At 66.7% G+C, this 114,647-nt stretch carries 103 protein-coding genes, 3 tRNA genes and 3 pseudogenes (1 of these 109 running past the window's edge); 66 read left to right on the top strand and 43 right to left on the bottom strand.

Annotated elements, in window-relative coordinates; genetic code table 11:
- On the bottom strand, positions 1-183 hold the 5' end (the start) of the coding sequence (locus AC1DBX_RS11800; protein WP_459383496.1) for a universal stress protein. Its footprint begins 777 nt before the window's first position; the window shows 183 of its 960 coding nt (coding positions 1-183); the start codon lies at positions 181-183; its stop codon lies off the left edge, out of view.
- 54 nt (positions 184-237) lie between these two features.
- Positions 238-1,626, bottom strand: coding sequence for a flavin monoamine oxidase family protein (locus AC1DBX_RS11795; protein WP_476931832.1), 1,389 nt, complete (start codon positions 1,624-1,626; stop codon positions 238-240).
- 194 nt (positions 1,627-1,820) lie between these two features.
- Between AC1DBX_RS11795 and AC1DBX_RS11790 the strand changes: the two genes are divergently transcribed.
- Positions 1,821-2,513, top strand: coding sequence for a TetR/AcrR family transcriptional regulator (locus AC1DBX_RS11790; protein WP_476850718.1), 693 nt, complete (start codon positions 1,821-1,823; stop codon positions 2,511-2,513).
- 209 nt (positions 2,514-2,722) lie between these two features.
- Here AC1DBX_RS11790 and AC1DBX_RS11785 read toward each other — a convergent pair.
- Positions 2,723-2,805: transfer RNA gene (locus tag AC1DBX_RS11785), tRNA-Leu, on the bottom strand.
- A gap of 384 nt (positions 2,806-3,189) precedes the next feature.
- Between AC1DBX_RS11785 and AC1DBX_RS11780 the strand changes: the two genes are divergently transcribed.
- Genes AC1DBX_RS11780 through pknB form a run of 7 tightly spaced genes read left to right on the top strand, consistent with a single transcriptional unit; the run spans position 3,190 to position 12,937 of the window.
- Positions 3,190-3,939 (top strand): FhaA domain-containing protein, encoded by a 750-nt coding sequence (locus tag AC1DBX_RS11780; RefSeq protein WP_476870300.1) that lies wholly within the window; start codon positions 3,190-3,192, stop codon positions 3,937-3,939.
- Positions 3,936-4,418, top strand: a complete 483-nt coding sequence (locus AC1DBX_RS11775; RefSeq protein WP_018775647.1) for an FHA domain-containing protein FhaB/FipA — start codon at positions 3,936-3,938, stop codon at positions 4,416-4,418. Before AC1DBX_RS11780 ends, AC1DBX_RS11775 begins: the two co-directional genes overlap by 4 nt.
- Before the next feature lie 2 nt (positions 4,419-4,420).
- Positions 4,421-6,220 carry a PP2C family protein-serine/threonine phosphatase gene (locus AC1DBX_RS11770; protein WP_476931798.1) on the top strand — a complete coding sequence of 600 codons (1,800 nt, stop codon included), beginning with the start codon at positions 4,421-4,423 and terminating at the stop codon, positions 6,218-6,220.
- Positions 6,217-7,662: an FtsW/RodA/SpoVE family cell cycle protein gene (locus AC1DBX_RS11765; RefSeq protein WP_476931797.1), complete on the top strand. Its 1,446-nt coding sequence runs from the start codon at positions 6,217-6,219 to the stop codon at positions 7,660-7,662. Before AC1DBX_RS11770 ends, AC1DBX_RS11765 begins: the two co-directional genes overlap by 4 nt.
- Positions 7,659-9,116: a peptidoglycan D,D-transpeptidase FtsI family protein gene (locus AC1DBX_RS11760; RefSeq protein ID WP_476850715.1), complete on the top strand. Its 1,458-nt coding sequence runs from the start codon at positions 7,659-7,661 to the stop codon at positions 9,114-9,116. The genes AC1DBX_RS11765 and AC1DBX_RS11760 overlap by 4 nt, the downstream gene beginning before the upstream one ends.
- Positions 9,113-10,957 (top strand): protein kinase domain-containing protein, encoded by a 1,845-nt coding sequence (locus AC1DBX_RS11755; protein ID WP_476931796.1) that lies wholly within the window; start codon positions 9,113-9,115, stop codon positions 10,955-10,957. Before AC1DBX_RS11760 ends, AC1DBX_RS11755 begins: the two co-directional genes overlap by 4 nt.
- Before the next feature lie 6 nt (positions 10,958-10,963).
- Positions 10,964-12,937, top strand: coding sequence for a Stk1 family PASTA domain-containing Ser/Thr kinase (pknB, locus tag AC1DBX_RS11750; RefSeq protein ID WP_476931795.1), 1,974 nt, complete (start codon positions 10,964-10,966; stop codon positions 12,935-12,937).
- A gap of 63 nt (positions 12,938-13,000) precedes the next feature.
- Here the strand turns inward: pknB and AC1DBX_RS11745 are convergent, their stop codons facing one another.
- Positions 13,001-13,642 carry an anthranilate synthase component II gene (locus AC1DBX_RS11745; protein WP_476856755.1) on the bottom strand — a complete coding sequence of 214 codons (642 nt, stop codon included), beginning with the start codon at positions 13,640-13,642 and terminating at the stop codon, positions 13,001-13,003.
- A 170-nt stretch (positions 13,643-13,812) separates the two neighbouring features.
- The gene (locus tag AC1DBX_RS11740) at positions 13,813-14,580 is read right to left on the bottom strand and encodes a class E sortase (RefSeq protein WP_476870302.1); all 768 of its coding nucleotides are present in this window, start codon (positions 14,578-14,580) and stop codon (positions 13,813-13,815) included.
- Positions 14,581-14,757: 177 nt separating this feature from the next.
- Here AC1DBX_RS11740 and AC1DBX_RS11735 point away from each other — a divergent pair, with 177 nt between their 5' ends.
- Positions 14,758-15,012 carry a cell division protein CrgA gene (locus AC1DBX_RS11735; RefSeq protein WP_028278234.1) on the top strand — a complete coding sequence of 85 codons (255 nt, stop codon included), beginning with the start codon at positions 14,758-14,760 and terminating at the stop codon, positions 15,010-15,012.
- A 105-nt stretch (positions 15,013-15,117) separates the two neighbouring features.
- The gene (locus AC1DBX_RS11730; RefSeq protein WP_476850711.1) at positions 15,118-15,723 is read left to right on the top strand and encodes a DNA-3-methyladenine glycosylase I; all 606 of its coding nucleotides are present in this window, start codon (positions 15,118-15,120) and stop codon (positions 15,721-15,723) included.
- Positions 15,724-16,850: 1,127 nt separating this feature from the next.
- Here AC1DBX_RS11730 and AC1DBX_RS11725 read toward each other — a convergent pair.
- Complete coding sequence (locus AC1DBX_RS11725; RefSeq protein WP_230008395.1) at positions 16,851-17,720, bottom strand: rhomboid family intramembrane serine protease; 870 nt, start codon at positions 17,718-17,720, stop codon at positions 16,851-16,853.
- Positions 17,721-17,729: 9 nt separating this feature from the next.
- The gene (locus tag AC1DBX_RS11720; protein ID WP_026538031.1) at positions 17,730-18,275 is read right to left on the bottom strand and encodes a peptidylprolyl isomerase; all 546 of its coding nucleotides are present in this window, start codon (positions 18,273-18,275) and stop codon (positions 17,730-17,732) included.
- Positions 18,276-18,430: 155 nt separating this feature from the next.
- On the opposite strand from AC1DBX_RS11720, the gene AC1DBX_RS11715 reads away from it, so the two are divergent.
- Entirely contained in the window at positions 18,431-19,429 is a 999-nt protein-coding gene (locus AC1DBX_RS11715; protein WP_230011606.1) for a hypothetical protein, read from the top strand.
- 188 nt (positions 19,430-19,617) lie between these two features.
- A complete protein-coding gene (locus tag AC1DBX_RS11710; protein ID WP_223914864.1) occupies positions 19,618-20,490 on the top strand; it encodes a glycosyltransferase family 2 protein in 873 nt (290 codons plus the stop codon).
- A 54-nt stretch (positions 20,491-20,544) separates the two neighbouring features.
- Here AC1DBX_RS11710 and AC1DBX_RS11705 read toward each other — a convergent pair whose 3' ends face one another.
- Positions 20,545-21,474 (bottom strand): DMT family transporter, encoded by a 930-nt coding sequence (locus tag AC1DBX_RS11705; RefSeq protein WP_476931794.1) that lies wholly within the window; start codon positions 21,472-21,474, stop codon positions 20,545-20,547.
- A gap of 131 nt (positions 21,475-21,605) precedes the next feature.
- On the opposite strand from AC1DBX_RS11705, the gene AC1DBX_RS11700 reads away from it, so the two are divergent.
- Entirely contained in the window at positions 21,606-21,974 is a 369-nt protein-coding gene (locus AC1DBX_RS11700) for a cupin domain-containing protein (protein ID WP_028275348.1), read from the top strand.
- Between the two features lie 58 nt (positions 21,975-22,032).
- On the opposite strand, the gene AC1DBX_RS11695 is transcribed toward AC1DBX_RS11700, so the two are convergent.
- The 11 genes from AC1DBX_RS11695 to dnaA all read right to left on the bottom strand — a co-directional run bounded on the left by AC1DBX_RS11695 (position 22,033) and on the right by dnaA (position 34,423).
- A tRNA-Ala gene (locus AC1DBX_RS11695) sits at positions 22,033-22,108 on the bottom strand.
- 72 nt (positions 22,109-22,180) lie between these two features.
- Positions 22,181-22,297, bottom strand: coding sequence for a DLW-39 family protein (locus tag AC1DBX_RS11690; RefSeq protein ID WP_230006372.1), 117 nt, complete (start codon positions 22,295-22,297; stop codon positions 22,181-22,183).
- Positions 22,298-22,366: 69 nt separating this feature from the next.
- Positions 22,367-22,440: transfer RNA gene (locus AC1DBX_RS11685), tRNA-Ile, on the bottom strand.
- A 98-nt stretch (positions 22,441-22,538) separates the two neighbouring features.
- Positions 22,539-23,171 (bottom strand): DUF3566 domain-containing protein, encoded by a 633-nt coding sequence (locus tag AC1DBX_RS11680; protein ID WP_243178157.1) that lies wholly within the window; start codon positions 23,169-23,171, stop codon positions 22,539-22,541.
- Positions 23,168-25,906, bottom strand: a complete 2,739-nt coding sequence (gene gyrA, locus AC1DBX_RS11675) for a DNA gyrase subunit A (RefSeq protein ID WP_476850707.1) — start codon at positions 25,904-25,906, stop codon at positions 23,168-23,170. Before gyrA ends, AC1DBX_RS11680 begins: the two co-directional genes overlap by 4 nt.
- 61 nt (positions 25,907-25,967) lie before the next feature.
- Positions 25,968-28,067: a DNA topoisomerase (ATP-hydrolyzing) subunit B gene (gene gyrB, locus AC1DBX_RS11670; RefSeq protein ID WP_374706707.1), complete on the bottom strand. Its 2,100-nt coding sequence runs from the start codon at positions 28,065-28,067 to the stop codon at positions 25,968-25,970.
- Positions 28,068-28,481: 414 nt separating this feature from the next.
- Positions 28,482-29,039, bottom strand: a complete 558-nt coding sequence (locus AC1DBX_RS11665) for a DciA family protein (RefSeq protein WP_223914868.1) — start codon at positions 29,037-29,039, stop codon at positions 28,482-28,484.
- Entirely contained in the window at positions 29,036-30,262 is a 1,227-nt protein-coding gene (gene recF / locus AC1DBX_RS11660) for a DNA replication/repair protein RecF (RefSeq protein ID WP_476931793.1), read from the bottom strand. Before recF ends, AC1DBX_RS11665 begins: the two co-directional genes overlap by 4 nt.
- A gap of 45 nt (positions 30,263-30,307) precedes the next feature.
- Positions 30,308-31,192, bottom strand: coding sequence for a phosphogluconate dehydrogenase (NAD(+)-dependent, decarboxylating) (gene gnd / locus AC1DBX_RS11655; RefSeq protein WP_223915420.1), 885 nt, complete (start codon positions 31,190-31,192; stop codon positions 30,308-30,310).
- A 99-nt stretch (positions 31,193-31,291) separates the two neighbouring features.
- On the bottom strand, positions 31,292-32,416 hold the full coding sequence (gene dnaN / locus AC1DBX_RS11650) for a DNA polymerase III subunit beta (RefSeq protein WP_018775670.1): 1,125 nt from the start codon (positions 32,414-32,416) through the stop codon (positions 31,292-31,294).
- Positions 32,417-33,001: 585 nt separating this feature from the next.
- Positions 33,002-34,423 (bottom strand): chromosomal replication initiator protein DnaA, encoded by a 1,422-nt coding sequence (gene dnaA, locus AC1DBX_RS11645; RefSeq protein ID WP_018775671.1) that lies wholly within the window; start codon positions 34,421-34,423, stop codon positions 33,002-33,004.
- 463 nt (positions 34,424-34,886) lie between these two features.
- Between dnaA and rpmH the strand changes: the two genes are divergently transcribed.
- From rpmH to AC1DBX_RS11605, 8 genes are all read left to right on the top strand, one after another.
- Positions 34,887-35,024 carry a 50S ribosomal protein L34 gene (rpmH, locus tag AC1DBX_RS11640; protein WP_003800212.1) on the top strand — a complete coding sequence of 46 codons (138 nt, stop codon included), beginning with the start codon at positions 34,887-34,889 and terminating at the stop codon, positions 35,022-35,024.
- A 41-nt stretch (positions 35,025-35,065) separates the two neighbouring features.
- On the top strand, positions 35,066-35,476 hold the full coding sequence (gene rnpA, locus AC1DBX_RS11635) for a ribonuclease P protein component (RefSeq protein WP_079552763.1): 411 nt from the start codon (positions 35,066-35,068) through the stop codon (positions 35,474-35,476).
- Complete coding sequence (yidD, locus tag AC1DBX_RS11630; RefSeq protein WP_230009110.1) at positions 35,469-35,864, top strand: membrane protein insertion efficiency factor YidD; 396 nt, start codon at positions 35,469-35,471, stop codon at positions 35,862-35,864. The genes rnpA and yidD overlap by 8 nt, the downstream gene beginning before the upstream one ends.
- A 15-nt stretch (positions 35,865-35,879) precedes the next feature.
- Positions 35,880-36,851, top strand: coding sequence for a membrane protein insertase YidC (gene yidC, locus AC1DBX_RS11625; protein WP_476931792.1), 972 nt, complete (start codon positions 35,880-35,882; stop codon positions 36,849-36,851).
- Positions 36,851-37,441 carry a Jag family protein gene (locus AC1DBX_RS11620; protein WP_230009108.1) on the top strand — a complete coding sequence of 197 codons (591 nt, stop codon included), beginning with the start codon at positions 36,851-36,853 and terminating at the stop codon, positions 37,439-37,441. The genes yidC and AC1DBX_RS11620 overlap by 1 nt, the downstream gene beginning before the upstream one ends.
- Before the next feature lie 16 nt (positions 37,442-37,457).
- The gene (gene rsmG, locus AC1DBX_RS11615; RefSeq protein WP_370116794.1) at positions 37,458-38,108 is read left to right on the top strand and encodes a 16S rRNA (guanine(527)-N(7))-methyltransferase RsmG; all 651 of its coding nucleotides are present in this window, start codon (positions 37,458-37,460) and stop codon (positions 38,106-38,108) included.
- 87 nt (positions 38,109-38,195) lie between these two features.
- Positions 38,196-39,263 carry a ParA family protein gene (locus AC1DBX_RS11610; protein ID WP_275450894.1) on the top strand — a complete coding sequence of 356 codons (1,068 nt, stop codon included), beginning with the start codon at positions 38,196-38,198 and terminating at the stop codon, positions 39,261-39,263.
- A gap of 67 nt (positions 39,264-39,330) precedes the next feature.
- Positions 39,331-40,605, top strand: coding sequence for a ParB/RepB/Spo0J family partition protein (locus tag AC1DBX_RS11605; RefSeq protein WP_476931791.1), 1,275 nt, complete (start codon positions 39,331-39,333; stop codon positions 40,603-40,605).
- Between the two features lie 184 nt (positions 40,606-40,789).
- Here the strand turns inward: AC1DBX_RS11605 and AC1DBX_RS11600 are convergent.
- Positions 40,790-41,656 (bottom strand): annotated as a pseudogene (locus AC1DBX_RS11600) (IS110 family transposase); the annotation flags it as partial.
- 1,532 nt (positions 41,657-43,188) lie between these two features.
- On the opposite strand from AC1DBX_RS11600, the gene AC1DBX_RS11595 reads away from it, so the two are divergent.
- Entirely contained in the window at positions 43,189-43,431 is a 243-nt protein-coding gene (locus tag AC1DBX_RS11595; protein ID WP_230008313.1) for a hypothetical protein, read from the top strand.
- Positions 43,432-48,152: 4,721 nt separating this feature from the next.
- On the opposite strand, the gene trxA is transcribed toward AC1DBX_RS11595, so the two are convergent.
- The 5 genes from trxA to AC1DBX_RS11570 all read right to left on the bottom strand — a co-directional run bounded on the left by trxA (position 48,153) and on the right by AC1DBX_RS11570 (position 54,162).
- On the bottom strand, positions 48,153-48,479 hold the full coding sequence (trxA, locus tag AC1DBX_RS11590; protein ID WP_223914875.1) for a thioredoxin: 327 nt from the start codon (positions 48,477-48,479) through the stop codon (positions 48,153-48,155).
- 37 nt (positions 48,480-48,516) lie between these two features.
- Positions 48,517-49,473 carry a thioredoxin-disulfide reductase gene (gene trxB, locus AC1DBX_RS11585; protein ID WP_476931790.1) on the bottom strand — a complete coding sequence of 319 codons (957 nt, stop codon included), beginning with the start codon at positions 49,471-49,473 and terminating at the stop codon, positions 48,517-48,519.
- A 297-nt stretch (positions 49,474-49,770) separates the two neighbouring features.
- A complete protein-coding gene (locus AC1DBX_RS11580; protein WP_476850702.1) occupies positions 49,771-51,306 on the bottom strand; it encodes an ABC transporter substrate-binding protein in 1,536 nt (511 codons plus the stop codon).
- A gap of 171 nt (positions 51,307-51,477) precedes the next feature.
- Positions 51,478-53,541, bottom strand: coding sequence for a murein biosynthesis integral membrane protein MurJ (gene murJ / locus AC1DBX_RS11575; RefSeq protein WP_476931831.1), 2,064 nt, complete (start codon positions 53,539-53,541; stop codon positions 51,478-51,480).
- A 72-nt stretch (positions 53,542-53,613) separates the two neighbouring features.
- Positions 53,614-54,162, bottom strand: coding sequence for an NUDIX hydrolase (locus tag AC1DBX_RS11570; protein ID WP_476850700.1), 549 nt, complete (start codon positions 54,160-54,162; stop codon positions 53,614-53,616).
- A gap of 171 nt (positions 54,163-54,333) precedes the next feature.
- On the opposite strand from AC1DBX_RS11570, the gene AC1DBX_RS11565 reads away from it, so the two are divergent.
- The 5 genes from AC1DBX_RS11565 to AC1DBX_RS11545 all read left to right on the top strand — a co-directional run bounded on the left by AC1DBX_RS11565 (position 54,334) and on the right by AC1DBX_RS11545 (position 60,480).
- Entirely contained in the window at positions 54,334-55,812 is a 1,479-nt protein-coding gene (locus tag AC1DBX_RS11565) for a CCA tRNA nucleotidyltransferase (RefSeq protein ID WP_223914879.1), read from the top strand.
- A complete protein-coding gene (locus AC1DBX_RS11560) occupies positions 55,813-56,397 on the top strand; it encodes a histidine phosphatase family protein (RefSeq protein WP_028277661.1) in 585 nt (194 codons plus the stop codon).
- A 753-nt stretch (positions 56,398-57,150) separates the two neighbouring features.
- Positions 57,151-57,285, top strand: a complete 135-nt coding sequence (locus tag AC1DBX_RS11555) for a hypothetical protein (RefSeq protein WP_263407439.1) — start codon at positions 57,151-57,153, stop codon at positions 57,283-57,285.
- Positions 57,286-57,556: 271 nt separating this feature from the next.
- Positions 57,557-59,035 (top strand): glycosyltransferase family 87 protein, encoded by a 1,479-nt coding sequence (locus AC1DBX_RS11550; protein WP_476931789.1) that lies wholly within the window; start codon positions 57,557-57,559, stop codon positions 59,033-59,035.
- A complete protein-coding gene (locus tag AC1DBX_RS11545; RefSeq protein ID WP_476856765.1) occupies positions 59,032-60,480 on the top strand; it encodes a phytoene desaturase family protein in 1,449 nt (482 codons plus the stop codon). The genes AC1DBX_RS11550 and AC1DBX_RS11545 overlap by 4 nt, the downstream gene beginning before the upstream one ends.
- Positions 60,481-60,483: 3 nt before the next feature.
- Here the strand turns inward: AC1DBX_RS11545 and AC1DBX_RS11540 are convergent, their stop codons facing one another.
- Entirely contained in the window at positions 60,484-61,212 is a 729-nt protein-coding gene (locus tag AC1DBX_RS11540; protein WP_476870309.1) for an ABC transporter ATP-binding protein, read from the bottom strand.
- Positions 61,213-61,255: 43 nt separating this feature from the next.
- The gene (locus AC1DBX_RS11535) at positions 61,256-62,356 is read right to left on the bottom strand and encodes an FtsX-like permease family protein (RefSeq protein WP_476931788.1); all 1,101 of its coding nucleotides are present in this window, start codon (positions 62,354-62,356) and stop codon (positions 61,256-61,258) included.
- A 196-nt stretch (positions 62,357-62,552) separates the two neighbouring features.
- Here AC1DBX_RS11535 and AC1DBX_RS11530 point away from each other — a divergent pair, with 196 nt between their 5' ends.
- The 14 genes from AC1DBX_RS11530 (at position 62,553) to AC1DBX_RS11465 (ending at position 80,472) form a co-directional block, all read left to right on the top strand.
- Positions 62,553-63,980, top strand: coding sequence for a sensor histidine kinase (locus AC1DBX_RS11530; protein WP_476931787.1), 1,428 nt, complete (start codon positions 62,553-62,555; stop codon positions 63,978-63,980).
- Positions 63,977-64,633 carry a response regulator gene (locus AC1DBX_RS11525; protein WP_476850695.1) on the top strand — a complete coding sequence of 219 codons (657 nt, stop codon included), beginning with the start codon at positions 63,977-63,979 and terminating at the stop codon, positions 64,631-64,633. The genes AC1DBX_RS11530 and AC1DBX_RS11525 overlap by 4 nt, the downstream gene beginning before the upstream one ends.
- Positions 64,634-64,705: 72 nt before the next feature.
- Positions 64,706-66,724, top strand: a complete 2,019-nt coding sequence (locus AC1DBX_RS11520) for a penicillin-binding transpeptidase domain-containing protein (RefSeq protein ID WP_476874147.1) — start codon at positions 64,706-64,708, stop codon at positions 66,722-66,724.
- Between the two features lie 35 nt (positions 66,725-66,759).
- The gene (locus AC1DBX_RS11515) at positions 66,760-68,442 is read left to right on the top strand and encodes an ABC-F family ATP-binding cassette domain-containing protein (RefSeq protein WP_476850693.1); all 1,683 of its coding nucleotides are present in this window, start codon (positions 66,760-66,762) and stop codon (positions 68,440-68,442) included.
- Positions 68,443-68,582: 140 nt separating this feature from the next.
- Positions 68,583-69,356 carry a DeoR/GlpR family DNA-binding transcription regulator gene (locus tag AC1DBX_RS11510; RefSeq protein WP_476931786.1) on the top strand — a complete coding sequence of 258 codons (774 nt, stop codon included), beginning with the start codon at positions 68,583-68,585 and terminating at the stop codon, positions 69,354-69,356.
- Entirely contained in the window at positions 69,353-70,540 is a 1,188-nt protein-coding gene (locus AC1DBX_RS11505; RefSeq protein WP_476856772.1) for an MFS transporter, read from the top strand. The genes AC1DBX_RS11510 and AC1DBX_RS11505 overlap by 4 nt, the downstream gene beginning before the upstream one ends.
- A 15-nt stretch (positions 70,541-70,555) precedes the next feature.
- On the top strand, positions 70,556-72,052 hold the full coding sequence (locus AC1DBX_RS11500; protein WP_476931785.1) for a phosphatase PAP2 family protein: 1,497 nt from the start codon (positions 70,556-70,558) through the stop codon (positions 72,050-72,052).
- A gap of 177 nt (positions 72,053-72,229) precedes the next feature.
- Positions 72,230-73,171 (top strand): ABC transporter ATP-binding protein, encoded by a 942-nt coding sequence (locus AC1DBX_RS11495; RefSeq protein ID WP_476856774.1) that lies wholly within the window; start codon positions 72,230-72,232, stop codon positions 73,169-73,171.
- A gap of 3 nt (positions 73,172-73,174) precedes the next feature.
- A complete protein-coding gene (locus AC1DBX_RS11490; protein WP_476856775.1) occupies positions 73,175-74,059 on the top strand; it encodes an ABC transporter permease in 885 nt (294 codons plus the stop codon).
- A 49-nt stretch (positions 74,060-74,108) separates the two neighbouring features.
- Complete coding sequence (locus AC1DBX_RS11485) at positions 74,109-75,488, top strand: sensor histidine kinase (protein WP_476850687.1); 1,380 nt, start codon at positions 74,109-74,111, stop codon at positions 75,486-75,488.
- Positions 75,448-76,209: a response regulator gene (locus AC1DBX_RS11480; RefSeq protein ID WP_476931784.1), complete on the top strand. Its 762-nt coding sequence runs from the start codon at positions 75,448-75,450 to the stop codon at positions 76,207-76,209. Before AC1DBX_RS11485 ends, AC1DBX_RS11480 begins: the two co-directional genes overlap by 41 nt.
- Positions 76,210-76,494: 285 nt before the next feature.
- Entirely contained in the window at positions 76,495-77,958 is a 1,464-nt protein-coding gene (locus AC1DBX_RS11475; RefSeq protein WP_223914895.1) for an amino acid permease, read from the top strand.
- 247 nt (positions 77,959-78,205) lie between these two features.
- Positions 78,206-79,096 carry an intradiol ring-cleavage dioxygenase gene (locus AC1DBX_RS11470; protein ID WP_476856795.1) on the top strand — a complete coding sequence of 297 codons (891 nt, stop codon included), beginning with the start codon at positions 78,206-78,208 and terminating at the stop codon, positions 79,094-79,096.
- 62 nt (positions 79,097-79,158) lie between these two features.
- Entirely contained in the window at positions 79,159-80,472 is a 1,314-nt protein-coding gene (locus AC1DBX_RS11465; protein WP_476931783.1) for a M18 family aminopeptidase, read from the top strand.
- Positions 80,473-80,483: 11 nt separating this feature from the next.
- Here AC1DBX_RS11465 and AC1DBX_RS11460 read toward each other — a convergent pair whose 3' ends face one another.
- Positions 80,484-81,167 (bottom strand): DUF1345 domain-containing protein, encoded by a 684-nt coding sequence (locus AC1DBX_RS11460; protein ID WP_476859632.1) that lies wholly within the window; start codon positions 81,165-81,167, stop codon positions 80,484-80,486.
- 271 nt (positions 81,168-81,438) lie between these two features.
- Between AC1DBX_RS11460 and rpsF the strand changes: the two genes are divergently transcribed.
- The 4 genes from rpsF to rplI all read left to right on the top strand — a co-directional run bounded on the left by rpsF (position 81,439) and on the right by rplI (position 83,210).
- Entirely contained in the window at positions 81,439-81,744 is a 306-nt protein-coding gene (rpsF, locus tag AC1DBX_RS11455) for a 30S ribosomal protein S6 (RefSeq protein WP_026266755.1), read from the top strand.
- A 55-nt stretch (positions 81,745-81,799) separates the two neighbouring features.
- A complete protein-coding gene (locus tag AC1DBX_RS11450; RefSeq protein WP_018775330.1) occupies positions 81,800-82,375 on the top strand; it encodes a single-stranded DNA-binding protein in 576 nt (191 codons plus the stop codon).
- 125 nt (positions 82,376-82,500) lie between these two features.
- Positions 82,501-82,740 carry a 30S ribosomal protein S18 gene (gene rpsR, locus AC1DBX_RS11445; protein ID WP_003800144.1) on the top strand — a complete coding sequence of 80 codons (240 nt, stop codon included), beginning with the start codon at positions 82,501-82,503 and terminating at the stop codon, positions 82,738-82,740.
- 17 nt (positions 82,741-82,757) lie between these two features.
- The gene (rplI, locus tag AC1DBX_RS11440; protein WP_018775331.1) at positions 82,758-83,210 is read left to right on the top strand and encodes a 50S ribosomal protein L9; all 453 of its coding nucleotides are present in this window, start codon (positions 82,758-82,760) and stop codon (positions 83,208-83,210) included.
- Positions 83,211-83,382: 172 nt separating this feature from the next.
- Here the strand turns inward: rplI and AC1DBX_RS11435 are convergent, their stop codons facing one another.
- Entirely contained in the window at positions 83,383-83,805 is a 423-nt protein-coding gene (locus tag AC1DBX_RS11435; protein WP_230009171.1) for a DUF1801 domain-containing protein, read from the bottom strand.
- A gap of 140 nt (positions 83,806-83,945) precedes the next feature.
- Between AC1DBX_RS11435 and AC1DBX_RS11430 the strand changes: the two genes are divergently transcribed.
- Positions 83,946-84,572 carry an FMN reductase gene (locus tag AC1DBX_RS11430; protein ID WP_476887638.1) on the top strand — a complete coding sequence of 209 codons (627 nt, stop codon included), beginning with the start codon at positions 83,946-83,948 and terminating at the stop codon, positions 84,570-84,572.
- Between the two features lie 59 nt (positions 84,573-84,631).
- On the opposite strand, the pseudogene AC1DBX_RS11425 reads toward AC1DBX_RS11430, so the two are convergent.
- Positions 84,632-84,682: pseudogene (locus AC1DBX_RS11425) on the bottom strand (hypothetical protein); the annotation flags it as partial.
- Here AC1DBX_RS11425 and AC1DBX_RS11420 point away from each other — a divergent pair.
- Complete coding sequence (locus tag AC1DBX_RS11420) at positions 84,659-85,069, top strand: TFIIB-type zinc ribbon-containing protein (protein ID WP_476931782.1); 411 nt, start codon at positions 84,659-84,661, stop codon at positions 85,067-85,069. The pseudogene AC1DBX_RS11425 and the gene AC1DBX_RS11420 overlap by 24 nt on opposite strands.
- 56 nt (positions 85,070-85,125) lie before the next feature.
- Here the strand turns inward: AC1DBX_RS11420 and AC1DBX_RS11415 are convergent, their stop codons facing one another.
- On the bottom strand, positions 85,126-85,698 hold the full coding sequence (locus AC1DBX_RS11415) for a hypothetical protein (RefSeq protein WP_476931781.1): 573 nt from the start codon (positions 85,696-85,698) through the stop codon (positions 85,126-85,128).
- Between the two features lie 3 nt (positions 85,699-85,701).
- Positions 85,702-86,148: a hypothetical protein gene (locus AC1DBX_RS11410; protein ID WP_476850679.1), complete on the bottom strand. Its 447-nt coding sequence runs from the start codon at positions 86,146-86,148 to the stop codon at positions 85,702-85,704.
- Between the two features lie 845 nt (positions 86,149-86,993).
- Between AC1DBX_RS11410 and dnaB the strand changes: the two genes are divergently transcribed.
- The gene (gene dnaB / locus AC1DBX_RS11405) at positions 86,994-88,379 is read left to right on the top strand and encodes a replicative DNA helicase (RefSeq protein ID WP_018775337.1); all 1,386 of its coding nucleotides are present in this window, start codon (positions 86,994-86,996) and stop codon (positions 88,377-88,379) included.
- Positions 88,380-88,389: 10 nt separating this feature from the next.
- Here the strand turns inward: dnaB and AC1DBX_RS11400 are convergent, their stop codons facing one another.
- Both AC1DBX_RS11400 and AC1DBX_RS11395 read right to left on the bottom strand, forming a co-directional pair.
- Positions 88,390-89,364, bottom strand: a complete 975-nt coding sequence (locus AC1DBX_RS11400; RefSeq protein ID WP_230007189.1) for an acyl-CoA thioesterase — start codon at positions 89,362-89,364, stop codon at positions 88,390-88,392.
- Between the two features lie 166 nt (positions 89,365-89,530).
- Positions 89,531-89,965 carry a DoxX family protein gene (locus AC1DBX_RS11395; protein WP_028277632.1) on the bottom strand — a complete coding sequence of 145 codons (435 nt, stop codon included), beginning with the start codon at positions 89,963-89,965 and terminating at the stop codon, positions 89,531-89,533.
- A 150-nt stretch (positions 89,966-90,115) separates the two neighbouring features.
- Here AC1DBX_RS11395 and AC1DBX_RS11390 point away from each other — a divergent pair, with 150 nt between their 5' ends.
- The 3 genes from AC1DBX_RS11390 to AC1DBX_RS11380 all read left to right on the top strand — a co-directional run bounded on the left by AC1DBX_RS11390 (position 90,116) and on the right by AC1DBX_RS11380 (position 92,570).
- Positions 90,116-91,471: an MATE family efflux transporter gene (locus AC1DBX_RS11390; RefSeq protein ID WP_476931780.1), complete on the top strand. Its 1,356-nt coding sequence runs from the start codon at positions 90,116-90,118 to the stop codon at positions 91,469-91,471.
- Between the two features lie 59 nt (positions 91,472-91,530).
- Entirely contained in the window at positions 91,531-92,124 is a 594-nt protein-coding gene (locus tag AC1DBX_RS11385) for a hypothetical protein (RefSeq protein WP_028277630.1), read from the top strand.
- A gap of 83 nt (positions 92,125-92,207) precedes the next feature.
- Positions 92,208-92,570 (top strand): hypothetical protein, encoded by a 363-nt coding sequence (locus AC1DBX_RS11380; RefSeq protein WP_079555031.1) that lies wholly within the window; start codon positions 92,208-92,210, stop codon positions 92,568-92,570.
- A gap of 97 nt (positions 92,571-92,667) precedes the next feature.
- Here the strand turns inward: AC1DBX_RS11380 and AC1DBX_RS11375 are convergent, their stop codons facing one another.
- The gene (locus AC1DBX_RS11375; protein ID WP_230007185.1) at positions 92,668-93,210 is read right to left on the bottom strand and encodes a CGNR zinc finger domain-containing protein; all 543 of its coding nucleotides are present in this window, start codon (positions 93,208-93,210) and stop codon (positions 92,668-92,670) included.
- A gap of 240 nt (positions 93,211-93,450) precedes the next feature.
- Here AC1DBX_RS11375 and AC1DBX_RS11370 point away from each other — a divergent pair, with 240 nt between their 5' ends.
- Both AC1DBX_RS11370 and AC1DBX_RS11365 read left to right on the top strand, forming a co-directional pair.
- On the top strand, positions 93,451-94,404 hold the full coding sequence (locus AC1DBX_RS11370) for an EamA family transporter (RefSeq protein ID WP_476931830.1): 954 nt from the start codon (positions 93,451-93,453) through the stop codon (positions 94,402-94,404).
- A gap of 118 nt (positions 94,405-94,522) precedes the next feature.
- On the top strand, positions 94,523-94,795 hold the full coding sequence (locus AC1DBX_RS11365; RefSeq protein ID WP_028277626.1) for a DUF2277 domain-containing protein: 273 nt from the start codon (positions 94,523-94,525) through the stop codon (positions 94,793-94,795).
- A gap of 26 nt (positions 94,796-94,821) precedes the next feature.
- Here the strand turns inward: AC1DBX_RS11365 and AC1DBX_RS11360 are convergent, their stop codons facing one another.
- The 4 genes from AC1DBX_RS11360 to AC1DBX_RS11345 form a co-directional block, all read right to left on the bottom strand.
- The gene (locus tag AC1DBX_RS11360; RefSeq protein WP_476931829.1) at positions 94,822-97,125 is read right to left on the bottom strand and encodes a heavy metal translocating P-type ATPase; all 2,304 of its coding nucleotides are present in this window, start codon (positions 97,123-97,125) and stop codon (positions 94,822-94,824) included.
- Positions 97,126-97,243: 118 nt separating this feature from the next.
- Complete coding sequence (locus AC1DBX_RS11355; RefSeq protein ID WP_028277624.1) at positions 97,244-97,474, bottom strand: heavy-metal-associated domain-containing protein; 231 nt, start codon at positions 97,472-97,474, stop codon at positions 97,244-97,246.
- 67 nt (positions 97,475-97,541) lie between these two features.
- Positions 97,542-97,901 carry a metal-sensitive transcriptional regulator gene (locus tag AC1DBX_RS11350; RefSeq protein ID WP_476931779.1) on the bottom strand — a complete coding sequence of 120 codons (360 nt, stop codon included), beginning with the start codon at positions 97,899-97,901 and terminating at the stop codon, positions 97,542-97,544.
- Between the two features lie 214 nt (positions 97,902-98,115).
- Positions 98,116-98,613, bottom strand: coding sequence for a universal stress protein (locus AC1DBX_RS11345; RefSeq protein ID WP_476931778.1), 498 nt, complete (start codon positions 98,611-98,613; stop codon positions 98,116-98,118).
- 150 nt (positions 98,614-98,763) lie between these two features.
- Here AC1DBX_RS11345 and AC1DBX_RS11340 point away from each other — a divergent pair, with 150 nt between their 5' ends.
- The 3 genes from AC1DBX_RS11340 to AC1DBX_RS11330 all read left to right on the top strand — a co-directional run bounded on the left by AC1DBX_RS11340 (position 98,764) and on the right by AC1DBX_RS11330 (position 100,521).
- The gene (locus AC1DBX_RS11340) at positions 98,764-98,976 is read left to right on the top strand and encodes a hypothetical protein (protein WP_476931777.1); all 213 of its coding nucleotides are present in this window, start codon (positions 98,764-98,766) and stop codon (positions 98,974-98,976) included.
- Positions 98,977-99,054: 78 nt separating this feature from the next.
- Entirely contained in the window at positions 99,055-100,179 is a 1,125-nt protein-coding gene (locus AC1DBX_RS11335) for a WD40/YVTN/BNR-like repeat-containing protein (RefSeq protein ID WP_223914911.1), read from the top strand.
- Positions 100,180-100,224: 45 nt separating this feature from the next.
- Positions 100,225-100,521, top strand: a complete 297-nt coding sequence (locus AC1DBX_RS11330; RefSeq protein ID WP_476931828.1) for a MoaD/ThiS family protein — start codon at positions 100,225-100,227, stop codon at positions 100,519-100,521.
- A gap of 4 nt (positions 100,522-100,525) precedes the next feature.
- Here the strand turns inward: AC1DBX_RS11330 and AC1DBX_RS11325 are convergent, their stop codons facing one another.
- From AC1DBX_RS11325 to AC1DBX_RS11315, 3 genes and pseudogenes are all read right to left on the bottom strand, one after another.
- On the bottom strand, positions 100,526-100,762 hold the full coding sequence (locus AC1DBX_RS11325; protein ID WP_018775353.1) for a hypothetical protein: 237 nt from the start codon (positions 100,760-100,762) through the stop codon (positions 100,526-100,528).
- Between the two features lie 152 nt (positions 100,763-100,914).
- Positions 100,915-102,648 (bottom strand): alpha-amylase family protein, encoded by a 1,734-nt coding sequence (locus AC1DBX_RS11320; RefSeq protein WP_476931776.1) that lies wholly within the window; start codon positions 102,646-102,648, stop codon positions 100,915-100,917.
- 71 nt (positions 102,649-102,719) lie between these two features.
- Positions 102,720-102,866: pseudogene (locus tag AC1DBX_RS11315) on the bottom strand (LLM class F420-dependent oxidoreductase); the annotation flags it as partial.
- Between the two features lie 118 nt (positions 102,867-102,984).
- Here AC1DBX_RS11315 and AC1DBX_RS11310 point away from each other — a divergent pair.
- Positions 102,985-104,070: an ATP-dependent DNA ligase gene (locus AC1DBX_RS11310; RefSeq protein WP_223914914.1), complete on the top strand. Its 1,086-nt coding sequence runs from the start codon at positions 102,985-102,987 to the stop codon at positions 104,068-104,070.
- 126 nt (positions 104,071-104,196) lie between these two features.
- Here AC1DBX_RS11310 and AC1DBX_RS11305 read toward each other — a convergent pair whose 3' ends face one another.
- Positions 104,197-105,513, bottom strand: coding sequence for an MFS transporter (locus AC1DBX_RS11305; RefSeq protein WP_230007574.1), 1,317 nt, complete (start codon positions 105,511-105,513; stop codon positions 104,197-104,199).
- A 225-nt stretch (positions 105,514-105,738) separates the two neighbouring features.
- Between AC1DBX_RS11305 and AC1DBX_RS11300 the strand changes: the two genes are divergently transcribed.
- The 9 genes from AC1DBX_RS11300 to AC1DBX_RS11260 all read left to right on the top strand — a co-directional run.
- On the top strand, positions 105,739-106,581 hold the full coding sequence (locus AC1DBX_RS11300; RefSeq protein WP_476850668.1) for an IclR family transcriptional regulator: 843 nt from the start codon (positions 105,739-105,741) through the stop codon (positions 106,579-106,581).
- A 186-nt stretch (positions 106,582-106,767) separates the two neighbouring features.
- Positions 106,768-107,649 (top strand): shikimate dehydrogenase, encoded by an 882-nt coding sequence (locus AC1DBX_RS11295; RefSeq protein WP_476931775.1) that lies wholly within the window; start codon positions 106,768-106,770, stop codon positions 107,647-107,649.
- Complete coding sequence (locus AC1DBX_RS11290; RefSeq protein ID WP_476931774.1) at positions 107,649-109,622, top strand: bifunctional sugar phosphate isomerase/epimerase/4-hydroxyphenylpyruvate dioxygenase family protein; 1,974 nt, start codon at positions 107,649-107,651, stop codon at positions 109,620-109,622. Before AC1DBX_RS11295 ends, AC1DBX_RS11290 begins: the two co-directional genes overlap by 1 nt.
- Before the next feature lie 41 nt (positions 109,623-109,663).
- Complete coding sequence (pcaH, locus tag AC1DBX_RS11285) at positions 109,664-110,572, top strand: protocatechuate 3,4-dioxygenase subunit beta (protein ID WP_476931773.1); 909 nt, start codon at positions 109,664-109,666, stop codon at positions 110,570-110,572.
- Positions 110,565-111,155, top strand: coding sequence for a protocatechuate 3,4-dioxygenase subunit alpha (pcaG, locus tag AC1DBX_RS11280; protein WP_476850666.1), 591 nt, complete (start codon positions 110,565-110,567; stop codon positions 111,153-111,155). The genes pcaH and pcaG overlap by 8 nt, the downstream gene beginning before the upstream one ends.
- Positions 111,152-112,717 carry a lyase family protein gene (locus AC1DBX_RS11275; RefSeq protein ID WP_476931772.1) on the top strand — a complete coding sequence of 522 codons (1,566 nt, stop codon included), beginning with the start codon at positions 111,152-111,154 and terminating at the stop codon, positions 112,715-112,717. The genes pcaG and AC1DBX_RS11275 overlap by 4 nt, the downstream gene beginning before the upstream one ends.
- Positions 112,710-113,528, top strand: a complete 819-nt coding sequence (locus AC1DBX_RS11270; protein WP_230007407.1) for an alpha/beta fold hydrolase — start codon at positions 112,710-112,712, stop codon at positions 113,526-113,528. Before AC1DBX_RS11275 ends, AC1DBX_RS11270 begins: the two co-directional genes overlap by 8 nt.
- Positions 113,525-114,010, top strand: coding sequence for a 4-carboxymuconolactone decarboxylase (pcaC, locus tag AC1DBX_RS11265; protein ID WP_476850664.1), 486 nt, complete (start codon positions 113,525-113,527; stop codon positions 114,008-114,010). The genes AC1DBX_RS11270 and pcaC overlap by 4 nt, the downstream gene beginning before the upstream one ends.
- On the top strand, positions 114,007-114,647 hold a 641-nt coding region (locus tag AC1DBX_RS11260; protein WP_476931771.1), incomplete at its 3' end, for a thiolase family protein. The genes pcaC and AC1DBX_RS11260, both read left to right, overlap by 4 nt.

Raw genomic sequence — 114,647 nt, 5'->3', positions numbered from 1 at the left:
GGCCTGCTCGGTGAGCAGATTTTCGAAGCCGGCCTTCGGCGCGAGGGCGTGCCCGGACTGCTGCACTTCGGGCACCACCAGCACAAGGTCCAGGCTCGCCCCCCGCCCGAGCGCCAGGGAGACGGCCAGATTGACCGCATCATGGCCCCTGGCATTGGCTGAATACCCCACTACGTAACGCATCTGGCCGCTCTCCTAACTGAACTGGACTGCATTCAACTGAATTGTTGGGATTCTCTACGAGGCGACGGACGCACGGTCCGCAGCAGCGACGATCCGGGCCGCCGTGAGCTGCCCCATCCGGACGGCGCCGTCAACATGCTGGTAGCCCTCGGCCGCAAGATCCGAGCAGGACCAGTAGATCGGCCCGACCGGCGTCAGCTGGTCCTTGCCGTAGCGGTGCAGTCCGCCAAGGTCGTAGCTGGCGGCGTAAGCCCCCCGGGTCCATTCCTCCGAACCCCAGTCGGACTCGTAGTAAACCTCGGGATCCAGGGCCTTTTCGCCGAGGAAGGACGCAATCGACTCGAGGATGGCGCGGCGGCGGTCCTCCGCGCTGAGCTCGAACATGGCGTCGGCCTTCTCATCCGAGACAAAGCCCACCAGCGTGCCGCGCGGGTCCTCGTGGTTGGTGTTGTCGTAGACCTCCTGCACAATGGCGCCGGCGCCGAAGGCCGTCCCGGACAGGCCGTCTTCGCGCCAGAACGGGCTGCTGTAGACGGCGTGGACCTTGATGACCAGGCCAAGTGACTGGTGCTGGTGCATCTGGTGCTGGCGGCGGGGCAACGGCGGGTTAAAGGACACCCGGGTGTAGAGGTTTGGCGGCACGGCCATGATGACGAAACGTGCGTTCACCGTGGCCCGGTCGGAGACGGCAGTGACACGGTAGCCTCCGCTCGCGTCATTGGCCCAGTTGATGGTGCGGACCGGGCTGCCGAGGACGACGTCGTCGCCCAGTTCCGCGGCCTGCAGCAGCGAAACCTGCTGCATCCCGCCGACAACCCGCTTGTCCAGGATGAAGTCCTCATCCGTGAGGTTGGTGAAGGACCCCGCCGAGGCAGCCATGAGGACGGCCTGCAGGGCGGAGAAGGCGTGGGCCGGTTTGGTCAGCATGCCGCCGGCGATGAACAGGCCGATGTTGTTGCAGGCTTCCTCATCTGTTGAGTTCTGCCGCAGCCAGTGGTGAAAGGAGATAGTGTCCAGCTCGCGGGCCTTGGGGTGGGCCCACGGCTCCTCGGGAGCCATCTCCGCGGCCAGGGAGTCCAGCAGGGCCGTGAGCTTGTCCATTTCGACGGCGGTGGTTTCGCTGACCGGGAAGGTGTCACCGGTGTACAGGGTGCGCCTGCCGTCCGCGCCAATGTAGACGGATTCGCCGTCGCGGTAGCGGGAATAGGTCTGCAGTCCGAGCTCATCAAGGAGCCCCAGGAGCCCCGTCTGGTCCGGCGAAACCCACTGGCCGCCGATCTCGAGCATGGCCCCGTCAACCGTGTCGGTCCAGGTCCGGCCGCCCACGCGGTCCCGCGCCTCGAGCACGGCCACACTGAGTCCGGCCTTCTTCAGCTCGCGGGCGGCGGTCAAGCCTGACGGGCCGGCTCCTACGATGACGACGTCGCGGTCAAGTTCCAGCATGATGTTCCTCCCCGTGGCCGCTAGAGTGATGCGGACCACAAAATGAATGGCGTTCATTTAGAATGATAGACCTTCCACACGCTTCGGGGAAGACCCTCCGCCTAATGAATTTCGCCCGTAAAGTAGGGGCAGAACGGGCTCACCCCGAACCCGCCAGCCAAACCGAGAAGCCAAGCAGAGAAGAAAGGCCCGGAATGACGGCAGCAACCAGCGCCCCCGCCGATCCGCACGGCCCCGCAGCCAGGCCCCGCCGCCGCGCGGGACGGCCCGCCGCGGCAGTGCTGGACCAGAACGGCATCACCGTGGCGGCCCTGCAGCTGATTGGCAAGAGCGGCTACGACGGGTTCACCATGGCTGCCCTGGCGAGGACCCTCAACGTGGCTCCCTCGGCGCTGTACAACCATGTCTCGTCCAAACGGGACGTGCTGGTCCTCGTCCAGGACCACTTGACCTCGTTCGTGGACGTCACCGCCTTCGAGGCCGGGGACTGGGAACAGGCCGTGAGGGATTGGGCCTGGAGCTACCGCGACGTATTTTCCAAGCACACCCCGCTGATTCCCGTCATTGCCGTACTGCCCGTGACCGACGCGCCCAAGACACTGGCCATGTATGAGGCCGTCAGTGCCGGTTTCAGCCGCGCAGGCTTTCCGCAGGAGCGCATCGTCCCGGCCATTGTCGCGATCGAATCGTTCATCTTTGGCTCCGCCTACGACGTCACGGCACCCGCGGACATCTTCGATTCCGGCACCATGGCCGCGTCGACACCGCATTTCACCGCCGCCGTCCAGCGCCTGGCCGAGGAAGGCCATGAAAAGCCGGCCGACGTCGCCTTCAAGCTGGGACTCGAGGCACTCCTCGCCGGGCTCGGGGCACTGCGGGCAGCCTAGCGGTCTTGCCGCGTGGTCTTGCCGCGTGGTCCGCTGCTGCGCAGTTTCCCCACTTTTGACGGACCGGCGCCGCCCCACACCGGCGGGTCGGCGCAACACGCCGGAGGAAGCCTTCGAATGTGGGGAAACCGGGAAACCCCGACGCCGGCTGCCCCCGTGCGGGTTAAACAAAAGAACCCCGGTCCAAGACCGGGGTTCTTTCGATTGCGTGCGCGAGGGGGGATTTGAACCCCCACGCCCTTTCGGACACTGGCACCTGAAGCCAGCGCGTCTGCCGTTCCGCCACTCGCGCGCAACTTCTTCCACTCGGATAGGGCCGGTTTCCCGGACCGCCAACCTCGTAAAAGCAGCGAGATCAAGCATAACGGACAATTGCCGGAAAACACCAATCGAGCCCCAGAGCCCCCTGAATGGGGTCGTTTGCCGGCCACGCTTGCCCCGCCGCCGGGCGTCAAGCGGGGACCCGCCGCGGCAGTCCCGGCGGCGGTGTCCGCGCACGTCAGGGCGCGGCGGGCACTCATTTTGACGTCGCCCCGGCGGCGTCCGTTGAGGCCATTCCCAGACACGCCCAGTAGTATCTGATGTAGGAGTGTCCGCTGAGCGCGGGCTCGCAAAAGTTGGAAACCGAGTTCCGGAACGAACGCTGCCCCGCAGCCAACAGGAAAGGAGAAAGACCATGGGATTGCTGGACAAAGTCGAGCGCGGCATCGAAAAGGCCGTCCGCGGAGTCTTCTCCACCGGTTCCCGCGCCCAGGTTGAGCCTGTCGAGATCGCGAGCCGCCTCCGCACCGAGGTGGACAACAAGGCCATCACGATCGCCGCGGGACGCACCCTGGCCCCTAACGTTTTTGACGTACTCCTCAGCAGCGAGGACTTCCAGCGCGCCCAGGAATGGGGCACACCGCTCGCGGAGGAACTGTGCGACGTCGTCATCAACCATGTCCGCAGCCAGGGCTACACCCTCCAGGGCCCGGTCCGGATCAGTTTCCGCCGCGATGAGGAGCACCGCGCCGGGAATTTCGACATCACCTCGCGGACCGAGAAAGCCTCCGCCCCTTCCGTCCCGGCGCAGCCGGGTATTCACGGCAACGTACCCGCGGCTCCGACACGCCAGCCGACACAGCTTCAGCCTGTACTGGACATCGACGGCCAGCGCTATTCGCTGAACGCGCCCTCAATCGTCCTCGGACGGTCCTCCGAAGCAGACATCCTTATTGACGACACCGGCGTTTCGCGCCGCCACCTGGAAATCCGGACTGGGCCTGGTACGGCCCAGGCGATCGATCTCGGCTCCACGAACGGCAGCTACGTCAACGGCCAAAAGATCGTGGGCAGTTCGGATCTTGCTGACGGCGCCACGATCATGATGGGACGAACCAAAATCATCTTCCGCCTACTGCCCGCCCACCCAGGCGGCCACGCATGAGCGAATTGACCATCACGGCCCTGCGTTTCGGGTTCCTCATCCTCCTGTGGGTGCTGATCTTCAGCATTGTCTCGGCCATGCGCCGCGACCTGATGATCGGCCGCAAGGCGGCGGCCGGTGCCCCCACGGCACGCCAGGTGCGCAAGAATCCTTCCCTTGCCGAACCGCCGCCCGCCCCCGTCAAACAACAGGCCCGCCAGCTGATCGTGACCGAGGGACCGTTGAAGGGCACCACCATCGCCCTCGCGGCGAGCCCCATCCTCCTTGGCCGGGCACAGGAAGCCACCCTGGTCCTGGAGGACGACTACGCCTCGGGCCGCCATGCCCGCCTGTTCCCGCAGGGCAGCCGCTGGTTCATCGAGGACCTCGGCTCCACTAATGGCACATATCTGGCAGACCAGCAGCTGACCCGGGCCCTCCCGGTGGAGCTGGGCGTCCCCGTGAGAATCGGCAAGACGGTCATCGAATTGAGGCCGTAGCCGTGGCTGCCCCGGAATTTCCCGCAGACAGGGCCGAAGGCAAGCCAACTGCCCCGAAGCGGCCGCTCATCATGCGCTACGCCGCGCGGTCAGACGTCGGCCGCATACGCGCCAAGAATGACGACTCCGCCTACGTCGGCCGGCACCTCGCCGTCGTCGCCGACGGCATGGGTGGCCATGCCGGCGGCGACGTCGCCTCCGCCGCGACCGTCCTGGACATGATCCACCTGGACCACGACGACTACGACGGCGACGCCGGGACCGTGCTCGCCGACGAAATCCAGACGGCCAACTCCCTGCTGTCCGAACTGGTGCACATGAATCCCAAGCTCGCCGGGATGGGCACCACGGTCACGGCCCTGCTCCTCGCCGAAGGAAAGCTCCACTTCGCCCACATCGGCGACTCCCGGGCCTACCGGCTGCGCGACGGCGAGTTCGAACAGGTCAGTGTCGACCACACCTTTGTCCAGCGGCTCATCGATGAGGGCAGGCTCCGCCCCGAAGAGGCCGAAACGCATCCGCACAAGAACGTCCTCATGCGCGTGCTGGGCGACGTCGATGCCAGCCCGGAGCTGGATCTTGACACACTAGCAGTCCAGGCCGGGGAACGATGGCTGCTCTGCTCGGACGGCCTGAACTATGTGGCCGGCCACGTCGTGGAGCGCACCGTCCGGGAGACGAAGGACCTGGGCGAATGCGCCGAACTGCTGGTTGAACTCACGCTGGAGGCCGGCGCCCCGGACAACGTGACCGTGGTGGTACTCGACATCGCCGAGCCGACACGCGATGACGTCCGGACCGCCGCCGTCGACGTCGTGCCCGCGCCCGCAGCGGCCGCCGGGACGTCAGCGCCCGCCGCCCCGGCCGGACCCCTGGCCGGGCCCCTGGCCGGCAGCACCGTTGGTGCCGCGAAAACCCCCGGCGAGTCCGTAAAGAAGGACAACTCCGCCCAGGACACCGGGTCCGCCGCGCTGTCCGCCGCGGCACGAGCCTCGGGGCCGCCGGCCGACCCGGCCCCAGGGTCCCCGGCCGACGGCACATCGCCGGCCGCCGCCACACAGAAGGCCGCCGAGGGCAAGGAACCCGAGACCACCACCGACCCGCATCTGGGCGAACACCTCTCGGCCGAAGTCCTGCGGGAAGAACTCTCCATGCGCCCGCACGAACTTGTCGGGGCCGCCGCCGCAGCGGCGGAATCAGGGTCCATTCCTTCCATCGCCGGACGCACCGTGGCCCGGCGCGCGGCCACGGTCCTCACGCACAAGTCCGAACAGGACCGCGAGGAGGCAGACGACTTCAGGCCCGCCGGACGGCCGCGCCGGTGGCTTACCGTATCCATTGCCGCCGCGATCGTCGCGCTGCTGGCCGTCGGACTCTGGCTTGGCTACGCCTGGACCCAGACGCGCTACTACATCGGCGAACACGATCAGCATGTGGCCATCTTCAACGGCGTCTCCCAGCGTCTCGGGCCCATCCAGCTTTCCACTCTCGAAGCGGTAACCGATATCAAGATGTCCGACCTTCCCGAATTTTCGCAGCAGCGGGTGCGCCAGACTGTGCCCGCCCGCGACCTCTACGACGCGCAGCGGATCGTCAAAAACCTGGAACGCACCGGCACGACCGCCCCGGCCGATGAATGCCTCACCCCGTCCCCCGCAGCGACGGCCGCCGGTGCCACCCCCTCACCCGGCACCACGGCCAAGCCGGGCTCCACGGCGTCGCCAAGTGCCACAGCCTCCCCTGGAGCGGCCAAGCCGTCGCCATCCGCCACCCCGACTACGAATTGCGAGGGGGCCAAATGAAACCCATCGACCCCGTGCCCAGGCCACGACGAAACGTGGAGCTTGTCCTCCTGGTCCTCGCCCTCGCCGTAGGGATTGGTGCCCAGGCACTCGTGGGCGTGGACCGGCAAAAAGCGTTTGACACCGACTTCTGGTTCCAGTCCGGACTCCTGGCGTTGGCCGCCCTCGCCTTCCATGTGGTGCTGCGGCTCCGCGCAAAATATGCCGACCCGGTAATACTTCCGCTCGTGGTCGCCCTTAACGGGCTGGGCCTGGCCATGATCCACCGGCTGGACAGGGTGGGCGAAGACACCGGCAACAACCAGCTGCGCTGGACCCTGGTGGCCATGGCGGTCGCGATCGCGGTCATTTGGTTCCTCAAGGACCACCGGATCCTGCGCCGCTTCACCTATATCTCCCTGGCCATCAGCGCCGTGCTCCTCATCCTGCCGCTGGTTCCCGGCGTCTCCGCCGGAGAGGTCCTGGGTGCCAGCGTCTGGATCAAGATCGGTTCCATGACCTTTCAGCCGGGTGAAATCGCCAAGATCACTTTGGCCATCTTCTTTGCCGGCTATCTGTCGTCGAACCGGGACCTCATCCTGCTGGCGGGCCGCAAGATCGGCCCGGTGCAGTTCCCGCGGTTCAAGGACATGGGCCCCATGATCACCGCCTGGCTCGTGAGCATCGGCGTGCTGGTCTTCCAGCGTGACCTCGGATCCTCGATCCTGTTCTTCGGCCTGTTCCTCGTCATGATCTACGTCGCCACGAGCCGCATCAGCTGGGTTATCATCGGCCTCGTGCTGATTGCCGTCGGCGGCGTCGTCGCTGCCCGCGTGTTCTCGCACGTGGCCCTGCGGATCGACGGCTGGCTCAACGCGTTCACCGATGAGGTCTACGGCCGGCAGTTCGGCGGCAGCCTCCAAATTGTCGAGGGCCTGTTCGGCATGGCCAACGGCGGCCTGGTCGGCACCGGCCTCGGCCAGGGCCGGCCCAACCTCGTCCCCTTCGCCAACAGCGACATGATCATCGCCTCCTTTGGTGAGGAACTGGGCCTGATCGGCGTCTTCGCGATCGTCCTGATGTACCTGCTGCTGTTCACCCGGGGCTTCCGCGCCGCGCTGGGCACCCGCGACGCGTTCGGCAAACTGCTCGCCACCGGGCTCTCCTTCGCGATCGCGCTGCAGTGCTTTGTGGTGATCGGCGGCGTGACGCGCCTGATCCCCCTGACCGGACTTACGACGCCGTTCCTCGCCGCCGGCGGGTCCTCGCTCCTGGCGAACTGGATCATTGTGGGTCTGCTGCTCATGATTTCGCACTCTGCGCGCGGCCCGGTGGATACAACGCCGTTGCCGCCCGGCCAGGAACCCGGTGCGCGCAAGAACTTCCCCGTGCTGCCTGCCAAACCGGCGCCGGATCCCCGTAACAGTCCCGACGCACCCACCGAGGCGGTGAAACAGCTGTGAACCAGGCCATCCGCAATTCATGGATTGCCGCCATCGCGATGTTCGTGCTGATCTTCGGCGCGCTCAGCTATGTGCAGGTGGTTGGCGCCGACGAGCTTAAGGCCAACGCCTGGAACAGGCGCGCCATCCTGCAGAACTACTGCAACGACCGCGGTGCGATCATTGTCGGCGGCACCCCGGTGGCAGAGTCCGTGCCCGCCACGGAAAGCTGCAAATTCCAGCGGACCTACTCCCAGCCCGAGCTCTACGCGGGCGTCACCGGCTACTTCTCCAAGAACTACGGCCTCACCGGACTCGAGAAGTCCATGAACGATGTCCTGGCCGGCAGCTCGGACCAGCAGTTCCTGGACCGGGTGGGCCAGTTGTTCCTCGGCAACCAGCCCAAGGGCGCGTCCGTGGAGCTGACCCTGGACCCCAAGCTCCAGAAGCTGGCGTACGACCTCATCCCGGACGGCATTCGCGGGCACATCGTGGTCACCAACCCGAAGACCGGCGCGGTCCTGGCCATGGTGTCCAAACCGTCCTATGACCCCAACCTGATTGCCACCCAGGACGCTGCCGCCGAACAGGCCAACTACACCGAGCTGAACCAGGTCCCCGGGATCAACCTGAACCAGAACGTCTCTGGACCCACGGGCGAGCTGCTGGCACCGGGATCGGTGTTCAAGCTCATCGACACCTCTGCGGCGCTGAAATCGGGCAAGTACAACAAGGACAGCGACCTGCCCAACCCGGCCGAGATGTCCTTCCCCGGCATCGACTACAAGCTGCCCAACTACGCGGGCGGCAACTGCTACACGCGCACGACGGCGTCGTTCGCGTTTGCCCTGCAGCAGTCATGCAACACACCGTTCGCCAGCATCGCCCTGGACCTGAAGCAGAAAGCCATCGCGGACGAGGCGGAGAAATTCGGCTTCGGCCAGGACTTCGGCGACCAGCTCAAGCTGGACAGTGCCCCAAGCTTCTTCCCGACCGAACCGCTGGACGACGCCGGGCTGGCGCAGTCCTCGATCGGCCAGCGCGACGTCCGCGCCACGCCGCTGCAGATCAACACCATGACGGCGGCGATCGCCAACGACGGAGTGCAGATGCAGCCGAACCTGATCAAGGCCGTACGCGCCCCCGACCTGCGGACGATCAACGAACCGAAACCCCAGGCCCTGCGCACCGCCACGACTCCGGAGATCGCACGGCAGATCAACGAGTGGATGGTCAGCGTCGTCGACGACGGCATCGCACACCGTGCGGCCGTGCCCGGCGTCCAGGTGGCCGGCAAGACCGGTACCGCGGAACTTGGCAACGGCCTGAACAATTCTTGGTTTACCGGGTTTGCCCCGGCAAATGACCCGCAAGTGGCCGTCACCATCGTCATGGAAGGCGTAGACATCACCACTGGCGCAAACCTAACCAGTCCGAACGCGAAGAAGATTTTTGAGGCGGTGTTGAATAAGTGAGGCCTACTTCGGGAATCACCCTCGGCGGCAGATTCCAGCTGACCACGCGCATTGCGATCGGCGGCATGGGAGAAGTCTGGAAAGCCAAAGACCTGATCCTTGGCCGCATCGTCGCCATCAAGGTGCTCAAGGAGGAATACACGGGCGACCCCGGTTTCCTGCAGCGCTTCCGCGCCGAGGCACGCCATACCGCCCTGCTGAACCACGTGGGCATCGCCAACGTCTTCGATTACGGCGAGGAAGAGGGTTCCGCCTACCTGGTCATGGAACTGGTTCCGGGCCAGCCGCTGAGCAGCATCATCGAGCACGAACAGGTGCTTTCCCCGGACCGCACCCTTTCGATGATCGCCCAGACGGCGCGGGCCCTGGCAGTCGCCCACGCCCAGGGCCTCGTGCACCGCGACATCAAGCCGGGGAACCTGCTCATCACCCCCGACGGCCGCGTCAAGGTCACCGACTTCGGCATCGCGCGCCTGGCCGACCAGGTTCCGCTGACCCAGACCGGCCAGGTGATGGGCACCGCCCAGTACCTGGCGCCCGAACAGGCCACGGGGCAGACCGCCACCGGAGCCTCGGACATCTACTCCCTCGGCGTCATCGGCTACGAGTGCCTCACGGGCCACCGGCCGTTCTCCGGGGAATCCCAGATCGCCATCGCGCTGGCCCAGGTCAACGATGCGCCTCCGCCCCTGCCGGACACACTGCCCAGACCCGTCCGCGCCCTGCTGATGTCCATGCTGGCCAAGGATCCGAAGAACCGCCCGGCCGACGCCATCAAGCTGTCCGAGGCGGCCGAGGCCATCCGCAACGGTGATATCGCCGCCGCACACGCAGCCGTACCGGGCATGCTGCTTTTCGAGGCAGCCACCGGGCCCATCACGGCCCCCGTCGACGTCCCCACAGCGGCCACCAGCGTCATTGGCTCCAGCGCCGCGGAGGACAAGTCGACGTCGGCGACGTCCGCGCTGCCCGTCGTGGGCGCCGCCGGTGCAGGTGCGGCCGCAGGCCTGGCAGCCGGCGCTGCCGCAGCCAGCGGCTACGGCGCCCGCAACGCTCTCAACCGCGCCGATGCCCTGGCGGCCGAGCGAAGCTGGGTGCAGGAGGAGGAGGAAGAAGACTACGACGAGCCGGAGGAGGAGCCGAAGCGCCGCGGACGCAGCCCGTGGACGTGGCCGCTGATTGCGCTGATCCTGCTGGTGGTGTTCGCCCTGGTCGGTGTGGTCCTGAGCCAGGCCGGCAGCCTCTTCCCCTCGCAGGGTCCGGCCACGAGCAGTGCCACGTCCAGCATCGCGAAACCGAGCAGTGCCACGCCGTCGGCGTCGTCGGCTTCCCCGACCGAGACCCCCACCCCCACGCCCAGCTCCGCGACACCGACCGAATCCACCCCGGCCGCGGTCAACCTGATCCCGGACGCCTACCTGGGGCGGCCGTACAACGATGTCCGCAATGAGCTGATTGGCAAGGGGCTGCAAGTCACCGGTGTCGAGGTCGTCAACGACGCGACGCCAGGCACCGTCACCAACATCGATCCCTCCGGTGCGGTCCAGCCGGGCACCACCATCACGGTCAGCTACTCCAAGGGCCCGGAAATGGTCGACGTCCCGTCCATCAAGGCGGGCGCCAGCGAGGCTGAAGTCCAGCAGGCAATCCAGGACGCAGGGCTGCGCTGGGCCAAGGGAGCCGACGTCAGTCCCACGAACAAGAAGGAAGATCCGGGCACTTTCGTGAGCTCGCAGCCTCCTTCCGGGTCCAAAGTGACCGCGGGAAGCGTCGTGACCTACCACCTCGCCAAGGCCACGGCCGCATCCCCTTCACCTTCACCTACCAAGTCCGGACCCTAAACGATCATGAGCAATACACCCCGCACTCCGTCGCACAGGGAGGAACGCCCGGCGAACACGCAGCGCGTCCTCAGCGGGCGCTATGAGCTGGGTGAGCTGATCGGCCGTGGCGGCATGGCGGATGTTTTCCGCGGCCTCGATACCCGGCTGGGACGTACCGTGGCCGTCAAGCTGCTGCGCCCGGACCTGGCCCGGGATCCGCAGTTCCAGGCCCGCTTCAAGCGCGAGGCCCAGGCTGTCGCGGCACTCAACCACCCCTCGATCGTGGCTGTCTTCGACACCGGGGACCACGCGGTCCCCGGTGACCACGACGACAGCGTCCGGGTGCCCTACATCGTGATGGAGTTCGTTTCCGGCAAGACCATCCGCGACATGGTGCGGGCCAAGGACGTCACCATCGACCAGGCGATCGACTTCACCCTGGGCGTGCTGTCCGCGCTCGATTACAGCCACAAGGCCGGGATCGTGCACCGCGACATCAAGCCCGCCAACGTCATGTTTTGCCCCGATTCAAACAGCGTCAAGGTCATGGACTTCGGAATCGCCCGCGCCATTGCGGATTCGTCCGCCACCATGACACAGACGCAGGCCGTCGTCGGCACGGCGCAGTACCTGTCCCCGGAACAGGCCCGGGGCGAAGCCGTCGACGCGCGCAGCGACCTGTACTCCGCCGGATGCCTTCTCTACGAGATGCTGACCGGCCGGCCGCCGTTCGTCGGCGACAGCCCCGTCTCCGTGGCCTACCAGCACGTTCGTGAGATCCCCGAGCCCGCCAGCAGCCTCAATCCCGAAGTCTCCGCCGCGCTGGACAGCGTGTTGATGAAGGCGCTGCAGAAGAACCGCGCAGACCGTTTCCAGGACGCCGCCGCCTTCCGCCGCGCCCTGCGGGCCGCGCGCAGCGGCGTTCCGGTGACGGCGCCGTCCGCCAGCGAGGCCCCCACCGACCCCACCAACGAGGTTCCCCGGCACGACCCCCTGGCGCCCACGGCAGCTTTCTCCCTGACCGGCGCCAAGTTCCTCGACGATTCCCCCGGCGGCCGGCTGCGGCCCGCCGAAGAAATACCCGACGACGAGGAAGTGCTGCAGCCGGCTGGCACCGAACTCTATGGCATTGCGGACACCGGCAGCCTGCCGCTGGCGCTGCCGGTCGAACGCGAGCACACCCCGCGCCAGAAGACGCGCCGCCGCACCTGGATCGCGACGCTCGTGGTCCTCACACTGCTGGTGCTGGCCGGCGGCGGCCTGTGGCTGTACAACCTCATGAATCAGGCCCCGCCGCAGGCAACCAAGGTACTGGTTCCCACGGTGACGTCCCTGACGGAATCAGAGGCCCTGCAAAGGCTGTACAACGCAGGTTTCAAGCCACAGCTCCAACGGCTGCAGCACGAGAGCATTCCCAAAGGCACCGCGATTGGCACCGTGCCGACGTCGGGGAGTTCCATGGACGCCAACTCGGACATCATCCTCAACATCTCCGAGGGCCCCAGCGCGATCACCATCCCGACGGACCTGCCCGGCCGGACCGAGGCGGCAGCCCGCGATCTTCTCCACCAAACGGGGCTGACTGGCGCCCTCACCACCAAGATGTCCAACAACCCCACCGTTCCGGTCGGCATTGTCATCACCACCAACCCGGCCCCGGGCCAGGTTGTGGCCGTGGCGGACGCGGTCGAAATCGTCGTCTCCACCGGCAAGGTGGCTGTGCCGCAGCTGATCGGGCTGCCGCTGGCGGAGGCGGAGGCGAAACTGAAGGAACAGGGCCTGGTGCTCAAGGCCACCGAGGTGGAGAACTCCCAGGTGGCTCCGGGCAAGGTGACAGGCCAGGCCGATGCCGCGGATTCGCTCGTCGAACAGGGCAAGACCATTACCGTGACCGTGGCGAAGGCACCGGCGCCGCCGCCGCCCCCGCCGTCGCCCACGCCGACGCCGACGAAGAGCGCGTCCAAAGAGGACGCGGCCCTGGGCGGACTGTTCCCCTAACCCGGTCGGGAAAAACCTAAGGTGCCGGCTACCGCCGCGCCCGAGCTTCCAGTGCCTGCCGGGTCAGTGCTTGATGAGCGGGCTCAGGTCCGCTGCCCGTTCGGCAGCGCCCGCCATGCCCAGCGACTCCAGCCAGTTGCCGAGCATCTGGTAGCCGCCTTCGGTCAGGACGGATTCCGGGTGGAACTGGACGCCGCACAGCGGGGCGGTGCGGTGCTGCAGGCCCATCACCACACCGGTGCCCGTTTCCGCGGTGATCTCCAGGACCTCCGGGATGCTCTCGCGGACAGCGGCCAGCGAATGGTAGCGGGTGGCCGTGAGGGGCGACGGGAGCCCCGCAAAGACGCTGGTTCCATGGTGTTCGACGAGGGAAGTCTTGCCGTGCATCAGTTCGGGAGCGTGCGTCACGGTTCCGCCGTAGGCCTCCGCCAGCGCCTGGTGCCCCAGGCAGACACCCAGCATGGGCTTGTCGTAGCTGCCGCACCACTTGATCAGCTCAATGCAGACGCCGGCCCCGGCTGGATTCCCCGGACCGGGAGAGATAAGGACCCCGTCCCGCGCCTCGGCCATTTCGATCGCCTCGGCGAGCGTGACGTCGTCGTTGCGGACTACGGTGGTCTCCGCACCGAGCTCCTGGAGATAGCCGACCAGGGTGTAGACAAAGCTGTCGTAGTTGTCTACGACCAGGATCTTCGTTGTGCTCATGGGTGCCTTGCCGAACCAATCGTTGAATCTGTTAACTGGGTGAATTGCGCCAGCCAGGGAAAAAGGAACTGAACCATCAATACCAGTGCTCCGGCCGCCAGCACCAGCGCGGTCGCAATCCTGAGCCACAAGGGCCCGGGAAGGCGGCGGAAAAGCCAGCCATACATTCGTCAGCCTTCCCCGGCCGCGCGGGCCGCCCGGGAAATTTCGGCCGGCGGTCCAGCCGAAAGGGACTGCCACCGCTCCAGCAGGGCGTAGGCCACAAAGCGTTCCTCGGAGCCAAACCGCGGATTGCAGCTCGTCATGGTCAGGTAGCTCTCCGTCGGCGCGGCGCCCGGCCGCATCGGCACCGGCAACAGCACATCGGTCCGCGAGGGGAGGACTGTCTGGCTGTTCCGGAACACGTAGACATAGTAGCCCTCACGGGTCTGGACGTAGATCCGGTCCCCGGGCACCAGGGCGTCGATATGGTCCAGGACGGCGCCGTGGGTCTGCCGGTGCCCTGCCACGGCGAAGTTTCCCGCAGCCCCTGGCATGGCCGTGCCCTGATAGTGCCCGATGCCCAGAGTGTCCAACACCGCCGGAGTGGTTCCCTGAACGATTGGACGCGTGTATCCGGCGCCGAAACGGGGAACATACAGGATGCCGATGGTCGCGCCCTCGGCCGGTTCGGGCGCGACGGCGGGATCCGGGGCAACAGCCGACGGCAGAGGCGGCGCTGCGGGAGCGGCTGTTCCAATCCCGCGGGCAAAGTCGTGCACCGCCTCGCGCTGCCGGGCGTCGGAGGCCACATTCGTCCACCACAACTGCCAGGCTACAAAGAGCAGGACAATGACGCCCACGGTCAGGAGCAGCTCGCCCGCGACGTGGATGGAACGCAGGAGCAGCCCGCGGCGGCTGCGCGCCGTCCGGCCGGATTCCTGCTCCAACTCCAGCACTGCGGGTTCTCCTCCAGGACGGTTGCGCGGGTCCACGGCGTGGCCGGAACTACAGCTAGAATTGTGCGACACAAGAATTCAAGCTCGACCAAGAGCACGTTGGCCGGCGGGGGCTCGCTTCCTGCAGGATACCAAGCCACGTTGGCCGCTCTTGTTCCAGCCCGCCAAGGAGGATCAGTGCCCGAGTCGAAGCCGCGTAAAAGGACTGCCCGTGTGGCCCCGCAGACTTCTGCCGCGGAGGCCTACAAGCCCAATCCGGTCTGGTTCAAGCCCGTCATGTTTGGCCTGATGATCATTGGCCTCCTGTGGATCATCACGTTCTACATCACAGAGGGCGCCTTCCCGGTTCAGGCTTGGGGCTCGTTGAACATCGTCGCCGGCTTCGGAATCGCGATCATCGGCTTCCTGATGACCACACGCTGGCGTTCCTGACACCAGGCCCGCGCGGCGCAGATCCCTGACGGGCCGGTACACACAGTGTGCCGGCCCTTCGCCGTTAACCCACAGCATTAGTCCCGGCCCAGCGAAGGAATCCAGATGACCCCGGCAGTAAACGGCTCGACCATTGGCGACGACGGACTGGCGCGGCCGGCGTGGGCCGCCGTGGATCCCATGCTGCGCGAGTATTACGACTCCGAATGGGGCATGCCCGTCCGGGACGAACAGGGCCTCTACGAACGCATCAGCCTCGAGGGATTTCAGGCGGGGCTTTCATGGGCGACGATCCTGCGCAAGCGGCCCGCTTTCCGCGCGGCGTTCAAGGAGTTCGACCCGGAACTGGTGGCGCGCTTCACGGACGCCGATGTGGAGCGGCTCATGCTCGATGCCGGGATCGTCCGGAACCGGCTGAAGATCCAGGCAACCATCACCAATGCCCGCGCTACTCTGGCGTTGAGGGACGACGGCGGCCTGGTTGACTTCGTATGGGCGTTCCAGCCGCCCGCCACACCCCGGCCGAACTCCCTGGATGAGGTCCCCACCACCTCGGCCGAGTCCGTCGCGCTCTCCAAGGCGCTGCGCAAGAAGGGCTTCGCCTTCGTGGGGCCCACCACGATGTTCGCGCTCATGGAGGCCATCGGAATGGTCGACACCCATCTGCTGGACAGCCACCGGCGCGGGTCATCGGGCGTCTGGCCGCAGTGACCCGGCGGTGACCCGGCGAGGTCCCGCCTCATTATCCACAGCTGTGCACAAGTCTGGGGAAACTTATCCACACTGTTCATAAGTTTCCGGGTCTTCATGCGCTTCAGCCGGGTTCGGCGGCCACAGCGGGGCGCAAAGCCACTGTTGAGATCCCCGGCCGGTCCTGAAATACACGGCTGTAAGTTATTAACAGTGTGGATTTCCTGTGGACAAGTTCCCTGATCCCGGCAACAGGCCGCGGATGGCACCGCGGTCCCGCCGCACGGCCGGCTCACGGCAGCCTCGGGGCCGCCTCGGGGCAGGCCGGCCGCCCGCCGTTGTGGCCCGTCCCGACCACAGCTGCACCGGACGAGTTATCCACTTAATAACAGTCCACTACCCACAAGTTATCCACAGCTGGGGATAACAGCCGGCGCATCGGAGCCGCAACCCCCTCTGCCGGGCCATGAGCCGGGTTAAATCCCGCGGATGCTCAGACCATCAAGTTATTAACACTGTGAATAACCCTGTTGAAACACACACCGCGGCCGTCCCGCGGCCCGTCGCGACCTGCCGCCGCCGCGCGCGGGCCCTGTGGGGGCGACAGCGCTGGGAGATCGTCGGGAAGACGCGGCGCCGACTGGAGGCCCTGAGGCACCCGTCCCTGGTGTGCCCGTGGCACCGTTCTGTGGAGTACTACCTTGAGTGCCCACGGCGTAGGGCCTGCGCAGGGCCGGAACAGGGCTGGTGCCGCCCGGCGCCAGGCAACAGGGCTTGGGCGGGCAAAGTTGTCCACTTACTCACAGGGCAACCCACAGAAGTTATCCACAGGTGTGGAGATCGGGTCGGCAGCATTGCCTGCAAGCTGGATAATCGCCAGCCCGGGCGGTCAGAACCGGGTCGTCACAGTGAACTACACGCTTGTAAGTTATTAACAATGTGGATAACCGCTGTGGAAAACTCTCGGATCCGCACCTGTGAATTCAGGTTCGGGGCGCGGCCCGGGTGTACAGGGGGAAAGATCCACAAAGCGGAGGGAACAGCCAAGGAACACCAGCGAGGGAAACACTGGAAAAGAGTGAAGGGGCCGGGCGTTCAATTCCGGCCGGTTACGGCCGATTGCGGCCGGGGACTTCGGCAGGAGCGGGCTAAGCGCCGGCGCCGGCCATCCGCACGACGGACACGGCGATCACCAGGGCCAGGACCACCGCGAGGCCGATGGCCTGCAGCAGGGTCTGCCGCGGGCCGCGGGGGGTGTAGGCAATCACGGCGGCGCTCAGGGCGCCGGTGACGAGGCCGCCAAGATGGGCCTGCCAGGCGATCTGCGGGACCATGAAGCCGATGACGCCGTTGATGGCAATCAGGACCAGGAGCTGGCGGACTTCGCCGCCGCGCTGGCGCTGGACCACCAGCAGGGCGCCAAACAGGCCGAAGATGGCGCCGGAGGCGCCGACGAGGCCCACCGGGCCGTTCAGCGGATACACCGGGGTCAGCAGGAGGAAGCCGACGGAGCCTCCGACGGCCGAGAGCAGGTATATGGCCAGGAAGCGGGCGTGGCCCAGCAGCGGCTCGAGGATCTGGCCGAATATCCACAGCGTGTACATGTTCAGGACGATGTGGAGCAGGAATCCCTGCGAGTGCAGGAACGCCGAGGTGAGCATCCGCCACGGTTCAACGCCGGTCAGGGCGGGAGCGTAGGCCAGTTGCTGGTAAATCCCGTCGTTGGGGACTATCCACTGCAGCGCATAGACAAGGGCACACAGCGCGATGATCACGTAAGTGACCACGGGTTTGCCAGCGGTCACGGCGCCGCCGTAGACGGTCCTGACGGCCGGCGTCGTGCGCTTGGTTTCGTTGACACAGTCAACGCATTGGAATCCGACGGCGGCCGCCCGCTGGCAGTCGGGGCACGCAGGGCGCCCGCACCGCTGGCAACGCACATAGGCGGGCCGGTCCGGGTGCCTGGGGCATACCGGGACCTCTGCGGACGGCTCTGCCGCCGGAATTCCGTAGCTCATGGTGGTGGGTTAGAGCTTTTCGATGTCAATGCTGTTAATGGTGACATCCTCGACGGGGCGGTCGCCCATGCCGGTGCGGACGCCTTCGATCGCGTCGACGACCTTCTTGGATTCGTCATCGGCGACCTCACCGAAGATGCTGTGCTTGCCCTGCAGCCAGCCGGTGGGGATGGTGGTGATGAAGAACTGCGAGCCGTTGGTGCCGCGGCCCATCTGGACGCCGGCGTTGGCCATGGCCAGCTTGTACGGCTCGTTGAAAGTCAGTTCCGGGTGGATCTCATCGTCGAACTTGTAGCCCGGTCCACCGGTGCCGCGGCCCAGCGGATCTCCGGCCTGGATCATGAAGTCCTTGATGATGCGGTGGAAGATGGTGCCGTTGTAGAGCGGCGTGCCGGTCTTGTCCTCGCCCGTTTCCGGGTGGGTCCAGGCCTTCTCACCGGTGGCCAGCCCGACGAAGTTGTCGACGGTCTTCGGCGCGTGGTTGCCAAAGAGGTTGACGACGATGTCGCCGAGGCTCGTGTGGATAGTGGCTTTTGCGGTTGCGTTGGCAGTCATAGGGCCCATTCTTCCATGACGGCTACGCCCGCATAGGGCCGCACAGTCAGTTCCGCGCTGGGTGAAATCCACTGGAAATCGGCCTGAAGAATAGCCGGTGCGTTCCTAGACACGTAGGCTAACAGCAGAACCGTCACATTAATCGGGAGGTAGTTGTGAAGAAAACGGATCGTATTGCCCGTGACTTGGAGCAGTCAGTCAGCACCGGAGTAGACAGCGCCAAGGATTGGGCGGCCCCGCGGGTTGAGGCTGCCGTGAACTGGGCTGTTCCCCGCCTGCAGCACGGACTGGACACCGCCTCTCCCAAGATCCAGGAGGGCCTCAAGTCGGCGGCCCACAATCTGGCCGGCGGCGTTGCCACTGTCACTCCCCGCCTTCAGGATGGCCTGGCCCAGCTGGCGCCGAGGATCCACGATGCCGCGGACAGCGCTACCCCGCGCCTGCACGAAGCTGTGGACAAGGCAGCCCCGGTCATCGCCAATGCACGCGACCGGGTTGTTGTCGAGTACCTGCCCAGGCTTTCCGACCAGATCGGGCAGGCTTCCGTGGCCGTCCACCGCACGTTGGAAAACGCCCCGGCCCACGTGGACGCCGTCGCACAGAAGCTTGTTGATTCCGGTGTTGTCACCGGCGTCCAGACGCAGGCCCAGGCCGTCAAGGGACACGCCAAGAAGGCAGGCAAGAACGCCAGCAAGAACATCAAGGCGGCCGCCAATGAGGTCACCAAGACGGCTAATGCCAAGCTCGCCAAGCAGCAGAAGCCCAAGCACCGCGGCCTGCTGATCTTCGGCATCATCGCTGCCGCCGTTGCAGCCGGTGTCGCCGCCTGGCGGGCGTCCAGGCCGGTGGAGGACCCCTGGAAGGTACCGACGCCGGTAAAGCCCGCCCCCACGGCCGCCCCGGCCGGCGAATCGCTGAAGGACGCCGCCGACAAGGCCGGTTCCGCGACTGTAGCGGCAGCGGACTCCGCGGCTGAGGCATCCAAGGAGGCTTCCGATTCCGCAGCCACCGCGGCGGACAAAGCCACGGAAACGGCCAAGGACGCCGCCGGCAACGCCGCTGAGGCCGCCGACAAGGTTGCCACCGACGCCAAAACGGCCGTACGCAACATCGCGGCCAGCCTGAACAACGGCGCAGACAAGCCCGGCAAGTAGAACCTGGCCGGCACAGGCCGGCTGAGTCGAGACCCCGCGCCGGGCAGTCCCGCTGCCGGCAGGTGACCTGCACTCTCCCAAGGAGGGATTCCGCCACGGTGCGGGATCCCTCCTTTTGTTTGACGCGGCCTCCGCAGGCACGTCACGGTCCGGCTTGAAACGCCAGGCTAGATGCTAAATTTGTGGTGATGTCACCCCATAGATCACCCCAGGATGCCTTGCTCCTTGCTCCGCCGCCGGCTGTGTCTATCGTCATCCCGGCGTACAACGAGGAAAGCGTCATCCGGCAGTGTCTGATCGCCGCGGTTTACCAGTCGGTGCCCGCCCACGAAATCATTGTGGTGGACAACCTGTCCAAGGACCGCACGGCGGAAATCGTGCGGCAGATGCAGCTGGAGTATCCGGAGAGCCCGATCATCCTGCTCAGCCAGGACCGCGACCAGGGGCTCATCCCCACACGCAATTTCGGTTTGGACCATGCCACGGGCGATATCCTCGGCCGGATCGACGCCGATTCCGTGCTGGAACCGGACTGGGTGGAGCAGGTGCAGAAGGCCTTCGCCGACGAGTCTGTGCACGCTGCGACCGGTCCGGTGGTCTATTACGACATGCCCATGCGCCGGTTCGGGCTCAAGGCCGACGACAAAATGCGCCAACTGATGCTCAGGCTTGCCAAGCACCAGTATCACTTCCTCTTCGGTTCCAACATGGCAATGCGCCGCTCGGCCTGGGAGACCATCCGCACAGAAGCCTGCCGCGACGAGCGGGACGAGATGCACGAGGACATCGATCTGTCGCTTCACCTGGCCGACCACGAGCTCCGGATCCAGTACTGGCCGCAGATGATCTCGGGCATGTCGGCCCGGCGGCTGGAGGACTCGCCGCGGGATTACCGCTACTACGTGACGCGCTTTGACCGCACCTACAAGGCCCACAACGTCAAGAAGATGGCACTGAAGGCGCCCATGGTGGTCTTCTTCTCGGTCTACTTCCCGGCGAAACTGCTCCGTGCCATCCACACGGTCAACGTTCCCCAGCCGGCCCGCCGCGGCGGCCAATAGCGGCCAATGACGGCGGCCACGCGGCCACCGGGAGATGCGGCCGCCGGGAGCGGCCTAGTCGGTGCCGAGCTCCGCCAGCCGCTCTTCACCGGCTCCCTCGCCCGTTCTCCGGGCGGAGCGTGAGCCTCGCTGCCCCAGGACCACGACGACGAGCCCCACCAGGATCATCGCCAGCCCCGCGTAGGTTCCGGCCGGCAGCGTCTCGTCCAGGAAGGCTGCGGCCAGGAGCGCCGCTCCGGGGATTTCCAGCAGGATGATCATGGACACCAGCAGCGGGCTCATGGTCGCCAGCAGATAGTTGAACGCGGTGTGCCCCACCAGCTGTGCGCACACGGTAATGGCGAGGATCCCCAGCCAGCCGGTGGCTTCGAACCCTGCCAGCGGCTGTCCAGCCAACAGCGCCATCCCCGCCACAATCGCGGCGCACATGCCGTAGCACAGGGTCGTATAGACGCCGGTGCCCATGCTCTGCCGCGCCTTGCCTCCGGCGAGCGTGTAGATGCCCGCCAGGGCGCCGCCGGCGACGGCCAGGAGATCGCCCACAAGCGCCTCGGGCGAGGAACCCATATCAAAACCGGTGATTGTCACGACACCGCCGAAGGCGAGCCCCAGCCCTACCAGGACCGGCCAGCGGAACCGGACTCCCCGGAAGAGTTGGAAGATCGCGATCCAGCCTGACTGAAGGCACACCAGCGCCGTCGCCGCCGCGACCGACGTCAGCTGCAGGGAGGTAATGAAGCACGCGAAGTGCAGGGCCAGGGCCACCGCCGCGGCGAGCGACCAGCGGAACTCGGCTCCGGTCACCTTTCCGAACTGACGGGGGTTGCGGACCACAACCGGACCGGCCATCACGACTGCTCCAATGGCGTTGCGCCAGAAAGCGATGGCGAGGGCACTGACCGACGTGGCGCCCAGCGTGGCGGCAATGAGGGGCCCCGACGAGGCCACACCCAGCACGCCTACGGCCGCAAGTAAGAAGTTCACGCTCCAACACTAATGGGACGGACAGCAGGGGCCCTTACGGCCCCTGCTCCTTGACGGGTGCATACCGCGGTGCCAATCTTAAGGCGCGGTCTCACGTTCCGGTCTCGCCATCATCGAAGAAGGAGACCATCATGGCGTCAATGATCCGCAAGAGCCTGGACAATCCCGAAGAGACGCGCCCCGTTGCCGAGGGCATGGGTCAGGTGGATCTCGTCAACCTCGAGGCCGGCCCGGTTGGACGGGCCACCTTCCTTCCGGGCTGGAAATGGTCAGACCACGTCAAGCCGATCGCCAAAACTGACAGCTGCATGGCCAGCCATACCGGCTACACGATTTCCGGCCGCATCAAAGTCGTCATGGACGACGGCGAAGAACTCGAATTCGGGCCCGGCGACTTCGGTGTGATTCCGCCGGGCCACGACGCCTGGGTCCTCGGCGACGAGCCCTACGTGTATATCGACTGGCAAGGGATGGCGGACTACGCCAAGCCGAAGGAGTGAGTGGGGAAGGCATGAAAAAAGCCCCGGACAGCGTTTCCGCTGTCCGGGGCTTTTCCTATGGTGGAGGCACGGGGACTCGAACCCCGAACCCCCTGCTTGCAAAGCAGGTGCGCTACCAATTGCGCCATGCCCCCATAAGAAGCAACCAGACAATCATACCCTAGGTCCGGAGAGCCGGTTTCCAGCTTCCATCCCCGGATTCCGGGCTAGTCAACCGTATCGGTTGAATTGCTCCAGACCACTTTCCGGGCTTCGGATTCCTGCACTTTCCTGTAGAGGAGGACGCCTGCGACCGTGGCTGCGATAACCAGCAACTTCTTCACATGCACCCCGTTCCGGTTCTGTCATGGACGAACCTTCACTAACCTCTGCCAGAACCAGTACAGGTTCCGTGGGCGTACCAGGACTTGAACCTGGGACCTCTTCGTTATCAGCGAAGCGCTCTAACCGCCTGAGCTATACGCCCCGATGCCTCATCGGGCCGAGATATGACTGTACAGCACATCCCGGCCCGATCTCAAATCGAGGCCTTTTTCCGCGGGAATCCGCGGAAAAGTACGGGAATTAGTCGTCCGTGAGGGTCACGCCGATGCCGCCGACGAGCGTCGCGGCAATGTTGTAGAGCACCGCAGAAAGCATCGACAACGCCGTCAGCAGCACCACATTGATCACGGCGATGATGGTGGCGAATGAAGCCACCTGGCCCAGGGATGCCACCTTCTTCAATTCGAAGCCGCCGCCTTCAGAGCCCGCGAGGGTCCCGAGCAGGCTGTCCACCTGGTCAAAGATCCCGGTCAGGTCCAGGACGGTCCAGAGCACGATCGCCGCCACGACGGTGACGATTCCCAGCGCTACGGAGAGCAGGAAGGCCATTTTCAGCACGGACCAGGGGTCCACCTTGCTGACCAGCAGCCGGGCACGGCGCACCTTGGCCTTGGGAGCGGGCTTGATCAGCCCGGCAGTGCCTTGCCCGCCGGACTGGGCGGGGCGCTGCCCCGGGACGGCTGGGCGCTGGCCGGGGACCGTGGGGCGCTGGCCGGGTGCGGCGGGCCGCTGGCCCGTTCCCGTGGCTGCGCCGGACACGCCGGGGCGCTGCTGCGGACGCGAGGGGGCGCCTACGCGCGGTGCGGCGGCGGGCTGCCGCACTCCGCTCGGCACGCCGCTGCTCGGCTTGGGATATGAGTCGGAATTACTCACTCGTTACCTCCGGTATTGTCTTCGTCCAGCTCGGCATTGCCTGATGACTCATCTGACTCCGGGGCCGGTACTGATTCTGCCGCTGCGGACTCCTCATGCAGTCCGCCATCTTCAGCCAACGTTACGTCATCGGGCGTGGATGCCCGATTTTCGGTCACGTCTGCGGTATTTTCGCCGGTGTCTTCACCGGCATCTTGACCTTCGGCCGGTTCCTCGACTTCGAGCCCGCGTTCGCTGTTGCGCGCGACGGCGATGATGCGGTCGTTCTTGTCCGGCTTGGCAAAGATCACGCCCATGGTGTCGCGGCCCTTGGCCGGCACGCCGCTGACCGACGAGCGGACCACCTTGCCGCCTTCCATGACCACCAGGACTTCGTCTTCCTCGTTGACAATGAGGGCCCCGACGAGGTGGCCGCGTTCTTCCTGGTACTTGCCCACCTTGATGCCAAGGCCGCCGCGGCCCTGGAGGCGGTATTCCTCCACAGCGGTCCGCTTGGCGAAGCCGCCTTCGGTGACAATGAAGACAAACGAACCGTCCTGCACGACGTCGGCCGCCAGCAGTTCGTCGTCCTCGCGGAACTTCATGCCGGTCACGCCCGAGGTGGCACGGCCCATCGGGCGCAGCGCATCGTCCGTCGCGGTGAAGCGGACGGACTGGCCCTTGCGGGAGACCAGCATGAGGTCATCGGTCTCGGACACCAGCTGGGCCGAGACAAGCTCATCGCCGTCGCGCAGGTTGATGGCGATGACGCCGGCGGACCGGTTGGTGTCGTAGTCCTCCAGACGGGTCTTTTTGACGAGGCCGCGTTTGGTGGCGAGCACCAGGTACGGGGCGTGCTGGTAGTCGCGCAGGTCCAGCACCTGGGCGATGTGCTCGTCCGGCTGGAACGCCATCAGGTTTGCCACGTGCTGGCCCTTGGCGTCGCGGCCGGCTTCCACGAGCTCGTACGCCTTGGCGCGGTAGACCCGGCCCAGGTTGGTGAAGAAGAGCAGCCAGTGGTGGGTGGTGGTGACGAAGAAGTGTTCGACGACGTCGTCGCCGCGCAGCTGCGCGCCCTTGATGCCCTTGCCGCCGCGCTGCTGCGAGCGGTAGTTGTCGCTGCGGGTGCGCTTGACGTAGCCGCCGCGGGTAATGGTGACGACCATTTCCTCCTCGGGGATCAGATCCTCGATGGACATGTCGCCGTCGTAGCCCAGCAGGACCTTGGTGCGGCGGTCATCGCCGTGCTTGGCCACGATCTCCGAGAGTTCGGTGCTGATGATCTCGCGCTGGCGCTCCTCCGAGGCCAGGATCGAGTTGTATTCGACGATCAGGGCCTCAAGTTCGGCGTGCTTGTCCTGGATCTTCTGGCGCTCCAAGGCGGCGAGCCGGCGCAGCTGCATGTCCAGGATGGCCCGGGCCTGCACCTCGTCGATGTCCAGCAGCTCCATCAGCCCGTCGCGGGCCGCTTCGGTGGTGGTGGACGCACGGATCAGGGCAATGACCTCATCGAGCGCATCCAGCGCCTTGAGAAGGGCCCGCAGGATGTGCGCTTCCTCCTCCGCCTTCCGCAGCCGGTACCGGGTGCGGCGGGCAATGACGTCCATCTGGTGCGTGACCCAGTGCCGGATGAAGGCATCGAGGCTGAGCGTGCGCGGCACGCCGTCGACGATCGCGAGCATGTTGGCGGCGAAGTTGTCCTGCAGCTGGGTGTGCTTGTAGAGGTTGTTCAGCACCACCTTGGCCACGGCGTCGCGCTTGAGCACGATCACCAGTCGCTGGCCGGTGCGGCCCGAGGTCTCGTCGCGGAGGTCGGCGATGCCGGAGATCTTGCCGTCCTTGACGAGTTCGGCGATCTTGATGGCCAGGTTGTCCGGGTTGGCCTGGTACGGCAGCTCGGTGACCACCAGGCACGTGCGGCCCTGGAGTTCCTCGACGTTGACCACGGCGCGCATCGTGATGGAGCCGCGGCCCGTGCGGTAGGCGTCCTCGATGCCCTTGTGGCCCAGGATCGTGGCGCCGGTCGGGAAGTCCGGTCCCTTGACGCGCTGGATCAGCTCTTCGAGCAGCTCTTCGCGGCTGGCGGTCGGGTTGGCCAAGTACCACTGCACACCGTCGGCGACCTCACGGAGGTTGTGCGGCGGGATGTTGGTGGCCATGCCGACGGCGATGCCCGAGGAACCGTTCACCAGCAGGTTCGGGAACCGGGCCGGCAGGATGGTCGGCTCCTGGTTCTTGCCGTCGTAGTTGTCCTGGAAGTCGACGGTTTCCTCGTCGATGTCCCGGACCATCTCCATGGCCAGCGGCGCCATCTTGGTTTCGGTGTACCGCGGGGCGGCCGCGCCGTCGTTGCCGGGCGAGCCGAAGTTGCCCTGGCCCAGTGCCAGCGGGTAGCGCATGGTCCAGTCCTGGATCAGGCGGACCAGGGCGTCGTAGATCGCGGTGTCGCCGTGCGGGTGGTACTGGCCCATGACCTCGCCCACCACGCGGGCACACTTGTTGAAGGAGCGTTCCGGGCGGTAGCCGCCGTCGAACATCGCATAGAGCACGCGGCGGTGGACGGGCTTGAGGCCGTCGCGGACATCCGGCAGGGCACGGCCCACGATCACAGCCATGGCGTAGTCGAGGTAGGAGCGCTGCATTTCGGTTTGCAGGTCCACCTGCTCGACGCGGTCGGTCAGTACGTCGCCATCGAGGATGGCGCCTTCAAGGACGGGCTCGGAGCCGGCCGGCACCTCTGGTGTTTCGTCACTCATAGTCTATATTTTCCGTTTCAGGTATATATCAGTCCGGGCATATTCGGGGCTTGACTGCCCTCTAGATGTCCAGGAACCGAACGTCCTTGGCGTTCTGCTGAATGAAGTTTCGGCGCGATTCAACGTCCTCGCCCATCAGGACCGAGAAGATCTGGTCCGCCGCCAGGGCATCGTCCATCGTCACCTGCAGCAGGGTCCGGTGGTCCGGGTCCATGGTGGTGTCCCACAGTTCCGTGTAGTCCATTTCACCGAGGCCCTTGTAGCGCTGAATGCCGTTGTCCTTGGGGATGCGGCGGCCGGCGGCCTGGCCCGAGAGCAGCTTCGCGTCGCGTTCACGGTCGCTGTAGACGTAGTCGTGCGGGGCATTGGACCACTTGATCCGGTACAGCGGCGGCTGCGCGAGGTAGACGTAGCCGTTTTCGATCAGCGGGCGCATGTAGCGGAACAGCAGCGTCATCAGCAGCGTCGTGATGTGCTGGCCGTCGACGTCGGCATCGGCCATGAGCACGATCTTGTGGTAGCGCAGCTTGGCGATGTCGAAGTCCTCGCCAATGCCGGTGCCGAATGCCGTGATCATGGACTGGACCTCCGCATTGCCGAGCGCCTTGTCCAGCCGGGCACGCTCGACGTTCAGGATCTTGCCGCGCAGCGGCAGGATGGCCTGGGTCTCCGGGTTGCGGCCGCGCTTGGCGGAGCCGCCGGCCGAGTCACCCTCCACGATGTAGACCTCGCACCTCTCCGGGTTCTTCGAGGAGCAGTCGGACAGCTTGCCGGGCATGCCGAAGGATTCCAGCGGGCTCTTGCGGCGGGCGTTGTCCCGGGCCTTCCGGGCGGCCATGCGCGCCTGGGCTGCGGAGATGGCCTTGCGGATGACGTCCCGGGCGGGGCCGGGGTTGCGCTCGAGCCAGTCGCCCAGGCCGTCGGTGACAACGCGCTGGACAAAGCCCTTGACCTCGGAGTTGCCGAGCTTGGTCTTGGTCTGGCCCTCGAACTGCGGTTCGGAGAGCTTCACGGAAATGACTGCCGTCAGGCCCTCGCGGATGTCGTCCCCGGTGAGGTTGTCTTCCTTTTCCTTGATGATGTTCTTCTCCCGCGCATAGCGGTTGATGAGTGAAGTCATCGCGGCGCGGAAACCCTCTTCGTGGGTGCCGCCCTCGTGCGTGTTGATCGTGTTGGCGTAGGTGTGGACGCTTTCGGAGTACGCGTTGGTCCACTGCATCGCCATTTCCAGGGCAATGTGCCGTTCCGTGTCCTCGGTTTCGAAGGCGATGACGTCCTCGTGGACCACATCAACCTTCTTGCCGGAGTTCAGGTGCTTGACGTAGTCCAGCAGGCCGTCGTCGTACTGGTAGACCACGGTGTGGAATTCCGCGGCGATCTCACCTTCGGTGGGGACGGTGTCCAGGTCCAGGTCGTCGTCCTCGGACGATTCCTCCGGAGCGCGGCGCTCGTCCGTCAACGTGATGCGCAGGCCCTTGTTGAGGAATGCCATCTGCTGGAAGCGGGCCCGCAGTGTTTCGAAGTCGAAGTCGGTGCTCTCGAAGATGCTGGCATCGGGGTAGAACGTCTGGGTGGTGCCGGTCTCGGTGGTTTCCTCGCCCTCGACCAGGCCGCCTTGCGGCTTGCCGCCGTCAGCGAAAGACATCCGCCAGACGTGTCCCTGGCGGCGGACCTCGGTGTCGACCCGGCTGGAGAGTGCGTTGACCACCGAAATGCCGACGCCGTGCAGGCCGCCGGAGACAGCATATCCGCCGCCGCCGAACTTGCCGCCGGCGTGCAGGATCGTCATGACGACTTCCACGGTGGGCTTGTGCTCGGTGGGGTGCATGTCCACGGGGATGCCGCGGCCGTTGTCGACCACCTTGACCCCGCCGTCGGCCTGCAGCACGATTTCGATGTGCGTGCAGTAGCCGGCCAGGGCCTCGTCCACCGAGTTGTCCACCACTTCATAGACCAGGTGGTGCAGGCCGCGGGGGCCGGTGGAGCCGATGTACATGCCGGGACGTTTCCGGACAGCTTCCAGGCCTTCAAGTACGGTGATGTCGCTGGCGCCGTATTCGCGCGATGTCGCGGTCCCCGACGGCGCCGCCACCGCAGCCTCTTGTTCCACCGCTTCCGCTACGTCTTCCACTGCCGGGATCTCTGCATTGTCGTTAGCCACAGGCGCTTTCGACTCCTCTATGTTCGTTGAAGGCCGGCGGTTGCCCCTTCCGTGGAAAAGGCTCCTGCCAACAGGCACGTCACTGACGACGCCGGGTGTTTCCGCTGACTTGGGGATCCCGTCCGCCGCACGCTGAAATTGCGTCGGAAACGGACTCAGTCAACGCTTCACCGGCGCCCAGTTATCTACACCGATTCTATCGTGTTATAGGGGCCAAACTTGCATTCCAGGGCGCCAAACGGGCGGGAAAGTGCCGCTGGGAGGGCGCTGGCTCCCCCTGCAAGGCTTTCGGGGTCCAGCCCTAGGGTTCCTATACGACTCCGGGAGGTTCAAGCGCCCTACACGCCGCTTGCGGATTTTTCAAGGGTTTTTGCAAGAAGTGCTTCAGATCCGGTGCCCGCCATTGGGCCGGGGCTATCCGTACGTGTCGCGGGGACCCCGGCCGTTGACCGTCCGGAGGCCCTTGCGCCAGCTCGGGGCGGCGGGTCCGAGCACCTGGATGCTGGTGACGACGCCATCGCCAAGCTCGGTCCGGAATTTTTCCAGCAGGCTGCTGCTGAGCAGCCGCAGCTGGGTTGCCCAAGCCGTGGAATCGGTCCGCACATGCAAGGTGGTGTCGGTAAAACTCTCGGGAGTGCAGTGCGCCGAGATCTCCGGGCCCACCAGCACGGCCCACTGCGCCATGACGGACCCGACGGCCACCGGCGAGCTCCAGCCGCGTTCGGCCACGAGGCGTCCCACGACTTTTCCGAGGCCCAACGGATCCCTGCCGGTACCGTGGAATTGGGAGAACCCGCGGGTTCCAGCGCTGCGGGCAGGCTTTTGGGTACTGCCGGGCCGCGGCGGCGCCTTTCGGCGGATTTCGCCCCGGGCCGCGGCGGCGTCGCGCATCCGGTTCAATGCGGCCTGCGCGGCATCGATATCGTCGGGGTCACGGCCGGGCTGCAGGCCGCCGTCGGTATCCTTATTCATCGATTTTCCTGCTCATCGATTCCTCCCGGGATGACCTTCACCCGCCGTCCGGTCAGCTCTGCCGGGATATCGTCCTCGACGGCGGCAGTGACCAGCACTTGCTCGGCGCCGGATACTATTGCCGCCAGTTTACGCCGCCGCTGGACGTCGAGTTCGGCAAAGACATCGTCCAGAATCAGGATCGGGGGCGAGCCGCCCGTGCGGGCATCGTCGAGCATGACGTAGTAGGAGGCCAGGCGCAGGGACAGGCACATGGACCAGGTTTCCCCGTGGGAGGCGTAGCCCTTGGCCGGCGCCGATCCAAGCACGAGCTCAAGTTCGTCGCGGTGTGGCCCGACCAGCGAAATTCCCCGTTCCAGTTCCTTGCGCCGGGCTGCGGCGAAGGCCTGGATGTAGCGGTCGGTGAGCTGCTCGACGGAGAGCAGGCGCAGGTCTTCCGCCGGCGCGGCCTCATCGGCTGCGGTTCCGTCCGCAGGCCTGGAATCCGCTGGTCCTGAGGTGGCGCCGTCGTCGTCCAGGCTGTCCTGCAGCGTGGAACGGTACACCGCAGCGGCCTCCTTGGAGCCGTCGGTCAGCTGCGCGTAGGCATTTTTCAGGTGCGGTTGCAGCCGGTCCACCAGCTCCAGGCGCGCGTGCAGCAGCTCAGCCCCGGCCCGGGCCATGTGCTGGTCCCAGACATCGAGCGTTGCCTCGTGGCCGGTGCTGAATTTTCCGGCGCGGGCCGACTTGAGCAGCGCGTTGCGCTGCTTCAGGACCCGGTCATAGTCGCTCCTGGTCGCGGCGTGGCGCGGCATGAGGCTGACCAGGAGCTCGTCCAGAAACCGGCGGCGGCTGGACGGATCGCCCTTGACCAGCGCCAGGTCCTCCGGCGCGAAGAGCACCGTCTGGCAGATCCCGAGCAGGTCCCTGGCACGGACCGGATTGCTCCGGTTGATCCGTCCGCGGTTGGCCCGGCCCGCGTTGATTTCCAGCTCCAGCACGGTGGACTGCTCGCCACGGACCAGCTTGGCCCGGATCATGGCCCGCTCGGCACCGAACCGCAACAGCGGCGCGTCCGTGCTGACCCGGTGCGAGTTGAGCGTGGCCAGATACCCGATCGCTTCCATCAGATTGGTCTTGCCGATGCCGTTGGAACCCACCAGCACGGTGACTCCGGGCTCAAGGCTGAGATCGACCTGGGCGTAGCTGCGGAAATCGGTGAGCGAGAGCTTTTCTAGGTACACGCGGGATTCAGGACTTCACAGGCAGGATCAAGTGGCCGGGCAGGATTATTTGGCCGGCCGGGTCGCGTGGCCGCCGAACTGGTGGCGCAACGCCGAGACCATCTTCATGGCCGGCGAATTGTCCTCGCGGGAGGAGAACCTGGCGAACAGCGCAGCCGTGATCGCCGGGGCCGGCACCGCGTTGGCAATGGCCTCCTCGACGGTCCAGCGGCCTTCGCCCGAATCCTCGACGTAGTCGGAGATCGATTCCAGTCCGGGATCCTCGTCAAGGGCCTTGACCATGAGGTCCAGGAGCCAGGAGCGGACAACCGTCCCCTTCTGCCAGGCCCGGAATGTCCCGGGAAGATCGGCGACGATCTCCTTGGCGGCCAGGAGCTCGTACCCCTCGGCGTAAGCCTGCATCAGGCCATATTCGATCCCGTTGTGGACCATTTTGGCGTAGTGGCCGGCGCCGACGCCGCCGACGTGCACAAAGCTGTCGGCCCGCTCACCTGCGGGACGGAGCGCATCGAAGACGGGGAGTGCCCGTTCGATGTCCGCGGCATCGCCGCCCGCCATCAGGCCGTAACCGTTCTGGAGGCCCCAGACCCCGCCGGACACGCCGCAGTCCGCAAAGCGGATTCCCTTTTCGGCCAGCGCGGCACCGTGCTTCTGGTCTTCCGTGAAGCGGGAGTTGCCGCCGTCGATCACAAGGTCACCGGCGTCGAGCTTGGTGCCCAGTTCGGTGATCACGGCGTCGGTAATCTCGCCCGAGGGGACCATGACCCAGATCAGGCGCGGCGCCGGGACGGCGGCGATGAGTTCGTCCAGGGTGGCGACGTCGGCAACGTCGGGGTTGCGGTCAAACCCGGTGACCTCGATCCCGCCGTTGCGCAGCCGTTCACGCATGTTGAAGCCCATTTTTCCAAGGCCGATTAGTCCGATGTGCACGGGGATGAACTCTTTTCTGCGCTGGGGTGCTTCGTTGGAGACGGCCGTGATGGCCCGCAGGTGCCGTGCTCCGGAGGTCCGGGGCACGGCAATGACGGGCTAGTTGGGCAGCCGGACGGGCATGACGAGGTAGCGGTAGTCGCCCTGGTCCTCGCCCTCGGCGTCCTGCTGGGCAGTGATCATGGCCGGCTTGGGTGCGGTGGTGAAGGAGAACCGCACAAACTTGGTTTCGATGACGCTGAGGCCCTCGATCAGGTAGTGCGGGTTGAAGGCCACGGTGATGTCTTCACCGGACAGCTGGGCTTCGAGCTCTTCGGAGGCCTGGGCGTCCTCGCCGGTGCCGGCGTCCAGGTGCAGCTGGCCCTGGGTGAAAGCGAGCCGGACAGGCGTGTTGCGTTCGGCCACGAGCGAGACGCGGCGCACGGCTTCGACCAGTTCCTGGGTCTGCACGGTGGCGTGGATGGGGGTCGAATCCGGGAAGAGCGAACGGATCTTCGGGTAGTCGCCGTCGACCAGGAGTGAAGTGGTGGTCCTGCCGCCGCTCTCGAAGCCGATCAGCCGGCTGTCGTCGTCGGCGAGGGCGATGTTGATGTCGCCGCTGCTGCCCAGGGTCTTCGCCACTTCGTTGAGGGTCTTGGCCTTGACCAGGGCGCTCGTGGAGATGCCCGGCGTCGCAGGCTTCCAGGGGACTTCCCGCATGGCCAGGCGGTAGCGGTCGGTGGCCAGGAGGGTGATGAGGTCGTCCTCGATTTCCATCCGCACACCGGTCAGGATCGGCAGGGTGTCGTCCTTGCTGGCCGCGATGATCACCTGGGATACGGCCTGGGCGAACGAATCGCCGGGCACGGTGCCGCTGATCGTCGGCAGGGCCGGCAGCGGCGGGTATTCAGCCTCGGGCATCGTGGCCAGGTGGAAGCTGCTTCGGCGGCAGGTGAGCGTCACTTTGTTGCCGTCGGTTTCGACCTCGACGGGGGCGGACGGCAGGCTGCGGCAGATGTCCGCGAGCAGGCGGCCCGATACCAGGATAGTGCCCTCGGCGCTGATGTCAGCGGGGATTTCGAGCCTCGCGGAGGTCTCGTAGTCGAAGCTCGACAGGCTGACGGTACCGGCTTCAGCTTTCAGGAGCAGGCCCGAAAGTACGGGAACGGGCGGCCGCGGAGACAACGACCGGGCGGTCCATGTCACGGCTTCTGCCAGGACGTCCCGTTCGACTCTGAACTTCACGGAAGGGTGCCGCCTTTCATTGCTGCTGTTAGTGCTGAAAATCGCTGAAACTGCTCGAGCTGCGGCGGACCTCGGCAGGGACGCCGAATTCCGTCAACAAAGGAATCGTCCGCCCGCCCGGGCCCCATGGCCCGGTAGGAACCACAAAAGATGTCCGGGACGGACGCACTGCAGACAGCTTAGCCCCAAGGTGAGCGTTTCTCCCATCCCCGGGTTACATCGGTGTTGTTCGCGGGGCCGGTCTCCTGCGCCTGTCCGGAACGGGCCTGGGCGCTGCTTGGAGGTGGGATGGAGATTGTTGTTTGAGGGAATTTCATTTTCTTGGGATTAGTAGTGTTAATAACTGCTGTGGAAACTGTGGATAACTCGATCCTGCCGTGCGAATCCGCGGTTAAGCCCTGTTCATGGACTGTGGGCGGAGCAGGTTTTAAACAGGGTGTGGATGGGGACAAGATTTTGGGCCGACCGGCCAATCCACAGGCGCCTTAAGGGTTTTAAGCCCATTAACCGCGGTTGTCCCCTTAACTATCCACAGGGTTGTCCACAGGGCCCTGTTAATAAGGTATGAGTGCGCCGGCCGATGGCTCAGGAATTGCGCTGCTGCTGCTTGATCCGGTTGGTCAGCTCGGTCACCTGGTTGTAGATGACCCGGCGCTCGGCCATGAGTTCGCGGATCTTGCGGTCGGCGTGGATCACGGTGGTGTGGTCGCGGCCGCCCAGCTCCTGTCCGATCTTGGGCAGGGACATGTCCGTCAGCTCCCGGCACAGGTACATCGCGATCTGCCGGGCGGTCACCAGCGTGCGGGTGCGCGACTTGCTGCAGAGTTCTTCCATGCTGAGCTTGAAGTAGTCGGCTGTCTGGGTGAGGATCTGCGCCGAGGTGATTTCCTGGGCACCGTCGTCGGTGATCAGGTCCTTGAGCACCATCTCGGCCAGGGCCACATCCACCGGCTGCCGGTTCAGGCTGGCGAACGCCGTGACGCGGATGAGGGCTCCCTCAAGTTCGCGGATGTTGCTGGAAATCTTGGAGGCGATGTATTCGAGCGCATCGTCCGGCGCGGAAAGGCCCTCGCTGAGGGCCTTCTTCCGGAGGATCGCGATGCGGGTCTCCAGTTCGGGCGGCTGGATGTCGGTCAGCAGGCCCCATTCGAAGCGCGACTTCATCCGGTCCTCGAAGCCGGCGAGCAGTTTCGGCGGCTGGTCCGAGGTGATGACCACCTGCTTGTTGTTGTTGTGCAGGGCGTTGAACGTGTGGAAGAACTCCTCCAGCGTCCGGTCCTTGCCGGCCAGGAACTGGATGTCGTCGATCAGCAGCACATCCACGTTGCGGTACGTGGTCTTGAAGCTGGTGCCTTCATCGTCGCGGATGGAGTTGATGAAGTCGTTGGTGAATTCCTCGGAATTGACGTAGCGGACCCGGATCCCGCTGTAGAGCCGGCGCGCATAGTGGCCGATCGCGTGAAGCAGGTGGGTCTTGCCGAGTCCGGAGTCCCCGTAGATGAACAGCGGGTTGTAGGCCTTCGCCGGCGCCTCGGCTACTGCCACGGCGGCTGCGTGGGCGAACCGGTTGGAGGAACCGATAACGAAGGTGTCGAAGACGTACTTCGGGTTCAGCCGGCCGAATTCGTGCGAGGTGCTCGGCAGCATCGGCTGCGGCTTCAACTCCACGGTCGGGTCGGCGGCCAGGGAAAGTTCGACGGCGGGTTCGGGTTCTGTGTGCAGCGGCACCAGATCCGTGTCGACGTCGATCGCGCAGCGGATTTCGTCGGAAAACACGCTGCGGAGCGCGTCGTCGAGGGCTTCCTTGACCTGGGTCTGCAGCACTTCGCGGGTGAGCTCATTCGGAACTGCCACCAGCAGGGTGGAACCGATGAGCCCCTGCGCCTGGGCGAGGATGACGAAGCCGCGCTGCCGGGGAGAGACACGGTGGTCGTTCTCCAGGAGGCTCACTACCCGCCGCCAGGAACTTCCGACAGTGTTGGCTTGGTTGGCTTCGTCTACTGTCATCAATCAGTTCCTCAAACTTGCTGGCCTGCATTACGTGCATCCACGCGGTCCGGAGCTGTCCACCGGCCGGCTCAATCCACAGGGTTATGCACAGTCCGTGGATAAGGGGTTACTGAGACACTGTAGGGGATGAAAACGCCAGAAGATAGCTGGGTTCAGTCCTGTGGATAATTACACCGTTGTGGTTCTGAAATGGGGCGCGTGACGCACTTCATCCACAGGCTGCGGGAGCAGTTAGCCACAGGTGGGGATAGCTTGCGGAGCGGTCCCCGGTTTGACTCGGGAGGTTGGCAAGCCCTAACGTTGTGAAGTCCCATGTGTACGCTTTTCGCCTCATCTGCATCTTTCCTGACGCCCCGCGTCGTGTGAGATACGAGGGAAGCGGCACATACCAAAACTTAGCGTCGGCCAGTTCTTCCCCTTGATCGGGTGGGCGCACCTTTGATCCACTGGAGTAACTAACGTGAGCAAGCGGACTTTTCAGCCGAATAACCGCCGTCGAGCCAAGAAGCACGGCTTCCGCCTTCGTATGCGTACCCGTGCCGGCCGTGCCATCCTGGCAGCCCGTCGTGGCAAGGGCCGCACCGAACTGTCGGCCTAAATAACTGACTCGTCGGTCCATATCCCTGTGCGAGTTGAACGGTGCTAGCCACCAGGAACCGTCTGCGGACATCAACCGATTTTTCAACAACTGTACGTTCCGGTGTCCGCAATGGACGCCGGAACGTAGTGTTATATGCGGCAGCTCTCGCTGCCGATGAACCAAGCCGGATCGGATTCATCGTTTCCAAGAGTGTCGGGAACGCTGTTGTCAGGAACCTCGTTAAGAGGAGACTGAGAGAAGCCGGTGCATTGTCGTTGCAGAAATACGGCAGCGGGTTCGCCATTGTGGTCCGGGCCCTGCCCGCCGCAGCGGGAGCCAGCTGGGACCAGCTGCTTGCCGACTATGACGCCGCTTTGGAGACGACCATGAAAAGGCTGGGCAACCGCCTTTCGCAGGCTGCTTCACCAGGTTCTAACGAGACGACACAGGAAGGGACCCCGCGTGCGTAACTCAACTGCCGCCGTCGTCCCTCCTGCAAGATCCGCAGCAGCATGGTTGGGCCGGGCAGTCTGGAACCTGCCCCGCGATGTCCTCATCCTGTTGCTCCTGGCGTACCGCAAGGTGATCTCACCGCTGTACGGCCAGGTTTGCCGTTTTTTCCCCAGCTGTTCGGCCTATGCCCTTGAAGCGATCACCGTCCACGGCGCGGTGAAAGGAAGCTGGCTCGCTGCGAGGCGCCTGTTGCGCTGCCATCCATGGAATGCCGGTGGTGTGGACCATGTCCCCGCCGGGCATCGGGAATGGCCCGCGGGCCGCACCCCCACAATTGTTGTGCTGAACAATCCGGACATATACCTGGCTGCTCAGCCTGATGGAGAAGGCCGCACTGCGGCCTGACGAATAGGGAATCGTATGGACATCTTTGGAACAATCTTGGCCCCGTTCAAATGGCTGGTCTCAGCCATCATGGTCGGCTTCCATGACGGACTCAGCGCCATTGGCATGCCGGCGGCCAGCGGCTGGACCTGGACCCTGGCCATCATCGGGCTGGTGCTGGTCATCCGCGCCGCCCTGATTCCCGTCTTCGTCAAGCAGATCAAGGCCCAGCGCGGGATGCAGCTCCTGCAGCCGGACCTGAAGAAAATGCAGGACAAGTACAAGGGCAAGACGGACCAGCTCTCCCGCCAGGCCATGGCGCAGGAACAGATGGCGCTGTACAAGAAGCACGGCACCAACCCGTTCTCCGCCTGCCTGCCCATGCTGATCCAGATGCCCTTCTTCTTTGCGCTCTTCCAGGTGCTCTCCGGCATCAGTTCGGCTAAGGCGGGCGGCCAGGGCATCGGCGCCATGAGCCCGGAACAGGTCAAGCAGTTCGACGAATCCACCATCTTCGGTGCCCCGCTCTCCGCCTCCCTTCTCCACGGCGGCGGCGGGAACCAGATGTCGGTGTGGATCCTCTCCATCGTGATGATCCTGGCCATGACGGCCTCGCAGTTCATCACGCAGAAGCAGATCATGGCCAAGAACATGTCCGAAGAGGCCCTGGCCAGCCCGTTCATGCGCCAGCAGAAAATGATGCTCTACATCCTGCCGGTCGTCTTCGGTGTGGGCGGTATTAACTTCCCCATCGGCGTCCTGATCTACTGGACCACCACCAACCTGTGGACCATGGGACAGCAGTTCTTCGTGATCCGCCGGATGCCTACGCCGGGATCGCCGGCGGCCAAGGCTCTCGCCGAGCGCCGGGCAGCCAAGGGCCTGCCCGCCCTGCCCCTTTTGGGCGGCAAGAAGGTCGACGCCGACGCCGAGGCCGAAGCCTCCGCCGCCGTCGAAGCCAAGACCCAGCGCGTCCAGCCGCAACGCAAGAACAGGAAGAGGAAGTAATGTCCGCCGAGAGCACCGAACACGCTATTTCCGCCGAGTTTGACGACGACCGGGACGACGCCCAGAGCGCGGCCGACGACTCGTCACAGGGTGCGGAGACCGGCACCGGCAAGAGTGTTTCCGCCAGCCGCCTCGAAGAAGAAGGCGACGTCGCTGCGGACTACCTCGAGGAACTGCTGGATATCGCGGACATTGATGGCGACATCGACATCGAGGTCCGCAACGGCCGCACGTACATCTCGATCGTCGCCGAAGAGGAAGCCGCCGGGCTGGACAGCCTGGTGGGCCGTGACGGCGAAGTCCTTGAGGCCCTCCAGGAGCTCACGCGGCTCGCGGTCCTCTCCGCGACGGAGAACCGCTCCCGCCTGGTGCTGGATATCAACGGCTACCGTGCCGAGCGCGCCGGCGACCTGCAGAAGATCGCTGAAGACGCCGTCGCCGCTGTGAAGGATTCCGGTGAGGCAGTTGCCCTGGCTCCGATGAGCGCCTACGAACGCAAGATCGTGCATGACGCCGTCGCTGATTTGGGACTCGTGAGCGAGTCCGAAGGCGAAGGCGCCGACCGGCACATCGTTGTCTCCGCAGACTGAACCGTTGACTAGCTTGATGGTTGAAATTACCGCGCCGGAACTCAAGGCAGCAGAGTCCATCTTCGGCGACCGCCTGGAACTGGCGAAACGCTACGTCGAGCACCTGGCGACATCCGGGACCGAGCGGGGCCTGATCGGGCCCCGTGAGGTGCCGCGGCTTTGGAGCCGGCACGTGCTTAACTGCGCCGTCATTGAGAGCCAGATTGCCCACGGAAGCCATGTCGCCGACGTCGGCAGCGGCGCCGGCCTGCCTGGCCTGTGCCTGGCCATTGCGCGGCCGGATCTGGAACTGACGCTGATCGAACCACTGGAGCGCCGCGTCATCTGGCTCCAGGAGGTGGTGGATGATCTTGGCCTCCAGAACGTCACGATCATGCGCACCCGCGCGGAACTCGCAGTGGGACTCGTGAACGCCGACGTCGTGACTGCCCGCGCCGTATCCGCGCTGTCCAATCTCGCCGGGCTGACCATTCCGCTCCTGGCCGGCAAGGGAGAAGTCGTCGCCATCAAGGGACGCAGCGCCGGCGAGGAAATCGAAAAGGCCGCCAAGGTTATCCGCAAACTGGGCGGCATTCAGACGTCCGTGGTGGTGGTGGGTGAAGACCTGCTTGAGGAACCCACCACCGTTGTGCGAATCGTAGTGAACAAGCCTCAAAAGATTACCTAGCACCGGCCCCGGTGCCCGGGGAGTCTGAGGGGAAGAGGTTAGGCTAGTAACCGGCAGTAAGAGCCGAATGAGAGTGAGCGTGTCATAGTGAGCAGTAGCGAAGCCTCCACACAACGGATCCCGCCGTTTGTGTCCCTGGGGTCCGCACGGGCGTTTACGGCTCCTGCAGTAGCTTTTGACTACTCCGGAAATCACACGGCTTCGGTTGCGAAGACGACCGGGATGGCCGGTGTTTCACGTGAAACATCCCTTCCGCACACGGGGAACGTGCTGGATTCCATCGACGATTCCAGTCCCATCGCCCGCGAACTCGCACACGAAAACAAGCGCCGCGAGCGGTTGCTCGGCCGGCAGCTCCCCAAACCGGAGAAAACCCGGATCTTCACCGTTTCCAACCAGAAGGGCGGCGTCGGCAAGACCACGACGACCGTGAACATCGCCGCTGCGCTGGCGGCCGCTGGCCTGAACGTGCTCGTCATCGACATCGATCCGCAGGGCAACGCCTCCACCGCCCTGGGAATCGAGCACCACGCCGATGTCGACAGCATCTACGATGTGCTGATCAATGATGTCCCGCTGAAGGACGTCGTGGCCCCGTGCCCCGACATCGACAACCTGATCTGTGCGCCCGCCACCATCCACCTTGCCGGTGCCGAAATTGAACTCGTCAGCCTGGTGGCCCGCGAGCAGCGGCTGCGCCGCGCAATCGATGTGTACTCCAAGGAGCGCGCCAAGAATGGCGAGGAGCGGCTGGACTACATCTTCATCGACTGCCCGCCGAGCCTCGGGCTCCTGACGGTCAATGCGTTCTGTGCGGCCGGCGAAGTCCTCATCCCGATCCAGTGCGAGTACTACGCCCTCGAAGGCCTCAGCCAGCTCCTGAAGAACATCGAGATGATCCAGAAGCACCTGAACGCTGATCTGGTTGTTTCCACTATTCTGCTGACCATGTATGACGGCCGCACCAACCTCGCCGCCCAGGTGGCAGCCGAGGTCCGGGAACACTTCCCGAAGCAGGTGCTCGGCGCTGTGGTGCCGAGGTCGGTCCGTATTTCCGAGGCGCCGAGCTACCAGCAAACTGTCATGACGTATGATCCTTCTTCCAGCGGTGCCCTGTCCTACCTGGAAGCCGCCGCGGAAATCGCGGAACGTTAGAATCTTTCAAGAATTGCACTAACCAGAGCCAGGTGAATCCCGGCTCTTCCACTGGAGGGATTTATCCATGAGCGATAAGCGACGCGGCCTCGGCCGTGGACTTGGCGCACTCATTCCAAGTTCCGCCGCGGCTAACGCCTCCGGAAGCGGTGCTGCCCCATCCCGGCCCGTGGACCTCTTCTTCCCTGAAGCCCGAAAAAAGACCTCCGACGCCGAGACGCTCGCGGACACCAAGGCCGCGCTGGCCAAGGAGCCGGAGTCCACACCTGTCCAGGCCGACGATTCCGCTGATCTCACGGTTGACACCACTGAAGCAACCAGCGCTGTTGCCGGAGCCGACGTTGCTGCCGACAAAGCCGACGCAGCTGGCGCCGCCGTGACCAAGAAAACCCCCGCCCGAAAGTCGGCTGCCTCCAAGCCGGCGACCGCTGCTGCCAAGGCGGCCGCATCCGACGCCGGCGAACAGCTGACGTTTGACTCCACGCCCGAGCACGGTGACGAGGGAACTGTTGACCTCGTAGAGGTGCCCGGCGTCAGATTTGCCGAAATCCCGGTCACGGACATCCATCCCAACCGCAAGCAGCCCCGCTCGGTCTTCGATGAGGATGACATGGCGGAGCTGGTGCACTCTGTGCGGGAAATTGGCGTCCTCCAGCCAATTGTGGTCCGTACCTCAACCGAAGAGGGTGGCGAACCCTATGAGCTCGTCATGGGTGAGCGACGGTGGCGTGCAGTACAGGCCGCAGGCCTGGAAACTATCCCCGCGATTGTCCGTGACACCACCGATGACGACCTCCTTCGCGACGCGCTGCTGGAGAACCTGCATCGCAGCCAGCTGAATCCGCTCGAAGAGGCGGCGGCCTACCAGCAGCTACTCGAGGACTTCGGCACCACACACGAGCAGCTGGCGGACCGGATCGGACGTTCGCGGCCCCAGGTTTCCAACACCCTGCGCCTGCTGAAGCTGCCCCCGCTGGTGCAGCGCCGGGTTGCGGCAAATGTCATCTCCGCAGGGCACGCCCGCGCACTCCTGGCACTTCCTGACGCCGCGGCCATGGAACGCCTGGCGCAGAAGATTGTTTCAGAAGGCATGTCGGTCCGGGCGACCGAAGAAGCTGTGACCCTGTATCAGAGCCCCGCCTCGCCGGCCAAGAACAACATCCCGCGGGCCGGAGCCCGCCACGAACGACTGGATTACCTGGCGTCGTCGCTGTCTGACCGCCTTGATACTAATGTCAAGATTTCGCTTGGTGCCCGCAAGGGGCGTGTCAGCATTGAGTTCGCCAGCGTCGAGGACCTGAACCGCATCATGGACGTCCTCACGCCGGGAGCTCCCAGCTAGGTCGCGACTCGCTGAGTCCTCCGGGAGGGTCTGTTTCACGTGAAACAGACCCTCCCTTCTCTGTCTCTACCGATGCTGCCGGTGCCGGCGAATTCGGTGGTGCCGAGTTCGGCGCTGCCGTGTTCGCCCACTGCCGGAGAGTTGCGGGGGGTGCCTCTATGGTTTTCGTCAAGCCGCTGGGGTTTAGCCGTGGTTCGTAGAGAGTGCCGTCGCGCAACATGGCGTAGAGGGTGTCGCAACGACGGCGGGCGAGGGCGATGGCCTCGACCCGGGTGAAGACGGTGTCCCGGGACTCGCGGATGTCGGCGAGCATCCGGGCCAGTTGGGGCAGCACGATCGTGGCCGCGTTCGTCCCCACGACAGTGACTGTTTGCTGGCCGAGTGCGTCGATGATTTCGCCGGCAAGGCGTTCGCCCATCCGGGGTGCACGCTTTTTTAGCCGGTTTCCGATCCTGCGCCGACCTGCATGGCGCAAGGCTTCTGGGGTTGGCCAGGCCCGCAGCAGGTCCAACACTGCCGGGTGGTCCAGGCGCGGGCCAAGGACACGCTCCAGGGCAGGGGTGGATCTGGGTCAGCAGGCCTCGGATCCTGTTCGATGTTGCGTGGCCTGTTTTGCCAAGTCGTCGTCGAAGCCGCAGAGCATGGTCAGTTCGGCGAGCTGTTCATCGGCGATCTGGATGGAGCGCAGTGTGTGGGGCATGGTCCGGGCCGCTTCGGCGATGATGAACGCGTCCCGGGCGTCGGTTTTCGCTTCGCCCGGGTGCAGGTCCGCGATCCGGCGCATCGCCAGCCCGGGCAGGTATCCGACGGTGACACGGGCGGCCTGGGCAACCGCGACGGGGAGTGCACCGATCGTCGCGGGCTGGTCAACGACCAGCAGAATGCGGCCGTGTTTGCCCAGAGAAGTCAGTATTTCGCGCAGCCGGGCCTCGTCGTTGGGCAAAGCCTTGTCGAAGAGCTTCATCCCCGTCCGGTCCACTGCAACGGCGTGGTGCTCGCCCTTGCCGACGTCCAGGCCGATGAAGACATCAATGCTTTCGTGGTTTCCGATCACCTGTACCTCCCCGTCACAGCAGCTGATACCTGTGCTGGACTGTCCGCGGTGTCAGAGCCCGCATCCACGTTACGCACGACGATCCCAAACTGTCCTGCCTCTATTAGAGGTCTCTCCGGCACCTACCGGACCCCGGTGACAACACCCCCCGGATCATTGACGACTGGGGGCGGCAATCATGCCGGGGTCGGCAGGCCAGCACACCCTCATCCTGCAACAGGAACGGGCTACGAAAAAGGTAACGGGGCGGCACCGGTGGCGCCGACTAGTTCCGGCGGCTCTCTCGCTTCCGTCATGGCCCGGGCTCTCGCGGGTTGCGGCCGTGGGTGGGGGGCCGACGCAGTGCCGTGGTCTTTCTGTGGAAATCGTCAGCATCGCCGGCCCTGCTTGGGCGAGTCCGAGGGACACGTGCGGAACGACGGGCTGGTGCTGGGCAGGCGGGTGTCCCTGACTGGGGCGGAGCTTCCTGAGCGTGGAGTCCGATGCGTTTCCGGTGGCCGTACCGTCCACTCTGTTGCGTTCCGTGGGTGGAGCTTCTGATCGCATGGAACGGCCACACCGAGCATAAATGGCAGCTGCACAGTTCTCGTTGTTGCGGAAGGGCCCCCTCTCTGCCGGTGCCGCTGCGATCGCGCTAGTCAGCAACAGCCATCTTCGCCGCCTTCCAGAGCTCACTGACCATCTGGGCTGGAGTGGTCCGTCAATGTTTCACGTGAAACGGGGCCGCGAATCTGCGCCTTGCCCCATCGAACGCCAGGCAGGCTGGGCACCTATGTGAGGAGACAAAAGGGCAGATGAATCCGGCCAGCGGTTGGAGACCGCTGCGCAGTCGTCAATCCGGCAGCCGGACCACATCCCTGCCCATGCGAGTCCGCCTGCGGATTGGCGATCCGGCTCGGCCATTGCGCCGTAGGTGGTCAGCGCAATGCCGGTGGACTGGGGTGCCGACCAGTCGTTTGACCAAGGGTCCACCGTCTGCGTCATGATGGTCCGGCTTCCCCTTGCAAGGAATCGACCCACAGCTATGGCCCACCTTTGCCTGTCGGCCGGGCCGGCCGCGGGTGCGCCATGCGACCACATTGGTCCATGCCGGTGCGAAGCAGGAGAAGCGGCTCACTACGGCGCGGCTGCTGCTTGGCGGCGGAGCAAGCTCGCCGCAGCCACAGACGAACCTCGGAGCGACTGTTGTACCGTTCCCAGTCTCTGCGGGATCACCTGCTCCTGGGCGCCTCTGAAAGCGTCATATGGCGCCGCTACTGCGTTGTATGCCCGCGTGGTTGGCTGAACGAAGGCTAAGCAGGCTGCAGGGCATCCGAAGCCTTGCACGCCTCGGGATGCTCTAATACGGCACTGTCCGGTCCTGGCGGAGGCCGGCGGCACTCTCTCGCTGCTTACGATCACGGGTCGTGGGGGTAGCTTCCGTGAACGAAAATTGAAGTGGGTTGAACCGTGGGTTCGCGCGCGGGCCGGCAGGTTGGTCTGCTTGCTGCTTCGTCGGGTTCGGGCCATGGCTTTGTAGGAACGTTCCGGTGGTTACGGTAGAAATTGGCGCCGGACACGCGCCTCGAAAAGCGAACCTCAATAGAGGTCTCGATGTGGGCGTGGACGAAGATCGGGACAAAGTCGACGGCGCAGACCTGGACGCCGACCTTGGCGCGGGAACGGACGCGGGCCGTGATGCGGACGGTGATCTGGCGTCGGCGCCACAGGAAGCATGTAGTCTCGATCGCATTGTTGAAGACCTCTTGTGGGAGTCTGATCGCGAAAGCTGACCGGAACTGCCTCGCTTTGCGGATGTCTGCGTCCTTCGACTCCCCCGCTAACTTGCCGCTCACCCCTTTCGCCGGCTTGCACCCACGTCCCCGATTCCGCATTCGGTACATGATTGTGCCTGTCAGTTTGCCGGGACCCGGGCAAAGGGAACCGGGGCCCTGACACGCATCCTCCCCACCCAGGTAGCCGCGTGCCATGACCGCCAACGTTCTGCTGCAGTCCCGTCGCCGCATCCAGCTGTAACCATGCGCCATGGGGCATGCCGGCGTGCCAGGCATGCCTGATCTCCTTGGGGCCCCGGCGGGCGTGCTGTTCCTGCCGAAATTTTCAGCTTCTTCCGGTGAGCCCGACGCCTTATCCAATAGCCGAGATGGCCCTGGGGGGTCTTTCCCGGCACTCCGGACACGGCTCCCCTCATCCGGAACAGCACACCGGACGCCTCGCGGGCCTCCACACTGTGCCGCTGCTGACGCACCTGCCGGCTTGCCAGTACCCGCTTGATGTGAGTGCAGTGCAGATCCTGTACTGCTGCACACCGGCTGATCCTGCTGCAGAGTGGTTGGAAGGAGCCTTCCGGCAGGAGCTCAGGCCGCGCGACGCACCCGCGAGAAGGGAAGCAGAGGCCATGTGAAGTAGGGCCGGGGTCGTGCCGATTGATCCTAGACGCCGACCACGCCTTCCTGTGGATTCGTCCTGGCTGCAACTGTCTGGATGGCTCTTGTGTGGGCATCCAGCCGCCATCATAGGGAAGCAGCCGTGCTGCTGCATGTCCAACTACACAGCTACCCGCGCCGGGTCCGTTCCCCGGACCAGTGTGTTTCGGGCGGCCAGGTTCGTCGCCCCGGGCACCAGGGCGCAGTTGCCTGCAGGATCCAATCCGCTGATCGCACCGGACCCGTAAGTTGGTGCGGCAACCGGAGGGATTCAAACCGCAAAGAAGGAAGGTCTGCATCCGGACCAATCTGATTGGGTTCGGGACTCGTGCTTGCGCGTGTCAACTGTGCGGGCTCGACCGACCCGACCGCTTTTGCAGTCCGGCGCCTCCCTCATCCGAATCCCCGGGTCGACAGGCAATGCTTCAGTCAGGACAAGTCCAGGGCTGTCTCAATGCAAACAACGCATGGCAAACACACTGTCGACGAGCCTCTTCGTGTCTGCATCGGCCAACGGACACGGCGGTTCCGCGAGGACCGGTGTGGAAAGATGATCAACCGGACAGACCCAGCGAGGGCGTGGGGCCCGCCAAGGTCTCCGAGCTCAGAGCATGTGAGCTGCCCGGCAAAGCCCATCGATTCAGCGGGTGCCGTCGTCGCATCTTGGCCCGGCAAAACGATCCCCTGGACGTGGGGCGGGAGGGTTCCTTGGGACAGTGGCTCCGCTCCCCTGGTCTTCTTGAAGTCCGCCTTGCGCTGTGGAACATGCTGGCTTCGGCCGGCGCGACGGGCGATGCAATGACACGTCGGCGGTCCCGGCCCTCGACGGGTTTTGGTTCGACCCACCTGGATTTGCAGCTCCCGGCCGCCCTGGGATGACACGTCCGGAGGGTACTTCACCGCAGGTCAAAGCTGCATCCAGGTGAGGTTCGCGGGGCCGCTCCCGGCCCGAGTATTAGCCAGCGGCCGGTCGATGGCGCGGTGGATAGGGCGGTGGATATTGCTGTGGATAACTTTGTGGATTAGTGACTGACGGCAGCCCGCTAGGGACGCCAGATTCTTGTACGAGCTGCTGCCGTGACAACTGCCCCGAACCTCCTTTGAGGGCATACTGTCCGTTTCACGTGAAACATGATTATGGTGTGCAGCGGCGATGGTCGAAGCATTCGCGAAGATGTACTAAATCGCCGTTCTACGGTTAATTTTTCAGGGATATACGCTCGATGACCTGATTGCGGGCCAGAGTTCCTCATTGGGGTCCAGGACATATCCCCGGCACGGCGGGTGGCGGGTCAGAGGACCAGTACCGGAGGGGCGACGGCGCTCGGCCGCTCACCAGGAAGGGCATGTGAATAATCTCTCAGCACCTGTGGATAACGGTGTGAATAACTTCTGTGGAGAAACTGGTGGATATCGAGTGAGCTCCGGATCCTATAGCCGCTGGACAGGCGGGAAATGCTTGGGTGTCGGCCACCGCCGACCTCCGCTTGGTACCCAGCTCGGCGGTCGTGATGGCTCGTGGATTGACGGTCGGAAAGCCTGCGCCGGTCACTATGAGAGTGGGGAATTGCGGACAGACGCCGAGGGCTCGAAGGACATCCATAGCGGGCAGCGGCGGTTGCGGCGCCTGCCGGGGCGGGGGCCGGTTCGCGGCTGGACCTGGGTGTCCTTGGTCTTGTCGCCATGGAATCGAACCTGCTGCGCCGCGACTGTCAGGGCACAGACACCAACCTTCATGAGAACAAGACTTCATGAGAGCAGGCGTGCGATCTTCTTGTCCCGCGACTGCCGAATGGACCCTACCCGGGACACAAGAGCCGGCCCAATCCGGTCCCCTCTAGAGCAAAATGGGGCGGCCAGCCGCTAACGGCACAGGAGTTTGGGCAAGCCCAATGCAGCTTGAGTGGAGCCTGAGACCGAACCAGGCCTGGGCGGAGACAGTGGGCATTGACCAGCGGGGACAAGATCATGCCGCGGGCTGAACGGTGATGGTGATTGATGAACCGATCAGCCCGCGAACTCTGAACAGGCACTGCACGATTGACCTTGACCGCCGCCGGAGTGACCCTGGACCGGAACCCTGGTGAAGCGGAGCAGCGACTCTTACAGGGGCGTAGGACGCGGACCGGAGGCTGCGAGGGTCCAATTGTCGGGACGAGCCATGGATTGGACAAAGTGTCGGACCTGACCGTCAGAATCGCCTCAGAGCCGGGCCCTGTGTTTGGTCGGGTGCCCTATGGAATGCAGGACCGGTTCCGTGCGTCCCACGCCGCGCAGGGTGCGGGAACTGCGGCGGCCGTAACGGCGGCGGGGCGTGTTCATTCGATGACTGACTGCCGCAGCGATCCGAAATTGATCATCGGTTCGCTTTCAAATCAGACAACATGGGCCCATGGTCGCAAGCGGGCGGCCGAGAACGCCCATGAGCACTCTGCCCCAAGCTCCGGCGGCTGAGCACAGGCAAGTCCCCTCGCCGGTTCCGGGGCGCACTGCACGCCGCTTCAAAGGCACCCACGTTTGCCTGTCCCCACACACGGCGGTTCACAGAGGCCTGAAGGGGCTGGCGGCAGTTTTCATCGCTGGCTACGGACGGGAATCTTGGGTCTGCTTCGCCGCAGACTGTTTATGGTCCGCTGACATGTTTCACGTGAAACCAGGAGGTCTGGAGATGTTGGGACGGGATCGGATCCGGTGAACCGTGCGAAATCCGGTCTGTTATGCGGAATTTGGGTCGGAGCCGGCGGTGCTGGAGCGGGCGTTAGGGCGGGGAACGATGGCGTTCACGGGCGCAGGCCAACGTCCCTGGGGCCGTTCAGCCAAGGTTGGGCCGGGCCTTTCCAGCTGGGAGGCACAGACCATCAAGCGCATCTTTGCGTCCCACCGACCCCTTTTCCTGCGGAAATGGGCGGGCTGAGTCGGTAGCCGCAATTGGCTATCGAAGAGTCCACTATCACTTCGCTCCAAGTTGCGATTTATGGATTGCGACTAGGGGTGTTTCACGTGAAACATTGGCACGGCGGAGGTGGGCGGAAGTAGTCGGCACTCTCGCGACGTGCACACCCGTTTCACGTGAAACATGGGGAGCGTGGAGGTGGGCCGGACAATTCGGCAGCTGCGACGTACACACCTCTTTCACGTGAAACAGGGTCCGAACCGGGCGGCCGGTGGCTACGGCTGGTAGTGACTGGCCGGCATTGATCGCCGATCTTGGAAAACGGGGCGAATGTGTGTGTTAGAGACAGTCGATCGCAGTCCTGGTCACACGCCGGCTAGTCTACTATTTCGCCGCCGACCCGGGTGGCCCCCAACTCTCCCCGGACCCGTGGCGGACGTGCAGGAGCAGTCATGGCGTGTTGCGCTGGCAGGAGGGCCCTGACCCTGCCCGGACTCGGGGCGGCAGCGGAGTGCGGCGCCGCCTTAACGGCAGTATCGGTGGAAGCCTTCCCGTCAGAAAACCACGAACCTGGTATAAGTGAGACCTCTACCGTAGACTCCCCCGCGGCGGGCCACGAGTGTTGGAGTGCTTTTCGGGTCCGGACTCATCCGAAAGCCGTCCCAAACTTCATGACTCTGGAAGTTGGATGTTTCACGTGAAACACGTCCATTACGCGACATGGCGCATGGTGCTTCGGTGGAATTTGGGCAACCAACCCTCGGCATACACGCAGGCAACGCAAATCGACTGTGATGTTCTAATGGGAACCCGCCGTGTCTACGCACAGGTTCACATCGCGCACCGAACTGATAAGTGGGGGTGCAGCGGTCATCATGTTTCACGTGAAACAAGAGGGTGGCGTCCCCTAAGCAACGGCCAAACACCTTCCGTGACTGTCAGCACGAATAGCAGTTCGCCGGCCGAGGGGTAGCCCATTTCACAAGCCGGCGGCGCCCAGGGGAATTGTCAGCCAGCAGACCAAAGAACCAATCCGATAGACAGCCACCCAAGGTTGCAAAACCGGTCATGGCAGATTTAGGGGCTGTCCGCCTAGTCCTACTCCCCGATCGTGGGCCGTGGAGCACAACAAAAAAATGGCCCCCGCCAGAAGCGGGGGCCACTTTCGGTCAGCCTAGGACAGGACGTCCGCAAATTCCTTCTCGAAGAACTGCTTGGGCCGGGCGCCGATCACGGTGCCCTTGACCTCGCCGCCCTGGAACAGGTACACGGCAGGGATGGAGGTGATGCCGTACTCGGCAGCGATGGCCGGGTTGTCGTCAACGTTCACCTTGACCACATCAACCTTCTCGCCGTACTCGACCGAAATCTCGTCAAGAATCGGACCGAGCTTGCGGCAGGGGCCGCACCATTCGGCCCAGAAATCGACAATGACGGGCTTCTCGGAGGCCAGTACATCAGTGCTGAAGCTGGCGTCCGTTACGTCTTTTGCGTTGCTCATAACCTTTGTCTCTCTTCCGTTGGTTGCTGCGCGCCGGTTAGGCGTGGAAATCTGCGAGGTAGTGCTCGACGTCGAGGGCGGCCACGCACCCGGAACCGGAGGCCGTGATGGCCTGGCGGTAGGTCGGATCAATGACGTCACCGGCAGCGAAGACGCCCTGGACGCTGGTCTTCGAGGTGCGGCCGTCCACGGCGATGGTTCCCTCTACGGTCAGCTCGAGTTTGCCCTTGACCAGATCGGTGCGGGGATCGTTGCCGATTGCCACGAATACTCCGGTTACGGCCAGTTCGGATTCCGTGCCGTCCACCAGGTTCTTCAACCGCAATGCGGTGACTTTGTCCTGTCCCAACACGTCTTCCACACCGGTGTTCCACACAAAGTTGATCTTCTCGTGGGCCAAGGCGCGGTCAGCCATGATCTTTGAAGCGCGGAGGGCATCGCGGCGGTGGACCACCGTGACGGACTTGGCGAACTTGGTGAGGAACAGGGCCTCTTCCATGGCGGAGTCGCCGCCGCCAATGACGGCAATGTCTTGATCCTTGAAGAAGAAACCGTCGCAGGTTGCACACCAGCTCACACCGTGGCCCGAAAGCCTCTTCTCGTTCGGCAAGCCGAGCTCGCGGTAGGCCGAACCGGTGGAAAGAATGATGGAACGGGCCTTGAAGGTCTCCCCCGTGCCGATGGTGACGGTCTTGACGTCGCCGTCGAGGTCCAAATCGGTGACGTCCTCAAACTGGATCTCCGTGCCGAAACGGGCGGCCTGCTTCTCGAAGTTCTCCATCAGGTCCGGGCCCATGATGCCGTCGGGGAACCCTGGGTAGTTCTCCACGTCCGTAGTGTTCATCAGTTCGCCGCCGGCCGTAACCGAGCCTGCCAGGAGCAGCGGCTTCAGGTTCGCGCGCGCCGTGTACACCGCTGCGGTGTAGCCCGCCGGGCCGGAGCCGACGATGATGACATCACGTACTTCGGAGGCAGTGTTTTCTGCGTTGCTCACTGAACGGTGAACCTCTTCCTTTGTCGATGCGCCCGCCTCGATGGCCGGCCACATGGCACAACTATTGCCGGGCATTGAATATTCCGGCCGAAATGGGCGTCACGGAGCAACACCACTACTCAGGGTACCGGTTTGCCGGGGCCGGGGCCGGAGACGGCCCAGGATTACCGGCCATCCGGCGGGCGTGGCCTCCGCTGCACGACAGCCGCCTTAGGGCGCAGCGGCAGCCGTAGAGCGCAGCCGCAGCCTTACAGCGCAGCCGCCGCCTTTGGGCGCAGCGGCAGCCGCGCAGGGCCGTTACTGGACTTTGATTTCGGCCAAGCGCAGGCCGTACCCATAGCGGGTCTTGGGTGCGGCCAGCTTCGGAAGCTTCTTGATGGACACGATCACGTACTGCGCCGTGACGGGTTCAGACAGCGGCATGGTCAGGTCCGGTGACGTAAAGCTGTTGCTGCCAATCTGCTTTGCACCGTCCAGGGTCGGCTTGTCATTGGTGAAGACGCTGATGTTGCCACCGGAGGCCCCCAACTGGCTCAGAGTGACGGAAGAGACCTTGGAAGGGTCCTTCAGCTTGACCACGAGCGGAACTTCGGAGGCGAGTCCGCCCCAGTCGTCCGTCGCGAATTCCATGTCTGACCAGAAGCTCGCGCCGTTGCCGTCAAAAGTCTTGACGAGGTCGGAGTCGTAATTTCCGGCGAAATCGAAGTTGCCGAGTCGCGTCACGTCTTCGATGACGGGCGGTCCGGCCGCCGGCGCCTCGGTGGCGGTCGACGACGGCTGCGCGGTGGACGGTTCCGGTGCGCTGGAGGAGGCGGAGGTTGCGGCGTTGGTCTGCGGGCTGCTCTTGAAGAGGCTGCCAAGGTTGGTGACCGCGAAGATCAGGCCGACCACCAGCACGGCAGCCAGGAGCCCGCCCACCAGCCAGCGCATGGAACGCGGCTCCCGGTTGGGCTCGTCCTCGTCTTCGTACTCGTACTCGTCCTCATCCTGGTCGACGGCGGCACGGGCGGAGGCGGGGAAGTTGCCCGGAGCCCGATCCGCCGAGTCGAAGCCGGCAGCAGCCACTCCGGCAGCCGCGGCTGCGCCGCCGTGGTGCTCTCCGCCGCGGTGATCGTCACCGGTGTAGTCGTCGTCGGACCACAAGGAAACTTTTGGTGCCGCGGCGGTTGCCGGCTGCTGCGCTGCCGGTTCGGCCTGGCGGGGCGAGCCGTTCTGGACGGGCTGCGGCGCCGTTGAATGCGCCGCCGTCTCCTGCGGTGCGGTTGTGGGTGCCCTGGCGGCCGCCGCGGCTGCTGCCGCGGCAGCAGGAGCGGAAGCGGGCCGCGACGGTACTCCCGCGGGGGGCGGTGCCGGAGAAGCCGGCGGCTGTGCGTTTGTGCCCTGGGCCTGGCCATAGTTGATGTACCCGGCGTCGACTTCCTCGTCGTCGTAAAGCCCGTCGTAGGTTTCGGGTTCGTGGGAGCGGGCCTGCCCAAAGATCTCGCTGCCCAGCGTGTCCGTGAAGAAGGGTTCGACGTACGGCGGGTTGGAAGAGACCACAAGATCCAGCAGATCCGCGGCCGAGGTGTGGTTGGTGATCAGGTACGTGGTGGCGTCGCTGACGCCAAGATCGAGGATCTGCACGTTGCCGGGACGTTCGCCCGTGGCCACTTCACGGGCGCTCTGGGCCACCTGGTCGGCGTTGCCCGGGCCTGCGACGAGTATGCTCACGGGGCGGTTGAGCACCTGGTCCACACCGTCCAGCACCAGATCCTGGTCATGTGAGGTCAGTACGGTGGCAGTGACCTTGTAGCGGCCACCGAGTACTGATCCGACATCGATCGGGTGGGACACGGGCTCCTCCTAGACTGTCCGGGACCTGCCGACGTGGTCACTCCGAGAGCGACCGTGTGCCCTCCGGTAAGCCGGTTGACCGCTGGTCCGCAACTTCCCTTGTTAGTCTTCGATCCTAGCCGATGCTCTGTCCAGGCCGCGTGAGCACGGCAGTTCGAAACGGAGCCGGGATCATTTTTTCTTTTTCCCGCCAAACGGGAAGTGGGGGTTGTGGCCGGCCGGCCCCTGGTAGGTGCGGCGGCCCGGCAGGGGAACATCGCCCTTGCCCAAGCCGCCCTGCGCGGTGCTGGGGAGGTCTTCTGCCGGCAGGTAACCGCCCTCCGGGCCAGCGGGACGGCCGTAAGGGAACGAGTCCTCTTCCCGAATGTCGGGACCGGCACGGAACGACTCGGCGTCGAACTCGCCGGAAATTCGCGGAATCAGGCCCGTATCCACCGAGACGGTGGCCCGCTCCGGTGCCCTCCGGACCTCCGCCGCGCCGTCTGCCTGCGGCCCCGTGCCGGGCCCTGCGGCGGTGCTGCGCCGGAGCCGCCCAAGCAGCGGCTGCAGGAGGTCCTGCAGCTCGGTGACCCGGAAGAGCTTCAGCAGCAGGAAATAGGCGGCCAGCATGACGGGACCGACGACGACGATTGTCACCAGGGCGGCGGTCCGGTCGCTCCAGGCGTAGCCGTCCGGGTTGTAGCTGCCCAGCAGCCACAACGCCACAGCTCCGGCCAGGGCGGAACCCAGGGCCGCATACCCCATGCGGATGTAGGAGCTGGCGATGCGGGGCCCGTCGAGGTGGCCCAGGAGCCGGCGCAGGAAGGTCGCGCTGACGATCACGGAAAGGATGTTGCCGGCCGTGTAGAGGATCGCGATGGCGAAGATGATCTGATCGAACGGCAGGAACTGGATCGCGAACGCGGCCGACAGGTTGACCAGCGCCAGGACCAGCTGGATGAAGAACGGCGTCCGTGCGTCCTCATTGGCGTAGAACACCCGCGACATCATGAAGTTGGCGCTCATGAACGGGGTGCTGAGGGCCAGGATCGTGAGGGTTTGGGCCAGCATGACGCCGTCCAGGCGATTGTTGCCGGAGAAGAACATGCCCAGCGGTCCGGCCAGCGCGAAGAGCGCCAGCGCGCCGAAGACGGTTGCCACGGCCATGGTCCGCAGCCCGTGGGAGAGCGCGTTTCGCAGGGCGGCCCGGTCACCGTCCTGGGACGCCCGGGTCATCCGGTTGAACAGCACGGTGGCCAGGGACAGGGCAATGATGGAGTGCGGCAGAAGGTACAGCTGGCTGGCCACCTCCAGCACCGCGTTGCCCGGAATGAAGGCTGCCGCGGGATCCCCGGCCTGCTGGAGGCGGAGCCGTTCCGCGCCCGGGATCGTCGCGATGCGCATGACGTAAAGGAAGGCGAACTGCCCGACGGCGGCTGTCGCCAGGGTCCAGACGCTCAGCTTCGCGGCATGGCCCAGACCGACCCCGCGCCAGCCGAAGCGCGGCCGCAGCCCCAGCCGGAGCCTGAACACGGGGATGAGCAGCACGGCGGTCTGGGTGACGACGCCGATTGTGGAGAACCCGGCGACGAGGATGGTCTGGAACGGGCCCCAGTTGTCGATCGTGTGCGGGTTGGTGGCGTTGGACCCCATGATGCCGATGAACATGCCCAGCCCGGCGATCGCCACGACGTTGTTGATGATTGGCGCCCACATCGCGGGTCCAAAGGCCCCGTGGGCGTTGAGGACCTGGGTCAGCAGGGCGTACAGGCCGTAGAAGAAGATCTGCGGAAGGCACCAGAACGCGAACGACACCGCGAGGGCCTTCTGCTGCGGCGAGTAGCCCTGGGTGGTCAGTTGAATGACTGACGGCGCCAGGAGCGTGACCAGCAGCGTGAGAACGAGCAGCACCAGCACCGCCAGCGTCAGCAGCCGGCTGATGTAGTCCGCTCCCTTGTCCGGCGCCTTGCTGGCTTTGATGATCTGCGGCACCAGAACAGCATTGAACACCCCGCCGGCCACCAGCAGGAAGATCAGGTTGGGAAGGTTGTTGGCGTTGATGAAAGTGTCGTTGACCGTCGAGCCCAGGCCCAGGGCGGCGGCCAGCATCCAGGTCTTGGCGAAGCCCAGGAAACGCGAAACGAGGGTTCCGGCGGCCATGACGGCGCTGGAACGGGCTTCTCCGGATTGGGCAGCTTTGGAATCGGCGGGGCCGGAGGGTACGGGGGCGGGTTTGGCTGATGACATCGTCTTCATCGTCTCACCCGCGCGGGGCATTAGTCGCTATCCGTGGACGTGACCGGCCGCACCGGCGAGGTTTCGATCCCTCTAGTGCACTTCCGGCAGGACTTCTTTGGCCAGATCCGCGATGCGGCGTTCGTTGGGGAAGGACAGCTTGCGCGCCAGCTCCTGGATCGGAACCCACGCGACGTCCACGGCTTCCTTGTCCGGATCGTTTTCGATGGTGAGTTCCCCGCCGGTGGCCCGCAACAGGTAGTGGTGCACGGTCTTGTGGACGCGGTGCCCGCTCACGGTGAACCAGTAGTCGATGCTCCCCAGCGGTGCCAGGATCCTGCCTTCGATCCCGGTTTCCTCGGCGATCTCGCGGACCGCGGCTTCCTCGTTGCTTTCCTTGCCTTCCGGGTGGCCCTTCGGCAGGCACCACTCGAGACGTCCGCCGCGGTTAAGGCGCGCGATGATCGCTACCCGCAGGTCGGCGTCGGACATGTCCACCACGACGCCGCCGGCGGAGATTTCCTCCACGGTGGGCAGGGAGGCCTGGCCCGTGTGCTGGACAGGCGCGACGTTGGCACCTATTGCCGACGGCAACGGTGCGTTTGTCCTCCTGCCGGGAGCGCTCGGTACGGGATGGGCCATGAGGTCCACTCTAACGACTCTTGCCCGCTGTTGATGACCTAAACATGGCCGGAAAGTAGACGGCCGGGAAAGTCGGCCCGCGCCGGTTCGTGCGCAATCGTGACGAACCCGCCGGATCCTTGCGGGTTCCGGTGTGGTGCTGGCGCGGTTTTCTGACAAGCTTAAGTAACTATGGCGCACGCACATCACAAGACTGACTCTCACACCGTTTCTTTCCAGGTGGATCCGGTGGTTCTGGAGCTCGGGCAGCGCTTCGTCGACGCCGGCCACGAGCTGTCCCTCGTGGGCGGGCCGGTCCGTGACCTTTTTCTTGGCCGGGTCTCGCCCGACCTGGACTTCACCACTGACGCCACTCCGGACCAGACGGTTGCCCTGATCAAGAAATGGGCGGACAACTACTGGGAGATCGGGCGCGCCTTCGGCACCATCGGGATGCGCAAGGACGACTTCCAGATCGAAATCACCACCTACCGGGCCGACGCCTACGATCCGGAGTCCCGCAAGCCGATAGTGGCCTTCGGAACATCCCTGACGGATGACCTGCTGCGGCGGGACTTCACGATCAATGCCATGGCCCTGCGGCTGCCCATGCTGGAGCTCGTCGATCCTTTCGGCGGCGTCCGCGACCTGCACGCCTCGATCCTCAACACGCCCGGGCCGCCGGAAACGTCCTTCTCCGACGACCCCCTGCGCATGATGCGCGCCGCGAGGTTCGCGGCCCAACTGGGGGTGTCGCTGCACGCCGACGTCCGCGAGGCCATGGTCCGGATGGCGGAACGGATCAGCATCATCTCGGCCGAACGCGTGCGCGATGAACTGATCAAGCTCATCTGCGCCGCGCAGCCGCGGGCCGGCGTGGACCTGCTGGTCGATACCGGGCTTGCGGACCTGGTGCTGCCGGAAGTCTCGGCCCTGCGCCTGGAATCCGATGAACACCACCGCCACAAGGACGTCTACCAGCACTCGCTGCAGGTCCTGGAACAGGCAGCAGCGCTGGAGTCGAAGGCGGACGGCCCGGTTCCCGGCCCGGACTTCGTGTTGCGGTTCGCCGCCCTCATGCACGACGTCGGCAAGCCGGCCACGCGCCGCTTTGAACCGGGCGGCGCAGTGAGCTTCCGCCACCACGACATGGTGGGCGCCAAGCTGACCGCCAAGCGCATGAAGGCGCTGCGCTTCGACAACGACACCATCAAGGCCGTGGCCAGGCTTGTGGAGCTGCACATGCGCTTTTACGGCTACGGTGAGGCCGGCTGGAGCGATTCCGCGGTCCGCCGCTACATCACCGACGCCGGTCCCCTCCTGGAGCGCCTGCACCGGCTCACCCGCTCCGATGTCACCACCCGGAACCAGCGCAAGGCGGACCGGCTGTCCTTCGCCTACGACGACCTCGAGGACAGGATTGCGGCGCTGCGGGAGCAGGAGTCCCTCGACGCCGTCCGCCCGGACCTGGACGGCGGCCGGATTATGGCGCTGCTTGGTCTCAAGCCCGGTCCCGTGGTGGGCCGCGCCTACAAATTCCTGCTGGAAGAACGCATGGAGCACGGCCCGCTCGATCCCGCCGTCGCCGAATCCCGCCTGCGGGACTGGTGGGCGGCACAGCCCGAGGCGGCGCCCGCCGGCGCCGAACTCTCCACCACTGAGGAGTCCTAAGTGATTGCACCATCCAACGGCCCCCGCCCCCAACTGTGGATCCTGCGGCACGGTGAAACAGAGTGGTCCAAGAGCGGGCAATACACCGGTCTCACGGACATGCCCCTCACGGTGGAAGGCGAGCAGCAGGCCGTGGAGGCGCGCAGGGTGCTCGAGACCGTCGACTTCGACCTCGTACTGACCTCACCCCTGCGCCGCGCCCGCCGGACCGCCGAACTCGCCGGCTACCCCGACGCCCAGTTGGAGCCGCTGGCGGTGGAGTGGGACTACGGCGACTACGAGGGCATCAGCTCGGACCTCATCCGCAAGGACAACCCCGAATACCTGATCTGGACGCACGGCGTGCCCAATGGTGAAGCGCTCGACGACGTCGCCGCCCGCGCGGACAAGATCGTGGCCCGGGTGCTCGAATCGGGTCTGGACAATGTGCTGATCGTCGCGCACGGGCATTTCTCCCGCATCCTGACCGCCCGGTGGCTCGGATTGGACCCCCGCGAGGGCCGGCATTTCGTGTTGGGGACCGCCAAAGTCTGCACACTGGGATGGGATAAGAAGACACCGGCAATCGTGCGCTGGGGACTCTAAAACCGGTTTTTAAAACAAACTTAAAAAAAGTTTATGAATTCGGTAGGCAACTGCCGCATTCGTAGTGTATTTTTATTTCTGACCCCAAGGCGACTTGCCGGGGTCACGGCGCGCGTCGCCCGGCCTGTCAGCCGGAGCCACGGCAGAACAGAAAAGGAGGTTGGGAAAATGATGATTACTTTGACTAGCGGATGGATGTACTCCACCACCGCCAACCCGGCCTCGTTCGCTGACCCGCGCCCAAATGTCGGACTGACTGTTTCCTGACCGCTTTCCCGTCCCAGGCAATGCAGCCTGGGGCCCGCGGCAGTTGGCCTTCCATGACGGAAAGCCCAATGACGGCAGCCTGAACAGGCGGAACCACGCGGTTGCGCAGCCTCCCCATAGTTCGGAACCCAGCTTCTTGTTGGGGTTTCGGCGCTACCGCGTCCAGGGGCCATTCTCCATCGAATAACTTTTTCCTATCCGGAATTCCGGCCTAATTAAGGCCAGGGATTTTCGGGCTAATTGCCACGCCCGGAACCGGTTATTCGAATTCCCTGCATCCAGCGCTCTATTTGTCGCGCCCAAAATACGGCGGCCCGTTTCATCCGCCCATTCCTGCTGCCTCCTGTTCGCCCCATTGAACCAAGGCGGCTCAATCCCCACCAACGAAAGGTCCCTGTGACTACCGCAACCACCGCTCCTGCCCACCGCACAGCCCTGCCCGCCACCAGGGCGCGCCGATCGAGTCCCCGAGGGGAGGTAAGAACCATGATGAACAAGCTCTATACGGTCCTGTTCCGAAAGCTGAGCCGCAGGGAGTCGACACGCTTCAACGGCCAACTCCTGGACCAAAGGCGGGACGACACGTTCCTCGCCATGCATCAGGCCGGCCTGATTCGCTGACGCCCGATCTGCTGACGGCCGGACATTTCCGCCACCGGCGCATGGACTAGTCCCGTGCAGCGGCGGAGCCCGTTGCCGGCAGGACTGTCCGCAGCGAAGGAGGACCTGATGACTGACATTGGAACCGATCCCAGGGAGCCCGTGCGTCGCCGCACGGGCTCCCCCTTTTAAGCATCCCTTCGTGGCCAGCCGTTGTGGCGGCCTCCGATACGACGTGCCAGCGAAGACCGCGGCGCGGCACGGGTCAATGTCCCCCGGTAAGCTCAAGGTCATGCAGGAGACAAAGCCGCCGGAGCGCAAACGGGTCCGATTGGTCATCCCGAGCCGCAGCGACCCTTTTCTCCGAAACTTCACGGAACTGGTAGGCGGTCCCTTGGGCCACCGCTCGGCGCCCGGGATCGTTTCGCCGGGATTCTTTACGGTGGATCGTGTTCTGGTCATCCTCACTGTCCTCGCCGCCCTGGCCGGGATTCTGCTCAAGAACTTCTGCCGCACCAACGGCTGGGAAACACCCGGGCAGTTCTACGCCACGTGCTACTCGGACTTTCCGGAGCTGTTCCGCAACCGAGGCCTCGGCGATGGCGCCTTCCCCTTCATTACCCCGGGAAGCCTCTTCGAGTACCCCGTGCTGATGGGGTTGATCGCGGGTGCCACCGCACTTCTGGTGCCCGGCGCCGGCACCGACGATCCCCGCGTCCTTGGCTACTTCGACGTCAACGCCACCCTGATCGCCGCCGTCTGGATCATCACCGTGCTGGCCACGGCACGGACGAACCGCCGGCGGTCCTGGGACGCGGCGATGGTTGCCCTCGCCCCCGGCATTGTCCTGGCGGGCGTCATTAACTGGGACATGTGGGCCGTGTGCATGCTGGCTCTTGGCATGTACTTCTTTGCGCGGAACAAGCTCGTCCTCGCCGGGATCTTCATCGGCCTGGGCACGGCCACCAAGCTCTACCCGCTGTTGATCCTCGGCGCCGTCCTGCTGCTGGCGCTCCGGAGCGGGCGCATCCGGGCGCTGCTGATCACGGCTGGCGCCGCAACCGCGGCCTGGCTGGCGGTCAACGTCCCGGCAGCCGCGGCAAATCCGGACGGCTGGAAGTACTTCTACCAGTTCACGCAGGAGCGGCCGGCGGGCTACAGCTCGCCCTGGTTCGCCTACAACCTGGTGGCCGCCCGGCTGGGCTGGAATCCGCTTGAGGCCGCGGCCATCAACTCCCTGGCACTGGACCTGTTTCTCCTGGCCTGCATCCTGATTGCGGTCCTGGCACTGACGGCACCCCGCCGGCCGAGGATCGCGCAGCTGGCGTTCCTGATCGTGGCCGCGTTCATCCTGACCAACAAGGTGTACTCCCCCCAGTTCGTGTTGTGGCTGATCCCCCTGATCGCCCTTGCCCGGCCCCGCTGGCGTGACTTCGTCATCTGGCAAGCCATCGAAGCGCTGCACTGGGGCGCCATCTGGATGTACCTCGGGCAGGCAACCAGCGGCGGCTCGACCCAGCACAACATCGACATGCCCTACTACGTCCTGGCCGTGGTTGCCCACATGCTCGCCACCGCGTACCTGATGGCCCGTGTCGCCTGGGACATCTGGGATCCGTCCAGCGACGTGATCCGCCGCCACCGCATCGATGATCCGCATGGCGGCCCCTTCGACGGTGCCCCGGACTGGCTGCGGATTGATCTGCGCCGGCCCGCGGCGTCCCTGGTGCCGTGGCGGAAGAGTGCCGTGGCGGAAAGCCACAGCGCATGACTGACGTCGCCGTCGTCGGTTCCGGCCCCAACGGGCTGGCCGCGGCGGTGACCATGGCGCGGGCCGGACTCAAAGTCCACGTGTTCGAGGCGGCCGCCACACCCGGCGGCGGACTGCGCACCGCCGAACTGATGGAACCGGGCCACTTCCACGACGTCTGTTCGGCCGTGCACCCCATGGTTCTGGCCTCACCCTTTTTCCGCCGGTTCGAGCTGTCCAGGCGCGTGCCCCTGGAGGTGCCCGAGCTCTCGTACGGATCCCCGCTCGACGGCGGCCGCGCGGCGCTGGCCTACCGTTCCCTGGACCGCACCGTTGCGGAACTCGGGAGGGACGGCGCCGCCTACCGCCAGCTCATGGAGCCCCTCGTGCGGCGGGTGGAGGGCGTCGCGGACCTCACCCTGAACCAGCTGCTGCGGATTCCGGCAGATCCCCTGGCCGCCGCCGCGTTCGGCCTCCGGGCGCTCGAACAAGGCTCGCCGCTGTGGAATGCGAGGTTCAGCCAGGACCTGGCTCCCGCACTGCTGAGCGGCGTCGCCGCTCATGCCGTGGCGCCGCTGCCCTCGATCACCGCCGCCGGCGCCGGGCTGATGCTGGGCGCCCTGGGCCATGCCGGCGGCTGGCCGGTTCCGCGCGGCGGATCGGCCGCGATTGCCCGGGCGCTGACCGCTGACATCGAGGCCCATGGCGGGGTGGTCGAGACCGGCAGGCGGATCACATCGCTCGCGGAGCTGCCGCCGGCCCGGGCCACGCTGCTGGATGTGGCACCCCCCGCGCTGCTGCACCTGGCGGAGGGCCGGCTCCCGTCGCGCTATAAGAGCGCCCTGGCGTCCTTCCGCTTCGGGAACGCTTCCTGCAAGGTCGATTTCATCCTCTCCGGACCGGTGCCGTGGGCGGCGGACGGCCTCGCCGATGCCGGGACGGTGCACGTGGGCGGCACCCGGGCGGAAACCGCCGAAGCGGAACGCCTGGTCGCCTCGGGACGGCATCCGGACCGGCCCTACGTGCTGGTATCCCAGCCCTCGCGTTTTGATGCCGGCCGCGCGCCGGCCGGCCGGCACATCCTGTGGACCTATTGCCACGTTCCGGCCGGTTCCACTGTGGACATGAGCGATGCGGTCATGGCGCAACTGGAGCGCTTCGCGCCCGGGTTCCGGGATGTGGTGGTGCAGTTCAAGGTGACCACGGCCGCAGGGCTGGCGGCGTACGACGAGAACTTCGTTGGTGGGGACTTCGGCGCAGGCCGCATGGACCTTTGGGGCATGTTGCGGCGGCCGGTGCTGAGCCCGGTGCCCTGGCGGACGCCGCTGCCAGGGGTGTACTTGTGCTCGTCGTCGACCCCGCCCGGTCCCGGCGTCACCGGGATGCCCGGCTTCCACGCCGCCCGGCATGCCCTCAAGGACATGTTCGGTCTCGGCGTCCCGGACCTCGGATACCGGGTCCCCTAGCCGCTAGCCCCGACGCGGCGCCGCAGCGGCCGCCGTCGCCGCCCTGGCGGACAGCCGTCCGTCGCGCATGCTCGCGACGGCGTCGGTGAGCGGGACGAAATCGGTGTCGTGGGTGACCATGACCGTTGCCACGCTGAACTCGTCGGTGACCTGCCGCAGCAACCGGATGATCGCTTCGCTGCGCTGGTGGTCAAGGGCTGCCGTCGGCTCGTCCACCAGCAGCACGGCAGGGTTGCCCATGAGTGCCCGGGCAATGTTGACGCGCTGGCGCTGGCCGCCGGAGAGCTGGTGCGGCCGCTTCGCCAGCGCATGCCCGAGGCCGACAAGGTCCAGCAGAGCCGCGGCGCGTTCCCCGGCCGCCCGCGCCGTCCCGCCGCGCAGGCGCTGGGTGATCACGAGCTGCTCCACCGCGGTGAGGGAGGGCAGGAGGTTGGGCTGCTGGAAGATGATGCCGATCTTGTCCCGCCGCAGTGCGGTGCGGCCGGAGTCGGGCAATCCGCCGGCGTCCTCGCCGTCGACCACCACCAGGCCGGCGGTGGGCCGGACCAGGGTGGCGGCGACGGCCAGCAGGGACGACTTGCCGGACCCCGAGGGGCCGATCAGGGACACGAATTCGCCTGCGTTCACCTTGAGGCTCACGGAATCCAGGGCCTTAAGGGTGCCGTCTCCGTCCGGGTACTCCAGGGTGACGTTGACGAGGTTCAGGGCGGTGTTGTTCAGGGTTGAGTTCACGAGATATGCCTTTCTAGGAATATATGAGGCGGGCCGGGGCTGCTCAGTTGCCGCCGAGGGCGATGAGCGGATCGACGCGGGCCACGCTGCGGACCGCGAGGGCTGCCCCGGCCAGGCCCAGGAGCACGATTCCGGCGACGGGCAGCAGCGTTGTCCAGGGCGTGAGGAGGAACGGTGCCGCCTGCGACGCGAGGACTCCTCCGGCCACACCGGCCAGCCCGCCGGCCACCGCGCCGGCCAGCAGGACCAGGGCCGCCTGCGCCATGGCGTCCCGGAGGATGTAGCGGGCGGACCCGCCCAGTGCCTTCAGAACGGCGATGTCCCGGGTGCGCTGGACCGTCCAGACCGTCAGGAAGGCAACAATCACGAGGGCTGAGATGCCGTAAAGGAAGGCCTGCATGAGCAGCAGCGAGCCGTTCTCGCTCTTGTACGAGCCGAGGGCCTGGAAAGACCCGTCGATCGTGGTGCTGACGGTTCCCGCGGCGGTATTGGCGGCACCGAGATCCACCCCTGTACCGGACGTGGAGTCGAATGTCACGGCCAGCACCGTCGCGGCGTCCGCGTCTTGGGTATGGGCCAGCTTCTGCCAATCGGCCAGCGTGGTCCACACGACGCCGGTGTGGGAATACCACTGCTCCGGCACGACGGCCGTCACCACGAGGTCGGCGCCGCCCACCGAGGCGTGGCTGCCGATGTTGAGCTCCAGGTCCTCCGCCAGTCCAGCTCCGACGGCGATGGTTCCCTCTGCCAGCGGGGCGGGAGCCAGGCCTGCGCCGGGCTCGGTGCCGAAGACCGCAACGCTTGCCGTGTGTGCCGGCACGCCTCCGGCGCCGAGTGCCTGGAAGCGGCTCTGGCTGATCCCAACGGCGTCGGCGCGGGCGACGCCGTCGCGCGCCGACCACAGGCTCTGTTGGGCGCGCGTGACCTCGGATTCGGTAAACGAGGCCTTGGGTTCGCTCCCGGCCGGGGCGCCGAAGACCAGCTGGTCGGCCGGGAGGGCGGCGAGGGCCGACGTCGACTGGTTTCCGAGGCCGGCCGTCAGTCCGGAAAGCATGACGAGCAGGAGGGTAATGAGGGCGACGACCGCACCCATCAGGGCGAACCGTCCCTTGGCAAAGCGGATATCGCGGATGGCGAGATACATGGTGTCCTTAGTGGTGTCGTTTGAGGCGCTTGTGGCGTTGCTTCCAGCCTTCCTTCCGCCGGGCTCCGGGGCATCGGCCGCCCGGTTGGACCGCCGGCACCGGTCGGACGGCCCTGCGATCAACCAAAAGGTTGATTCCGCCGGGGGCGGGCCGTTTTCCGCAGGAGCCCCGCCGCACCGGCACTACGCTGGAAGCATGGAGGGCGACGCCGGCAACACGGTCCACAACGGCACAGGACCCAAGGGCGCTGGGCATGCCGGCGCTGGGCACGCCGACGCTGGGCATGCCGACGCACCGGCGCCGGGCACGGAGCCCACCGGGGCGGCCGTCATTCTGCGCGTCCTTCGTGTGAGCCTGCACGTCGGCTTCGCGGTGCTGCTCCTGGTGGCGCTGCTCCGGCTCCTGGCCGGCGGCATCACGGGCCAGGAGTGGATCACCTTGTTGCTGGCCGTGCTGCTCGCCGCCTTTTACCTCGCGGGCACCGTGCTGGAGAAACGGCACGCCGCCCGCCGGACCCGGTTCGATCCGCGGCCCTACTCGGCCTGGTGGCTGGGCGGCGTCTGCCTCCTCTGGCTGCTGCTGGTCTGGGCCAGTGCCGACTTCGTCTGGCTGGCCTTCCCGCTGTTCTTCCTGCAGTTGCACGTGCTCCGGCGCCGGCTGGCGCTGCCTTCGATCGCACTGAGCACAGTGTTTGTCATTGCGGCGCTCTGGTTCCACAACGGCGGTACCGCGTCTCCCGATCTGGCCAGTGCGGATCCGGCCAGCGTGGGGCTGCAGCTGCCCATGGTGCTCGGGCCCTTTTTCGGCGCAGCCTTCGCTGTGGTCACCGGGCTGGCCTACCGGGCACTGTTCCTGGAGGCGGAAAACCAGCGGCTGGCGGCCGAAGAGCTCCGCCGCACCCGCGCCGAACTCGCCCGGACCCAGCACAATGCGGGCACCCTGGCCGAGCGGACCCGGCTGGCCCGGGAAATCCATGACACCCTCGCCCAGGGCTTGTCCAGCATTGTGCTGATGGGGCGCGCGGCCGAAAAGGCCCTGGACGACGGCGAACCCGCCGTGGCACGGGACAGGCTCCGCATTGTCCGGGACACGGCCGCCGCCAACCTGGCAGAGGCCCGCAACTTCGTCCGGGCCCTGCAGTCCCCCGATCTTGAGGACGGCTCCCTCGTCGCCGGACTTCTCCGGCTGTGCGAAACGACCGAAGCGGAGACCGCGGCGCGGGGTGCCGGGCTGCGTTGCCGCCTCGACGTCGAAGGCGTGCCGGTGGAACTCCCCGGCTCCCACCAGACGGTCCTGCTCCGGGCCGCGCAGGCGAGCCTGGCCAACGTGCGGGCGCATGCGCAGGCGGGCACCGCCGTCGTCACCCTTTCCTTCCTCGGCCCGGAGGTGGCCATGGACATCTACGACGACGGCGCCGGATTCGACCCCTCGGCCTTGCCGGCCCGTCCGGACGGGTCCGGCTATGGGCTGACGTCGCTGCGGGACCGCGTGGCCGCCCTCCACGGGCAGCTGGACATCGAGTCTGCCCCGGGTGAGGGAACCGTGGTGGCCATCCGGCTGCCACTGGGCCAAGCGCCCGGTTCCAACGCCGCGCCGGCGCCGGCCCGCGGGGACCGGAAATGAACAACATCCGGGTGTTCCTGGTGGACGACCACCCGGTGGTCCGGGCCGGTCTGCGGGCAATGCTGGGTGATCTGGAGGGCATCACAGTGGTGGCCGAGGCCGCCGACGGCGCCGCCGCGCTGGCCGGACTGGCCAGGCTCCACACCCTGGGCGAGCCCGCGGACGTGGTGCTCATGGACCTGCAGATGGGCGCGGGCATGGACGGCGTCACCGCCACCGGCCGGATCAAGGCAGGAGAGGCCGGCGAGCCGGCGCCGCCAGTGCTCATCCTGACCACCTATGACTCCGACGCCGACATCCTGGCCGCCGTCGAGGCCGGCGCCAGCGGCTACATGCTCAAGGATGCCCCGCCCGACCAGATCCGCCAGGCGGTGCTCTCTGCCGCGGCGGGCGGCACCGCGCTGGCCCCCGAGGTCGCGGCCCGGCTGATGGGCCGGATCAGGAATCCGGAGCCCGCCCTGTCCGCCCGCGAGGTCCAGCTGCTCGGATTGCTGGCCACCGGGATGGGAAACCGGGCGATCGCGAAGCAGCTGTTCATTTCCGAGGCCACGGTCAAGACGCACCTGGTGCACATCTACGGCAAACTCGGCGTGGACAACCGCACCGCCGCGATCGCCGTGGCAGCGCAGCGCAGGATCATCCGGCGGCCCTAGGCGTCCCCGGCGGGCAGGTGACGGTGTTATGTGACAACAGAATTGTCGGTGGCCCGGGGCATAATGGGCGCCATGGGGAACTCATCAAAACTTGCACTGGCCCTTGTGGGCCTTGTTCTTGGCGGCTCGCTGGTCGCCTGCGGCGACGGTCGTGAGGGCGCCGAAAGCGCTGCCAAACAGCTCGCCTCCGCGGTGTCCGCGCTCGACGTCGGATCCGTCGCCTTTGAGGGCAAGGACTCCGGTGCCGCCAACGACCAGCTCAAGGAAATATTCAAGGGGCTTGACCCGGCCCGGCCTGCAGTGGACAGCGGCCAACTGACGCTGGAGTCCGATAAGGCCACGGTCCCGCTCAACTACCGCTGGAAGATCGGCTCCGAAGAGTGGAAGTACACCACCTTCGCCGAATTCAAGAAGTCCGGCGACAAATGGCTGACGGTCTGGAACCCGGCCACCCTGGTCCCCGAACTGGCCGAAGGCGAGCTCGTCGGCTCGGCAACCCATTCGCCGTCGCGCGCCGACATCCTGGGCGCCGGCGGGGTCCCGCTGGTCACGTACCGGCCCGTGGTCAATGTTGGCATCGACAAGCCGGCGCTCGGCGGTGCAGACGCCGCCGATTCCGCCACCAAGCTTGCCCAACTGGTGGGGGTCGACCCTGCGGCGTACGGCCAGCAGGTCGCGGCGGCCGGCCCCGAGGCGTTCGTTGCCGCCATCACTTTGCGTGAAGAAGGACGGACCATCACCGACGCTCAGATCGGTGAGATTCCCGGCGCCCGTGCCATCCGCGACTCCCTTCCGCTGGCACCAAACCGCACCTTCGCCCGCGCCCTGCTGGGCACGGCAGCGGAGGCGAATGCAGAACAGATCGAAAAATCGAACGGCGCACTCAAAGCAGGGGACACCACGGGCACCGGTGGCCTGCAACAGCAATACGACGCGCAGCTTCGCGGCAGCGACGGCATTCAGGTCTTCGCCGAGAAGGCAGGCCTCACCGCCGCAGAGAAGCAGGCTCTGCCCAACGCGGGACGCCGCGTACTTTTTCAGACTGAGATAAAAGAAGGCACCCCGCTGAAAACCACCCTGGACCCGAAGCTGCAGCAGCTTGCGGAAGACGTCCTCGGCAAGGTCGGCCCGGCGTCGGCGATTGTGGCGCTCCGGCCCTCCAGCGGCGCCGTCCTGGCGGCCGCCTCCGGGCCGGGCAGCAACGGCTACGACACCGCGATGCTGGGACAGTATGCCCCTGGATCGATCTTCAAGATGGTCGATTCCCTGGCCATGTTCCGCAACGGCATGACGCCCGACTCCAAGGTGGACTGCCCGCCCACCCTCACGGTGGACGGCCGCACCTTCAAGAACGCCGAGGGATACCCTGAGTCCTCCCTGGGGTCCGTGACGCTGCGCGACGCGTTTGCGCACTCCTGCAACACCGCGTTCATCAACGCCCGCGACACCGTCACCCAGGCACAGCTCGAATCCGCCGCGACCTCCCTGGGCGTGGCAGTTGAAGCACCTGCGCTCGGCGCGGCCGCATTCCTCGGCTCCGTCCCCGGGGATGCCGAAGGAACCGAACATGCCGCCTCCATGATCGGCCAGGGCAAAGTGCTCCTGTCCCCCCTGGCCGCCGCCGTCATGGCCGGCTCGGTTGCCAAGGGAGCCCCGGTGGCCGCCCAGCTGGTATTGAATCCGAACGAGGGCGACAGTCCCCCAGATGCCCAGGGCGCCGCCCCCACAGGAACGGCTACAGCCGGCACGTCGCCGGCTGCCCCGGCCTCCGGTGACGCGACGCCGTCGGCCCCAGCACCGGCCACGGCCGTCGAAAAGCCGGTAACTGCAGCGGAAGCCGCGGCACTGGCTGACATGATGCGGGCCGTCGTCACCAGCGGTCATGCCGGGTTCCTGGCCTCCGTCCCGGGCGAGCCCGTCGGGGCCAAGACCGGAACGGCCGAGTTCGGCAACGACACCCCGCCCAAGACGCACGCCTGGATCGTGGCCGTGCACGGTGACCTCGCCGTCGCCGTGTTCGTCGAGGACGGCGGACTCGGGGCCACCACGTCCGGGCCGCTGCTCAAGGAGTTCCTGACCCGGGCCGGCTGAGCGGACGCTTTCCCGGCCGTGGGAAGATTGAACGCGTGGCTCATATTGACGTATCCGGCATCGACTACTTCCTCTCCGACGGCACCCAGCTGCTCAACGGGGTGACCTTCAAGGTCCCGGACGGCACCAAGACAGCGCTGATCGGGCCCAACGGGACCGGCAAGACCACGCTGTTCCGGATCATTTCCGGCGATCTCGTCCCGGACGAAGGCGTGATCGGCCGGTCCGGCAACATGGGCATCATGCGCCAGTTCGTGGGCCAGGTCCGGGACGAGTCCACGGTCCGCGACCTGCTGGTCTCCGCCGCCCCGCCTGCCCTGGCCGCCGCCGCGCGGGCCGTCGACGAGGCAGAGCTCGCCATGCTGGAGCACGACGACGAGCCCACCCAAATGGCCTATGCCCAGGCGATCGTGGACTGGGGGGATGCCGGCGGCTACGACGTCGAAACCGTCTGGGACGAGGTCTGCATGGCCGCCCTCGGACTGCCCTTCGACCGGGCACAGCACCGCCCGGCGTCGAGCCTGTCCGGCGGCGAGCAGAAGCGGCTGGTCCTCGAGGCCCTCTTCGCCGGCCCCGACGAACTGCTGCTCCTCGACGAGCCGGACAACTACCTCGATGTTCCGGGCAAGCGCTGGCTCGAGGCCAAACTGAATGATTCGAAGAAGACCGTGTTCTTCATCAGCCACGACCGTGAACTGCTCAACAACGCCGCCGGCCGCATCGTCACCCTGGAACCGGGCATCAACGGCGCCGGCGCCTGGATCCACGGCGGCGGCTTCGGGTCCTACGTGGACGCCCGGGCCGACCGGAACGCGCGCTTCGAGGAACTGCGCAAGCGCTGGGACGAGGAGCACGTCAAGCTCAAGGAACTCGTCAACATGTACAAGAACAAGGCCGCGTTCCGCTCCGACATGGCCAACCGCTATCACGCGGCGCAGACCCGGCTCGCGAAGTTCCTCGAAGCCGGCCCGCCCGAGGCCCTTCCCATCGAACAGAACGTGCAGATGCGGCTCAAGGGCGGGCGCACCGCCAAGCGCGCCGTCGTGGCCGAGAAGCTGGAACTGACCGGCCTGATGAAGCCGTTCTCCACCGAAATCTGGTTCGGCGACCGGGTGGGCGTCCTGGGTTCCAACGGTTCGGGCAAGAGCCACTTCCTGCGCCTGCTCGCCACCGGCGGCACGGATCCCGAGCGGGAGCACCTGCCGGTGTCCGACGTCGAGATCGCCGAGGTGCCGCACGAGGGCACCGTGAAACTCGGCGCCCGGATCCGGCCCGGATTCTTCGCCCAGACCCACGTCCGGCCCGACCTGCTGGGTAAGACCCTGCTCGAAATCCTGCACCGGGGCGACGAGCACCGCTCGGGCATGGGCCGCGAAGCCGCCGCCGGGGCGCTGGACGGCTACGGGCTGGCGGCGCAGTCCGAGCAGAAGTACGAATCCCTCTCCGGCGGCCAGCAGGCGAGGTTCCAGATCCTGCTGCTGCAACTCTCCGGGGCCACGCTGCTGCTGCTCGACGAGCCCACGGACAACCTGGACCTGCACTCGGCCGAGGCCCTGGAACGGGCGATCGACCACTTCGAGGGCACCGTCCTGGCCGTCACCCACGACCGCTGGTTCGCCCGAACCTTCGACCGCTTCCTGGTTTTCGGCTCCGACGGCAGGGTCTACGAGTCCGCCGAACCGGTCTGGGACGAAAAGCGCGTCGAGCGCGCCCGCTAGCGCCATCACGGGGTCCACTAAGCAACGCGGGGTCAGATGCGGCCCATTCCGGGGGCGGTTATGGGCGCGAAGTGACCCCGCGTTGCTATTTGAAACGCGCAACAAATGATTAAATGATCACCAGCCGCTAGCATTTGAGCATGAACACTGATGAGCGGCACCGCCTGATCGGCGGACTGCTGCGCGACCGGGAGCACGTGACGGTGGACGATCTGACGGTCGCCTGCGGCGCCTCCGGCGCCACCATCCGCCGTGACCTCGACATCCTGGCCCTGCACGGCGTGTTGCGGAGGGTCCACGGCGGAGCCAAGAGCCTGGTTTTCGGCGGCGAAAACCCGCACTACGGGCAACGCGAACTCGAGGACCACACCGCCAAGATGCGGATCGCCGCCGGGGTGGCGGCCATGCTCGCGGACCGTGGACACGTCTGGCTGGACAGCGGCACCACCGCCACGGAGATCGCCCGCCAGTTGCGCCAGCGTGAGATGACGATCATGCCGATGTCGCTGCGGTCCGTCACCGCGCTGTCCGCGGACGACGGTCCGGCCGGGCGCCGCCCCGAACTCCTGATGCCCGGCGGCAGCCTCGTCCCCGGCGAACTTTCCTTCCGGGGGCCGATGACGGAATCCAACATCCGCTCGCTGCGCTTCGACACCGCCGTCGTCACGCCCTGCGCCCTGAACCTCAAGGACGGGCTGTTGGCCCACGACCTCGACGACGCCGCAGTCAAACGCGCCGGCCTCGAATCCGCCGCCCGGGTGATCGTCGCCTGTGCCGCCGCCAAATGGAACGCCACCGCCGTCGCCCTCGTCGCATCCCTGGACGCCGTGGATGCCATCGTGACCGACCGGCAGCTCAGCCCTGAAGAACTTGACCAACTCGCCCAGCACTCGGTGGAAGCAGTGATCGTATGACCAGTACCGCAACCGTCCCGCAACTCAAGGCTGCCACCGGCGCGACTTTCCTTGTCTTCGGGATCAACGGATTAGTTTTCGCCAGCTGGGCAGCCCGCATCCCGGCCGTGACGGAGATCCTGCAGATCACCGCGGGCCAGATGGGAACCCTGCTGCTGTGCGTCGCGGTCGGTTCGCTGATCGCCCTGCCGACGGCCGGGTTCGTCGTCGGCCGGATCGGCACCGCCAACACCGTCCGCAGCGCCGGACTCGTGGCCGCGGCGGCCGGTGTCGGCGTCGCGCTCTCCCTGATGGCGGCCTCCATCCCTGGGACTGCCATTGCCCTGTTCTTCTTCGGGATAGGCGTCGGGTTGTGGGATGTTTCGCAGAACATTGAAGGTGCCGACGTCGAACACCGGCTCGGGCGCACCATCATGCCGCAGTTCCACGCGGCCTTCAGCGGCGGCGCGTTCGTCGGTGCCCTGATCGGCGCCGGATTATCCACCCTGGGGGTCGGGCTCCCGGAGCACCTGCTGGTCATAGCCGCCGTCGTCGCCGTCCTGACCACGGTGGCCCCCCGGTATTTCCTGCCCCATCTGCCTGCCGAGGCACCCGCCGCGGGGGACGCGGACCGGGGCAACGCAGGTTCGGCCTGGCGGGACGGGCGCACGCTGCTGATCGGTGTCGTCGTCCTCGGCGCCACCCTGACCGAAGGCGCCGGCAACGACTGGATTGCCAAGGCCGCGGTTGACGGCCTGGGCGCCGAACAGTCCACGGGGGCGCTGCTGTTCGCCGCGTTCGTCCTGGCCATGACCGCCATGCGCTTCTTCGGTGGCCGTGCGATCGACGTCTACGGCCGCGTTGCCGTGCTGCGGGCCAGCATGGCGGCGGCGACCGCGGGCCTCTGCCTCTTCGTGTTCGCCGGCACCATCTGGCTGGCCGCCGCCGGCGCCGTGCTCTGGGGCGTGGGGGCGGCCCTCGCGTTCCCGATCGGAATGTCCGCCGCCGCGGACGACCCCAAGAAGGCGGCCGCCCGGGTGTCCGTGGTGTCCACACTGGGCTACATTGCCTTCCTCGCCGGGCCGCCCCTGCTCGGCTACCTGGGCGATGTCACCGGTGTCAGGACCGCCCTGCTGGCGATCGGGATTCCGATTGTGGTGGCGCTGGTCCTCGCCGGAGCCGCGAAGCCGCTGCCCGCGAGGTAGCAGTATGGTGGTCCAATGCGAACCATGCTGAGGAAGGCCCCCGGCCGCCTGTCGGAATTCGACCGCAAACTGGTGCGCGCCGTCTCCAATCTGCCGGGAGGAGGCCATGACGACTTCTTCCGCCGTCTGTCCGCCGCCGCCAACAAGGGCAAACTTTGGTTCGGCGTTGCCGGAGCCATGGCCCTGGTGCCCGGCAAGACGCGCCGGGCAGCGGTGCACGGACTCATCGCGCAAGGCGCCGCCTCGGCGGTCACCAACGTCGTGTTCAAGACCCTCCTGCCCCGGGCCCGCCCCCTGCCCGAACACCTTCCGGTCTTCCGCTTCGTGAACCCGCAGCCGACGAGTTCGTCGATGCCGTCGGGACACTCCGCCTCCGCGGTGGCTTTCGCACTCGGGGTGGGCATGGTCCGCCCGGCCCTCGGTGCGGCGCTGGCCCCCGTCGCGGCCGGAGTGGCCTACTCCCGGGTCCACACCGGAGCCCACTGGCCCTCGGATGTGCTGTTCGGGTCCGCGATCGGCGCCGGCGCGGCCATGGTGACGCGGAAGTGGTGGCCCGTCCGTCCGCCGTTCCCGGAAACCAGCCGCGGCGCCGCCCCGGCCGCGGAACTACCGGACGGCCAGGGGCTCGGCATCGCGGTCAACACCCTCGGCGGGTCCTATGCTGACGAGACTGTCGACGCCCTGCAAAAAGTATTCCCTAAGGCGTATATAAAGGAAATCGGGCCCGGTGAGTCCGTCGACGCGGGCATCGCCCAGGTCGCGACCCGACCGGGCATTGCGGCCCTGGGCGTCTGGGGCGGCGACGGAACCGTGGGCGCCGCGGCGGCCGCCGCCGTCGAACGTTCCCTTCCGCTGCTGGTGCTCCCCGGCGGAACGCTGAACCATTTCGCCCGCGACGCCGGAACCCCCACCCTGGCGGACGCCGTGCAGGCGGCGTCGCGCGGCGAGGCCGCCGTGGCCGACGTCGGCCACGTGAGTGTCGAGCGCGGGCTCCCCGACAGCCCGGAGCAGCTCGAGCTGATCATGCTCAACACGGCCAGCATCGGCCTCTACCCGAACCTGGTCCGCCGGCGGGAGCAGCTCCAGCCGGCACTGGGCAAACCCCTGGCCGGAGTGGTGGCCATGTTCCGGACCTTCGCGGCCGGCACCCCCACCACGCTGATCGTCAACGGGGTCCGGCACCGGCTCTGGATCCTGTACATCGGCCGCGGCCGCTATTACCCCCGCGACCACGCGCCGCTGGTGCGCCCGGTACTCGCGGACGGTGTCCTGGACCTGCGGATGATCACTGCCGATGAGCCGTTCGCCCGGTTGCGCCTGCTCTGGGCCGTGCTCACGGGCACCGTGGCCACGTCCGGGATCACCCATCTGAGCGAAACGGACCGGATCACGGTGGAACCCGGGAACGGGCCCATGGTCCTCGCCGTCGACGGAGAGGTCATGCCCGGGGTGCGGCGGGTGGAATTCACGGTCCGCCCCGGCGCGCTGACCTACTACTCGCCCCTCGGCTGAACCCCGTCATCCAAACCCGTCATCCAACCCCTGTCATCCTCCCGGACTACCCTGATTAGCCCCTGAATCATCCCTGAGACCGGCGAAATACGCAGCTTGCCTCGGTAGCGTGGTGTGCAGACGGGCCCGTGACTGCGGTGCCCCGGATCATCTCCCGCTACGCAAAGGAACGCTTCCATGATCGAAGCACGAGGCCTGACCAAGGTTTACGGCGACAAGACCGCCGTCGCCGGCGTCAACTTCACCGTCGAAGCCGGCCGGGTCACCGGCTTCCTGGGTCCGAACGGGGCCGGAAAATCCACCACCATGCGCATGATCATGGGGCTGGACCGGCCGACGTCGGGCTCGGTGACCGTCAACGGGTCCCCGCTGACCAGGCACGCCGCCCCGCTGCGCGACGTCGGCGCGCTGCTCGATGCCAAGGCAGTCCACACGAGCCGCTCCGCCTACAACCACCTTCTGGCCATGGCGGCGACCCACAGCATCCCGAAGAAACGGGTCCACGAAGTCATTGAGATGACCGGGCTGGCCGAGGTGGCCAGGAAGAAGGTCGGCGGCTTCTCGCTCGGCATGGGCCAGCGGCTGGGCATCGCCGCCGCCCTCCTGGGCGACCCGCAGACCGTCATCCTGGACGAGCCCGTCAACGGCCTTGACCCGGAGGGCGTGGTGTGGGTCCGCAACCTGGTGAAGTACCTGGCCTCCGAGGGCCGCACGGTCTTCCTTTCCAGCCACCTCATGAGCGAGATGGCAGTCACGGCGGACCACCTGATCGTGATTGGCCGCGGGAGGATCATTGCGGACGCCCCGATCCAGGAGATCATCACAGGCAAGGGCCAGGGCCGGACGCGGGTCCGCACCGACCAGCCGGACCGGCTCATGCAGCTGCTGGCCGGGACCGGGGTCTCGGTGGAGGTCCAAGAGCGCGAACTCCTCGAAGTCACAGGCCTGGACCCGCGCCAGATCGCCACTGCGGCGCTGGAGAACCACGTCATGATCTACGAACTCACCCCGCTGCAGGCCAGCCTCGAGGAGGCCTACATGGAACTGACCAAGGATGAGGTCGAATACCACTCGCTGATCACCACGGGCGCCGTTCCCGTCGAAGCCGGAGGCAACTAAGCCATGAGCTCCACAACCGTTGAATCCACGCCCTCGCGCCGCGGCGCCGACTCACAGCGGTCCGGAAACGGCAGCAGTTCCGGCCCCGGCCCCAGCTTCCTGCGGGTCCTCAACTCCGAATTCATCAAGTTCCGCACCCTGCTCTCCACGCTGATCCTGCTCGGCTCAACAGTGGTGGTCATGGTGGGGTTCGGGGCGCTTTCGGCCTGGGGGACGGGCCAGTTCTCCGAGGCCGCGGCCCGGGACCCGGAGGTCGGGGCCAGGCTCGCGGCCCAGGGCGGCGACATCGCCGTCAGCGTTCCCACCTCCGGCATCGCGTTCGCCCAGCTGATCCTGGGCTCCCTCGGCGTGCTGCTGATGAGCTCCGAGTTCACCACGGGCATGGCCCGGTCCACGTTCGCGGCGGTGCCTAAACGCATCCCCGCCTTCGCGGCCAAGCTCGTGGTGGTGGTGGTGACCTCCTTCGTCGTCACCGCCGCATCCACCCTGGCCGCCGGATTCGTATCCGTGCCGATCCTGGACAACTACGGCCTGGGCCTGGACCTGGGCAGCCCGCAGTCGGTCAAGCTGCTCCTTGTCAACAGCATTTACGTGGCGGCGGTCGCGGCCATCGGCATGGCGCTGGGCACGCTGATCCGCAACTCGGCGGGCGGCATCATGAGCCTGGTGGGACTGTTCTTCGTGGCACCCATCGCGTTCCAGCTCATTCCGGGCGACTTCTTCGTGGAGGCCCGCAAATACCTGCCCGGCAACACCGTGGATCCGCTGACCGCGGTGGAGCACATCCCGGACACCCTCGAAGCCTGGCAGGCGGCCCTGGTGCTGGGCGCGTGGGTTGTCATCCCGGTGCTCCTGGCCGCCGTCCTGCTCAAGAGGCGGGACGTCTAGGCCGGCGCCACGGGCAGCGTCCAAGCCCTTCAGCATTTAGGCTCAGAGCATGATCGATGCGGTACCTGTCAGGGACGCGCCGGCCGGACCGGCCGACGCGTCCCTTGCTGAACTCACGGCCCGCCGCCGCGGCCGGCTCCGGCGCTACCTGCTGGCCAATCCGCGGGTCATGGACGTCCTGGTGGTGCTCTGCTACCTGGTCCTGGTCACGCCCACGGCGGCCGAATCGGTCATCCACGGCGACTGGCCGGTTGCCGTGCTGCTCGCCGCGGCCGCGCCGGTCCTGCTCTTCCGGCGGGCGTATCCGGTGCGGGTGGCGGCTGTTGTGGGGGCCCTGGAACTGGCGGTCACCTTCCTGCATCCCTGGGGGTCCAATGTCTCCGCCGGGCTCTGGTTTTCGCTGTACGCCGTCGCCGTCGTCCGCACCCGGCGGTTCGCCCTCGCCGCACTGGCCCTGACCACCGCTCCGCTGCTGCTCCTGTACTTCCTGCTGGCCGTCGGCCCGCTGGACGGCCGGCTCCCGGACATGGCGGTCCGCACACCGGAGAATTTCCAGCTGCTGACGGGCATCGCGGCGGGCATCGGCATCGCGCTCTCGAATGTGATCGCCACGGGGATCGGGATCTCGGTGCGGCAGCGGCGCGAGCACGAGCACGAGATCGCGGCCTGGGCCGCCCGGGCCCAGCAGCTGGGCTCGGTCACGGAACGGAACCGGATCGCGCGCGAAATGCACGACGTCGTGGCGCACTCGCTGACGGTCATGATCAGCCTGTCTGACGGCGCCGCCGTCGTGGTCAAGAAGGATCCGGAGCGCGCCGCCGGCGTCCTGGCCGAACTCTCCCGGACCGGGCGCACCGCGCTGGCCGACATGCGGCGCGTCCTTGGCGTGCTGCGCGAGGACGCCCCCACCGGACATGCCCCGCGCGAGCCGCTGGTGGCCGGGGGCAGCCTGGCCAAACTGCTCGAGGGCTTCCGCACCGCGGGACTGCCGCTGCACTACACGCACACCGGCCCGTCCCTGCCCGACGATGCGGCGTTCCAGCTGACCGTCTACAGAATTGTGCAGGAGTCGCTGACCAACGTGCTGCGCTACGGCCGCGCCCTCAGCCGGGTGGAGGTCAGCATTGTCCGGAACGGCTCCCGCGTCACCATTGAAGTGCTCGACGACGGCAGGGGCACCGTTGACCCGGGCGCTCCCGGGACCGGCGCGCAGGCGAAGCCTGACGCGCTGGATTCCTTCGGCACCGGGCATGGAATCGCCGGGATGCGGGAGCGGGCCAGGATCTACGCTGGCACCGTGTACGCCGGGCGCGCCGGCGACCGCGGCTGGCGCGTGCACGCGGAACTGAACTGCAACGGCGAGAATGCCACGGAATCAAGGGGGAACAATGTCCGACAACACGCCGGTACGCGTCCTGCTGGTGGATGACCAGCCGCTGCTTAGGATGGGCTTCCGCCTCATCCTGGAGGGTGAAGACGATTTGCGCATCGTGGGCGAGGCATCCAACGGCGCCGAAGCGGTCCGCCACGTCCGGGAGCTCGCGCCCGACGTCGTCCTGATGGATGTGCGGATGCCGGTGCTGGACGGGATCGAGGCCACCCGGGCGATCGCCGCCTCGGGCTCCGACGCCAAAATCATCATCCTGACCACCTTTGACCTCGATGAATACGCCTTTGCAGCACTGCGGGCAGGCGCCTCTGCGTTCCTGCTCAAGGACGTGGCGCCGGCAGAACTGGTCAGCGCGGTCCGGGTGGTGGCCAGTGGCGACGCCGTGGTGGCACCCCGTGTTACGCAGCGGCTGCTGGAGACCTATGTCCGTGGTGCCGGCGGTCTGGATCCTGCGGGGACAGGCGGCGCCGGCGGCCAGCATGCCGGGGCGGACGGGGGCGGTCAGCAGGCCGGCGGCCCCGCACGCCCGGCGCGGGATCCGTTGCTGGAAGACCTGACGCCCCGCGAAAACGAGATGCTCGGGGCGATGGCGGAGGGACTCTCCAATGCCGAAATCGCGCACCGATACTTCCTGTCCGAGGCCACCGTCAAGACGCATGTGCGCCGGATCCTGACCAAGCTCCACCTCCGCGACCGCGTCCAGGCCGTGGTGTACGCATATGAGACCGGCCTCGTGGTGCCAAGCAACGCGGACTACTGACGGCCGCCGCCCTGCCGCCGCAAGGCAGGTTACCGGCAGGTAGTACCTGAAGCAGTGGTTTCAGGCACATTGCCGAATTGCCCGTGAGGCAACTTTGGTTGACCCTGTGGCCCTCGCGTTGGGTGATGGCCCGGTCTGACCCGCCGTCATTTGTGGGACTGCACAAGACGGACGGTCCGCCGCGCGGTCTAGTGTGAAACGACATTGTGGTCCGCCGCACAGCATGGATTCGATTCCGTGCCGGCATCGAGCGGGCCTGAACCCCCCACGAAGGACGGCGCTTCCATGCCCGCTGACCAGCAGCTTTCAAAATCCCTGAAACCCAGGCATCTGTCCATGATTGCCATCGCCGGCGTGATCGGCGCCGGACTGTTTGTCGGTTCGGGTGCGGCGATCCAGCAGGCCGGCCCCGGCATTCTGGTTGCCTACGCCGCGGCGGGACTCGTCGTCATCCTCGTCATGCGGATGCTGGGCGAGATGGCCGCGGCCAACCCGGAAACCGGCTCATTTTCCACCTACGCGGACAAGGCCCTGGGCCGCTGGGCCGGGTTCAGCATCGGCTGGCTCTACGCATGGTTCTGGATCATTGTTCTCGGCATCGAGGCAACGGCTGGGGCAGCGATCATGCACCGCTGGGTCCCCGGCATTGACCAGTGGGTGTGGGCGCTTGCCCTGATGGTGCTGCTGACGCTGACCAACCTCGGGTCCGTTAAGTCGTTCGGCGAGTTCGAGTTCTGGTTCGCTTCCATCAAGGTCGCGGCAATCGTGCTCTTCCTGCTCTTCGGCGTCGCCGCGATCCTGGGCCTCATCCCCGGCGTTCCGGCGCCCGGCCTGGACAACCTGATCGGCAACGGCGGGTTCATGCCCAACGGCCCCGGCGCCGTCCTGGCCGGCATCCTCGTGGTGGTGTTCTCGTTCTTCGGTGCGGAAATTGCCACCATTGCCGCCGGCGAATCCGAAAACCCGGTCGATGCCGTCAAGAAGGCCGTGAAGTCCACCGTCTGGCGCATCCTCGTGTTCTACATCGGCTCCATCGCCATTGTGGTCACCCTGCTGCCCTGGAACTCCGCTTCCGTCGCCAAGAGCCCCTACGTCGCGGTCATTGAGCTGTTCGGCATCCCCGGCGCCGGAACCATCATGGACATTGTGGTGCTGACCTCGGTGCTCTCCTGCCTGAACTCCGGGCTCTACACCGCCAGCCGCATGCTGTTCTCGCTGTCCCGCCGCGGCGACGCCCCCAAGTCGTGGATGCGGATTTCCAAGCGCGGCGTGCCCGCCGCCGCGGTACTGGCCTCCACCGTGGTCGGCTTCGTCACCGTCGGACTGAACTACGTCGCCCCGGACACGGTCTTCCTGTTCCTGGTCAACACCTCCGGCGCCATCGCGCTGTTCGTGTGGCTCGTCATCGCGACCTCCCAGCTGATCCTGCGCCGCCGCATGGGCGCCGCCGCCAAGGACCTTCAGCTGAAAATGTGGCTCTTCCCGTACCTGACCTGGGTGTCGATCGTGAGCATCGTGGCCCTGCTGATCGGCATGGTGATCCTGGAAACCACGCGGGAATCGCTGCTGCTCTCGCTGGCTCTCGCCGCCGCCGTCGTGGGGATCGGGGTCATCCGCTACCGCAGGAACGGTGCCAAGGCCGCTGTTCCCGCAACAGGGGCCGGCGAGGCTCCTGCCGGGGACGCCACCCCGGTTGACGCCGAGCCTGGCGCTGAAGACGCCACAGTGGGCGCCCGCCCGGTGTCGTAGCCCCGGAAGGCCCCCGCGGCCGTCCCGCTCCACCGGACATGCCCTCCCCCTGCGCCCACCACTGGACATAGCGCCATCATGTCCACTGCCCGGCGCGAGGGGAGGGCATATCCATGCGTGCCGGGGGGACATGCCCAGTCCCCGGGCCGAGGGGAGGGCATGTCCATGCGTGCCGGGGCACAGCCGCGTCACAGGAAGGGACTAGCCAGCCCATAGCGCTGCCGGGTTCGATGGGGTCATGACAAAAATGCCGCAGCCCCCGCACGAGCCGCACCCCAACCACGACCGCGGCCTGGAATTCGATCTCTCCACCCTCGTCAGCCGCCGATCGCTGGGCATGTTCCTCGGCGCGGGAACGGCCGCAGCCCTTGCGGCCTGCAGCCCGGGCGGCACCAGCGGCACCAGCGGCAGTTCGACGTCGGCCGCGGGGACCTCGGCCGCAACAGCCCCGGCGCCCTCGGCCGCGTCGGCGTCGGCCACTCCGACGCTCACCCGGGCGATCGCCGAGTGCGGGGTCGAAATCCCGCAGGAAACCGCCGGCCCCTACCCCGGTGACGGTTCCAACGGGCCCAACGTCCTCGAGGCATCCGGCGTGGTTCGTCAGGACATCACATCCAGCTTCGGGACCTCCACCAGCACAGCCGAGGGCGTACCGCTGACCGTCACGCTGACCCTTCTCGACAACGCCAACGGCTGCACCCCACTGGCCGGTGCCGCGGTGTACGCCTGGCACTGTGACCGCGAGGGCAAATACTCCATGTACGATTCGGGGCTTCAGAACGAGAACTACCTCCGCGGCGTCCAGGAGGCCGACGCCAACGGCCAGGTCACGTTCAAGACCATCTACCCCGGCGCCTACAACGGCCGCTGGCCGCACATCCACTTCGAAGTGTTCGAGTCCATGAACAATGCGACGGCGGCCGGCCAGGTCCTGGCGGTGTCACAGATCGCGCTGACCGAGGCCGCGTGCAAGGAGGTCTACGCGTCGGCCGGGTACGAATCCAGCGCGCAGAACTTCCCCCGCACCACGCTGAAGTCCGACAACGTGTTCGGCAACGACGGCGGCATCTACCAGCTGGCCACCATCACCGGCTCGGTGGCCGCGGGCTACGCCGCCGGTCTCAACGTCACCGTCTAGGCGCGGCGTCGCCCGGCACCGCGGCCCCCGGGGCCCGTGCGTGCCGGGCTAGACTCGGAGCCATGCCCACACCGAGCACTGCCGCAGAGCACATCCAGGACCTCGGCGCGTACGTCAGCGCGTCGCCGTCGAGCTTCCACGCCGTCCACGAGGCCGCGCGCCGGCTGGACGCGGCGGGCTTCACCGGCCTGGACGAACTGCAGCCCTGGCCGGAGCCCGCGGCCGCCGCCGGCAAGTTCTACGTGATCCGCGACGGCGCCCTCATCGCCTGGGTGGTGCCGGCAGGCGCCGGACCGACCACCGGTTTCAACATCCTCGGCGCGCACACGGACTCGCCCTCCTTCAAACTCAAGCCGAAGCCCACCACCGGCAAGTTCGGCTGGCTGCAGGCCGGCGTCGAGGTCTACGGCGGACCCCTCCTGAACTCCTGGCTGGACCGCGAACTCCAGCTCGCCGGCCGGCTCGTCATGCGCGACGGCACGCAGCACCTCACGGCCACCGGCCCGCTGCTGCGCTTCCCGCAGCTCGCCATCCACCTGGACCGGGCCGTCAATGAGGGCCTGGCCCTGGACAAGCAGCAGCACATGAATCCGGTCTTTGGCCTGGGCGATCCCGCCGGCGAGGACCTGCTCGGACTCCTTGCGGACCGCGTTGCCGATGCCGAGGTGGATCCGGCGCAGATCGGCGGGTACGACGTCGTCATCGCAGACACCCAGGCCCCGGCGGTGTTCGGCGCCAGGGGCGAATTCTTCGCCTCGGGCCGGCTCGACAACCTCTCCGCGACGCACGCGGGGCTCACGGCGCTGGTGGCGCACGCTGCCACGCCCGTGCCGGACGGTGCGCCGATTGCCGTGCTGGCCGCCTTCGACCACGAGGAAATCGGCTCGGCGTCCCGGTCCGGGGCGTGCGGGCCCATCCTCGAGGACGTCCTCCTGCGGATCTCGGACGGACTCGGCGCCTCTGCAAGCCAGCGGCGGCAGGCCTTCGCGGCGTCGTTCTGCGTCTCCGCGGACGCCGGCCACGCCGTGCACCCGAACTATCCCGAGCGGCACGATCCCGCCAACCGGCCGGTCCTCAACGGCGGGCCGCTGCTGAAGATCAATGCCAACCAGCGCTACGCCACCGACGCCGCCGGCGCCGCCCTCTGGGCCCGGCTGTGCACCGACGCCGGTATTCCGTACCAGGAATTCGTCTCCAATAATGTGATGCCGTGCGGGTCGACGATCGGCCCGCTGACCGCCACCCGGCTGGGAATCCGGACGGTCGACGTCGGGGTCGCCCTGCTGTCGATGCATTCGGCGCGCGAGCTCTGCGGCGTCGAGGACCCGCACCGGCTGGCCGCGGTGACCCGGACGTTCTTCCGGACGGCGGCCTGACGCCTGGCGCCCTACGCGGCGACGCCGACTACGAGGTTGATGGTGGTTGCCAGAATGATGGTCCCAAAGAGGTACGAGAGCAGGCTGTGCTTGAGGGCCTCGGCCCGGATGCCATGGTTCTGCAGCGCGGTGTCCGATACCTGGTACGTCATGCCCAGACTTGTGGCTAAGTAGGCGAAATCGGTGTACTGCGGCGGCCGGCTCTGGTTGAAGTCGATGCCGCCCACCCGGGAGCCTGCCCTCGTGCCCGTGCCGTAGTACAGCTCCGCGTACCGCAGTGTGAACAGCGTCTGGACCAGGGTCCAGGACAGCGCCACCGAGACTACCGCGAGCAGCCCGCCGGCAATCCTGGAGAGGGTGTCAGTGTTGTTGTGCGAATCCACGATGACCGCTGCCGCCGCCCCCAGGCTGGCGGCGTTGGCGGCCAGGATAAGCAGGTCCGTCGTGCTCCGGGCCGGGTCTTCCGTTGTGGCGTGCAACCGGGTGTCCGCGGGGTCGAGGCGGCCGATAACCAGCCAGACCCAGACGACGTAGGTCAAGGCGGCGGCGCACCAGCCAATCGTGGGAGCCTGCACCCAGTGGCCTGACATTCCGGCCGCCCCGGCGGCGAGTAGCCCCAACAGCACCATGGCGGCGAAGCGGAGACGGCTGCGGCGGAGCGGTGGCGGCACGGCTGACGAGGGGTTGGTGTGCATTTTCAGATCATGGCACAGCCGATGCGCCCCCCGACTGAACGCTGGCCGTGTGGCGGTTATCCACATGGCCGCCGACGCTCTTCCCGGCCAGGCCGCGGGGCCGTACGGTGGAGGCACGGAATCGCGGATTCCGGCCCGCATGCACTAAGCTATTGAAGTCTGTGCTGCGCCCTGCCTCCGTTCCGGCGGCCGGGCATTGCACGACACCGCAAATGAACCTCCTGTTACGGAAATGCCGTAACCGCTTAGCCCAAAGGAGGTGGGTTCACATATGCGTCCTTACGAATTGATGGTAATCATCGACCCCGAGGTCGAAGAGCGTGCCGTTGAGCCGTCGCTTCAGAAGTTCCTGAACGTCATCACCAACGATGGTGGAACCATCGAAAAGGTTGACATCTGGGGCCGTCGTCGCCTGGCTTACGAAATCCAGAAGAAGTCCGAAGGTATCTACGCCGTGGTGAACTTCACCGCTGAGCCGGCTACCGCCAAGGAACTTGACCGCCAGCTGAGTCTCAACGAGACCATCATGCGCACCAAGATCACCCGCCCCGAAGAGCAGAAAGTTGTTGCTGAGTAATTCAGCGGCCAACCTTCAATCTTCATCCCCGCAGGAACGCACAAGGAGGCAGTAGATGGCAGGCGAAACCACTATCACGGTTATCGGTAACCTCACCAATGACCCCGAACTCAGGTTCACACCGTCCGGTTCGGCCGTAGCGAATTTCACCATCGCTTCTACTCCCCGCACCTTCGACCGGCAGTCCAATGAGTGGAAGGACGGGGAAACCCTGTTCCTCCGCGCTTCGGTCTGGCGCGAAGCAGCCGAAAACGTCGCCGAGTCCCTGACCAAGGGCATGCGCGTTATCGTCTCCGGCCGCTTGAAGAGCCGTTCCTACGAAACAAAAGAAGGCGAGAAGCGCACCGTTATCGAGCTTGAGGTCGATGAAATCGGCCCGAGCCTGCGCTACGCCAACGCCAAGGTCAACCGCACCCAGCGCTCCGGCGGTCAGGGTGGTCAGGGTGGCTTCGGCGGCGGCAACAGCGGCGGTGGATTCGGTGGCGGCCAGGGTGCAAACCAGGGCGGCAACACCGGTGGGACATGGGGCGGCAACCAGCCCGCCGCGCAGGAAGACCCGTGGGCCACGCCCGGGGTCAGCAATGCGGGCGGCGGCTGGGGCAACGGCCCGGACTCCGAACCTCCCTTCTAAACAACATCTAAGGTCCGGCAACGAAAACCGACTGGCCGCCGCAAGGCGGTCTGGTGCAGACTGCGCCGGATCACCACCATCCCGTGGATCAATATCCACGGGCTCCATCGAATAGGAGCTCCACGATGGCTAAGGCTGAACTCCGTAAGCCCAAACCAAAGTCCAACCCCTTGAAGGCCGCTGACATCACTGTCATCGACTACAAGGACGTAGCATTGCTGCGCAAGTTCATCTCCGACCGCGGAAAGATCCGCGCCCGTCGCGTCACTGGCGTCACGGTGCAGGAACAGCGCAAGATCGCCCAGGCAATCAAGAACGCCCGCGAAGTTGCTCTGCTGCCTTACTCCGGCGCTGGCCGCGGCTAAGGAAGGGATTAACTAAAATGGCAAAGCTCATTCTGACCCACGAAGTAACCGGTCTCGGTGCTGCTGGCGACGTTGTCGAGGTCAAGGACGGTTACGCACGTAACTACCTGCTGCCCCGCAACTTCGCCCTGACCTGGTCCAAGGGTGGCGAGAAGCAGGTTGAGTCCATCAAGGCTGCCCGCGTTGCCCGCGAGCACGCTTCCCTGGAAGACGCTCAGAAGCAGGCTGCTGCACTCTCCGCCAAGCCGGTCAAGCTGGTCGTCAAGGCTGGCGCAACCGGACGCCTGTTCGGCACCGTCAAGCAGGGCGACGTGGCCGACGCTGTTGAGGCCGCAGGCCTGGGCCGCATCGACAAGCGCAAGGTTGAACTGCCGGCACACATCAAGTCGACCGGTTCCTACCAGGCAAACGTCCGTCTGCACGACGACGTTTCCGCTGTGATCGAACTCGACGTAGTCGCAGGCAAGTAGCCCTCACCGGCTGCAGTCTGAACTGCTGGAAGGCCCCCGCCTCCGGACCTCTCTGAGGACCGAAGCGGGGGCCTTCTGCTTTAACCCCAACACGAGGTCACTTGCGGTCCATGTTGGACGGCGTCATGGGCCGTAGGTGACCCCGCGCGTTGCTTTGGCGGGGCGGATCCCCTTAGGCGTGGTGCAGCGCCGTGGTGACATGCCGGTAGCCGAGCCGGACGAGTTCGGTGAGCACGGCCTCGTCGACGTCGTCGAGCTTGTTGACGTACAGGCAGCCGGCGCCGAGCTTGTGCCTGCCCAGCCTGCCGAGGAGTTCGGCGGCCTCCGGCCCATATGTCAGGCCGTAGAGCGACAGGCTGGATTTCCTGGGGGAGAAGCCGACCGCCGCGGCATCGCCCTCCCTGCCGCTCGCGTACTTGTAGTGGTAGCGGCCGAAGCCCACAATCGTCGGACCCCACATTTGCGCCGGTTCGCCCGTTATTTCGGACATCAGTGCCAGCAGGCGGAACCCGTCGGCGCGCCGGACCGGATGCTCGACGGCGGCCAGGAACTCCTGAACCGACGCGCCGGTTGCCTGCGTTTTGTTTTCAGCCATGAGGGCAGTCTTGCAGAGCGCGACATTCCTGTCAGGCGGGGAGGGTGGCCGGGAATAAATCCCCCTGCCCGCCGCTTCTAGAGGTAGATGCAAACGCATGTAGTCGCGTTGCTGACCAGGATTCAACTTAGGAGCACTCCGTGGAAACCCGCCGTATCACCGTTATCTCCGCCGGACTCGGCGTCCCCTCCTCAAGCCGCCTGCTCGCGGACCAGCTGGCGGCCTCGGCCGAGCGGCAGCTTGCCTCGGCCGGCTACGCCGTGGACATCGAGGTCCTGGAGTTGCGGGACCTCGCCGTGGACATCGCCAACAACTTTGTAACCGGGTATGCGGCTCCGCGGCTCGCCGAAGTGATCGCCGGCGTCGAGGCCTCTGATGGCCTGATCGCCGTCAGCCCCGTGTTCAGCGCGTCCTACAGCGGGCTTTTCAAGTCCTTCATCGACGTGCTCGATCCCAAGGCGTTCGAAGGCAAGGCCGTGCTGATCGGGGCCACCGCCGGGACGGACCGGCACCAGATGGTGCTGGACTTCGCGATGCGGCCGCTGTTCACCTACCTGCGCACCCGGATCGCCGCCACCGCGGTTTTCGCCGGGCCGCAGGACTGGGGAAACAACGACGACGGCGGCTCGCCACTGTCGGTGCGCGTGGACCGGGCGGCGGGGGAGTTTGTCGCCCTGCTGCAGGACTCAGGGCCGCAGCAGAAGCCGGTCGCGCTGGAGTCCCTGCCGTTTGAGCAGCTGCTGGCCGGGATCGCTGCCCAGCGGTAGGTCTGCCCGGCGCAGGGCTTCCGGGCCTGCAGCGCCGTCCGAACCTTTTCGGCCGCCCGCTCGTTGTCCGGGACATGAAGTGTCCCGTGGATTCTATTGACCTGATCATGAGTGAACGCAGCGGCGTGGAGATTGACTATTGCCCCCAATGCCGCGGGGTGTGGCTGGACCGGGGAGAGCTGGACAAGATCATTGACCGTGCGGCGGAGTCGTTGGGCCCGGCAGCCGGCGTCCCCGCCGCACCACTGCCGCCGGCAGCGATGCCACCTACGGCGTTTTCACCTGCGGTTGCTGGCCACATTCCGCCGCCGCTGTACAACCGCGACCCGCACCGGGACGACCGGCGTCCGGATGACCGCCGCTATGACGAGCGCCGGTACGATGACCGCCGCGACCGTCCGCGTCCCGACCAGTCCAGGTATGAGCAGCCGCGTTACGATGACCGCCGCCGTCCGAAGAAGAAGGAAGGCTGGCTGGGGGACTTGTTCGACTTCTAGCCCTGCCGGGCCCCGGCCGTGCCGGTGGCCCGGAGCCGGCGCGGGCCCCGCGGGGCTCAGTCGCCGAGCAGTGCGATGAATTCCCGGGCCTGTTTCATGGAAATATCCGAGTGGCGGGTCAGGGCGGTCGCTGCGCCCTCGGTGTCGCCGCTCTTGGCCAGGGTGCGGATCCTCCCGTAGATCTCATCATTGAGCATGTTGCTGCTCACCTCGCGGGTGACATCGCCCTTGCTGGCGATCGCGCGGTAGCGGTACGAGAACCGCTGGGGGACGTCGTCGTCGTCCGGAACGGCCGCCGGCGCCGGCTCAGGGGCGCGGAAGGGCTGGGGGTGGGCTGCCAGCGCCGCGACGGCGTCGCGGGACGCCCGGAGGCCCTCGCCTGTGGCCTCGAGGTAGACCTTGATGGCGGTCATGGCCTGCCCCTGCGCGATCAGCGCGTAGAGCTGCCGGTGCTGGTCCTCGGTGAGCCTGGCGGCCGCCGTCCGGGCCAGTTCCGCGGAGTTGGGGTCCGGCTGCGGCGCTGGTGCCGGCATGGTGCGTTCGCCGCGGCGGCTCCACGCCCGTATCGCCAGCAGTACGGCGGCGGCCACGAGCACCAGGATCAGTACGGGAATGAGCAGGGAGTCCATGTGCTAGAGCCGATCTACGTAATTCTTTGCGGTCTTCAGGTCCGAGCGCGTCGATTGCCGCAGCAGCCGGACGGCCTTCGTCTTGTGGCCGTCGTGGGCCAGCGACTGGAGCTGCAAGAGGAGCTGTGGGCTCAGGTGTCCAATGGCGGACAACGCATCCTGGTGGCCGGAGCTGTCCCGGCCCAAAAGGGCGGAGCGGGCGTGGTCGGCCTGCTGCGATTGCTGCTGGGAGTTCTGGCTGGGGCGCGTGGTAGCTTCAATCCGGGCGCGGGAGGCCTCGGCAGCCCGGACCTGTGCCGCGTAGTGGGCCTGGGACTTGAGCGCCAGTTCCTGCTGGTAACGCTCGGCATCTGAGATGCCGTGGTTCCGCGGCTTCAACGCCGTGACCGCCGCCCAGAGCACCGCCGCGAGGATGAGGGCAGGCAACATGACTATCAGTACATCGCCCATGATTAGAGCTTATGCCAGATTGCGGTTATCCACAGCATGTTCCGCACCTCGCGTACAGTGCGCCGCTGCTGGCGTCAATTCGGCTCGGCGGGAATGAATCCGGTCACAAAATGTGCGTATCGGGCGGCAAATGTGGCCTCCTGTGCCGCATCGTATCCCCAGCTCCAAGGTGCAGGCTGTGGATGAAGCTTGGCGGAAATTGTTTTGTGTCCACAAGATGAATGCAACATTTCCGCAGGTCAAGCACTGATTACAGGCTTAACTTTTTTTCTATCCACAGCTCTACCCACAGACTGTGCACAAGCATCAGGCACTAGTGCACAGGTTATCCACAGGGCAGCGGAGCGGCCGGGTTGGTGCCTGCCCCGGCGGCGGATAACGTAGCAGGATATCGGGCGTGGGAAGCGGAAAAACCTGCGGTCGCCGGATGGTGCCCACCAGGACACCGGCTCCGGGATCCGGTGCCCTGCGGCCGCACCAGCACTGTGGATAACGGCGGTTGCTGGTCCGGCGCGAACTGTCGGAGCTGACTGGTAAGAATAGAGCGGCCGGCATGTGCCGGGTTTTGCCGCCCGCATCACAGCAGTTCGGCAACACAGCAGTTCGGGATCACAGCAGTTCGGGATCGCAGCAGTTCGGCAACACAGCAGGTACGCATCACAGCTCCGCAATGACAGCAGTTCGGCATCACGGCCGTTGAGCACCGCAGCGGCTGGGCGTTGACCCGCCGGGATACGGTGCTTGGCCTTGAGGCACTGGGTACGAGGGCATTGGGCATAAGGCGCAGTGCTTACGCGCCGCGGCGAACGGACATCCGCCACGGCACACAATGAAGGACGGCAGTTTTGTCAGTTACGCATCTGGACTCAGTCGAGGGTACGCGGGGAGCCGAGGGCAGCCGCAAGCCTCCGCAGGACATCCCCGCGGAGCAGTCAGTCCTGGGCGGCATGATGCTGTCCAAGGACGCCATCGCCGACGTCGTCGAGATCCTGCGTGGCCAGGACTTCTACCGTCCGGCGCACGAAACCATCTACGAGGCCATCATCGACCTCTATGGCCGCGGCGAGCCCGCGGACGCCGTGACCGTCTCGGACGAGCTGACCAAGCGCGGCGAAATCAACAGGATCGGCGGACCCGCCTACCTGCACGAACTCATCCAGACCGTCCCCACGGCGGCCAACGCCGGTTACTACGCTGAAATCGTGGGCGAACGCGCGGTGCTGCGCCGCCTGGTCAACGCCGGCACCAAGATCGTCCAGCTCGGCTACGGACAGGACGGCGAGGTCGAAGACCTGGTCAACCAGGCCCAGGCCGAGGTCTACGCCGTCGCCGAACGCCGGACCGCCGAGGACTATGTGGTCCTCAAGGACGTCATGGAATCCACCGTGGACGAGATCGAGGCCTCCGGCCACCGCGGCGAGGGCATGGTGGGTGTACCCACCGGCTTCTACGAGCTCGATGAACTCACCCACGGCCTGCATCCCGGCCAGATGATCGTGATCGCCGCCCGCCCGGCCGTCGGCAAGTCCACGTTCGCGCTGGACTTCGCCCGCTCGGCCGCCATCAAGAACAACCTTGCGACCGTCATGTTTTCCCTCGAAATGGGCCGCAACGAGATCGCCATGCGCCTGCTGTCCGCCGAGGCCACGATCGGTCTCCAGGACCTCCGCAAGGGCACCATCAAGGACGAGCAGTGGTCCAAGATTGCCACCACCATGGGCCGGATGAACGATGCGCCGCTGTTCATCGATGACAGCCCCAACATGTCGCTGATGGAGATCCGGGCCAAGTGCCGGCGCCTGAAGCAGCAGCATGACCTCAAGCTGGTGATCCTGGACTACCTGCAGCTCATGAGCTCGGGCAAGAAGGTGGAATCCCGCCAGCAGGAAGTCTCCGAGTTCTCCCGTGCCCTGAAGCTCCTGGCCAAGGAACTCCAGGTGCCGGTGATCGCGCTGTCGCAGCTGAACCGTGGCTCCGAGCAGCGCCAGGACAAGCGCCCCATGGTCTCGGACCTGCGCGAATCCGGCTCCATCGAGCAGGATGCCGACATGGTGATCCTGCTGCACCGCGAAGACGTCTATGACAAGGAGTCCCCGCGCGCGGGCGAGGCGGACATCCTGATCGCCAAGCACCGTAACGGCCCCACAAAAGACATTGTGGTGGCTTTCCAGGGCCACTACTCGCGGTTTGCCAACATGGCCGCCGACGCCGGCGGTGGCGGCGGCTTCTAGCCCCGCCCGGCTAGTGGTCGCGGGCCGCGAGCAGGTGGTTGGGCAGCCGGTTCCCCGGGGCCCGGCCGCGGATTTCCAGCAGTTCGCGGGCGTGGGAGTGCAGCCGGATATCCTCCGCTGACACCGGCACCCACTGCGGAATCGGGACCGAGGTGCCGGTCTCGTCGCGGGCGACCATGACCGTCAGGCAGTATGTGGTCAGGTTCAGCTCGCGCCCCTTGGGGTCTCCGGAGCGGACGTGGACGGCGATGTGCATGCCCTTGGTGCCGGTGTAGACCAGACGGGCCTCCACCTCTACGACGTGGCCGATCAGCAGCGGCCGGTAGAACCGCACGCCGCCGGAGAATACGGCCACGGTGTCCTTGCCGCAGTAGCGGGAGGCGCAGACGTAGGCAGCCTCGTCGATCCACTTCATGACGATGCCGCCGTGCACCTTGCCGCCCCAGTTCACGTCCGTGGGCGCGGCCATGAACCGCAGCACCACGCTCTCGGCCGTGCCGGCGTCGGTATATTCCTGTCCGCTCATGGCCTCCACGATGTCCTCGCGGACCTTGATCCGGGCCAGCGCGTGGTCCCGCTGTTCGATTTCGTCCGGCGTCTCAGGGACGAACTGCGGCACCGGTATGGGCTTGCCGTCCGCGCCCACGGCCACGAAGATCACGATGCACTGGCTCCGCATGGTGGCGGGGCCGCCCTTCGGATCGCCCGAGGACACCACGGTCCGGATGTGCATCGAGGACCGCCCGGTGTACACGATCGTGGCCTCGACCTCCACCATGTCGCCACTGTTGACCGGGTCCGCGAAGTGGATGTTCCCCACGTAGGCCGTCACGCAGTAGGACTTTGCCCAGCCGACGGCGGCGGCATAGGCCGCCTTGTCCACCCACTCGAGCACGGTGCCGGCGTCGACCGAGCCGCTGTGGCCGACATCGGTGGGGGCCGCCAGGAAGCGCAGGGTCACGGAATTGGGCGCGTTCTCGCTCATATTGTGAGTTTACTGATTGGCCCGGCATGCGCGGCCGGCCGGCGACACAATCGCTCTCCTGCAGGCCACAACCACGCCATAACCCGGAGACACACGACGGCGGGCGGCCACCAAAAGGTGACCGCCCGCCGTCGCGCTCCAGGCCGTGAGCTATGCCGTGGATGCCTTAGGCCAGGACGCGGAGCTTCGAGTCGGCGCGGCCGAAGAGGGCGCGGTCGGCGGAGAACTTGCCGGCACCGACGAGGGCCACGGCTGCGGCGGCGGCCGCCAGGATCAGGACCAGTTCATAGCCGCCGGTTGCGACGAAGACGCCGGCGGAGGCGTGGACCATGAACAGGGCGCCGAGCATGTCCAGTGCGAGGAGGACCGCAAACACGCGGGTGAGCACGCCCAGGATCAGCGCGACACCGCCGACGAGCTCGAGGGTCGCGACGACGGGAGCCACCGCCTGGGCTGCCGGAACACCCATCTGGGTGAAGGCGGCCTGGGTGCCTGCGATCGTGAATTCGTTGAACTTCTGCCAGCCGTGGGCGGCGAAAAGGAAGCCGGCGATGACGCGCAGGATGGTTCGGGCGGAGGTGGTCAGGGCGGGCTGGTTCATGGGAAATACCGTTTCGTAAGTTGGGGGGCGTCGCGGCTCTCAGCCGCCGCGGCTTCGGTTGCGTTCAAGATCCAGTCTTCCGGATATTTAGTTGAAATGTCAACTAAATGACGCGCTGGGTCGATTCAACGGCCCGGCTAGGGTTAACGCGTGCAACCTTCCCCGCAGCTGTCCACCGCGCCGCCGCCGACTACCGGGCAGCGCCGGGAAATCCTGCGCCTGGCAGTGCCGGCCTTCGGCGCCCTGATCGCCGAGCCGCTGTTCCTGCTCGCGGATTCGGCCATTGTGGGCCATCTCGGCGTAGCCGAACTGGCCGGCGTCGGGCTGGCATCGGCGGTCCTGCACACGGCAGTCGGACTGATGGTGTTCCTCGCGTACTCCACCACCCCGGCAGTGGCGCGGGCCATCGGCAACGGCCAGCTGGCCAAAGCCCTCGCCGCCGGGCGCGACGGCATCTGGTTGGCGTTGCTGCTCGGACTCGTCCTTGCGGTCGCCGGGTTCCTGGCCGCGGGGCCGCTCCTGGACCTGATGGGCGCCGACGGCGAGGTGCTTGCCTTTGCCGTGGACTACCTGCGCGGGTCCATGCCCGGCCTCGTGGCGATGCTGCTCATCTTCGCGGGCACCGGGGTGCTGCGCGGACTCCAGGACACCCGGACCCCGCTGATCGTCGCCGCCGCGGGTTTCACGCTGAACATCGCGCTGAACCTGGTCCTCGTCTACGGGTTGGGCTGGTCCGTGACCGGCTCGGCCGTGGGCACGAGCATCGCGCAGTGGGCCATGGCGGCCGTCTATGTGCTGATCGTCCGGCGCAACGCCCGCAACCACGGGGTGTCCCTGCGGCCGGACTGGCGTGGCATCCGGGCCCTGACCGGGGTGGGTTCCTGGCTGATGCTGCGCACACTCAGCCTGCGGATCGCGATTCTCGCCACGGTGGTGGTGGTCACCGCCCAGGGGCCGGTCAATCTCGCCGCGCATCAGCTGGCCATGACCATCTTCACGTTCTTCGCTTTCGCCCTCGACGCCCTCGCGATCGCGGCCCAGGCCTTGATCGGCAAGGAACTCGGCGCGGCCCGGCCGGTGGCGGCACGAGCGCTGACGCGCACCATGACCCGGTGGGGGGTCGGCTTCGGCGTCCTGACCGGAATCCTTCTGGCAGCCGCGGCACCGTGGGCGGGCGCCCTCTTCACACCCGACGCCGAAGTCCGGGCGGCACTTACCCTCGCCCTGTGGGTGCTCGCCGCCGGGCAGCCGCTGGCCGGGTACGTCTTCGTCCTTGACGGCGTCCTCATCGGCGCGGGCGACGCCCGCTACCTGGCGATCGCGGGCGTCGTTAACCTCGCTGCCTACCTGCCGCTGCTGCTGGCGGTGCTGTATTCCGGCGTCGGTGCCGGCGCGGGATTGCTCTGGCTGTGGGCCGCGTTCTCGCTCGGCTACATGGCGGCGCGGGCGCTGACGCTGGGCCTCCGGGCCCGGACGGACCGGTGGATGGTGCTCGGCGCGCGGTGAGTGCGGGCTGGCGCCGCCGGCAGACGTGCGAAGCCGCGGCTTCGCACTAAACTGGACGGGTGACTCTTCCCGCAGCGCCTGACGCGACCCCTGCCATCCGCGCCGCGGCCGACCTCTTCAAGCCCGTGCTTGTCAGGGCGGCCGTCGCGCTTGTGTTTGGCGCGGTCACCGTGTTCTGGGCGGCGCCGCCAGAATCGGGCATGGGCTGGGCCGGCGGCCTCTACCTGCTGGCCACCGGTGTGGTGATGATCTGGACCGTGCCCAAGACCGGATTCCCCCCGCGGGAAGGCGCTGGCAGGGTCCTTTCCGCCGGCGGGGCAGCCCTGGCCGGAGCCGGCGCGGCCGTGGCCCTGATCCCCGCCCCGCTCGTCTTCGGAACCATCGCGGCCCTGGGCCTGGGCGTGGCCGGCGCCGCGGAGCTGTTCGCGGGCATTCGTGGCCGCGGCCGGTCCGTGCTGGCCCGTGACTGGATCGCCTCCGGCGTGATCGGACTGGGCACTGCGATCGCGCTGCCGTTCTTCATCGGCCTCGGCCCGCATGCCCTCCTCGGGGTTGCCGGCGGCGGGGCCATCATCAGCGGCGTCCTGTGGATGCTGTCCGGACTGACCCTGCGCCATGATGCTCCGGGCGATTCCGCGGAGGCCGTAAACTAGTACCGACAGGTTCTACCCGGCGTAGAACAATCGCGGTAACAAGACAGCCACGCTATTTGCGCGGGCTGCAGGAGGAAAACACCTTGGCACAGCAGAAACCCGGAGCGCCCCGCAGCCTGCGGACCTCGGTCAAGGGACCGCTCATGTTCTCCGCGTTCTGGGCCGTGGTGGTTTTCTTCGGCGTCCTGATCTTCGCCTCGGGCGGCAGCGCCCGCTCGCCCCGGTTCGATCTGGCGCTCACCGGCGCCGGCATCGCCTTTATTGTGATCCTGGTGGTGGCCGCCATGCTGGCCATGAGCCACAAGGAGAATCCCGCTGACCTGGGGAAGGGTTCCGGCGTCAACCTCAGTTCCAAGCGCACGCCCTCCGGCCATGGCGGCCCGTCAGCGCAGCCCCGGCCCGAGGCCGGCCCCGGCGATTCCCGTGACAGCGGCCCGCAGGCCTAGCAGCGAGGCCTAGCCGCGTGGCCTCGCGGTGAGGCCCGACAGGCCGGCCTGACAGCGGGGCCCGACACCGCGGGCCCCTCTGCCGGCACCTTCGGCGTCAGGACGCGGCTTTCCGGGCCCGGTACGCGGCCACATGCGCGCGGTTGGCGCAGTTTCCCGTGTCGCAGTAGCGCTTCGAACGGTTGCGGCTGAGGTCCAGCACGACGGCGTCGCAGTCGTCCGCGGCGCACACCAGCAGGCGGTCCATTTCCTTGCTGCGGATCACGTCCACGATCGCCATGGCCGCCTCCGTACTCATCCGGTCGGCCAGCGGCGCCTCCGGGGTGGTGGCGTGCAGGTGCCAGTCCCAGGGTTCGTGCTTGACCAGCTGGGGCAGCGCCCGGGCCTCCCGGAGCAGCCGGTTCACGGTTCCCGCGGCTGCCGACTCCTCGGCCTGCCAGAGCTCGGCGAGCTCGCCGCGGAGCCGCCGCACGCTGGCCAGCTCGGCCCCGTCCCGGGTGCGGGAACCGGTGAAGCCCTCGGCCTCCAGGAAGGCGTCCAGATCCCTGACCGTGGCCAGATGTTCCTCACCGTTGGCCGCGGTGTTGATGAGGTTGACCACAGAACGCAGGGCAACTTCCGTGTCAGGGGCAAAAACCATCTTGACTCCTTACCTTGCCGGGGCGTAATGTCATGAGCATAACCCTACTTTACTCCTGACAGGAGAATGCCCGTGTCTGCCCCCCAGCGCCCCGTCGCCACGCCGGTCCGAGACCTTGCCGCCCAGCGGTCTGCCTCCGAACCGGGCGGCACCCCGCAGGGAAGCAAACTCGAAGGCAAACGGGCAGGCAAGCAGGCCGCCAGGCAGAGCACCACGCGGGCCGCCGCACCATCCGGGTTCATGGCATCGGGCCTGGGCGTCGCCCTGTTTTCGTCCGCGGTGTTCGGGCTCTCCGGATCATTCGCCAAGGCGCTCCTGGAAACGGGCTGGACTCCCGGGGCGGCCGTCACGGCCCGGCTTACCGGTGCGGCCCTGATTCTGGCCGTCTTCGCCATTCCCTCCTTGCGCGGGCGTTGGCACCAGCTCCGGGACAACTGGCTGACCGTGGTGCTGTTCGGATTCATCGGCGTCGCCGCCTGCCAGCTGTTCTATTTCAACGCCGTATCCCGGCTCTCGGTCGGCGTCGCCCTGCTGCTGGAGTACCTGGCGCCGGTGCTGATCGTCCTCTGGCTATGGGCCGCCAGCCGGAAACGGCCGCGGCCACTGACCATTGCCGGCACCCTCCTGTCCCTCGGCGGGCTGATCCTGGTCCTGGACCTCACCGGGGCCGTCAAAGTCGACCTCATCGGGGTGCTGTGGGGGATCGCGGCCGCGGTGTGCCTGGCCATCTATTTCTTCATCACGGCCAAGGAAAACGACACCCTGCCGCCCATCCTTCTGGCCTCCGGCGGGCTCATGGTGGGCGCCATCGTCATGTGGCTTGCCGCGGCAACCGGGCTGCTGCCGATGGCCTTCAGCACGGCCGACACCCGCCTGGGGCCTTGGGTCACCCCGTGGTGGGTGGCGCTGGGCGGCCTCGTGGTCCTGGCCACGGTGGTGGCGTACGTGTCCGGGATTGTCGCCGCCCGGGCACTCGGCTCGAAAGTCGCGTCCTTTGTCTCGCTCACCGAGGTGCTGTTCGCCGTCATCTGGGCGTGGCTGCTGCTCGGCGAACTGCCCGGACCCATCCAGCTCCTGGGCGGGCTGCTGATCGTCGGCGGGGTGGTGCTGGTCCGGCTGGACGAGCTCCGGGCCCCGTCCGGCACCGGCGCGGCAGCGCTGGACCACGCGAACGACTGCGAGCCCGTGCCGTAGTCGGTTGTCCGTTCGGGCCGGGCACCTCGTTCCCGGGCCCGAAGGAATCTCAATCGGTCGAGAGCCTGCAACGCGCCTAACCCTGCCTCAATCACCACAAGGCCCTTAGCATGGAGATATGTGCCGAAATATCCGGACCCTCCACAATTTTGAACCCCACGCCACCACCGCAGAGGTGGAGGCCGCCGCGTTGCAATACGTGCGCAAGATCAGTGGCAGCACCAAGCCGTCCAAGGCCAACGAGGAGGCCTTCAACCGGGCTGTGCATGAGATTGCCCATGCGACGCAGCACCTCCTCGACTCCCTGGTGACCCACGCCCCGGCAAAGGACCGCGGGGAGGAAGCGGCCAAAGCCAAAGCCAGGGCTGCCATCCGCTATGGCGCGGCCTGAGGCGGGGCGCCCGGCCTAAGGCCTGACTACTTTCCGAAGCTGCGCAGCCGCAGCGAGTTGGCCACCACCAGCACGGAGCTGGCGGCCATGGCGGCGCCGGCGATCATCGGGTTGAGCAGGCCCAGGGCCGCCACCGGGATGCCCACGGCGTTGTAGAAGAAGGCCCAGAAGAGGTTCGTCTTGATGGTGCCGAGCGTCCGGCGGGAAAGCTCGATCGCCTGCGCCACCTGTCCGAGGTCGTTGCCCATCACCGTCAGATCGGCTGCCTCGATGGCGACGTCGGTGCCGGAGCCCATGGCGATGCCCAGGTCCGCCTGCGCCAGCGCCGCGGCGTCGTTAACGCCGTCCCCGGCCATGGCCACAGTGGCGCCGGCCGCTTGCAGCGTCCGCACGGCCTCAACCTTGCCCGCCGGGAGCACACCGGCAAAGACGTCGCGCGGGCTGATCCCGACGGCGGCCGCCACCTGGGCAGCCACAGTGGCGTTGTCGCCGGTCAGCAGGATCGGCCGGAGCCCGAGCTCCCGGAGCCGGGTAACTGCGGCCGCGGAACCGGGCTTAACGGTGTCCCGCAGACTGATGATTCCGGCGATTTCGCCGTCCACGGCAACCCAGACGGCCGTGGCGCCGGAGTCTTCGGCAGCACCCAGCGCCTCGCGCTGAGCCGGGGCCGGAGCGACGCCGGACTCCAACAGCCAGCCGGTGCGCCCCGCGACCACGCGCCGGCCGTCGACCGTGCCATCGACTCCGCCGCCGGGTGCGGAGCGGAAGCCGGCGACGGCGGGGAGGCCGGCGCCGTCGTTGTTCACACGCCCCGCCGCCGCACCCAACGCCGCAGCGGCGATGGCCCGGGCGATCGGGTGCTCGGAGGCGTTTTCCACAGCCCCCGCCAGGCGCAGGACCTCGGCTTCGCTGTGCGGCCCGAAACTTTGGACGCCGTCCACGGCAAGGCGGCCGGTGGTGACGGTTCCGGTCTTGTCCAGCAGGATCGTGTCCACCGTCCGGGTGTCCTCGAGGACTTGCGGACCCTTGATCAGGATCCCCAGCTGGGCGCCCCGCCCGGTCCCGGTCAGCAGTCCGACGGGGGTGGCCAGCCCGAGGGCGCAAGGGCAGGCAATGACCAGCACGGCGACGGCGGCGGTGAAGGCGGCCCGGACCTCGCCGGCGCTGACGGCCGGTGCGGCCGCAATCAGCCAGGCCCCGAAGGTGAGGGCGGCGATGACCAGGACGACCGGTACGAAGACGGCGGTGATGCGGTCGGCGAGCCGGGCGATGGGTGCTTTTCCGGTCTGCGCCGCGGAGACGAGCCTGCCCATCTGGGCCAGGGTGGTCTCGGACCCGACGCGGGTGGCGCGGACCAGGAGCCGGCCTGAGGTGTTGATGGTGGCCCCGGTGACCTGGCTGTCCGGGCCGACTTCCACGGGCACGGATTCGCCGGTCACGAGGGAGGCGTCCACCGCAGAGGCGCCGTCGATCACGACGCCGTCGGCGGCGATCTTCTCGCCGGGGCGGACCACTATCACGTCTCCGAGGGCCAGCTGGTCGGCCGGGATCTTGTGCTCGGTGCCGCCGCGCAGGACAGTAGCGTCTTTTGCCCCCAGGTCCAGGAGGGCCTTGAGGGCGTCGCCCGCCTTCCGTTTGGCGTTGGCCTCGAGGTAGCGGCCGAGCAGCAGGAACGTGGTGACCACGGATGCGACCTCGAAGTACAGGCCGCCGGAGCCCATGCCCTCCGCTGCGGGATGTTCGGTCATGCCCGGGTCGGCAAGGAGTTGCCCAACCGAGAAGGAGTAGGCGGCAATCACGCCGATGGACACCAGGGTGTCCATGGTCGAGGCCAGATGCCGCGCGTTGATGGCCGCGGCGCGGTGGAACGGCCACGCCGCCCAGGCAACTACCGGCAGGGCCAGGATCGCGGCCACCCAGCCCCAGTTCGGGAACTGGAGTGCCGGGATCATCGAGATCGCGAAGACCGGGACGGTGAGTACGGCCGCCACAACCAGCCGCGGGCGAAGCGAGGGTGCGGCTGTGGCGGCCGGAAATCCGGTGCCGGCCGGGAGCCCTGCGTCCTCCACCGGCGTGCCCGGATACCTGCCGGACCGGACCGTGGCCTTGTAGCCCGCGGCCGCGACAGTGGCGGTGATCTGGTCATCGGTGATGTCCGCCGGGACGCTGACCCGGGCGGATTCGAGGGGCAGGTTGACGCTGGCCTCGACTCCGTCGAGCTTTCCGAGCCTGCGCTCGACCCGGTTGACGCAGGACGCGCACGTCATGCCCTCGATATCGAGGTCAATGACACGGCTCCCGGCCCGGTCCAACAACTGCTGGTCCAACAACTGCTCGCTGCTCACGGCGCCCTTCTTTTCTGGCTCGATTGGATTTCTGCCGTTCCGGCGTCTGCTCCCGACGGCGGTTGCCGGTCCGGTGTCTGCGCCCGCCCGGTGCTGTTGTCACTCAGGCTTCGCTGGCGACCACGAGGTAGCCGGCTTCGGCGATTGCCTCGCCGATTTCGGAGGAGGACAGTGCTTCGTTGGAGGTGATCGTGACGGTGGAGATGCCGCCGGCGTTGAGGTCGACGTCGATCTTTTCGACGCCGGAGAGCGCCTCAAGTTCTTCGCTGACAGAGGACACGCAGTGGCCGCAGGTCATGCCGGAAACGTTGACGGTGGTGGAAACGGGGGCCATGGGGTGCTCCTTGTCGCTGGGCCGGGTGTGGTTCCCCGGCCCGGTGGTGTGGTGGGTGGTACGGGTACTAGCGGAGCAGGCGTCCGATGGCATCGGTGGCCTCCTTGACTTTGACATCGATGGCCTCCGCCCGAAGCTCCGGGTCTGGCTCGGCGGCGGCGCCGACAACACAGTGGCCGATGTGCTCTTCGACGAGCCCGAGGCTCACGGCATGCAGGGCCTTGGTGACGGCGGCGACCTGGGTGAGGATGTCGATGCAGTATTTGTCCTCGTCAACCATCCGGGCGATGCCGCGGACCTGCCCTTCGATCCGCTTGAGACGGCGAAGGTAGGCGTCCTTGTTGGACGTGTAGCCGTGTTCATGGGGCGGGGCGTCAAGGGGAATAGTGTCCAGACGCGCCGTGCCGGGGACTTCTGACTCGCTCATGCCCTCAACATATACCCCCTAGGGGTATGTTTCAAGCCCGCGGCCCGGCCGGCGCAGCATGTGGAATGTTGCGCAAAACAAAGAGCTCCGGAGTGCGTTATTGGGGGATACGCACTCCGGAGCAGCTTTGGGGTAGGCCGTTCCTCCGGCCTACAGATCGAGCTTACTCGCCGGTAGTGGGGTAACACCAGCGCTCTGAATAAGTACTTTCGCTTTATTTTCTTACTGCCGGAGCGACGCCCGGAACGATCAGGATCGGTCGTTCCTGATGGTGGCTGAGCCATGCCGCCACGGAGCCGTTCAGCGCGGCGGAGATGCGGTGGCCGATGCCGCGTTCGGGGGTCCCCACCACGATCATGGATGCGTTGGTGTCCGCGGCCAGCCTGCCGATCGCCCGGGCGGGATCCCCGGCCAGGGTGCGCAGCGTCCAGTCGATTCCCAGGGGAACGCAGAGTGCCTCAACAACGGAACGCAGCTCCTGGGCGGTGGCCCGAATCCGGGTGTCGTCCGCGTCCGGGTGCAGGGACAGTCGGTGCGCGGACCGCGCCGGGTCCCACTCCACGAGGTAGCTGGCCTCGTCCACGTAGGCGCAGATCAAGGGCGCGGCGAGGGACTTCGCGAGGGATGCCGCCGTCTGCAGCACTTCCGGATACTGTCCCGGAACCACACCCACCACGAGGGGCGCCGGGCCGTGGGCGGAGTCGTCAGGCATACTTCATTCTGGCGCCGGGGTGCGGCCCTGAACAGGGGCTTACTTCCCGTCTGCCGGCCCGGGAGGGTGCGGGCGCCGTTTGCCGCGGCCTCCCTTGAACAGCCCGGGGGTGGGGCCTACGGTTGAAGAACACAGGAGGAGGTGGCCGCCGTGGAGATCTACATGTGGTGGTTGGATCTGGATTTGGCGAGCAAGGAATGGCTTCGGGAAAACCTGCGGACCATTGAACTGCCCGAGGCCGTGCAGCGGGGAATCGCGGATGCCGGCGGGCCCGGTCCGGCTGAGCCGTCCGCCGCCGGCGTGGCCGTATTGACGGCCGCGGACTGGGACTTCATCGAGACGCAGTCGGAGTTCGTCGACTGAAAGATGCCACCGGCGCGGCAGGGCATGCCGGCGGGCGCCGGGAGAAAACCGTTGCGGCCTTCCGGCGGGGATGGTTGCATGGACCCCATGGCTACTGCAGAGAGTTACGTCCTGGCGATCGGGACCAAGAAAGGCCTTTGGCTGGCGACCAGCCAGGACCGGAAGGACTGGTCGCTGTCCGGCCCGCATTTTCTGATGAGTGAGGTGCCCAGCATCGCCATCGATACCCGCGATGACAGGACCCGGATCCTGGTGGGGGTCCGCTCCGAGCACTGGGGCCCCACGGTTTTCCACTCAGATGATCTCGGCGGATCCTGGACCGAACCCGAAAACGGCGCCATCACGTTCCCCGACGGCACCGACGCCGCCCTGGAACGGATCTGGCAGATCTATCCCGACGCCGACTCCCGCCCGGGCGTCGTGTGGGCGGGCTGCGAACCGATCTCGGTCTGGAAATCCACCGACGGCGGCGAGCACTTTGAGCTCAACCGCGGCCTCTGGGACCATCCGCACCGCAGCGAATGGGGCGCAGGCTATGGCGGCGCTGCGGCGCACTCGATCGTCGTCGACCCCACGGGCGAGAAAGTCCACGTCGCCATGAGCACCGGAGGGGTCTACCGCTCGCTCGACGGCGGCACCTCCTGGGAGCCGCGCAACAAGGGAATTTCCGCGTACTTCATGCCGGATCCCAACCCGGAATTCGGCCAGTGCGTGCACAAGATCGCGGCCGACGCCGCCGTCGACGGCCGCCTGTACGCGCAAAACCATCACGGCGTGTACCGCAGCGACGACGGCGCCGAATCGTGGGAGTCGATCGCCGAAGGGCTGCCGGCGGACTTCGGTTTTGTGATGCTGACGCATCCGCGCCGGGCCGGTACCGCCTGGGTGGTCCCGCTGAAGGCTGACGGCGAACGTATCCCGCCGGACGGGAAGCTGGCCGTACACCGGACCGATGACGCCGGCGCCAACTGGAAACGGCTCGATGCCGGGCTGCCGGAAGCCGAGTACAACGCCGTGCTCCGTGATGCTGCCAGCGTCGACAGCGCGGAGCCTGCGGGCGTCTACTTCGGGACGCGCGGCGGCAGTGTCTACGCCAGCGCTGACGAGGGAGAACACTTTACCGAGGTCGCCTCGCACCTGCCGGATGTGCTGTGCGTGCGGGCAGCCGTGGTCTCCACTGCCCTGCTTCCGGCGCAGGCGTGAAGGGGTAAAAAGCGCGTGAACAGCGGCGAGATCAGCGGCGACGCCATGCCGGCAGACTCGGCGATCAGCGTGGTCCTGCCCAGCGTCCTCCAACCGCTCGCCGGCGGGCAGTCCATCCTGACTGCGCCCGCCGAGGCAACGGTGACGGTGGAGTGGGTGCTGGATACGGTGACCGGGGGCTATCCGGCGCTGTCGCGGCGGTTGCGGGACGAGACCGGAAGTGTTCGCCGTTACGTGAATATATACGTCAACGGGAATGAAATCCGGCGGCTGCAGGGTCTGGTGACTGCCGTGGCGCCGGGCCAGGAAGTCCTCATCATCCAGTCGGTGGCCGGAGGCTGACGCCTCAGGCGACCCGCCAGACGCTGCATTCGTCGGCATTGATGGCCTTGCGCATGCCGGTGTGGCGGTCCATGATCCAGACGACGCCGATTCCGGGGGCCGTTTCCTGAACGCTGCCGCGGCGGATCACGACGTCATCGTAGTTCGGGCCCACCCGCAGGCGGGCCTCGATCTCGTCGCCGCGGTGCAGCTGGTCGAGCGCGCGGACGCGGGTTACATGGGCTTTCGCTTCCTTCAACATGGCGGGGCCTCCTGGACTGGAGTTGGTGCCTGCTCTTGCCGGCACTTCCAGTCTCCTGCGCCAATGTTGCGTCCGCGTTTCGGCACGGTAAGGGGCCGGTTAGATTTCGGGGGCGCAGCGGATACCGGCCACCATCAGGGCTGCGGGCGCCCTCAGGGGAGCTGGCGTTCGCCCGGGCGCTCGACCCGGAACCACCGGTACCCGTAGCGGTCCAGCGGGACTTCGAAGGCGCCGTCGTCGGAGAGCGGAATGTCCTCGCCGCCGAGCAGGTCCCGGAGCACGGCCCCGGCGTAGGACCGCCCCGCCGCGCCCTTCCCGTCCGGACCCTCCGGGGCGCCTTCCTCGCCTTCCGGCGGGACCACCGAGGCCGTCACAGACGCCGGTTCGGCGCCAAAATTGTGGGCGACCACCACTGTAGAGCCGTCCCACGTGCAGCGGTGCAGCAACACCGCCGGTGAGGCCTGCTTGATGAGGGCAAACCTGCCCCAGCCGAGCTCGGGACATTCCCGGTACCGCTGGATCAGTGTCGCGATGAAGTTCCACAGCGAATCGGGATCCCGTTTCGCGGCCGCGGCGTTGATGCGCGCGGGCCCGTACGGTCCGTCCACGGGCTGGGCGACGAGGTCCCCCGGCGGGGCGGTCGAGAAGCCGCCATTTTCGGTGTGGTCCCACTGCATGGGGGAGCGGACGGCCGAGCGGCCCTTCGCGCGCAGATCTTCGCCCATCCCGATCTCTTCGCCGTAGAAGAGCACCGGGGTGCCCGGCAGCGAGAACATCAGGGAGTACACCATGCGGATCCTGGCCGGGTCGCCGCCGAGCATGGTGGGCAGCCGCCGCCGCAGTCCGCGGCCGTACATCTGCATGTCGGGATCCGGACCGAAGGCCGCGAAGACCTCCTCGCGTTCGGCATCGCTGAGCTTGTCCAGGGTGAGTTCATCGTGGTTCCGGACGAACATGGCCCATTGGTTGTCGGGATTGACCTTCGGACGGCTGCCGAGCGTCCGGGCCAGCGGCCGGGCGTCCTGCCGGGCAAGTGACAGGTACATGTTCTGCATGGAGAGGAAATCAAACTGCATGTTCAGCTCGTTGCCGGCAGGGCCGCCGAAGTACTTCAGCTGCTCTTTGTATGGAAGGTTGACCTCGCCCAGCAGCACCGCGCTGCCATGGCGGCGGTTGAGGAAGCTGCGCAGGGCGCTCAGGTACTGGTGCGGGTCGATTTTCGCGGCTTCATCCTTGGGCTCGCCGACCAGCTCCAGGAAGAAGGGCACCGCGTCCAGCCGGAAGCCGTCCAGGCCCAGCTGCAGCCAGAATCCCATTGACTTCGCAATCTCGTCCCGCACCTTGGCATTCATCACGTTCAGGTCCGGCTGGTGTTTGGCGAACATGTGCAGATACCACTCACCGGTGGCCTTGTCCTGGGTCCAGATGGACGTTTCCTCGCCGGGAAACACCACCTGGTCCGAGGTGTCCGGCGGCGTGTCCTTCCGCCAGACGTAGTAGTCGCGGTAGGGGTTGTCCACGGACTTGCGCGCCTGGACGAACCACGGGTGCCGGTCGGAGGTGTGGTTGATGACGAAGTCCGCGATCACCCGGATGCCGCGGTCGTTGGCGGTGCGGATGAATTCCACCAGGTCCCCCAGGCTTCCGAGCCGGGGATCCACGCCGTACATGTCGGTGACGTCGTAGCCGTCGTCGCGGTCCGGGGAAGGGTAGAAGGGCATGAGCCAGATGCACGTGATGCCGAGAGCGGCAAGATAGTCCACCCGTTGGATCAGTCCGCCGAAATCTCCGGTGCCGTCGCCGTCGCCGTCGATGAACGTCTCCGGATCCAGGCAGTAAATCACCGCGTTCTTCCACCAGAGGTCCGAGGTCTCGGCGATTCTCACAGCGCACCGTCCGTTCCGGCCGGAGCCTGTCCCGCCGCCGGGCGGAGCTGGGGGAGGACGTGTTCGGCGAAGGAGTGGCTCTGCCGGGCCGACGACGGCTCAATATGGTCCGAGCACATGGCGGCATCGAAGCCTGCCTGCCCGGCCAGTTGAACGTCCTGCAGGAGGAGGCGGGGGCTGATCTGCTCATGCGAGGCGTGGAACCCGATGGTAGCCATCACCCATGTTTACCGCCGGGGCCGGACCGTGTCGAGGAGTCCCCAGTTGAGGAGCCCCTCGCGAGGAACCACTGCGTGGGGGTGGCGGTCCCGGGTCCGCGGCGCAAGAATGGGCGCTATGCACCTGCCGTTGATGCCTCCCATTGCGCCCATGCTGGCCAAAGCACTCCCGGCCCTGCCGTCGCCGGACGCCGGAACGGGCTGGCTCTTTGAGCCGAAATGGGACGGGTTCCGCTCCATCATCTTCCGTGACGGCGACGAGGTGGAGATCGGCAGCCGGAACGGCAAGCCGATGACGCGCTATTTCCCCGAGCTTGTCGAGGCGCTGAAGTCGGAGCTGCCGGAACGCTGCGTGGTGGACGGCGAGATCATCCTGGTGGCGGCCTCCGGGGACCGGCTGGACTTCGACGCGCTCCAGCAGCGCATCCATCCGGCCGCCAGCCGGGTGAAGCTGCTCGCGGAACAGACCCCGGCGCGCTTCGTGGCGTTCGACCTGCTGGCCCTCGGCGACGAGGATCTCACGGGCAAACCCTTCTCCGAGCGCCGCCGGCAGCTGGAGCGCGCACTGGCAGCCAGCGCGGCGCCGGTCCACCTCACAGCCGCGACCTCCGACCGGGACACGGCGCAGCGCTGGTTCCGGCAGTTCGAGGGCGCCGGACTGGACGGGATTGTGGCCAAGACGCTGGAGGGCAGCTACCAGCCGGACAAGCGCGCGATGGTCAAGGTCAAGCACGAACGGACGGCGGACTGCGTGCTCGCCGGATACCGCGTGCACACATCCGGTCCGGACCGGATCGGCTCGCTGCTCCTGGGGCTCTACGACGACGCCGGGGTGCTGGCGAACGTCGGCGTGGTGGGAGCTTTCCCGATGGCCCGGCGCGCGGAGCTGTTTGCCGAGCTGCAGGAGCTGGTCACCGGTTTTGACGACCACCCCTGGGCCTGGGCCCGGCAGGAGGAGGGGGCGCGCACTCCGCGGAAGGCCGAGGGAAGCCGGTGGAGCGGCGGCAAAGACCTGTCCTTCACCCCGCTGCGGCCCGAGCGCGTGGTGGAAGTGAAGTATGACCATATGGAGGGCGAACGGTTCCGGCACACAGCCCAGTTCCTGCGCTGGCGTCCGGACCGTGATCCGCGTTCCTGCACCTATGACCAGCTGGAGGAACCGGTGAAGTTCGATCTCGCCGCGGTACTGGGCGCCGCCCGCTAACCGGTTAGCCCGCTGACCCGCTCAACGCATCAACGACGGCGGCCCGCCCCCAAAGGGACGGGCCGCCGTCGTTGGTGCGGAAAAGCTGTGCGGAAGTGCGGTTGGGATCCGCTGCCGGTGCGGGGGCTACCGCTGGCCGAGCTGCTTGGTGGGGACCCGGAATGTTTCCTTGGCCGTCAGCGCCGCGACGGTGGCGATGAGGCAGATGATTGCGGTGAAGATGGAGATCTGGACCCAGCCGCCGGGCTGGATGCCGCCCATGGCCGCCACGATCGCCGGGGCGAAGCCGGCCATCAGGAAGCCCAGCTGGGTGCCGATTGCGAGGCCGGAGAAGCGGACGTTGGTGCTGAACATCTCGGCGTAGAAGGAGGGCCAGACCGCGTTGGCCGCAGCGTAGCCGAAGGAGAAGAACGCGATTGCCGCAAGGAACATCAGCGCGACGTTGCCGGATTCGAGGCTCAGCAGGAAGACCGGGGTCAGGGCTGCGCTGGACAGTGCGCCGTAGATGAAGACCGGCTTGCGGCCGATCTTGTCGGCGAGCATGCCGAAGAGCGGCTGGGTGCCCAGTGCCATGAAGTTGGCGCCGACGACGAGCCAGAGGGTGGTGGTGCCGTCCACGCCGGCGACGTTCTTGGCGTAGCTGATGGCCAGGGTGCCGAAGACGGTGGACACGGCGGCGATGAAGGCGCAGGCGATGACGCGGAGGACATCGCGCCAGTGGCTCTTGAGGAGGTCCGCGACGGGGAGCTTGGAGATCTGCTTGGTCTTCTGGGCCTCCTCGAACGCCGGCGGTTCGTGCAGGGTGCGGCGGATGAAGAACGCGATCAGCACAACCACGGCGCTGAGCCAGAACGGGATGCGCCAGCCGATCGTGTACTTGATGTCGTCAGGCAGGGCGAGGACCGGGATGAAGACGAGGGCGGCAAGGATCTGGCCGCCCTGGGTGCCGGTCAGGGTCCAGGAGGTGAAGAAGGAGCGGCGGTTGTCCGGGGCGTGCTCGAGCGTCATGGACGAGGCGCCGGCCTGCTCGCCGGCAGCGGAAAAGCCCTGGCAAAGACGCGCCAGCACCAGCAGGACAGGGGCCCACCAGCCGACCGTCTTGAAGTCCGGCAGGCAGCCGATGGCAAAGGTGGAAGCGCCCATCAGCAACAGCGTGAACATGAGGACCTTCCGGCGCCCTATCCTGTCACCGAAGTGGCCGAGGATAACGGCGCCGACCGGGCGGGCAATGTAGGCAAAGCCGAAGGTGGCGAACGACATGATCGCCGCGTTGGTGTCCGCATCGGGGAAGAAGACATGCGGGAAGATCAGCGCGGCTGCGGAACCGAAGATGAAGAAGTCGTAATACTCGACGGCGCTGCCCAGGAAGCTGGCAAGGGCCGCCTTCTTCGGCGTCCCTCCTGTGGTTATACCCGGCGTCGTGGACGGGACAGTGTGGCTCATGGTGTTCCTTTGGTGTGACGACGTTGTCGCGGATGGATCAGGAAGGTCTCGGCTGCCGCTTGCTTAAGTGTGGTGCAGCCGGAGGTCCGTGGAAAGACCCGGACTAGTAGCCACATGGTGGAAGCTACTTGTGCGATGTAGCAATCATGACTGTGAGCGCAGTCACTTGTCAACAAAAATAATCACCATCTAGAAATAGCTCTCACTATGTGGGAACATCGATGCATGAGTGTGAATCAAACCACAGATGTTCCCGCCGTTTCCGGGTATCCGGCGGAAGCCCCTTCGAAGCCTGCCAAGGCCGCCAGGGAGGACTCGCGGACGGACATGGTGGGCAAGGCCCTGGGCCTGCTGGTCCTCCTGGGCGACGAGCCGCGGGGCGCCAGCGCCGCGGAGATCTCCCGCCGCGCGGATCTGCCGTTCAGTACCACGTACCGCCTGCTCGGCTCCCTGACGCGGGACGGCTTCGTTGACTACGAGCCGGACGGCCGCCGGTACCACCTGGGACTGAGGGTCTTCCAGCTTGGCCAGCGCGTCTCCAACCACCACGGCTTCGCGGGTACGGCGCTGCCCATCCTGCGGCGCGTGACCGAGGAAACGGGTGAGGCGACCATCCTCTCCGTGCGGGACGGCATCCACCACCTGACGGTGAACAAGGTGGACGGCCCGCAGACCTTCCGGGTCACGAGCGACCCCGGGCATCTCGGGGCACTTCATACCACCTCGGTGGGCAAGGCGCTGGTGGCGTTCGCCGACGACGCCACCCGCGCCCAGCTCGTCGAGGAGCTGCCCCTGGAACCGCTGACGGCGCTCTCCATTACGGACCGCGAGGCTTTCCGGGCCGAAATCGAGCAGGTCCGGCGCCAGGGCTTCGCCACCATGGATGAGGAAAACGAACTCGGCATGCGCGCCGTCGCCGTCCCGGTTTTCAACGCCCAGGGGCACGCCTTCGCCTCGCTGGCCACCGCGGTCCCGGTCTTCCGCCTGAGCATGGAGGCCCTCGTGGCCCTCGTGCCGCTGCTGCAGGCGGCGGCCGCCGAGCTGTCGGCCCGGCTGCCCCAGCGGTGACGGCCGACCAGCCGGCTTCATGAAAGCGGGCGCCGAAATACGCCGGTGTCGTAATAATATGTTCGTCATTCGAACAACAGTGCAACATGTGAACAAAGTCTGTAATGTAATCCCTATCACCCGGCCCGCCGCGGACGCCGCAAGCGTCGCAGCCCGCCGAGTGCCGTTGTCAAAGGAGCAAACTGGATGAGCAATCGAGCAGAGTCCTTCCTCGTGGGCCTTGTGGGAGACGGCGTCATGCCCTCCCTCACGCCCTACATGCATGAACGCGAGGGCGACGTGCAGGGCCTCCGGTACCTCTACCGCCCCATCGACCTCACCGAACTCGGCCTGCCCGGCCGGGCCGTGGGGGAGTTGCTCTCCGGCGCCCGGAGCCTCGGGTTCAACGGATTGAACATCACGCACCCCTGCAAGCAGCTCGTGCTCGAGTACCTGGATGAGGTCTCCGCCGACGCCCGGCGCCTCGGCGCCGTGAACACCGTGGTGATCCGCGACGGCCGCTTCATTGGCCACAACACCGACTTCTCCGGCTTCGCCGCGGCGCTGGCCTCCGGGCTCCCCGGCGCCGCCCTGGATCGCGTGGTGCAGCTGGGAGCCGGCGGCGCCGGCTCCGCCGTCGCCTACGCCCTGCTCACCGGGGGGGTCCGCGAGCTGGACCTCGTGGACACCGACGCGGCCCGGTCCGCCGCCCGGGCGGCCGAGCTCGCCGGGTTCTTCCCGGACCGGACCGTCACCGCCCGGACGACGGCGGAGCTCCCGCAGCTCATGCCGCAGGCCGACGGCCTGGTGCACTGCACCCCGGTGGGCATGGCCGCCCATCCGGGGGTTCCGCTGGACATGTCCCTCGTGGAGTCCCGGCACTGGGTGGCCGACATCGTGTACCGGCCGATCGAAACCGAGCTCGTCCGCGAGGCGCGCGCCAAGGGCTGCGAGGTGCTCGACGGCGGCCGGATGGCCGTGGGCCAGGCGGCGGACGCCTTCCGGATCTTCACCGGGCGCCAGGCCGACGCCGACCGAATGCGCTCCCACTTCCTGGAACTTGTGGCCGCGGAAGAGGTGCCCGCCTGATGCGCACCGGGATCGCCACCGTCTGCCTCGCCGGCACCTTGCGGGAAAAAATGCAGGCCTGCGCGGTGGCCGGCTTCGACGGGATCGAGATCTTCGAACAGGACCTCGTGACGTCCCCGCTGAGCCCGGAGGACGTCCGGAAACTGGCCGCCGACCTCGGCCTGAACCTGGATCTCTACCAGCCCTTCCGGGACTTCGACAGCGTTCCCGAGGACCTGCTCGCCGCCAACCTGCGCCGCGCGGACGCCAAGTTCCGGCTCATGTCCCGCCTGGGCATGGACACCATGCTGCTGTGCTCCAACGTCGGCACCGCCACGATCGACGATGACGAGCTCCGCGCCGCACAGCTTTCCCGGCTCGCGGACCTCGCGGGTGACCACGGCGTCAAGGTCGCCTATGAGGCCCTGGCCTGGGGCAAGTACGTGAACGACTACGAGCACGCCCACCGGTTGGTTGGGATGGTGGACCACCCCAACCTGGGCACCTGCCTGGACTCCTTCCACATCCTCTCCCGGGACTGGGATACCGCGCCGATCGAGGCCTTCGACCCGGAGAAAATCTTCTTCGTCCAGGTCGCCGATGCCCCCAAGCTGTCCATGGACGTGCTGTCCTGGAGCCGGCACTACCGGGTGTTTCCAGGGGAGGGCCAGTTCGAACTCGCCAAGTTCATGGGCCACGTGGTCCGCGCGGGCTACACGGGACCGGTGTCGCTGGAAGTGTTCAACGACGTCTTCCGCCAGGCCGACGTCGAGCGCACCGCCGTCGACGCCATGCGGTCGCTGATCTGGCTCGAAGAGCAGAGCGCCGCCTGGCTCGAGGCAAACCCGGCGAATGCAGCAGGCGGGATGACCAGCGGGGCGGCCGGCCCGGTGTCCGGTGCCCGGCGCCGCTACCCCATGGAGCTGGCCACGCTTCCCCGCGTGGCCGAGCCCGCCGGCTTCAACTTCGCCGAGGTCCGGGCCGGTGACACCGTCGGACTGGAAACCCTGCTGGGCCAGCTGGGGTTTGCGTTCAACGGGCGGCATCGCACGAAGGATGTGCAATTGTGGACCATGGGCCACGCGCGCGTGATCATCAACGAAGAACCGGCAGCCATCGGCACGGCGACCGCTGCCGCCGGTACCGGCCAGCCGGCTCCCGCCGCCCCTGCCATCTCCGCCCTGGGCTTCGACGTCGACTCTCCCGTCATCGCCGCCGCCCGCGCCCAGCAGCTCAAGGCCCCCGCCGTGCCGCGCAAGAGCCAGGCCAACGAGGAAGTCTTCCAGGGCTTCGCCGCGCCGGACTCCACCGAAATCTTCCTCTGCCAGGGCAGCCCGGACGGCACCGTCGCGTGGACCGGGGAATTCGGCGACGGCCTGGACGTCGCCGCGGCGGACCCGGTAGAGCACCCGGGCGCGGTGATCGACCACGTGAACCTCGCGCAGTCGTGGCAGCACTTCGACGAGGCCGTGCTCTTCTACACCAGCGCCCTCGCACTGGAACCGCAGCCGTTCGCCGAGGTGGCCAGCCCCACCGGGCTGGTCCGGTCCCAGGTGATGCTGACGCAGGACCGGGGCGTCCGCCTGGTGCTGAACCTGGCCCCGCTGATCCAGCAGGAAGGGACTGCCGGCACCGGCCACCGCCCCGGCTACCAGGAGCACATCGCCTTCGCCGTGGATGACCTCGTAGCTACGGCCCGGTCCGCACGGGACCGCGGACTGGACTTCCTGCAGATCCCCGCGAACTACTACGAGGACCTCGACGCCCGGTTCGCTCTGGACCCGGAATTCCTGGCCACGCTCCGTGAGCTCAACCTGCTCTATGACCGCGACGCCGACGGCGAGTTCCTGCACTTCTACACCGCCACGGTGGGCAGCGTGTTCTTCGAAATGGTGGAGCGCCGCGGTGCCTACGACGGCTATGGCGCCCCGAACGCCCCGGTGCGGCACGCCGTCCAGTACGACCACCTGCACCAGCTGACCCGTACTTCCTGACCCCATCCGAACAACAAACACATCAACGAAAGGAGGCTGCTGTGCCTGAAGAAATCAACCTCGACGTCTTCAACGCCGACCCGATCACCGAGGACGTGTCCGACGAAGCCACGGAGGCCGCACCAAAGACGCATGCGCCCGCCGTCCATGCCTTGGATACTGCCGCGGAGTCGCAGGCGGACCTCAGCGCCGAGATGGAGGCGATCGGCGAAGCGTACGCGCAGGCCCTCAAAGGCGGAGCCCCGGCCGAAACCCAGCCGCGGCTCGACTACGCGCCGTACCGCAGCAGCGTCCTGCGCCACCCCACCAAGGATCTGCACCACGCGGATCCGGAAACCATCGAACTGTACTCGCCGGCGTTCGGGCACATGGACGTGCACGCGCTGGAAGCGGACCTGACCATCGCGCACAACGGCGAGCCGCTCGGCGAACGCATCGTGGTCTCCGGCCGGGTGCTCGACGGCGACGGACGCCCCGTCGCCGGCCAGCTTGTCGAAATCTGGCAGGCGAACTCCGCCGGCCGCTACATCCACAAGCGTGACCAGCACCCGGCACCGCTGGATCCCAACTTCACCGGCGTCGGCCGCTGCATCACGGGCGCGGACGGCTCCTACAGCTTCACCACCATCAAGCCCGGCGCCTACCCGTGGAAGAACCACCTCAATGCCTGGCGCCCGGCCCACATCCACTTCTCCTTGTTCGGGCAGGAGTTCACCCAGCGGATCGTCACCCAGATGTACTTCCCCGGTGACCAGCTGTTCCCGCTGGACCCGATCTACCAGTCGATCGTGGACCAGGATGCCCGCGACCGGCTCGTGGCCACCTACAACCACGAGCAGACCAAGCCTGAATGGGCTCTGGCGTACAACTGGGACATCGTCCTGACCGGGTCCAAGCGGACCTGGACCGAAAACGAGGCATTGGGCGCAGGAGGCGATGAGAATGAATAGCAACGCCGTGGGTAAACTCACCCCGACACCGGGCCAGACCGTGGGGCCGTTCTATGGCTACGCCCTGCCCTTCGCCAAGGACCGCGAGCTCCTGGCTCCCGGATCCCCGGGTTCCATCCGGCTCCAGGGCACCGTCTATGACGGCGCCGGGCACCCGATCCCGGACGCGATCCTGGAGATCTGGCAGGCCGACGCGGACGGCAAGGTCCCGCACCGCACGGGCTCCCTGGTCCGGGACGGCTACACCTTCACCGGCTTCGGCCGCAGCGCTGTCGGCAACACCGGCGCCTTCACCTTCACCACGGTGAACCCCGGCCCCACCGAGGAGGGCGCGGCGCCGTTCATCGCCGTCGCCGTCTTCGCCCGGGGCCTGATGAACCGCCTGTTCACCCGCGTCTACCTGCCGGAAGACGAGGAAGCCCTGGCCAAGGATCCGCTGCTCAGCTCGCTTGACCCGGACCGGCGCCGGACCCTGATCGCACGCCGGGATCCCGACGGCGGACTGAACTGGGACATCCGCCTCCAGGGCGAGGGCGAGACCGTGTTCCTGGATTTCAGCAGCGCCGAGGGTGCCTCCAAGTGACCTTCTTCGAAACCGACGGCGACGCCGGCCTGCTCAGTCCCGTGTCGGCGTCGCCGTTCGTGGCGGCGCTGACCGGGGACCGTGCGGTGCTCGCCGCCATCCTCAAGGTCGAGGCCGCCTGGGCGGCGGTCCTGGACGAGGCTGGCCTGGCCCCGGCCGGCTCCGCCGCGGTGGTGGCCGCCGCCGCGGACGTGCAGCGGTACGACGTCGCGGACCTCGCCGTCCGGGCCCAAGGCGGCGGCAACCCCGTCATCCCGCTGCTCGCCGACCTCCGGGAGCAGGTCAGGAACCTGGACACCGCCGGACTCGGTGCCGTCCGCGCCGTTCACACCTCGCTGACCAGCCAGGACGTGCTCGACTCTGCCCTGATGGTGCTGGCCGCCGGGGCCATCCGCGAACTGCTCGCGGAGCTCCGGTCGGCAACGGCCGCCCTCGCCGGCCTCGCCGAAACCCACGGGCACACGCTTTGTGTGGCCCGCAGCCTGACCCAGCACTCGCTTCCCTACACCTTCGGGCTGCGGGCCGCGCAATGGTTCAGCGGGCTGGCCGCCGCGGCCGGCCGGCTCGAGGCCCTCGAACTGCCGGTACAGACCGGCGGCGCCGCCGGGACCCTGGCTTCCGGCACTGTACTTATTGACGGCACTGTACTTATTGACGGCACTGTACTTATTGACGGCACTGTACTCACTGACGGCGCTGGGCCGGCCGCGGGGACGCTGTCCCCGTTTGACCTCGCCGACCGGCTGGCCGCCCGCCTGGGTCTCGCTCCCGTTCCTGCCCCCTGGCACAGCAACCGGCTGGCCGTGACCTCGCTCGGCGACGCGCTGGCGGCGGTGACCGACGCGGCCGGAAAGATGGCCGCAGACGTCCTGTTCCTGAGCCGGCCCGAAGTTGCCGAGATCGCGGAACCGCGCGTCGCGGGGCGCGGCGTGTCCTCGGCCATGCCGCAGAAGCAGAACCCCGTGCTCTCCGTGCTGATCCGCAGCGCCGCCCTGCAGGCCCCGGCACTGGCCGCACAGCTGCATCTCGCGGCCGCCAATTTCAACGACGAACGCCCCGACGGCGCCTGGCACAGCGAATGGGCGGCCCTGCGCCAGCTGCTGCGCCTGGCCCTCGGCGCCGCGGTGCAGCTGCGCGAACTGGCCGAAGGGATGGCGGTCTTCCCCGGAGCGATGCGCCGCAACCTCGAGCTCGGCGGCCCGCTGCTGCTTTCCGAAGCCGTCAACGCCGCCGTCGCACCGCTCTTGGACGGGACCGTTGTGGACGGGACCGGTGCCGGCCCGGGAGCCGCCCGGACCGGGAAACAGCGGCTGCAGGCCGTCGTGGACGAAACGCTCCTGGCCCCGGCTGCGGAGCAGGCGGACACCTACCGGGCACTGCTCCGCGCCGCTGTCCCGCAGGAGCTGCTCAGCGACGCCCGGCTTGAGGAACTTTTGAACCCGGCCAACTACCTCGGCCAGGCCGCTGAGGTCTCCCGCCGCATCCTCGCGGCGTATCCGGAATACACCGGCCAGGCCGGCGCCCTCGCCCACCAAATCCAGAACGGAGCTTCCCGTGGCTAGACCCACCGTCAAAGCAGTCCTGCTGTCGCCCCAGCGCGAACTCGGCGACAAGCCCCTCCTCATCGTCGGACCCTCGCTCGGAACATCCTCCCTGCTGTGGAGCCAGGCCGGCACGTTGCTGGGCGCCGACGTCGACGTCATCGCCTGGGACCTGCCGGGGCACGGCGTCTCGCCCGCGGCGGAGGAGACCTTCACGGTCGCCGACCTCGCGGATGCCGTAATCGGCCTGGTCGATTCGATCGCCCCGGGCGCGCGCTTCCACTACGCCGGGGTATCTCTCGGCGGCGCCACCGGACTGCAGCTTGGCATCAAGCACGGCGACCGGCTCAAGAGCCTCTCCGTGCAGTGTTCCGGCGCGAAGCTCGGCACTGCCGAGGGCTGGCTGGAACGCGCAGAAACCGTGCGCACGCAGGGCACCCCGGTGATGATCCAGGGTTCCGCGCAGCGCTGGTTCGCGCCGGGCTTCATGGAGAGCCAGCCGGAGCTCAGCAGCCGGCTCCTGCACAGCCTCAGGGACGCCGACCGCTTCAGCTACGCCTTCTGCTGCGAGGCCCTGGCCGGCTTCGACGTGCGGGACCAGCTCGGCACCATCCGCGTTCCCACCCAGGTTGTGGCGGGCGCCCTGGACGACGTCGCCCCGCCGTCGATGGCCGGGGAAGTCGCCGCGGGCATCACCTCCGGCGGCGGCACTGCCACGGCCGTCAGCCTGGAGGGCGTGGCACACCTGGCGCCGTTCGAGGCGCCGGGTCACGTCGCCGAGCTGCTCAAGGGCCTCATCACCTGGACCGAGTCCCAGGGAGCGGGAGCATGACTCTCTCCGAAGCCGGCAGTGCTGAACTCCTCGGGCCCGAACGCAACGGTGTGGTCCAGCCCGGCGCGACCAGCCAAGAGATCTACGACGGCGGCATGAAAGTCCGCCGCGAGGTCCTCGGCGCCGCGCACGTGGACCGCGCCAACGCCAACAAGGATTCCTTCACGGAGGACTTCCAGGACATGATCACCAGGATCGCCTGGGGCGGCATCTGGACCCGGCCCGGGATCAGCCGCCAGATGCGCTCAGCCGTCACCCTGACCGCCATGGTGGCCCACGGGCACTGGGAAGAACTGGCCATGCACATCCGCGCCGCCATCACCAACGGCCTGAGCCGGGACGAGATCAAGGAAATCCTGCTCCAGACCGCCATCTACTGCGGGGTCCCCTCCGCCAACACCGCGTTCAAGACCGCCCAGCAGGTCTTCCATTCCATGGACGACGCAGCCATGGACGAAGCAGAAACGGACAAGAACCCATGAATCAGGCATTTATCTATGACGCTGTGAGGACGCCGTTCGGGAAGTTCGGTTCCGGCCTCGCCGGGATCCGCCCGGATGATCTCGCCGCGCACGTGATCCGCGAATCCGTGAAGCGCGCCCCGGCCCTGGACGTGGAGCGGATCGATGAGGTGGTGTTCGGCAACGCGAACGGCGCCGGCGAGGAGAACCGCAACGTCGCCCGGATGGGCACCCTGCTGGCCGGGCTGCCCGTCTCGGTCCCGGGCACCACGGTCAACCGGCTCTGCGGGTCCTCCCTGGACGCGGCGATCATCGCCTCCCGCCAGATCAACACCGGCGACGCCGAGCTGATGCTGATCGGCGGCGCCGAATCGATGTCCCGGGCCCCGTGGGTGCTGCCCAAGACCGAGAAGCCCTACCCGGCCGGGGACCTGACCCTGGCCTCCACCACGCTGGGCTGGCGGCTGGTGAACCGGGCCATGCCGAAGGACTGGACCATCTCCCTGGGTGAGGCCACCGAACGGCTCCGGGAGAAGTACGGCGTGACCCGCGAGCAGCAGGACGAGTTCTCCGCCGACTCCCACAACCTCGCCGCCGCGGCCTGGGACGAGGGGTTCTACGACAACCTCGTCGTCCCGGTCCCGGGCACGGACCTGGT

Source organism: Arthrobacter sp. 10N44_2 (genome assembly GCF_056394385.1).
The sequence above is the reverse complement of the archived record's forward strand: the minus strand, read 5'-3'. Positions and strand labels throughout refer to the sequence as shown.

What these genes read in the sequence shown, in the direction of transcription:
- AC1DBX_RS11300 (WP_476850668.1), top strand. Translation starts at nt 105,739, where the DNA reads ATGAGTGTGAATCAAACCACAGATGTTCCCGCCGTTTCCGGGTATCCG.
- AC1DBX_RS11475 (WP_223914895.1), top strand. Translation starts at nt 76,495, where the DNA reads ATGCCCGCTGACCAGCAGCTTTCAAAATCCCTGAAACCCAGGCATCTG.
- AC1DBX_RS11730 (WP_476850711.1), top strand. Translation starts at nt 15,118, where the DNA reads ATGACCCCGGCAGTAAACGGCTCGACCATTGGCGACGACGGACTGGCG.
- AC1DBX_RS11605 (WP_476931791.1), top strand. Translation starts at nt 39,331, where the DNA reads ATGAGCGATAAGCGACGCGGCCTCGGCCGTGGACTTGGCGCACTCATT.
- rplI (WP_018775331.1), top strand. Translation starts at nt 82,758, where the DNA reads ATGGCAAAGCTCATTCTGACCCACGAAGTAACCGGTCTCGGTGCTGCT.
- AC1DBX_RS11745 (WP_476856755.1), bottom strand. Translation starts at nt 13,642, where the DNA reads ATGAGCACAACGAAGATCCTGGTCGTAGACAACTACGACAGCTTTGTC.
- AC1DBX_RS11545 (WP_476856765.1), top strand. Translation starts at nt 59,032, where the DNA reads ATGACTGACGTCGCCGTCGTCGGTTCCGGCCCCAACGGGCTGGCCGCG.
- AC1DBX_RS11550 (WP_476931789.1), top strand. Translation starts at nt 57,557, where the DNA reads ATGCAGGAGACAAAGCCGCCGGAGCGCAAACGGGTCCGATTGGTCATC.
- AC1DBX_RS11435 (WP_230009171.1), bottom strand. Translation starts at nt 83,805, where the DNA reads ATGGCTGAAAACAAAACGCAGGCAACCGGCGCGTCGGTTCAGGAGTTC.
- trxA (WP_223914875.1), bottom strand. Translation starts at nt 48,479, where the DNA reads ATGAGCAACGCAAAAGACGTAACGGACGCCAGCTTCAGCACTGATGTA.
- AC1DBX_RS11535 (WP_476931788.1), bottom strand. Translation starts at nt 62,356, where the DNA reads ATGTATCTCGCCATCCGCGATATCCGCTTTGCCAAGGGACGGTTCGCC.
- AC1DBX_RS11335 (WP_223914911.1), top strand. Translation starts at nt 99,055, where the DNA reads ATGGACCCCATGGCTACTGCAGAGAGTTACGTCCTGGCGATCGGGACC.
- AC1DBX_RS11510 (WP_476931786.1), top strand. Translation starts at nt 68,583, where the DNA reads ATGAACACTGATGAGCGGCACCGCCTGATCGGCGGACTGCTGCGCGAC.
- AC1DBX_RS11395 (WP_028277632.1), bottom strand. Translation starts at nt 89,965, where the DNA reads ATGAACCAGCCCGCCCTGACCACCTCCGCCCGAACCATCCTGCGCGTC.
- AC1DBX_RS11325 (WP_018775353.1), bottom strand. Translation starts at nt 100,762, where the DNA reads ATGTTGAAGGAAGCGAAAGCCCATGTAACCCGCGTCCGCGCGCTCGAC.
- AC1DBX_RS11485 (WP_476850687.1), top strand. Translation starts at nt 74,109, where the DNA reads ATGATCGATGCGGTACCTGTCAGGGACGCGCCGGCCGGACCGGCCGAC.
- gyrA (WP_476850707.1), bottom strand. Translation starts at nt 25,906, where the DNA reads ATGAGTGACGAAACACCAGAGGTGCCGGCCGGCTCCGAGCCCGTCCTT.
- AC1DBX_RS11570 (WP_476850700.1), bottom strand. Translation starts at nt 54,162, where the DNA reads ATGGCCCATCCCGTACCGAGCGCTCCCGGCAGGAGGACAAACGCACCG.
- rpsF (WP_026266755.1), top strand. Translation starts at nt 81,439, where the DNA reads ATGCGTCCTTACGAATTGATGGTAATCATCGACCCCGAGGTCGAAGAG.
- AC1DBX_RS11765 (WP_476931797.1), top strand. Translation starts at nt 6,217, where the DNA reads ATGAAACCCATCGACCCCGTGCCCAGGCCACGACGAAACGTGGAGCTT.
- murJ (WP_476931831.1), bottom strand. Translation starts at nt 53,541, where the DNA reads ATGAAGACGATGTCATCAGCCAAACCCGCCCCCGTACCCTCCGGCCCC.
- AC1DBX_RS11520 (WP_476874147.1), top strand. Translation starts at nt 64,706, where the DNA reads ATGGGGAACTCATCAAAACTTGCACTGGCCCTTGTGGGCCTTGTTCTT.
- AC1DBX_RS11415 (WP_476931781.1), bottom strand. Translation starts at nt 85,698, where the DNA reads ATGGACTCCCTGCTCATTCCCGTACTGATCCTGGTGCTCGTGGCCGCC.
- AC1DBX_RS11780 (WP_476870300.1), top strand. Translation starts at nt 3,190, where the DNA reads ATGGGATTGCTGGACAAAGTCGAGCGCGGCATCGAAAAGGCCGTCCGC.
- AC1DBX_RS11710 (WP_223914864.1), top strand. Translation starts at nt 19,618, where the DNA reads ATGTCACCCCATAGATCACCCCAGGATGCCTTGCTCCTTGCTCCGCCG.
- AC1DBX_RS11290 (WP_476931774.1), top strand. Translation starts at nt 107,649, where the DNA reads ATGCGCACCGGGATCGCCACCGTCTGCCTCGCCGGCACCTTGCGGGAA.
- AC1DBX_RS11495 (WP_476856774.1), top strand. Translation starts at nt 72,230, where the DNA reads ATGATCGAAGCACGAGGCCTGACCAAGGTTTACGGCGACAAGACCGCC.
- AC1DBX_RS11775 (WP_018775647.1), top strand. Translation starts at nt 3,936, where the DNA reads ATGAGCGAATTGACCATCACGGCCCTGCGTTTCGGGTTCCTCATCCTC.
- AC1DBX_RS11345 (WP_476931778.1), bottom strand. Translation starts at nt 98,613, where the DNA reads ATGCCTGACGACTCCGCCCACGGCCCGGCGCCCCTCGTGGTGGGTGTG.
- rsmG (WP_370116794.1), top strand. Translation starts at nt 37,458, where the DNA reads ATGGTTGAAATTACCGCGCCGGAACTCAAGGCAGCAGAGTCCATCTTC.
- AC1DBX_RS11500 (WP_476931785.1), top strand. Translation starts at nt 70,556, where the DNA reads ATGCGAACCATGCTGAGGAAGGCCCCCGGCCGCCTGTCGGAATTCGAC.
- AC1DBX_RS11795 (WP_476931832.1), bottom strand. Translation starts at nt 1,626, where the DNA reads ATGCTGGAACTTGACCGCGACGTCGTCATCGTAGGAGCCGGCCCGTCA.
- AC1DBX_RS11555 (WP_263407439.1), top strand. Translation starts at nt 57,151, where the DNA reads ATGATGAACAAGCTCTATACGGTCCTGTTCCGAAAGCTGAGCCGCAGG.
- pcaG (WP_476850666.1), top strand. Translation starts at nt 110,565, where the DNA reads ATGAATAGCAACGCCGTGGGTAAACTCACCCCGACACCGGGCCAGACC.
- AC1DBX_RS11355 (WP_028277624.1), bottom strand. Translation starts at nt 97,474, where the DNA reads ATGGCCCCCGTTTCCACCACCGTCAACGTTTCCGGCATGACCTGCGGC.
- AC1DBX_RS11725 (WP_230008395.1), bottom strand. Translation starts at nt 17,720, where the DNA reads ATGAGCTACGGAATTCCGGCGGCAGAGCCGTCCGCAGAGGTCCCGGTA.
- AC1DBX_RS11365 (WP_028277626.1), top strand. Translation starts at nt 94,523, where the DNA reads ATGTGCCGAAATATCCGGACCCTCCACAATTTTGAACCCCACGCCACC.
- AC1DBX_RS11470 (WP_476856795.1), top strand. Translation starts at nt 78,206, where the DNA reads ATGCCGCAGCCCCCGCACGAGCCGCACCCCAACCACGACCGCGGCCTG.
- AC1DBX_RS11295 (WP_476931775.1), top strand. Translation starts at nt 106,768, where the DNA reads ATGAGCAATCGAGCAGAGTCCTTCCTCGTGGGCCTTGTGGGAGACGGC.
- AC1DBX_RS11490 (WP_476856775.1), top strand. Translation starts at nt 73,175, where the DNA reads ATGAGCTCCACAACCGTTGAATCCACGCCCTCGCGCCGCGGCGCCGAC.
- AC1DBX_RS11465 (WP_476931783.1), top strand. Translation starts at nt 79,159, where the DNA reads ATGCCCACACCGAGCACTGCCGCAGAGCACATCCAGGACCTCGGCGCG.
- AC1DBX_RS11700 (WP_028275348.1), top strand. Translation starts at nt 21,606, where the DNA reads ATGGCGTCAATGATCCGCAAGAGCCTGGACAATCCCGAAGAGACGCGC.
- AC1DBX_RS11525 (WP_476850695.1), top strand. Translation starts at nt 63,977, where the DNA reads ATGAACAACATCCGGGTGTTCCTGGTGGACGACCACCCGGTGGTCCGG.
- AC1DBX_RS11410 (WP_476850679.1), bottom strand. Translation starts at nt 86,148, where the DNA reads ATGGGCGATGTACTGATAGTCATGTTGCCTGCCCTCATCCTCGCGGCG.
- yidC (WP_476931792.1), top strand. Translation starts at nt 35,880, where the DNA reads ATGGACATCTTTGGAACAATCTTGGCCCCGTTCAAATGGCTGGTCTCA.
- AC1DBX_RS11305 (WP_230007574.1), bottom strand. Translation starts at nt 105,513, where the DNA reads ATGAGCCACACTGTCCCGTCCACGACGCCGGGTATAACCACAGGAGGG.
- rpsR (WP_003800144.1), top strand. Translation starts at nt 82,501, where the DNA reads ATGGCTAAGGCTGAACTCCGTAAGCCCAAACCAAAGTCCAACCCCTTG.
- AC1DBX_RS11790 (WP_476850718.1), top strand. Translation starts at nt 1,821, where the DNA reads ATGACGGCAGCAACCAGCGCCCCCGCCGATCCGCACGGCCCCGCAGCC.
- AC1DBX_RS11530 (WP_476931787.1), top strand. Translation starts at nt 62,553, where the DNA reads ATGGAGGGCGACGCCGGCAACACGGTCCACAACGGCACAGGACCCAAG.
- AC1DBX_RS11350 (WP_476931779.1), bottom strand. Translation starts at nt 97,901, where the DNA reads ATGAGCGAGTCAGAAGTCCCCGGCACGGCGCGTCTGGACACTATTCCC.
- AC1DBX_RS11370 (WP_476931830.1), top strand. Translation starts at nt 93,451, where the DNA reads ATGGCATCGGGCCTGGGCGTCGCCCTGTTTTCGTCCGCGGTGTTCGGG.
- AC1DBX_RS11375 (WP_230007185.1), bottom strand. Translation starts at nt 93,210, where the DNA reads ATGGTTTTTGCCCCTGACACGGAAGTTGCCCTGCGTTCTGTGGTCAAC.
- AC1DBX_RS11505 (WP_476856772.1), top strand. Translation starts at nt 69,353, where the DNA reads ATGACCAGTACCGCAACCGTCCCGCAACTCAAGGCTGCCACCGGCGCG.
- AC1DBX_RS11400 (WP_230007189.1), bottom strand. Translation starts at nt 89,364, where the DNA reads ATGAGCGAGAACGCGCCCAATTCCGTGACCCTGCGCTTCCTGGCGGCC.
- AC1DBX_RS11620 (WP_230009108.1), top strand. Translation starts at nt 36,851, where the DNA reads ATGTCCGCCGAGAGCACCGAACACGCTATTTCCGCCGAGTTTGACGAC.
- pknB (WP_476931795.1), top strand. Translation starts at nt 10,964, where the DNA reads ATGAGCAATACACCCCGCACTCCGTCGCACAGGGAGGAACGCCCGGCG.
- pcaC (WP_476850664.1), top strand. Translation starts at nt 113,525, where the DNA reads ATGACTCTCTCCGAAGCCGGCAGTGCTGAACTCCTCGGGCCCGAACGC.
- AC1DBX_RS11480 (WP_476931784.1), top strand. Translation starts at nt 75,448, where the DNA reads ATGTCCGACAACACGCCGGTACGCGTCCTGCTGGTGGATGACCAGCCG.
- AC1DBX_RS11460 (WP_476859632.1), bottom strand. Translation starts at nt 81,167, where the DNA reads ATGCACACCAACCCCTCGTCAGCCGTGCCGCCACCGCTCCGCCGCAGC.
- AC1DBX_RS11310 (WP_223914914.1), top strand. Translation starts at nt 102,985, where the DNA reads ATGCACCTGCCGTTGATGCCTCCCATTGCGCCCATGCTGGCCAAAGCA.
- AC1DBX_RS11565 (WP_223914879.1), top strand. Translation starts at nt 54,334, where the DNA reads ATGGCGCACGCACATCACAAGACTGACTCTCACACCGTTTCTTTCCAG.
- dnaA (WP_018775671.1), bottom strand. Translation starts at nt 34,423, where the DNA reads ATGACAGTAGACGAAGCCAACCAAGCCAACACTGTCGGAAGTTCCTGG.
- AC1DBX_RS11450 (WP_018775330.1), top strand. Translation starts at nt 81,800, where the DNA reads ATGGCAGGCGAAACCACTATCACGGTTATCGGTAACCTCACCAATGAC.
- AC1DBX_RS11665 (WP_223914868.1), bottom strand. Translation starts at nt 29,039, where the DNA reads ATGAATAAGGATACCGACGGCGGCCTGCAGCCCGGCCGTGACCCCGAC.
- AC1DBX_RS11330 (WP_476931828.1), top strand. Translation starts at nt 100,225, where the DNA reads ATGCCGGCAGACTCGGCGATCAGCGTGGTCCTGCCCAGCGTCCTCCAA.
- AC1DBX_RS11720 (WP_026538031.1), bottom strand. Translation starts at nt 18,275, where the DNA reads ATGACTGCCAACGCAACCGCAAAAGCCACTATCCACACGAGCCTCGGC.